General features: G+C 50.4%; 105 protein-coding genes, 1 tRNA gene and 1 pseudogene (1 of these 107 running past the window's edge). 51 read left to right on the top strand and 56 right to left on the bottom strand.

The features are described 5' to 3' along the window. On the top strand, positions 1–762 hold the 3' portion of the coding sequence (kefC, locus tag A7K98_RS02795) for a glutathione-regulated potassium-efflux system protein KefC (RefSeq protein ID WP_087487196.1). The gene continues 1089 nt to the left of window position 1, outside the view; the window shows 762 of its 1851 coding nt (coding positions 1090–1851); the start codon falls outside the window, past its left edge; it ends in the stop codon at positions 760–762. A 346-nt stretch (positions 763–1108) separates the two neighbouring features. Here the strand turns inward: kefC and A7K98_RS02790 are convergent, their stop codons facing one another. From A7K98_RS02790 to A7K98_RS02780, 3 genes are read right to left on the bottom strand one after another with little or no spacing between them, the layout of a single operon-like run. Then, the gene (locus tag A7K98_RS02790; protein ID WP_087487195.1) at positions 1109–2104 is read right to left on the bottom strand and encodes a DUF2891 domain-containing protein; all 996 of its coding nucleotides are present in this window, start codon (positions 2102–2104) and stop codon (positions 1109–1111) included. Between the two features lie 25 nt (positions 2105–2129). Beyond that, positions 2130–3116 (bottom strand): DUF979 domain-containing protein, encoded by a 987-nt coding sequence (locus tag A7K98_RS02785; RefSeq protein WP_087487194.1) that lies wholly within the window; start codon positions 3114–3116, stop codon positions 2130–2132. Beyond that, the gene (locus A7K98_RS02780; RefSeq protein WP_087487193.1) at positions 3113–3835 is read right to left on the bottom strand and encodes a DUF969 domain-containing protein; all 723 of its coding nucleotides are present in this window, start codon (positions 3833–3835) and stop codon (positions 3113–3115) included. Before A7K98_RS02780 ends, A7K98_RS02785 begins: the two co-directional genes overlap by 4 nt. A 638-nt stretch (positions 3836–4473) precedes the next feature. On the opposite strand from A7K98_RS02780, the gene A7K98_RS02775 reads away from it, so the two are divergent. Further along, positions 4474–4962, top strand: a complete 489-nt coding sequence (locus A7K98_RS02775) for a WbuC family cupin fold metalloprotein (RefSeq protein WP_087487192.1) — start codon at positions 4474–4476, stop codon at positions 4960–4962. A gap of 54 nt (positions 4963–5016) precedes the next feature. Here A7K98_RS02775 and A7K98_RS02770 read toward each other — a convergent pair whose 3' ends face one another. The 6 genes from A7K98_RS02770 to A7K98_RS02745 form a co-directional block, all read right to left on the bottom strand. Then, positions 5017–5838, bottom strand: coding sequence for a COG4705 family protein (locus tag A7K98_RS02770; RefSeq protein WP_157665827.1), 822 nt, complete (start codon positions 5836–5838; stop codon positions 5017–5019). Between the two features lie 29 nt (positions 5839–5867). Further along, positions 5868–6488: a VTT domain-containing protein gene (locus A7K98_RS02765; RefSeq protein ID WP_087487190.1), complete on the bottom strand. Its 621-nt coding sequence runs from the start codon at positions 6486–6488 to the stop codon at positions 5868–5870. 110 nt (positions 6489–6598) lie between these two features. After that, the gene (locus A7K98_RS02760) at positions 6599–7993 is read right to left on the bottom strand and encodes a heavy metal sensor histidine kinase (RefSeq protein WP_087487189.1); all 1395 of its coding nucleotides are present in this window, start codon (positions 7991–7993) and stop codon (positions 6599–6601) included. Next, positions 7974–8675 (bottom strand): heavy metal response regulator transcription factor, encoded by a 702-nt coding sequence (locus tag A7K98_RS02755; RefSeq protein ID WP_087487188.1) that lies wholly within the window; start codon positions 8673–8675, stop codon positions 7974–7976. The genes A7K98_RS02760 and A7K98_RS02755 overlap by 20 nt, the downstream gene beginning before the upstream one ends. Further along, positions 8672–11752, bottom strand: a complete 3081-nt coding sequence (locus A7K98_RS02750; RefSeq protein ID WP_087487187.1) for an efflux RND transporter permease subunit — start codon at positions 11750–11752, stop codon at positions 8672–8674. Before A7K98_RS02750 ends, A7K98_RS02755 begins: the two co-directional genes overlap by 4 nt. Beyond that, positions 11752–12891, bottom strand: a complete 1140-nt coding sequence (locus A7K98_RS02745) for an efflux RND transporter periplasmic adaptor subunit (RefSeq protein WP_087487186.1) — start codon at positions 12889–12891, stop codon at positions 11752–11754. The genes A7K98_RS02750 and A7K98_RS02745 overlap by 1 nt, the downstream gene beginning before the upstream one ends. 697 nt (positions 12892–13588) lie before the next feature. Between A7K98_RS02745 and A7K98_RS02740 the strand changes: the two genes are divergently transcribed. The 5 genes from A7K98_RS02740 to A7K98_RS02720 all read left to right on the top strand — a co-directional run bounded on the left by A7K98_RS02740 (position 13589) and on the right by A7K98_RS02720 (position 17525). After that, a complete protein-coding gene (locus A7K98_RS02740) occupies positions 13589–14398 on the top strand; it encodes a transporter substrate-binding domain-containing protein (RefSeq protein WP_087487185.1) in 810 nt (269 codons plus the stop codon). 66 nt (positions 14399–14464) lie between these two features. Then, the gene (locus tag A7K98_RS02735; RefSeq protein ID WP_087487184.1) at positions 14465–15139 is read left to right on the top strand and encodes an amino acid ABC transporter permease; all 675 of its coding nucleotides are present in this window, start codon (positions 14465–14467) and stop codon (positions 15137–15139) included. After that, positions 15139–15885 (top strand): amino acid ABC transporter permease, encoded by a 747-nt coding sequence (locus A7K98_RS02730; RefSeq protein WP_087487183.1) that lies wholly within the window; start codon positions 15139–15141, stop codon positions 15883–15885. The genes A7K98_RS02735 and A7K98_RS02730 overlap by 1 nt, the downstream gene beginning before the upstream one ends. 36 nt (positions 15886–15921) lie before the next feature. Next, positions 15922–16659, top strand: a complete 738-nt coding sequence (locus tag A7K98_RS02725) for an amino acid ABC transporter ATP-binding protein (RefSeq protein ID WP_087487182.1) — start codon at positions 15922–15924, stop codon at positions 16657–16659. A gap of 167 nt (positions 16660–16826) precedes the next feature. After that, complete coding sequence (locus A7K98_RS02720) at positions 16827–17525, top strand: GntR family transcriptional regulator (protein WP_087487181.1); 699 nt, start codon at positions 16827–16829, stop codon at positions 17523–17525. Between the two features lie 56 nt (positions 17526–17581). On the opposite strand, the gene A7K98_RS02715 is transcribed toward A7K98_RS02720, so the two are convergent. The 11 genes from A7K98_RS02715 to A7K98_RS02665 all read right to left on the bottom strand — a co-directional run bounded on the left by A7K98_RS02715 (position 17582) and on the right by A7K98_RS02665 (position 26637). Next, the gene (locus A7K98_RS02715; protein WP_322787362.1) at positions 17582–18010 is read right to left on the bottom strand and encodes a RidA family protein; all 429 of its coding nucleotides are present in this window, start codon (positions 18008–18010) and stop codon (positions 17582–17584) included. Between the two features lie 33 nt (positions 18011–18043). Continuing rightward, the gene (locus A7K98_RS02710) at positions 18044–18805 is read right to left on the bottom strand and encodes an SDR family NAD(P)-dependent oxidoreductase (RefSeq protein WP_087487179.1); all 762 of its coding nucleotides are present in this window, start codon (positions 18803–18805) and stop codon (positions 18044–18046) included. A 37-nt stretch (positions 18806–18842) separates the two neighbouring features. Next, a complete protein-coding gene (locus tag A7K98_RS02705) occupies positions 18843–19583 on the bottom strand; it encodes an amino acid ABC transporter ATP-binding protein (protein WP_087487178.1) in 741 nt (246 codons plus the stop codon). After that, positions 19580–20236, bottom strand: a complete 657-nt coding sequence (locus A7K98_RS02700; RefSeq protein WP_087487177.1) for an amino acid ABC transporter permease — start codon at positions 20234–20236, stop codon at positions 19580–19582. Before A7K98_RS02700 ends, A7K98_RS02705 begins: the two co-directional genes overlap by 4 nt. Before the next feature lie 2 nt (positions 20237–20238). Next, positions 20239–20901 (bottom strand): amino acid ABC transporter permease, encoded by a 663-nt coding sequence (locus A7K98_RS02695; RefSeq protein ID WP_087487176.1) that lies wholly within the window; start codon positions 20899–20901, stop codon positions 20239–20241. A gap of 39 nt (positions 20902–20940) precedes the next feature. Then, positions 20941–21768 carry a transporter substrate-binding domain-containing protein gene (locus tag A7K98_RS02690; protein ID WP_087487175.1) on the bottom strand — a complete coding sequence of 276 codons (828 nt, stop codon included), beginning with the start codon at positions 21766–21768 and terminating at the stop codon, positions 20941–20943. 81 nt (positions 21769–21849) lie between these two features. After that, a complete protein-coding gene (locus tag A7K98_RS02685) occupies positions 21850–22923 on the bottom strand; it encodes an LLM class flavin-dependent oxidoreductase (RefSeq protein WP_087487174.1) in 1074 nt (357 codons plus the stop codon). 23 nt (positions 22924–22946) lie between these two features. Next, positions 22947–23453: a flavin reductase family protein gene (locus tag A7K98_RS02680; protein WP_198361136.1), complete on the bottom strand. Its 507-nt coding sequence runs from the start codon at positions 23451–23453 to the stop codon at positions 22947–22949. Positions 23454–23944: 491 nt separating this feature from the next. Beyond that, positions 23945–24493, bottom strand: coding sequence for an NADPH-dependent FMN reductase (locus A7K98_RS02675; RefSeq protein WP_198361135.1), 549 nt, complete (start codon positions 24491–24493; stop codon positions 23945–23947). A 19-nt stretch (positions 24494–24512) separates the two neighbouring features. Next, complete coding sequence (locus tag A7K98_RS02670; RefSeq protein ID WP_087487171.1) at positions 24513–25424, bottom strand: NAD-dependent epimerase/dehydratase family protein; 912 nt, start codon at positions 25422–25424, stop codon at positions 24513–24515. A gap of 301 nt (positions 25425–25725) precedes the next feature. Then, positions 25726–26637: a LysR family transcriptional regulator gene (locus A7K98_RS02665; protein WP_169715404.1), complete on the bottom strand. Its 912-nt coding sequence runs from the start codon at positions 26635–26637 to the stop codon at positions 25726–25728. A 159-nt stretch (positions 26638–26796) separates the two neighbouring features. Between A7K98_RS02665 and A7K98_RS02660 the strand changes: the two genes are divergently transcribed. Next, positions 26797–27291, top strand: a complete 495-nt coding sequence (locus tag A7K98_RS02660) for a cupin domain-containing protein (RefSeq protein ID WP_087487169.1) — start codon at positions 26797–26799, stop codon at positions 27289–27291. Positions 27292–27448: 157 nt separating this feature from the next. Here the strand turns inward: A7K98_RS02660 and A7K98_RS02655 are convergent, their stop codons facing one another. Further along, positions 27449–27661 carry a hypothetical protein gene (locus A7K98_RS02655; RefSeq protein ID WP_087487168.1) on the bottom strand — a complete coding sequence of 71 codons (213 nt, stop codon included), beginning with the start codon at positions 27659–27661 and terminating at the stop codon, positions 27449–27451. A 181-nt stretch (positions 27662–27842) separates the two neighbouring features. On the opposite strand from A7K98_RS02655, the gene A7K98_RS02650 reads away from it, so the two are divergent. Then, positions 27843–29261, top strand: a complete 1419-nt coding sequence (locus tag A7K98_RS02650) for an MFS transporter (RefSeq protein WP_087487167.1) — start codon at positions 27843–27845, stop codon at positions 29259–29261. Then, a complete protein-coding gene (locus A7K98_RS02645; RefSeq protein WP_087487166.1) occupies positions 29258–30127 on the top strand; it encodes an SMP-30/gluconolactonase/LRE family protein in 870 nt (289 codons plus the stop codon). Before A7K98_RS02650 ends, A7K98_RS02645 begins: the two co-directional genes overlap by 4 nt. Positions 30128–30158: 31 nt before the next feature. On the opposite strand, the gene A7K98_RS02640 is transcribed toward A7K98_RS02645, so the two are convergent. Continuing rightward, complete coding sequence (locus A7K98_RS02640) at positions 30159–30947, bottom strand: IclR family transcriptional regulator (RefSeq protein WP_087487165.1); 789 nt, start codon at positions 30945–30947, stop codon at positions 30159–30161. A gap of 216 nt (positions 30948–31163) precedes the next feature. On the opposite strand from A7K98_RS02640, the gene yiaK reads away from it, so the two are divergent. The 11 genes and pseudogenes from yiaK to A7K98_RS02585 all read left to right on the top strand — a co-directional run bounded on the left by yiaK (position 31164) and on the right by A7K98_RS02585 (position 46322). Beyond that, complete coding sequence (yiaK, locus tag A7K98_RS02635; RefSeq protein WP_087487164.1) at positions 31164–32177, top strand: 3-dehydro-L-gulonate 2-dehydrogenase; 1014 nt, start codon at positions 31164–31166, stop codon at positions 32175–32177. Beyond that, positions 32174–32638 (top strand): YhcH/YjgK/YiaL family protein, encoded by a 465-nt coding sequence (locus tag A7K98_RS02630; RefSeq protein WP_087487163.1) that lies wholly within the window; start codon positions 32174–32176, stop codon positions 32636–32638. Before yiaK ends, A7K98_RS02630 begins: the two co-directional genes overlap by 4 nt. Before the next feature lie 108 nt (positions 32639–32746). Further along, positions 32747–34087, top strand: a complete 1341-nt coding sequence (locus A7K98_RS02625; RefSeq protein WP_087487162.1) for an MFS transporter — start codon at positions 32747–32749, stop codon at positions 34085–34087. Next, positions 34084–35589, top strand: a complete 1506-nt coding sequence (locus A7K98_RS02620; protein ID WP_087487161.1) for an FGGY-family carbohydrate kinase — start codon at positions 34084–34086, stop codon at positions 35587–35589. The genes A7K98_RS02625 and A7K98_RS02620 overlap by 4 nt, the downstream gene beginning before the upstream one ends. Then, a complete protein-coding gene (gene ulaD / locus A7K98_RS02615) occupies positions 35586–36242 on the top strand; it encodes a 3-keto-L-gulonate-6-phosphate decarboxylase UlaD (protein ID WP_087487160.1) in 657 nt (218 codons plus the stop codon). The genes A7K98_RS02620 and ulaD overlap by 4 nt, the downstream gene beginning before the upstream one ends. Continuing rightward, on the top strand, positions 36242–37102 hold the full coding sequence (locus tag A7K98_RS02610; protein ID WP_087487159.1) for an L-ribulose-5-phosphate 3-epimerase: 861 nt from the start codon (positions 36242–36244) through the stop codon (positions 37100–37102). Before ulaD ends, A7K98_RS02610 begins: the two co-directional genes overlap by 1 nt. After that, the gene (gene araD / locus A7K98_RS02605; protein ID WP_087487158.1) at positions 37096–37791 is read left to right on the top strand and encodes an L-ribulose-5-phosphate 4-epimerase; all 696 of its coding nucleotides are present in this window, start codon (positions 37096–37098) and stop codon (positions 37789–37791) included. The genes A7K98_RS02610 and araD overlap by 7 nt, the downstream gene beginning before the upstream one ends. Positions 37792–38180: 389 nt before the next feature. Beyond that, positions 38181–38933: a thiol:disulfide interchange protein DsbG gene (dsbG, locus tag A7K98_RS02600; protein WP_087487157.1), complete on the top strand. Its 753-nt coding sequence runs from the start codon at positions 38181–38183 to the stop codon at positions 38931–38933. 167 nt (positions 38934–39100) lie between these two features. Continuing rightward, positions 39101–39396 (top strand): annotated as a pseudogene (locus A7K98_RS02595) (transposase); the annotation flags it as partial. Positions 39397–39824: 428 nt separating this feature from the next. Further along, positions 39825–45515 carry a DUF4011 domain-containing anti-phage protein Hhe gene (hhe, locus tag A7K98_RS02590; protein WP_087487155.1) on the top strand — a complete coding sequence of 1897 codons (5691 nt, stop codon included), beginning with the start codon at positions 39825–39827 and terminating at the stop codon, positions 45513–45515. A gap of 318 nt (positions 45516–45833) precedes the next feature. Beyond that, entirely contained in the window at positions 45834–46322 is a 489-nt protein-coding gene (locus tag A7K98_RS02585; RefSeq protein ID WP_198361134.1) for a DUF6998 domain-containing protein, read from the top strand. A gap of 367 nt (positions 46323–46689) precedes the next feature. Here the strand turns inward: A7K98_RS02585 and A7K98_RS02580 are convergent. Further along, a tRNA-Ile gene (locus A7K98_RS02580) sits at positions 46690–46765 on the bottom strand. A gap of 258 nt (positions 46766–47023) precedes the next feature. Between A7K98_RS02580 and A7K98_RS02575 the strand changes: the two genes are divergently transcribed. The 10 genes from A7K98_RS02575 to gsiD all read left to right on the top strand — a co-directional run bounded on the left by A7K98_RS02575 (position 47024) and on the right by gsiD (position 58061). After that, positions 47024–47416 (top strand): phosphate-starvation-inducible protein PsiE, encoded by a 393-nt coding sequence (locus tag A7K98_RS02575; protein WP_087487154.1) that lies wholly within the window; start codon positions 47024–47026, stop codon positions 47414–47416. 172 nt (positions 47417–47588) lie between these two features. Further along, entirely contained in the window at positions 47589–48356 is a 768-nt protein-coding gene (gene deoR, locus A7K98_RS02570; protein ID WP_087487153.1) for a DNA-binding transcriptional repressor DeoR, read from the top strand. 32 nt (positions 48357–48388) lie between these two features. Further along, the gene (locus tag A7K98_RS02565; RefSeq protein WP_087487152.1) at positions 48389–49507 is read left to right on the top strand and encodes a M20 family metallopeptidase; all 1119 of its coding nucleotides are present in this window, start codon (positions 48389–48391) and stop codon (positions 49505–49507) included. A gap of 79 nt (positions 49508–49586) precedes the next feature. Beyond that, positions 49587–50381: a deaminated glutathione amidase gene (locus A7K98_RS02560; RefSeq protein WP_087487151.1), complete on the top strand. Its 795-nt coding sequence runs from the start codon at positions 49587–49589 to the stop codon at positions 50379–50381. Between the two features lie 323 nt (positions 50382–50704). After that, positions 50705–51490 (top strand): acetoin reductase, encoded by a 786-nt coding sequence (locus A7K98_RS02555; protein ID WP_087487150.1) that lies wholly within the window; start codon positions 50705–50707, stop codon positions 51488–51490. Between the two features lie 237 nt (positions 51491–51727). Further along, a complete protein-coding gene (locus A7K98_RS02550; protein ID WP_232461584.1) occupies positions 51728–52693 on the top strand; it encodes an isoaspartyl peptidase/L-asparaginase family protein in 966 nt (321 codons plus the stop codon). A 9-nt stretch (positions 52694–52702) separates the two neighbouring features. Further along, positions 52703–54562: a dipeptide ABC transporter ATP-binding protein gene (locus tag A7K98_RS02545; protein WP_198361133.1), complete on the top strand. Its 1860-nt coding sequence runs from the start codon at positions 52703–52705 to the stop codon at positions 54560–54562. Positions 54563–54637: 75 nt separating this feature from the next. Then, positions 54638–56176 (top strand): glutathione ABC transporter substrate-binding protein GsiB, encoded by a 1539-nt coding sequence (gene gsiB, locus A7K98_RS02540; RefSeq protein ID WP_087487148.1) that lies wholly within the window; start codon positions 54638–54640, stop codon positions 56174–56176. A 46-nt stretch (positions 56177–56222) separates the two neighbouring features. Beyond that, positions 56223–57143, top strand: coding sequence for a glutathione ABC transporter permease GsiC (gene gsiC / locus A7K98_RS02535; RefSeq protein WP_087487147.1), 921 nt, complete (start codon positions 56223–56225; stop codon positions 57141–57143). A gap of 9 nt (positions 57144–57152) precedes the next feature. Next, complete coding sequence (gene gsiD, locus A7K98_RS02530) at positions 57153–58061, top strand: glutathione ABC transporter permease GsiD (protein WP_087487146.1); 909 nt, start codon at positions 57153–57155, stop codon at positions 58059–58061. A 52-nt stretch (positions 58062–58113) separates the two neighbouring features. Here the strand turns inward: gsiD and A7K98_RS02525 are convergent, their stop codons facing one another. Both A7K98_RS02525 and A7K98_RS02520 read right to left on the bottom strand, forming a co-directional pair. After that, a complete protein-coding gene (locus A7K98_RS02525; RefSeq protein ID WP_087487145.1) occupies positions 58114–58668 on the bottom strand; it encodes a YceI family protein in 555 nt (184 codons plus the stop codon). Positions 58669–58726: 58 nt separating this feature from the next. Continuing rightward, on the bottom strand, positions 58727–59665 hold the full coding sequence (locus A7K98_RS02520) for a LysR family transcriptional regulator (RefSeq protein ID WP_087487144.1): 939 nt from the start codon (positions 59663–59665) through the stop codon (positions 58727–58729). A 115-nt stretch (positions 59666–59780) separates the two neighbouring features. Between A7K98_RS02520 and A7K98_RS02515 the strand changes: the two genes are divergently transcribed. Next, positions 59781–61091 carry a serine hydrolase domain-containing protein gene (locus A7K98_RS02515; protein WP_087487143.1) on the top strand — a complete coding sequence of 437 codons (1311 nt, stop codon included), beginning with the start codon at positions 59781–59783 and terminating at the stop codon, positions 61089–61091. A gap of 40 nt (positions 61092–61131) precedes the next feature. On the opposite strand, the gene A7K98_RS02510 is transcribed toward A7K98_RS02515, so the two are convergent. Genes A7K98_RS02510 through A7K98_RS02485 form a run of 6 tightly spaced genes read right to left on the bottom strand, consistent with a single transcriptional unit; the run spans position 61132 to position 68290 of the window. Next, complete coding sequence (locus A7K98_RS02510; RefSeq protein ID WP_087487142.1) at positions 61132–62256, bottom strand: alkylhydroperoxidase domain protein; 1125 nt, start codon at positions 62254–62256, stop codon at positions 61132–61134. Beyond that, positions 62253–63278, bottom strand: coding sequence for a putative FMN-dependent luciferase-like monooxygenase (locus A7K98_RS02505; protein WP_087487141.1), 1026 nt, complete (start codon positions 63276–63278; stop codon positions 62253–62255). The genes A7K98_RS02510 and A7K98_RS02505 overlap by 4 nt, the downstream gene beginning before the upstream one ends. Continuing rightward, the gene (locus A7K98_RS02500) at positions 63275–64888 is read right to left on the bottom strand and encodes a dipeptide ABC transporter ATP-binding protein (RefSeq protein WP_087490332.1); all 1614 of its coding nucleotides are present in this window, start codon (positions 64886–64888) and stop codon (positions 63275–63277) included. Before A7K98_RS02500 ends, A7K98_RS02505 begins: the two co-directional genes overlap by 4 nt. A gap of 11 nt (positions 64889–64899) precedes the next feature. Next, on the bottom strand, positions 64900–65754 hold the full coding sequence (locus tag A7K98_RS02495) for an ABC transporter permease (protein WP_087487140.1): 855 nt from the start codon (positions 65752–65754) through the stop codon (positions 64900–64902). After that, a complete protein-coding gene (locus tag A7K98_RS02490) occupies positions 65751–66695 on the bottom strand; it encodes an ABC transporter permease (protein ID WP_198361132.1) in 945 nt (314 codons plus the stop codon). The genes A7K98_RS02495 and A7K98_RS02490 overlap by 4 nt, the downstream gene beginning before the upstream one ends. Before the next feature lie 14 nt (positions 66696–66709). After that, the gene (locus tag A7K98_RS02485; protein WP_087490331.1) at positions 66710–68290 is read right to left on the bottom strand and encodes a TIGR04028 family ABC transporter substrate-binding protein; all 1581 of its coding nucleotides are present in this window, start codon (positions 68288–68290) and stop codon (positions 66710–66712) included. Between the two features lie 366 nt (positions 68291–68656). On the opposite strand from A7K98_RS02485, the gene cbl reads away from it, so the two are divergent. Next, on the top strand, positions 68657–69613 hold the full coding sequence (cbl, locus tag A7K98_RS02480; protein ID WP_087487138.1) for an HTH-type transcriptional regulator Cbl: 957 nt from the start codon (positions 68657–68659) through the stop codon (positions 69611–69613). Positions 69614–69650: 37 nt separating this feature from the next. Here the strand turns inward: cbl and A7K98_RS02475 are convergent, their stop codons facing one another. After that, positions 69651–70634, bottom strand: coding sequence for a Gfo/Idh/MocA family protein (locus A7K98_RS02475; protein WP_087487137.1), 984 nt, complete (start codon positions 70632–70634; stop codon positions 69651–69653). 172 nt (positions 70635–70806) lie between these two features. Between A7K98_RS02475 and A7K98_RS21250 the strand changes: the two genes are divergently transcribed. Further along, a complete protein-coding gene (locus tag A7K98_RS21250) occupies positions 70807–70965 on the top strand; it encodes a hypothetical protein (RefSeq protein WP_157665823.1) in 159 nt (52 codons plus the stop codon). Positions 70966–71005: 40 nt separating this feature from the next. Here the strand turns inward: A7K98_RS21250 and A7K98_RS02470 are convergent, their stop codons facing one another. Next, on the bottom strand, positions 71006–72022 hold the full coding sequence (locus tag A7K98_RS02470; RefSeq protein ID WP_087490330.1) for a CorA family divalent cation transporter: 1017 nt from the start codon (positions 72020–72022) through the stop codon (positions 71006–71008). 241 nt (positions 72023–72263) lie between these two features. On the opposite strand from A7K98_RS02470, the gene A7K98_RS02465 reads away from it, so the two are divergent. From A7K98_RS02465 to ppk2, 5 genes are all read left to right on the top strand, one after another. Next, entirely contained in the window at positions 72264–72497 is a 234-nt protein-coding gene (locus A7K98_RS02465; protein ID WP_087487136.1) for a hypothetical protein, read from the top strand. Next, the gene (locus A7K98_RS02460; RefSeq protein ID WP_087487135.1) at positions 72482–72742 is read left to right on the top strand and encodes a HipA N-terminal domain-containing protein; all 261 of its coding nucleotides are present in this window, start codon (positions 72482–72484) and stop codon (positions 72740–72742) included. Before A7K98_RS02465 ends, A7K98_RS02460 begins: the two co-directional genes overlap by 16 nt. Further along, the gene (locus A7K98_RS02455; protein ID WP_157666046.1) at positions 72624–73343 is read left to right on the top strand and encodes a HipA domain-containing protein; all 720 of its coding nucleotides are present in this window, start codon (positions 72624–72626) and stop codon (positions 73341–73343) included. The genes A7K98_RS02460 and A7K98_RS02455 overlap by 119 nt, the downstream gene beginning before the upstream one ends. 362 nt (positions 73344–73705) lie before the next feature. Beyond that, on the top strand, positions 73706–75313 hold the full coding sequence (locus A7K98_RS02450; protein WP_087487133.1) for an inorganic phosphate transporter: 1608 nt from the start codon (positions 73706–73708) through the stop codon (positions 75311–75313). A gap of 13 nt (positions 75314–75326) precedes the next feature. Beyond that, on the top strand, positions 75327–76244 hold the full coding sequence (gene ppk2 / locus A7K98_RS02445; protein ID WP_087487132.1) for a polyphosphate kinase 2: 918 nt from the start codon (positions 75327–75329) through the stop codon (positions 76242–76244). Positions 76245–76292: 48 nt separating this feature from the next. Here the strand turns inward: ppk2 and A7K98_RS02440 are convergent, their stop codons facing one another. From A7K98_RS02440 to A7K98_RS02415, 6 genes are all read right to left on the bottom strand, one after another. Next, on the bottom strand, positions 76293–77069 hold the full coding sequence (locus A7K98_RS02440; protein ID WP_087487131.1) for a heme ABC transporter ATP-binding protein: 777 nt from the start codon (positions 77067–77069) through the stop codon (positions 76293–76295). Next, positions 77069–78070: a FecCD family ABC transporter permease gene (locus tag A7K98_RS02435; protein ID WP_198361130.1), complete on the bottom strand. Its 1002-nt coding sequence runs from the start codon at positions 78068–78070 to the stop codon at positions 77069–77071. The genes A7K98_RS02440 and A7K98_RS02435 overlap by 1 nt, the downstream gene beginning before the upstream one ends. After that, on the bottom strand, positions 78060–78881 hold the full coding sequence (locus A7K98_RS02430; RefSeq protein WP_087487130.1) for a heme/hemin ABC transporter substrate-binding protein: 822 nt from the start codon (positions 78879–78881) through the stop codon (positions 78060–78062). The genes A7K98_RS02435 and A7K98_RS02430 overlap by 11 nt, the downstream gene beginning before the upstream one ends. After that, positions 78878–79906, bottom strand: coding sequence for a hemin-degrading factor (locus A7K98_RS02425; RefSeq protein ID WP_087487129.1), 1029 nt, complete (start codon positions 79904–79906; stop codon positions 78878–78880). The genes A7K98_RS02430 and A7K98_RS02425 overlap by 4 nt, the downstream gene beginning before the upstream one ends. Before the next feature lie 64 nt (positions 79907–79970). Then, positions 79971–82322, bottom strand: a complete 2352-nt coding sequence (locus A7K98_RS02420; RefSeq protein WP_087487128.1) for a TonB-dependent receptor domain-containing protein — start codon at positions 82320–82322, stop codon at positions 79971–79973. A gap of 792 nt (positions 82323–83114) precedes the next feature. Continuing rightward, positions 83115–83309: an ogr/Delta-like zinc finger family protein gene (locus A7K98_RS02415; protein ID WP_087487127.1), complete on the bottom strand. Its 195-nt coding sequence runs from the start codon at positions 83307–83309 to the stop codon at positions 83115–83117. Positions 83310–83598: 289 nt separating this feature from the next. Here A7K98_RS02415 and A7K98_RS02410 point away from each other — a divergent pair, with 289 nt between their 5' ends. The 5 genes from A7K98_RS02410 to A7K98_RS02395 all read left to right on the top strand — a co-directional run bounded on the left by A7K98_RS02410 (position 83599) and on the right by A7K98_RS02395 (position 88713). Next, positions 83599–84846, top strand: coding sequence for a glycoside hydrolase family 68 protein (locus A7K98_RS02410; protein ID WP_087487126.1), 1248 nt, complete (start codon positions 83599–83601; stop codon positions 84844–84846). A 50-nt stretch (positions 84847–84896) separates the two neighbouring features. Further along, entirely contained in the window at positions 84897–85199 is a 303-nt protein-coding gene (locus tag A7K98_RS02405) for a phage holin, lambda family (RefSeq protein ID WP_087487125.1), read from the top strand. 570 nt (positions 85200–85769) lie between these two features. Then, positions 85770–87029, top strand: coding sequence for a glycoside hydrolase family 68 protein (locus A7K98_RS02400; RefSeq protein WP_087487124.1), 1260 nt, complete (start codon positions 85770–85772; stop codon positions 87027–87029). 132 nt (positions 87030–87161) lie between these two features. Further along, the gene (locus tag A7K98_RS21705) at positions 87162–87263 is read left to right on the top strand and encodes an autotransporter outer membrane beta-barrel domain-containing protein (protein WP_157666044.1); all 102 of its coding nucleotides are present in this window, start codon (positions 87162–87164) and stop codon (positions 87261–87263) included. Between the two features lie 127 nt (positions 87264–87390). Then, positions 87391–88713 carry an IS4 family transposase gene (locus A7K98_RS02395; RefSeq protein WP_087493469.1) on the top strand — a complete coding sequence of 441 codons (1323 nt, stop codon included), beginning with the start codon at positions 87391–87393 and terminating at the stop codon, positions 88711–88713. Positions 88714–88761: 48 nt separating this feature from the next. Here A7K98_RS02395 and A7K98_RS02390 read toward each other — a convergent pair whose 3' ends face one another. From A7K98_RS02390 to dgoR, 6 genes are all read right to left on the bottom strand, one after another. Further along, positions 88762–89694, bottom strand: a complete 933-nt coding sequence (locus tag A7K98_RS02390; protein WP_087487122.1) for a 2-hydroxyacid dehydrogenase — start codon at positions 89692–89694, stop codon at positions 88762–88764. 12 nt (positions 89695–89706) lie between these two features. Then, on the bottom strand, positions 89707–91023 hold the full coding sequence (locus tag A7K98_RS02385) for an MFS transporter (RefSeq protein WP_087487121.1): 1317 nt from the start codon (positions 91021–91023) through the stop codon (positions 89707–89709). 94 nt (positions 91024–91117) lie between these two features. Continuing rightward, positions 91118–92266 (bottom strand): galactonate dehydratase, encoded by a 1149-nt coding sequence (dgoD, locus tag A7K98_RS02380; RefSeq protein ID WP_087487120.1) that lies wholly within the window; start codon positions 92264–92266, stop codon positions 91118–91120. Next, positions 92263–92880 carry a 2-dehydro-3-deoxy-6-phosphogalactonate aldolase gene (locus tag A7K98_RS02375; RefSeq protein WP_087487119.1) on the bottom strand — a complete coding sequence of 206 codons (618 nt, stop codon included), beginning with the start codon at positions 92878–92880 and terminating at the stop codon, positions 92263–92265. The genes dgoD and A7K98_RS02375 overlap by 4 nt, the downstream gene beginning before the upstream one ends. Then, on the bottom strand, positions 92864–93745 hold the full coding sequence (locus A7K98_RS02370) for a 2-dehydro-3-deoxygalactonokinase (RefSeq protein WP_087487118.1): 882 nt from the start codon (positions 93743–93745) through the stop codon (positions 92864–92866). The genes A7K98_RS02375 and A7K98_RS02370 overlap by 17 nt, the downstream gene beginning before the upstream one ends. After that, positions 93742–94431 (bottom strand): D-galactonate utilization transcriptional regulator DgoR, encoded by a 690-nt coding sequence (gene dgoR / locus A7K98_RS02365; protein ID WP_087487117.1) that lies wholly within the window; start codon positions 94429–94431, stop codon positions 93742–93744. Before dgoR ends, A7K98_RS02370 begins: the two co-directional genes overlap by 4 nt. A gap of 453 nt (positions 94432–94884) precedes the next feature. Here dgoR and A7K98_RS02360 point away from each other — a divergent pair, with 453 nt between their 5' ends. The 5 genes from A7K98_RS02360 to fsa all read left to right on the top strand — a co-directional run bounded on the left by A7K98_RS02360 (position 94885) and on the right by fsa (position 99420). Then, positions 94885–95889: a LacI family DNA-binding transcriptional regulator gene (locus A7K98_RS02360; RefSeq protein WP_087487116.1), complete on the top strand. Its 1005-nt coding sequence runs from the start codon at positions 94885–94887 to the stop codon at positions 95887–95889. Positions 95890–95909: 20 nt separating this feature from the next. Continuing rightward, on the top strand, positions 95910–96401 hold the full coding sequence (locus tag A7K98_RS02355; protein WP_087487115.1) for an ureidoglycolate lyase: 492 nt from the start codon (positions 95910–95912) through the stop codon (positions 96399–96401). Next, complete coding sequence (locus tag A7K98_RS02350) at positions 96398–97309, top strand: carbohydrate kinase family protein (RefSeq protein ID WP_232461583.1); 912 nt, start codon at positions 96398–96400, stop codon at positions 97307–97309. Before A7K98_RS02355 ends, A7K98_RS02350 begins: the two co-directional genes overlap by 4 nt. A gap of 101 nt (positions 97310–97410) precedes the next feature. Next, positions 97411–98742: a sugar MFS transporter gene (locus A7K98_RS02345; RefSeq protein ID WP_087487114.1), complete on the top strand. Its 1332-nt coding sequence runs from the start codon at positions 97411–97413 to the stop codon at positions 98740–98742. Positions 98743–98757: 15 nt separating this feature from the next. After that, entirely contained in the window at positions 98758–99420 is a 663-nt protein-coding gene (gene fsa, locus A7K98_RS02340; RefSeq protein ID WP_087487113.1) for a fructose-6-phosphate aldolase, read from the top strand. 38 nt (positions 99421–99458) lie between these two features. Here fsa and A7K98_RS02335 read toward each other — a convergent pair whose 3' ends face one another. From A7K98_RS02335 to A7K98_RS02310, 6 genes are all read right to left on the bottom strand, one after another. Further along, positions 99459–100697 carry an MFS transporter gene (locus A7K98_RS02335; protein ID WP_237268684.1) on the bottom strand — a complete coding sequence of 413 codons (1239 nt, stop codon included), beginning with the start codon at positions 100695–100697 and terminating at the stop codon, positions 99459–99461. Positions 100698–100788: 91 nt separating this feature from the next. Beyond that, entirely contained in the window at positions 100789–101271 is a 483-nt protein-coding gene (locus A7K98_RS02330; protein WP_087487111.1) for a YhcH/YjgK/YiaL family protein, read from the bottom strand. After that, complete coding sequence (locus tag A7K98_RS02325; RefSeq protein WP_087487110.1) at positions 101271–102206, bottom strand: dihydrodipicolinate synthase family protein; 936 nt, start codon at positions 102204–102206, stop codon at positions 101271–101273. Before A7K98_RS02325 ends, A7K98_RS02330 begins: the two co-directional genes overlap by 1 nt. 39 nt (positions 102207–102245) lie before the next feature. Next, positions 102246–103454 (bottom strand): ribokinase, encoded by a 1209-nt coding sequence (gene rbsK, locus A7K98_RS02320; protein WP_087487109.1) that lies wholly within the window; start codon positions 103452–103454, stop codon positions 102246–102248. A 390-nt stretch (positions 103455–103844) separates the two neighbouring features. Next, positions 103845–104012 (bottom strand): XapX domain-containing protein, encoded by a 168-nt coding sequence (locus tag A7K98_RS02315; RefSeq protein WP_087487108.1) that lies wholly within the window; start codon positions 104010–104012, stop codon positions 103845–103847. After that, positions 104009–104575, bottom strand: coding sequence for an NADPH-dependent FMN reductase (locus tag A7K98_RS02310; protein WP_087487107.1), 567 nt, complete (start codon positions 104573–104575; stop codon positions 104009–104011). Before A7K98_RS02310 ends, A7K98_RS02315 begins: the two co-directional genes overlap by 4 nt. A 108-nt stretch (positions 104576–104683) precedes the next feature. On the opposite strand from A7K98_RS02310, the gene A7K98_RS02305 reads away from it, so the two are divergent. Then, the gene (locus tag A7K98_RS02305) at positions 104684–105466 is read left to right on the top strand and encodes a helix-turn-helix domain-containing protein (protein WP_087487106.1); all 783 of its coding nucleotides are present in this window, start codon (positions 104684–104686) and stop codon (positions 105464–105466) included. A gap of 38 nt (positions 105467–105504) precedes the next feature. Here the strand turns inward: A7K98_RS02305 and lpxP are convergent, their stop codons facing one another. Continuing rightward, positions 105505–106425: a kdo(2)-lipid IV(A) palmitoleoyltransferase gene (lpxP, locus tag A7K98_RS02300; protein WP_087487105.1), complete on the bottom strand. Its 921-nt coding sequence runs from the start codon at positions 106423–106425 to the stop codon at positions 105505–105507. Positions 106426–106971: 546 nt separating this feature from the next. Between lpxP and A7K98_RS02295 the strand changes: the two genes are divergently transcribed. Next, the gene (locus A7K98_RS02295; protein ID WP_087487104.1) at positions 106972–108210 is read left to right on the top strand and encodes a chloride channel protein; all 1239 of its coding nucleotides are present in this window, start codon (positions 106972–106974) and stop codon (positions 108208–108210) included. A 118-nt stretch (positions 108211–108328) separates the two neighbouring features. On the opposite strand, the gene A7K98_RS02290 is transcribed toward A7K98_RS02295, so the two are convergent. The 4 genes from A7K98_RS02290 to A7K98_RS02275 form a co-directional block, all read right to left on the bottom strand. Continuing rightward, complete coding sequence (locus A7K98_RS02290; RefSeq protein ID WP_087487103.1) at positions 108329–108775, bottom strand: GNAT family N-acetyltransferase; 447 nt, start codon at positions 108773–108775, stop codon at positions 108329–108331. Positions 108776–109032: 257 nt separating this feature from the next. After that, entirely contained in the window at positions 109033–110448 is a 1416-nt protein-coding gene (locus A7K98_RS02285; RefSeq protein ID WP_087487102.1) for an efflux transporter outer membrane subunit, read from the bottom strand. Then, on the bottom strand, positions 110438–113575 hold the full coding sequence (locus A7K98_RS02280) for an efflux RND transporter permease subunit (RefSeq protein WP_087487101.1): 3138 nt from the start codon (positions 113573–113575) through the stop codon (positions 110438–110440). Before A7K98_RS02280 ends, A7K98_RS02285 begins: the two co-directional genes overlap by 11 nt. A gap of 9 nt (positions 113576–113584) precedes the next feature. Continuing rightward, the gene (locus A7K98_RS02275; protein WP_087487100.1) at positions 113585–114721 is read right to left on the bottom strand and encodes an efflux RND transporter periplasmic adaptor subunit; all 1137 of its coding nucleotides are present in this window, start codon (positions 114719–114721) and stop codon (positions 113585–113587) included. Positions 114722–115343 lie beyond the last annotated feature (622 nt).

The following is a 115343-nucleotide window of genomic DNA, read 5'->3' as shown; positions in this document are numbered from 1 at the left end:
GCTGCTTTGTCTATGGCTGTCACTCCTCTGCTGCTGGTGCTGGTATCCCGTACAGAGAAAAGTGGTCAGGGTAACGATTTGCCTGCTGATACGATTGAAAACGAGAATCCGGCGGTGATCATCGCCGGTTTCGGTCGTTTTGGTCAGATTGCTGGTCGTATGTTGCTGGCAGCTAAAATCGATGTGGTGGTACTTGATCATGACCCGGACCATATTGAAACTCTGCGAAAACTGGGGATGCGGGTCTACTATGGTGATGCCACCCGTGAGGATCTGCTGGAAGCGGCCGGTGCTGGCAGTGCAAAACTGTTAATCAATGCGATAGATGATCCGCAAAACAGTCTGGCACTCACCGAAATGGCCAGAGAGAGCTTCCCGAACCTGAAACAGCTGGCCCGTGCCCGCGATGTTGAACATTTTATTGCGCTGCATAAAGCCGGTATTGAGTTTCCTGAACGTGAAGTTTTCGAAAGCGCTCTGAATATCAGTCGCAGAGCATTGACGGAGTTGGGTATCGGCCCGTATGAAGCCAAAGAGATGACCGATATCTTCCGCCGTTATAACAGTGAGATGATGCTGCAACTGGCTGAAGGGGAAACAGATTTCGATACCCGCGCCAGCATGATAAAAAATGGTCACAACCTGGTCAGCTCTCTGATTATCGATGATCAGCAGCATCTGACGAAGGTACGTCTGCATGGCTGGAAAGGGACCGACGAAGGCTTGCATAACGAGACTGGTAAACAAACAGACAACAGCTAGCAGCAGCTACAGGTCGGTTTTCCAACCGACCGTGTTATCAGGCGAATGACGTAAAGCCGTCTAAGATACAGGAGCCCCCACTCTGGAATACCACAGTGGGGTAACCCTTGCCAGAATGAGTACCAGAGAGATAAGCCCTTTGCCCGGCACAGCCTGAGCATTGTTCAGGCTGTGCCGGAAAGCCGTCTTCTGATGTCCTGCTTTGACGTTCTGTGAGGAAAAACACTAAACATCAGTCCGGGATAAAACCAGCCATCCGACATCCTGCCTGCCAGAGCTACTCCCCTACCCTTTTCAGCAAATCTCATGGCCTGCCATAATAACAAACACCCTGCGGATCAGTACGTTACTCCAGTGCCAGCAAGGCAAAACTGGCTAACCAGTGACCGCCACTATAATGGCTTTCGACGACATGACCCACACTGGCTTTAAGATGTCGCGAAATGGCGTCCTTTAACTCAGTTTGTGCGGGATGATTGTCGGCTAAGGCATGAGAAATATGTTTCATGCACCATGCGCGGCTAAGGTTTAATCCGTCAAGATGAGCAATTTTAGGGTCAATACGATCACTAACCACCGCCGGGTTCATCAGTGTAGAGGCAGCTCCTAAATCCGGTAAGAAATTATCAAACCAGCCAGCAAAATCTGAGGCCACTTTACTCATTAACAACGCTTCAACCAGCCCTCCGGAAATAAATTCATCCCCTGCAGGTTCATAATTTGCCGGGTAGTCAACATCCGCAAGATAATAGCTCTTTGCAGCATTCAGAATCACTGTCTCGAGAGTCTGGTCCTGCAGTGACCGGGCATAATCCAGGCCCAATACCAGAGCGAAGGCGGTATTAAAATGAGTTCCCACCCGAATCGGGTAGGTTAATTTACTCAGGTAATCCATCAGCCGTTCTCTGATATCCCAGGTCAATGGCTCCAGACACCGGGACCACTCAGTAGCCTGAGGCAGAGACGAATTTTTAAGTTCCTGCGCCAGCGCCAGTAACCATCCGTATCCGTACGGTCGTTCAAACGACGCACGGGAGGGTGCATTAAAGTAAGCCAGTTCCTGTGCAATATTGTCCGGCGTGAAGTGCTCATCAAAAAGTGTGATGATCTCCGGCCGGCAGGTAAGCTCCGGATAAAGGCTGAGACAACGAAGCAAAAGCCAGTAACCATGAACCGCAGAGTGCCAGTCATAACAGCCATAGAAAACAGGATGCAATTCCCGCGGAGACAAAACATCAGCATCCCCGTTCAGTAAATGCATAATGTGGTTTGGATATTGCTGACGCAGATACTGCAATGGCATCCGTGCAAAGGCTTCCGCCTGTTGCTGAGTTAACTTCATACCCACTCCTTAATCTGTTGTCGCATTATCGAAACACGAGAAAATACATGAGGAAAACATTAACCACCAGCAGAGTGATTGCCGTAGGGATCTGGATTTTGATCACCTGATATTTATCTTTCAGTTCCAGCAGTGCAGCGGGAACAATGTTGTAATTCGCCGCCATCGGCGTCATCAGTGTTCCGCAATAGCCGGCATACATCCCGATGGTCAGCAGCGGCGCCGGATTTGCATGTTGGATATTGATTAAAAAAGGCAGGGCGATTCCCGCTCCCAACACAGGGAAAGCCGCAAAGGCATTACCCATAATCATGGTGAAGATGGCCATACCGACACAATAAATCACCACCAACATAAAGCGGTTATCCGGGTTTACAAACAGACTCACTATCTTTTGCACCGAATGTCCCGTATTGGCTGCCACAAAGACCCCACCCAGCATCGCCAGCATCTGTGGCAGGATCACCGCCCAGCCAATGGTATCAATCAGGCGTCGCGATTGCCGGACAGCTTCAAGCGGGGTGCCACGGGTAAGCCACCAGCCAGTTAAAATAGCCACCAGGCAGGCAACGCATAATGCAGCCAGTGTGAGTTGTTGCTGGTCAATCAGATACACCCCTCCGATGGAGATGCCCTTCAGAAACAGGGTACCGAGCACCGTAACCACAGGAATCAGCAGTGCTGGTAAGAAAAGCCAGTTTTTCAGTCGCTCTGAAGAGGCAATACGTTCAGCTTCATCAGACGTTTTATAATGCCCTTTACCCACCAGGCCAAATCCGGCAAGCAGCGCGATGACAATAACCGCGCCACCAATGATGCGATACGCCAGCGAGCGACCTAATTCCTGTATCATCAGATCGCCGAACAGAAAAATACCACCGAACAGGAACCAAAACAGTGCAGTAGTAAAGCGTTTAGGGTTACCCCGATCACGCAATGTCATCATTACCAGTAACATCACGATAAAACCAATCAGATAATACACACGGTTCATGGTAATCAAGGTTGTCATTCGATACCCTCCCCTTGAGCCCGGGAGGCTTTCCAGGCCATGACTTCCCGGTGAATACTGGCATCAAGTCGCAATAAACGGGACATATGGATAATCAATGCCGCGATAGCTGTCGGAATAGCCCACAGGCCGATATGCAGCGGTTCGACACCAGTTATTCCGTTTTCCCTCAGGAAGGCATCAATCAGTAAAACTGCGCCAAAAGCGATAAAGATATCTTCACCAAAAAAGACCGCGATATTGTCACAGGCTGCGGCATGGGCTTTGATTTTGTCACGGATAGACTGAGGAAGTTCACCGTACTTATTCAGCGCGGCGCCTTCGGCCATTGGGGCCAGCAAAGGCCTGACCGTTTGTGCATGGCCGCCGATTGACATTAAACCGAGCGCCGCCGTACCTTCTCTGGCGACAAAATAGATCATCAGGATTCGCGCCGATGTCGCACTGGCCATCTGAGCGACCCAGGACTGGACTCGCTCTCTCAGGCCGTAATGTTCCAGCAGCCCAATCACCGGAAGGATCAAAATAAATACCGCCAGCGAGCGGCTGCTGACGAATTTTTCGCCAAAAGTTTCCAGCAACATGCCGAAATCCATTCCGGTCAGTAAGCCGGTTGCCAGCCCGGCGACCACCACGACCAACAGCGGATTAAAGCGCATGGCAAAACCAATAACCACTATCGGTATACCGATCAGTGGCAACAACTCCGAACCATTCATAAAATTTCCCCTGTAAAAGTGACTGGTGCAGCCGGTGGTTTCTGAAAACACCCCGGCAATAATTTATCGACTGAGTGATTTATCTGATTGTTAAAAAAGATATTTTTTGGCAGTTACCATATTAATTCAGAAGAAATCCCCCGTAGCGATAGTATGAAAAAATATATGTTATTACTATCTCTTATCGCTGAATGCGCCTGTTACGGCCTCACGGGTTAATTAAATCCGTGCTCCGAACCCCGTCAGGCAACAACATCCTATGCAATCCTCTTGCCAGAATAAGGCCGTGAATGTTCCCGTGTGGTGATCGGTGCAGCTCACAACTTACAGGCCAGCAAAATGTCACCGGACCGAAGGTGAAACCTGATTCCCCGCTGCGTAACTCAGTTGAAAGATGGCCATAACCCGGTGAGGGCTCTGATTATCGATAACCAGTAATATCTGACTAATGTACGATTACCTGGCCGGACAGAGGCCGGTGAAGGTTGGCATACCGCAGAAAAATGTCGTTATAACTGCTGGTGACAGGCCACGGCAACGCTCATAATCATCGCAGCGCCAGCAGATTTACTCTGGCGCGGCGAATTTACCCACAGACAGACGGATACGAACTATCCGGCTAACGCCAGGCGACAATGATGAAACAAATTACTTTAAGTGATATGCAACAGCAGAGTGCTGCAGCAGCGGCTTCTCCGCGATTACGCGCCCACCGTAATCTGCATCCGGAGCTAACGGACCCGGTGCAGCGACTGGCGATTGCCATGGAACCGGGCACCTATGTCCGCCCCCACCGCCATCCACATACCTTCGAGTTGTTGCTGCCATTAAGTGGCCGCTTCCTGGTACTGCATTTTGACGATGAGGGTAAAGTTCTGCGGCGGGCAATTCTTGGGGAAGAGAGTCGGGTACTGGAGACCGAAGCCGGCGTCTGGCATGCGGTATTATCTCTCGATCCTGGTGGGATTATTTTTGAAGTCAAACAGGGAGCCTACCAGCCGGTCAGTGAACAGGACTCAGCCGCGTGGGCTCCGGCCGAGGGCGAAACCAGCTGCGCAGAACTGATGGCGTGGTACGCCACCGCTCAACCGGGTGACGACGGAAAATCAGCTTTTATTAAGAAATAAATTCCGGATGTGGGCGGCAGGAAATTATCGTGCTAACAGCCACCCGCAACCTGGTTATCTCACCGTCTTAGCAGAGCGATAACGCCACTGCTGCAACACCCTTTCACCGGCCATAATAAATAAACTTCCCACCGGCACCAGGCTTATCAGTGATTCCCCGGGACCGATGCCCCCCTCCTCTTTAGGCTGTAATAACAAATCACTACAAGCCTCACCAAACGGACGGGTCAGAACGCAGGCACACCAGAAACACAGCACCCTGTTGGCATTAAAGGTAAAGCAGGCCACGGTAACAATTGCCACCCATACGCCAAAAAACAGTGCGGTACTGTCGTAGCTCAGTGCCAGCCGGTTTGCCAGACCATCTCCGGCCAGAGTCCCAAGAGAACAGCTGCCAAACATCGCCAGCCAGTAGCAGGTCTCGCGGCAGGGGTTATCCGTCAGTTCAGGAGCCAGCGTTTTTTCCCTGATATACCAGGTTATAAAGATAATCAGTAACAATCCGGCAAATCCCGGAGCAGAGATACAGGGTGATAATTGCCAGACATCAGTCAGACTGTCGGTGGTTAGCGTGCTGAAAATACTGACCAGCGAAAGTGTCGCCCAGTAACTTATCGCCTGATACTGTGTAGCATTCATCTGATAAAACAGTGCGATGATCAACAGTAAACCACTCAGTAACAGCGTAGGGTTCAGCCCTAACTGCCAGTGAATATTCAGATAATCGGCGGCAGCCTGTCCGCATGTGGCTGACATCATCTTCACCAGCCAGAACGTCAGCGTAATTTCCGGCAACTTACCGGGCGGCGGCGCACCGCAGGGTTTACTCCTTACGGTGGGCGCGATGTTGTGGGTCTTGCCCGTAAACTCTGTCATATCACCTGTCCGGCCTGTGATACCACTGATTAGCGGATAGCCTGGCGAACCAGCTGCAAGCCAACAGGGATGAGAGACAGGATGATAATAACCAGTGCCATTAATTCCATATGCGCCTGCACCCATGTTACCGATCCCAGCCTGTAACCCATGCTGATAAAGAACAGGCACCAGCTAAACCCTCCGGCAAAATTCCACAGCAAAAACTTACCTGCCGGCATCTGACCGGTTCCCGCAAGGAACGGGGCCAGTGTTCTGACCACCGGTATAAACCGACCGATAAAAATTGTCGCAGTGCCGTATTTTTCGAAGTAGTGCCGTGTCCGGGCTACATGCTGTGGCTTAAGCAAACGCTGGTTAATAACCCGCTGCCCAAACACTGAACGACCAATAAAATAATTCAGACAGTCACCGGCAAATGCGGCGACCACCATCACTGAAACTGCCAGTACGGGGGAAATATGGCTGCCGGCCATAAACGCGCCCAGGGTAAAAATGAGCGAATCTCCCGGCAGGAACGGGGCTATCACAAGGCCCGTTTCGCAGAAAATGATCAGCGCAATTATCGCCAGGCCCCAAAGCCCGTATTGCGCCAGCAGCTCACTGATATGCTGAGCTGAGAAGAAGACTAACAGGTCATGTATTGCCATCGATGGCTCCGGAAAAGGCTGAAATAACTTTCCCGAATTATCAGCTTTCAGCCATGACCAGAGAGCAACCTGAGTATTACAATTTTGTAAGAATTGCCGCTGTTAACTGTCTACAGGGGCAACTGAAGAGTAAAACAGCTCCCCTGATGCAGGGTACTGGTCACCTCTATTTTCCCGCCATGCAGTTCGGCAATAGTTTTCACCAGTGCCAGCCCTAACCCGGTATTTTCGGCATGACTACGGGCATCATCAACCCGGTAAAAGCGGTCAAAAATATGAGACAGATGTTCAGCACTAATCCCTTCGCCATTATCAGATACCGATAACAGAACACAGTCATTGTGCTGTTGTGCGCTGAGCTCTACCCACCCGCCAGCGGGAGTATGTCGCAGGGCATTGGAAAGCAGATTAGAAAGTGCACGCTGTAAATGCAGCGTGTCTGCGTGAAACATCACCTCACCTTTACTGGTTAAGGTAATATTTTTTTCTTCCGCCAGGATATCGTAAAAATTGATCAACCGTGCGAATTCTGTCGCAGAATTTAGCAGTTCCGGATGCAGTGGCTCACGGCTGTTATCTGCTCTGGCCAGAAACAGCATCGAAGAAATCATCCGCGATAATCTTTCCCCTTGTTCGACAATCGCCGCCAGTGTGTCACGGTATTCTTCTGTACTGCGGGCCTTGCTTTGCGTCACACTGGCGGCAGAAATCAGATTATTAATCGGGCCACGCAGTTCGTGAGCAATATCGGAAGAGAACCGGCTAAGCTGTTTAAACGAAGATTCCAGTCGCGTCATCATTCCGTCAAACGAAGCTGCCAGGGTATTCAGTTCAGCGGGCCAGCGTTGTGTTGCCAGTCGGGTATGCAAATGTTCAGCATGAACATATTCAATCTGTTGGCTCATCTTACGCAGCGGCGACAGCCCGCGTCGCGCCAGCCAGTAACCGATGGCAGAAAAGGCAACAATCGCCAGTGCAGCGGCTACCTGCATCCGCTGCCAGTAATCCTCAATAATTTCATTATTTCTTGAGACATTTAAGGCGGCCTGCACCAGCCACGGCTGATTACCCTTCAGAATAAAATTGGTCGAGGCAATCAGATATTTTTCGCTGATATCCCCGGTTCGGTAACGCCAGCTGGTATACCTGAATTCCCGGGACGGAGGAGGAAAATCAGCCTCAGGGGTACGCATATTCTTAGACTGCGCCCAGACCTTTCCATCCGGACTGATAATCCGCAACGATAAGCGATCCTGACGGGCAATAAACTCAAATAACTCTTTCTGCCAGAGATCTTCGGGACCCTGACGTTCACTAATGGTGGTGGCTATTTCCTGTTGAAACTGCAAAGTACTCCGCAGTTCACTTTCATCCTTCTGAGTCAGCTGGTTACGCATTGTGGAATAAAGCAGCACCGAAACACTGTACAGCACCAGTGTCATGGCAACGGTAAACCACAATGTCAGCCGTATAGTGATCGGCAAATTACGCGGTATCAGTGTCATTTCTCTCTTCCAGAACGTAACCCGCGCCTCTGATGGTATGTAACAGTTTAACGTCATAACCGTCATCAATTTTACTGCGTAACCGGCGGATAGCGACATCGACCACGTTGGTTTCCGGGTCGAAATTCATATCCCAGACCTGCTCTGCCAGCACAGTCCGGGATAACACTTCTCCACTGCGACGCATTAGCAGGCTTAACAGCAAAAACTCCTTCTGCGTCAGTTCAATGCGCTTTCCGGCACGGGATACTCTGTGACGGATAAAATCGAGCTGTAAATTACTGATTTGCAACGCAGGTTCTTCGGCTGCGGCCGACAGAGTTGACTGGCGGCGCATAATCACCCGGACTCTTGCCAGTAGTTCACTGAATGAAAAGGGTTTTATCAGATAATCTTCTGCACCCAGTTCCAGTCCCCGCACCCTGTCTTCCACATCATCTCGTGCCGTAAGGAACATGACCGGAGTAGTTTTCCCCGCCTGACGTGCCAGTTCCAAAATTTTCCAGCCATTCATCCCCGGCAACATCACATCGAGGATTGCCAGATCGTAGTCGCTTGTCAGCAGATAATGCAGCCCGTCAACGCCATTGCTGGCCACATCTACCACAAAGTCATTTTCTTTCAGACCCTTAGAAATGTAGCCTGCGGCCATCGACTGGTCTTCAACCAGTAAAAGTCTCATGATTCCTCCTGTGGCGGACTGGCTGTAGTGTGCGGTTTCACCGAACGGTCAAATAACAAATACAGCACCGGTGTGATAAATAAAGTGATCAGTTGCGAAAACACTAAACCACCAACAATCGCCACCCCCATCGGCTGGCGGAGTTCAGCCCCTGCCCCCCAACCGCAGGCTATCGGCATGGCCCCCATCATGGCACAGAGGGTAGTCATCATTATCGGCCTGAAACGCTGCTCACAGGCCTGCACAATAGCTTCATAAGGCGATAAATGGTGTGTCCGTTGTGCCACCAGCGCAAAATCAATCATCATAATGGCATTCTTTTTCACAATACCAATTAATAACAGAATACCAATCATCGCAATAAAGGTAAGGTCCATATGCAACAGCCGTAATGCCAGTAATGCACCTACAGCAGCCGAAGGCAGGCCGGTTAAAATGGTCAGCGGATGAATCCAGCTTTCGTACAACACTCCCAGGATGACGTAAATCACGGCAAGCGCCATCACAATAAGCCAGATCTGACTGGACTGAGATTGCTGATACAACGCGGCCTGACCAGCATAACTTCCAAATACCGAAGGCGGCATCTGAATACTGGCTTGTGCCTGACTGATGGCCTGAGTTGCATCTGATAACGATTTCCCGGGTGCCAGATCAAACGACAGTGTGATGGCCGGCAGTTGTCCCTGATGATTCACAGCGGTAACACCCTGAGTTCGTGAGATATGTACAAAAGTCGTCACCGGCAACAGGGTATTTGCAGCTGAACGCACATAAATTTTGGACAGATCGCTCTCGTTCTGCCGGAACTGGTTAGCAACTTCCATAATGACTTCATAACTGTCTTCCGGGGCAAAAATCGTCGATACCTGCTGGGTACCAAACGCCGCGTAAAGGTTACTGCGAATCTGGCTGATATCAACGCCCATCAGCGAGGCTTTATTTCTGTCAATCTGCAGACTGGCCTGCAGTCCATTAAGCTGAGCATCGCTGTTTAGCCCGACAAAGACACCTGTTTTATTCATTTCATTCATCAGCTTATTAGCCCAGTCATTCAGCGATACCCCTCCGCTGCTGTTGACCGACTGCAGTGTGTACTGGTAGCTGCTTTTTGAGGTTCGGCCACCGACTGTCAGGTTCTGTTGCGGACTAAAATAGACTGTAATTCCTGGCAGGCCGCTGGTTTCGCTACGCATTTTGCTAATCACCTGCGCCATTGGCGGTCGCATCGTTTGATCTTTCAGCATCAACGTCAGTTGTGTCGTGTCATGGTCCACCTTGGTGACCATATCTTTAACTGCCGGATCCTGTAGCAAGCGTTGCCCCAGTTGTTGTGCAATCTTAAGCCGTCCGTCGTATGACATATCCTGTGGGGTATCGATATTGGCGGTGATTAACCCGATATCTTCCTGCGGGAAAAATCCTTTAGGCGCGCTCCAGTAAAGCACTGCTGTCAGTAACACCATCGCGACTGCCGTCAGGATCATCAGGGCCTTATGATTCAGTGCCCGCATCAGCAATTTCATATAACCCTGACGCAACGCCTCAAAACCGCGTTCAAAATATCCGGACCAACGCGGCTCCCGCTCAGTATGTGTGGTGGGTTTAATCAGCATTGTGACCAGCAACGGAATAATGGTCAGAGAGGCGGCGGCAGAGACCAGAATGGCCAGTGAAACAACCCAGGCGAATTCGTGAAACAGCAGTCCCATCGTACCTGGCATAAAAAAGATCGGAATAAACACTGCCACCAACGATATGGAGATCGATATGACAGTAAAGGCAACCTCCCGCACACCTTTCAGCGCGGCCTGGAACGGCGTTTCCCCCTCTTCCAGGTAACGCATAATATTTTCCAGCACCACAATGGCGTCATCCACCACCAGTCCCACGGCAATGGTCAGCCCCATCAGTGAAATGTTATCCAGACTCATTCCCAGCAGATACATCAGCCCGAAGGCACCCAGCAGCGACACAGGAACGCTGAGAGCGGGGATAAGTGTTGCCCGGACATGCCGTAAAAACAGCAGAATCACCATGACAACCAGAGCTATCGTCAGTAACAGCGTGATATTTACATCGTGGATGGCACTGCGGATCGACAATGAGCGATCGTTAAGTATTTTCATATGTACCGACGCGGGCATCTGTGCCTGCAATTTCGGTAACAGCTGATGAATCGCATCCAGTGTCGCAACGATATTAGCCCCAGGCTGGCGACTGATGCTCAGCACAATAGCCGTGTGTCCGTTTACTGCACTATAGCTGAGGGTATTTTCAATACTGTCCTGCACACTGGCAACATCAGAAAGATGCACCGGCTGGCCGTTACGGGTTGCAATCACCACGCCCGCAAAATCTGCCGCGTTTTTCAAATCCCCCTGAGTCTGCAACATCATCATCTGGCGCTTACCGTCCAGCTCACCAATCGGCGAGCTTGAGTTTGCCGCAGTCAGCGCAGCCTGTACTTCCGATAGCGTCAGCCCGGTCGCTGCCAGCCGGTCCGGATCAATTTCCACCCGAACGGCATAGCGTTTTTGACCAATCACATCCACTTCTGCCACACCTTTGATGGTCGAAAGCGCAGGAGAGATTAAGTCATCACTAAAACGGTTAAGATCCGAAAGCGTCATCGACGGTGAGTCGATACCAATCTGCGCTATCGGCGCATCGGCCGGATTCACCTTGCGAAATGATGGGGGGGTGGTCATTTCCGCAGGCAATTTTTTCATGGTCTGATACAACGCCGACTGAACATCCACCGCCGCTGAATCGATATTTACCGAAGGATCAAACTCCAGAACAATAGTGGTCGCGCCTTCCAGACTGTTGGATGTCATGGTCGACAGACCTGGGATGGTCGAGAGATTTTTTTCCAGCGGCAAAGCGACCGAAGTAGCCATAGTCTGCGGACTGGCCCCCGATAATGACGCATTCACCTTGATGGTAGGAGTATCAAAGGCCGGTAACGCCGCAACCGGCAAGTGATTCCAGCAAATAAATCCTGTCACTATGACCGCCAGCCACAACAACATCACTGCTACCGGTCGCCGGAGGCACATCTCAGAAAACTTCATCAGTTACTCTCCGGATTTACAACATTAGCACCGGAGCTAACCCTGACTGCCATGCCCGGACGCAGGCTATTGGCACCTTCCACCACCACCTGCGTTCCCTGTGAGATACCTTCAACAATAGCCATCTGTTGCTGAACTCTCAGCAGTTTGACCGGCTGGATTTGTGCCTGGTGTTTATCGTTAACCAGATAAATAAAATGACCGTCCGGACCATTCTGCACAGCCTGAGGTGGCAGTACCACCGAACCGGCAGTGACCCCTGCATCGACCGTCACCGCCTGATAAGCCCCCGGCCAAATCAGATGTTGCGCGTTACTGAACCGGGCTTTCAGGGCAATGGTCCCGGAATCGGTGCTGACGGTGTTGTTGATAAAATCGAGCGTTCCGGTCACCGCTTTACCGCCGGCATCATTGATTTGTACCAGCACCGGCCCCTGATGCCCGGCAAGAATAACCGCGTTCAAATCCTGTTCCGGTAAGGTAAAGGACACACCAATCGGATCAAACTGGCTGACCGTCACCAACGGAACGGTACTGCCCGGCTGAACCAGGCTACCGGGGTGCACATTCAGTGCCCCTGTTTTACCGCCGACAGGAGCATAAATTTGCGTGTAACTAAGCTGAGTTTGTGCGGTTTTTACGTCATCCTTTGCCGCAAGTAACTGGGCACTGTACTGTTGCTGCGCACTGGTCAGAGTGTCCCAGTCAGAAGCCGAGATGTAGTTTTTTGCTTTTAGCGCCCGTCCACGCGCCAGATCGCGCTGAGCCTTGTTCAGCTGAGCCACCGCAGCAGTCTGAGCCGCCAGAGCATGATGCAAATTTGCCTGCTGGCTGCTGTCATCCAGGGTGAACAGCAGTTGCCCCTTATGAACAAAGTCCCCTTCTTTAAAGGCGACGCTTTTTACGGTACCGGTCAGCTGTGACTGAATATCCACCTGATTGAGTGAAACCGCATGACCCTGGGTGGTTAGCGTCAGCGGCAGCGATTTCACCTGTGCCGCTACCAGACTGACCAGCGGCGTCGCCACTGTTTTGGCCGGTGCCGAAACGGCATTCGGGTGGAAAAACAGATAAGCTGTAAGCAGAAAACCTGCCAGCAACAGAGTGATCTTTAGTGACCTGAATCGTAGCAATTTCATCGCGGTAGCAGTCCGGTATTAAATTGCACCAGTTTACCCGCCACTCCCCGGGCAAAAGGGGGACGGGAAGATGACAATTTTGTCATTTTTACTGGGCGACAGACGCCGGTAATCATTCCGGCGTTGCTGCCATCACCAGCCCGGATAACGTCTTTGTCAGGGCTTAACCGTTATGGTGACTAAGCTCCACTGGCAGATAAATGCCAGGCCATCTGGCTACAGGATTTTAAAAAATGCGCTCTCAGGGCAGATTATTTTTAGGTTGGATTTAAAAATCTGCCACTACCCTGCCTGTTTTTACCATTTGATAAAAAATAGCCGCCCTCAATTTAATTTCATTTAATAGTTAATTTATGATTCAAATAACAGAAAACTCCTCTGAATGGTGCAGAAACATCTTTTATGGTGCGCCAAATAAGTGCAGTTAAATAATAATTACAAATAAACTCACCGTAATATTAAAACGATGCGTACATAAGTATTCCGTATAATTTGGATATATCAATGAATTAGCCAGACACTGTACGCCCGTCGCTCACCCCCACGCTATACAACAAGCAATAAATCAAGATATTTAACTTAAATAACATTGATTTATATCAAAAAAAACTACTGATTGACAAAAGACAGATTGTTGACAATCATCAATCCATTCTAAGTTCACAATTCCCGTCATTGACCAGAGAGAAATATTGCCATGTTTAAAAAATTCTTCTGTAGCATGATTCTGAGTATGTTAGCGGTTTCAGCTGTAATTCCGACGGCTAACGCCAGATCACTGGATGATATAATTAAAAGCGGCACCTTGCGGATTGGTGTATTACCAAATTCTCCGCCGCAATCCTCTATTGGTGCCACCAATCAACTGGAAGGTTTCGATATTGATGTCGGAAATAAATTAGCCAGTGAACTGGGCGTCAAAGCCGACTTTGTCATGACCGAAATTGCGCAACGGGTGCCTTTCCTGGTCACTGATCGTATCGATATCTCGTTAGGTGGTCTGACCCGGACTGTCGAGCGAGCTAAATCAATCAGCTACACCGTGCCGTTACATACTGAATCCATGGGCGTGCTGACCACCGATAAGCTCAATATCAAAAGCTGGAAAGATCTGAATAACTCTAAGTACACGCTGGTACTGATTCGTGGGGTCTGGACTGCTGACTTCCTGAAACAAAACCTGCCGCAGGCCAAAATCCTCTACGTTGATACCATGGCGGATACCATCAGAGCGCTGGCCCAGGGGCGTGCTGATGCTTTAGTTGAAAACATTGAATTCTATATGCCGTTCACTGCCAATTATCCGAACGTCAAATGGAAAGTGTTCCCGGAAGCCATTAACACCTCCTACGATGCCGTAGGACTGGCGCAAAACAATACCCCGTTACGCGATGTACTGAATATTGCACTCTACGATATGCATACCAGTGGTTTCGTTAACAACACCTGGCTGAAATGGTTTAAAGCACCGATGTTAGTGAAAATTAACCCTAACCCTTACTTCTAAGTAAAACAATAACTTATTAATCAACCGAACAATCAGATATTACGGTAATTTTCGGAGAATAGAATTATGCATTACACCTTTCAGTTTGGTGAGGTACTGCAACACTGGAATGAACTACTTACCGGAGCTGCCATTACGCTTGTTGTCGCATTTATTTCATTCTGGATTGGGTGCGTCATCGGACTGTTGGGTGCTCTGGCAGAGCAGCATGCAAGATCCGGGGTAAAAAAATTAGTCCGGGGTTATGTGATTTTCTTCACCAATACGCCATCGTTAATTCAGATTTTCGTGTTGTTTTATGGACTGCCCGATTTTGGCATTGTTCTTTCCCCCCTGACCGCCGTATTAACCGGCCTGTCTCTGAATGCCGGTGCCTACCTGACCGATATTATGCGCAGCGGGCTGATCTCTGTCAGCAAAACCGAGCTGGAAGCGGCACAGACACTGAATCTTTCCGCATGGCAGAGTTTCCGCTATGTCACCCTGCCGCATATTGCGAAAACCATCTATCCGGTACTGTCGAACTTTTTTATCTGGATATTACTGGGTAGCTCTATCGGTGGTCTGTTTGGCGTCAATGAATTAACCGGCGCCGTTATCGATATCAGCTCAACCACCTTCCGCAGTATTGAGGCGTTTTCGGTGGCCGCCGGGATGTACGTCATCCTGACCTTTATTGCCAGCGCGATGTTGTACGGTGTTGGTTACTGGTGTTTCCGTGTCAGAGCGAGGTTTATTTAATGCTCACCCTTTCTCAGCAAATCATTAACTTATGCAATGCCTTTACCCTGGAATTTATCCTGAAGGCGGCATGGAACACCCTGACTCTTTCAGCCATTGGGTGTTCCGCGGGATTAATCGCTGGCTTTATTATTGCCTGCCTGCGCCAGACCAGGCACGTGGTTTTTCTGCCGCTGCGGGTGGTTACCATCGTACTGGTTGAACTGCTGCGCCGGATTCCATTTTTGGTGACACTGTTTTTAATCTTTTTTATTTTCCAGGGGATCGGAATCGATCTCTCCTTCTACTTCATCGGTCTGATTGCCGTCTGTCTGATCGCCAGTGCCTATATGGCTGAAATTTTCCGTACCGGTTTCGAATCTGTGCCTAAAACTCAGATTGAAGCGGCTCAGACCCTTAACTTCAGTCACCGTCAACTGATTCAGTTGGTGATGCTACCGCAGGCATTGCGGGTTGTGATCCCTCCGGCATTCAGCTTTATGGTGTCATTTATTAAAGATACCGCCCTTGCCTCACAACTCGGTGTCGTGGAACTCACGTTTTCCGCCAAAATTCTTATCAGCCGCGGATATTCATCGTTTCTGATCTATGGGCTGATATTGCTGATCTATTTCGTTATGTCTTACCCGCTGAGCCGGTTAGGTAAACGTCTGGAACAACGACTGGCCGCCGGGAAAACTGCCCGGGATACCAGTAAATCAGGTGAAACACAGAGCAACCCACTGTCAACGCTCACTCCCCCCTGATATCGGTCATTGCAAACTATTTACAGGAGCCCGGTTATGTCACAGTTAGAGATTGTTGGTCTGAAGTGTTCTTACGGTGAGCACACCGTATTAGATGGTATTAACCTGACAATTAAGCCCGGAGAGATAGTCAGCCTGATCGGCGGTTCCGGGTCAGGAAAAAGTACCCTGCTCAGAGTGATTATGGGTCTGACCCGTCCTCTTGCCGGCGCGGTGCGGGTCGAAAATAATGAACTGGATTATGACTCAGCACAGAGCGTGCGTGAATTTCGCGAGAAGGTCGCCATTGTGTTCCAGCAGTACAATCTTTTCCAGAACATGAGCGTGCTGGAGAACGTGATGGTTACCCCGGTAAAAGTACAAAAACGTCACGCCAGTCAGGTTAAAGAAGAAGCGATGAGTTTACTGGCCAAAGTCGGGATGCAACATAAGGCCGATGCTTATCCGGCCAATCTGTCAGGAGGCCAACAACAGCGGGTTGCTATCAGCCGTGCGCTGGCATTAAAACCCAAAATATTGCTGCTCGATGAAGTAACCTCGGCGCTGGATCCGGAATTAGTTGGTGAGGTACTGAATACCGTCCGGCAGCTTTCCCGTGAAGGCATGACGATGATTCTGGTCTCTCACGAAATGAGCTTTGTCCGCGAAGTTTCGCATAAAGTAGCAATGATGGATCAGGGAAAGATTATTGAATTTGGTCCTCCGGAACAGATTTTCGGTGATCCCCAGGTACAAAGAACCCGGGATTTTGTGAAAACTGTTGCCTGGCACTAATCCCTGGCGGGCAGATCCGGTTGCCGGATTTACCTGCCCTGCTAAGACCTGAGCAGTTGCTCAGGTCTTTTAATCACCAATTGTTGACTATCATCTATTTCTACCTTAGATAATGCAGCCATGCTATGCTGTTTTTTTTTGCCTGAATACATGGATGGTGAAGCACAATGCCTGTCAAAAATGACCCTGTCAGCCGGGCTCGCCTGGTACCTGTAAATAATATTGCCAGTTCAGATCACGCTGCTGACCAGATTCGCGAAGCCATCGTTCGTGGCATTTTTCAGCCGGGTGACCGTTTGACCGAAAAAAGCCTGACGGATGAACTCAATTTATCAAGACACCCGGTGCGTGAGGCGTTACGTCGTCTGAGCCAGGAAGGGTTGGTTGAGGTCAGACCGAACCGGGGAGCCGTGGTTGCGAAACTCGACCCCTCCAGTATTCTTGAAGTCTATGCCATACGTTCAGCACTGGGTGAACTGGCACTAAAACAGATTCAGACTCACCCTAACCTGCCCGATGCGGCTACGCTCAGGACCCTGGAAAAAATGGCCTCCTCTGCGCTTAAACTGGCTACTCAGGAAAACCAGCAAGCCACCATCGCTAACGACCTGCAGTTCCAGGAAACTCTGGTAGCTGCCAGCGGTCTGGAACGCTGCGCTCGCTACTTCTCTGAAACTACCGTTGAAGTTCAACGATTTAATAATCTGACCAGGATTGTCTACACAGAGCGTGAATCTGACGCCATGCATTATGTTGTCGGACTGCTCGACGCAATTAAAAACAGGGATATTGATAAAGCGCTGGAGATTTGGAAGGATAAATTTGCTAAGGCAGTATCACGCTATATGCAGTTGCTTGAACAGTAGTCCGGAATTGCAGCAGCGGCCCGCTGTGTTGCCGGGGCCGCTGCCAGTTCAGGCAATTATAATGAGATATTCAGGTATTTCTGAGGCAGTTTAGACGCACCACGCCAGGCCGTTATCTCAATTTCAAACAGATATTCCGGGCCGCCTAACGGTGAACAGGTCACGCAACTCGCAGGATCAATTCCACGGAATTTTTCACCGATAAATGCCATCACTTCTTTCACATCACTCTGATTCGGAATAAACACCCGTGAACGAACCACGTCCGCCAGAGTTGCCCCGACCGATGTCAGTGCCCCTTCAACATTACGAAAAGCCTGCTCAGCCTGAGCAACTGCAGTATCCGGCATCGCCCGGGTCTTATAATCACGACCGGCAGTCAGTGACATAAAAATCCATTTGCCCAGTACCAATACCCGGGAATAGCTTTCTTTATCTTCAAGGATGCTGCCGGATTTCACTTTAATAATTTCTTCGATCATCATTTTTCCTGATTTAACGGATTAAAAGGCGGAGGTTCAGAGAGAGATGCCACCATCAATAATCACGGTTTGTCCCGTGATCATGCTGCCGGCAAAACCCAGATAGACGATAAGTTCTGCAACATCATTCGGGGTGCACCAGCGTTGCAAAGGAGTGGCGGCAATCGTGGATTGACGACGTTCTTCTGACCATTCGATAGCCCAGGAACTTTCTACTGAGCCCGGAGCCACCGCATTTACCCGCACTTCCGGGGCTAAAGCATGGGCCAGATTACTGGTCAGGTTAATCACTGCGGCTTTGGACGCGCTGTAAGCAACCGTACTGGCAATGGAACCGAAGCCGGCGATAGAAGCGGTATTAACAATCGCCCCGCCACTGGCTGCCAGGCTGGCAGCTGCGGCCCTGGAACAACGAAATACGCTCATCAGGTTAACGTTCAGCAGAGTGCTCCACAGTTCTTCACTGACGGAATCGAGATCTTTGACGGGGATAGGTTTGGTCACTCCCGGCGTACCGGCGTTGTTCACCAGTAGATCCAGATGGCCCAGTTCGCTGACCGCCTTTTCAACCATTTCTGCCGCCTGTTCCGGCTTTGACACATCGCCGGGAGCAGCAATCACCTTCAGACCTTCGCTACGCAAATCGCTAATTGCCTGTTCACCGCGCGGGTCGTCCGGTAAATAGTTAATGGCAACGGTTGCTCCGGCTCTGGCCATCATTCTTGCAGCCTCTAAACCGATACCGCTTGCCGCACCGGTAATCAGTGCAGTTTTACCCTCAAGTTTAAACATCATCATGGTTATTGTTTTCCGTAGTTGTGGTCATAAACAGGATTCAGGCAGCCTGGCCGGTACGCATTTCCCGCCGCATAAACTTACGTGTTTGTTCCTGCTGCGGGTGATCAATCACCTGCTCTGCACTGCCAATTTCACAGACCAGTCCCTGATGCAGGAAGGCAACACGGTCAGCAGATTCGCGAACAAAATTAATATCGTGGGTTACAACAATCATGGTCATGCCTTCGGATTTCAGCAGGCGCATGGTTTCCAGCACTTCACCCACCAGTTCCGGGTCCAGCGCTGAAGTCACCTCATCAAACAACATATATTGCGGTTCCATTGCCAAAGCCCTGGCAATCGCCAGACGCTGTAACTGACCACCGGAAAGATGGGAAGGCATCATCTTCGCCTTTTCGCCCAGGCCTACATGTTCAAGGTGTCTTTGCGCCAGATGTAACGCCTCTTTACGGCCTCTCTTTGCTACCACCCGCAGCGCCAGAGCAACGTTTTCGATAGCATTCAGATGGGGAAACGCATTGTATTGCTGAAAAACAATCCCCAGTTTTCGGCGCAGGTGATTGATATTGGTATCTGCCGCATGAACACTGATGCCATCAACAACGATGTCGCCTTGTTGAATAGCCTCCAGCCCGTTAATACACTGCAGCAGGGTCGATTTTCCTGATCCACTGGCGCCAATCAGACAAACCAGCTCTCCTTTATCGATGCTTAAATCAATACCTTTCAGCACGTTAACGTTGCCAAATGTTTTTTTAACCCCTTTAATTTCAATCATATCGCCACCTTTTTTTCCAGATAACGGCTATACCGTGAAACCGGATAACAGATAATGAAATAGAACAGCCCGGTTCCCATCAGAAGTACCCAGGTCTCATGAGTCCGGGTGATTAACGTCTGGGTGGCATGCATAAATTCCATGTAACCAACAACTCCGGCCAGAGCACTGTCTTTAATCAGGCTGAGTAACAAACCAATCCACGCACTCAGGCCATAACGGAACATCAGTGGCAGCGAGATGTGATAAAGCTCCTGCCAGTAGTTCATCCCGAGAGAACGAGCCCCGCGTCGGAAGGTCGGTGGCACAGCACTTAACCCTGCACGAGCCACCTCAGAAGTTACCGAAGCCATCCAGACACCGAGTGCCAGGCTACCCAACAGATAAGGCGACAATGGCATACCGATCAGTGAGAAAAAGCTGTTCAGAACAATCAGAGTGATAATCATCGGAACACTACGAAAAATATCGATCACCGGCGCACTGATAATCTGAAACGTTATCGATGAAGCCCGGGCCCATCCCAGAGGGATTCCCAGTAATGTTCCTGCAATTCCGGAAGTCGCTGCCATAGCCAGGGTATTTAATGCCCCATCCAGCAAATAACGGCTGTCTGACCATTGCAGTCCCTGATAACCGAGAACAAATTGCATTGTTACCTCCGATACATCAGACGGAATGTTGCCAGTGCGCCAAACTGAATAATTTTGGCAATCACGTAATAAATTCCGGCAGTGACAATAAAGAACTCAAAAGTCCGGTAAGAGACTGACTGCGCATATTGCGTCGCCCCCGACAGTTCCCGCAGACCAACCAGCATTCCTAAAGAGGTATTCAGCATGGCCCAGACGGCCTGGGTGACGAATGACGGAAATATCAGCTTAAATACCTGAGGAAAAATAACATGCCGGAACGCCTGAAATTTATTCATCCCCAGAGATCTGGCTGTCGCCATTTGTTGCTTAGGAACAGAATTTAATCCACCACGAAATATTTCCGCCAGATACCCTGCATTATTAAATGCGATCGCAAACAGTACGGCTAAATAACTCGATATATTAATTCCGATAGCACCCAGGCCGAAATAAACCAGGTAAAGCTGAAATAGTACCGGTGTATTTCTGGATAACTCTATCCAGCCACCAGCCAGCGTATAATAAAAACCTTTACCTGATTGCCGCGCGACAGAGATAGGCATGGCAATAGCCATGCCTGCTAATACAGATAAAACTGTAATCTGCAGCGTGACCCAGGCACCCGATAATAATTCTGGCCATGCGTTAAACACGATTGACCAGTAGAATTGATAATCCTGCATCAGCGATACCTAATAAGTCAGAGGATCACAACGCGCTGATTAAAAATCCACGCCCGGAACATTAAGAGGAGGAATCGGGCCGTCACCCATATATTTTCTGTAAAGTTCAGCGTAGCGACCGCTGACTACCTGATGCCAGACAAACACCTTCGCCCAGTTGAGGAAATCCGGATCACCACGTCTCACTGCCAGCCCATCCATATCACTTAACGGTGCCAGACCGGCGGCTACAAAGGTCGGAAACTGCCCGCTTTTTGCCAGGGTGTTGTAGACAGACGAGGCCTGTAGAATGGCATCAATTTTCCCCTGTTGCAGCGCCATAAAAGTTTCATTATCACTGGCAAAACCGGTGTATGTGGTTCCGGTATTTTTCCAACGCCCCTGTAACTCTTTAGTAAACAGTTGCTCGAAGGTAGAGCCGACAACAGCCCCAAGTTTCTTGCCTTTAAGCTGTTCGTAACTGGTAATTCCGGTACCTTTACGGGTCATTACGGTTATGGTGTAGTTCACATACGGCTGTGTAAAAGCAACGGTCATTGCCCTTTCAGGCGTGACCGTGGTGGACCCCACCACGATATCAACCCGTTTGGAAACTAATGCCGGAATACGGTCTGAGGCCGGAGTCTGAACAATAACCGGCTTCACACCCAAAGATTTCGCCATATCATCACAATAGGCGACGTCATAACCATCCGGTTTATTATCCGGCGTCATATACCCGGACGGTGGTGAATCTAATACCACCGCACAACGTAATTGTTTATTCTTAATCACAGTGTCCAGAGTGGATTCAGCCATCGCTGAATGCATAGTCACTACGCCCGAAAACAGAATTAAAGCTGCTGGTAAAATACTTTTTTTAAACATAATCACCCCGCGATGGTTTAAATACCTTTATCTTATTTAATAAACTCCGGACACTTTATTTTCTAATCAATGGGTATTAATTCACTTCAGCTGGCATCCAATATCAGCTATCGGACCAAGTTCCTTTTCAATAAGAGGAATCACTTCCTTGCTAAATTTATATAATGATTTCCTGGCTTTCTCTAATGGCATACAACCAAACTGGAAGTTACAGGTATAATTCGCCGGATTCAGACGTTTAATATCCGCAATCATCTTCTCTGCCACCAGGTGAGCATCCCCGACCACCATATTATTGGCAAACTGGTCAAGCGAATATTCGCCATCAAAACCTTCGTTACGAATATATCCATTTTCATCCAGCGGTAATTCGGCTTTGCGAAGGTGATGGGCCATCCGACCGACGTAACGCGCGCGCTCCGCCGCTTCGCGGGTATCTTTGTAGCTGTCAGTCACATGCACATATTGCATAATCGCCAGAGGTTTGGTGACAGGATTTTCCCCAATGCTCTCCCATCCCTGATTCAGGGTATCGGCCATTTTATACAATACAGGCGATCCCAGGGTACTGGCAGCAATAAAAGGCACAGCCTGAAACTTTTTAAACCGGCTCAGTAATTTAGGATGAGAAGAGGTCACAAACAGCTGTGGCAACGGTTTCTGATAAGACTGTATTGCAAAAGTCGTTTTCGGGATGGATAAAAATTCGCCCTGATATTCCACTTCTCCTTCCGTCAGCGCTTTCTCAATCACGTCCCAGTATTCCAGGAAGATTTCGACCTTTTTATCCAGAGCCACGTTATAACGGTCAAATTCATACTGCTGATAGCCAGTACCGATCCCGACCACCAGCCGACCATCGGTCATGGCATCAACCGCCGCAATTTCCTGAGCCAGACGAAGCGGATGATAGAGCGGCAGTACCAGTACCCCGGGAGCCAGTTTAATTTTAGAGGTCCAGCCAGCAGCATTTGCTGCCATCAGCAACGGTGAAGGGCTGCTGGAATAGTTCGCAAAGTGGTGCTCGGCGAACCAGGCAATATCAAATCCTACTTCTTCGGCGGTCTGAACCATCGTTTGAGTATCGCGCATTACCCCTTTCACCCCTTCCGGGTGGTCACGCAGGGTCATCAGGCTAAATAATCCGAGTTGCATTGTATTCTCCGGTAAAAATTAGATTAACTCACAAAATGTTCAGGCAGCGGGGCTGCAATGGCATACGCGCCATTCTGATAAAGCAGTGGTGAAACGGTGTCGCTGAACAGACACTGGCTGACCCTGCCAATCACCACCTGATGTGTTGCATAGGGCAATGTCTGGTCCATTGAACAAAACAGGTTGGCCTGGGCATCAGCAAGATAAGGAATGCCCTCTTCATCTTCCTGCCAGGCGCCAAGAGTGAAACGTTGGTGGGCATCTGCCGGTGAACTAAAGCGCTGTGATATCGGGGCGTGCTGCTGGCTCAGCAAATTAATGCAGTATTTTTTTGCCGACAGCAGTGGCTGCAACAGGCTTGAATTCGTGTTAATACACGCCAGAACAGAGACCGGATCAAAACACAGAGAAGTCACAGCTGTGGCAGTGATTCCGTAGCGAACTCCCTGATACTGGCAGGTAATCACACATACCGTGGATGCCAGCCGGCGCATACAATGCCTGAAATCATCTTTAACACTCACTTCCACAGCAAACCTCCAGATAAAAAAGCATTAATATCAGTTGATTACTAAATTAAAATCATCAACAAATGGTAGATTGTCAACAATTTCAAAGTAGAGACATCATTCATCAGCAACAAAAAATTGTCAACAATCGTTCATTTTACACACATACGAAATACTGATGATTCAATAAAAAACATTAAAATCATGGAGTTAAATTATTCAGTTCAGAGATTTGCTACGGAAGTATTGCTGGTATTGTTCAATATCAGGATTACGGGGCTCTTTTCAGGGGCAATGCAGTGCAGATAACGGGCAGGGACTGGCATTAGGCGCCGGGGCTGAATACGGGTTGGGAGGAAGTGACAGGAATCAGGGTTTAACCGGACGGAAGCCGAAATTATAAAGGTGTAGAGCTGATATTAACCACTTAAAGCAGAGATGGTAATAGTCAGACAATCGTTTGCTGGTAGCCAAGTGTGACAGGGAAATGATCTGCCACACTCAGTCTCTGATTACTTCTGGCTAAACTGCGTAAACGCCGCCAACTGACGCGTCAGGAAATCGCGGGTATCCTGATCGCTTAGTACACCATTAGTTACTTTATCTGTCACTTTGCCGATCATCGCTTCTGGTTTATTCAGTACCTGAGCATCAAAGAACACCAGAATCTGTCGCAGATGGTATTGCGCGCGTGCACCACCAATCGCTCCCGGCGAGGCAGTTTCGATTAACACTGGTTTGCCGGCCAGCGGTTGCGGGCTATAACGGGACAACCAGTCCAGTGCATTCTTCAACACTCCGGGCACGGAGTAGTTATATTCCGGCGTCACAATAATCAAACCGTCGGCCTGCTGTATCGCCTCGGCCATTGCCACCACTGCGGCAGGAAAACCTTCCTGCTGAACATCGGCATTATAATGCGGAAAATCGCCCGGTGAGCCCAGGGCAGAGATTGTCACATTTTCCGGCGCCAGTTCCGGCAGAGTACGGGCAATAACGGCATTAAATGAGGCGCCACGCAGGCTGCCGGTCAAGGTGACAAAATGTAATTTCTTTTCCATTATCATGTTCCTGAGTGATTTACGGTTGTTCCGCGATATAAGCCGTCATGTCGTGGTAGCGAGGCTCCCATCCCAGCATTTTCCGGGCTTTGTCCCCGGAAATTCTGCAATCTGAGCTTAGCGCAATTTTAGCCATCAGCGATCCCCAATGTGCAGTTGCTGCCTGAAGTGGCATTGAGGTGGCATGGCCGGCAAATCCCAGCCGCTGATGCAGGGCCTCACCGATCTGGCGAAACGAACAACAGCCGTTTTCTACATACCAGAGCGTACCGTTAGCTGCTTTTTCTGCCGCCAGCAGATATAAAGCAGCCAGATCATCGACATGCACATTGCTCCAGCTGTTTAAGCCATCACCAATATACACCCCGCAGCTCAGCTCTTCGGCAGCAAGCGTCAACGCCGGAAGTTGTTTGCTTTGACAGTTAATAAAACGTCCTTCGCCATAAACCATAGCGGGTACCATCACCATACTGCGTATCCCAAATGCACCTGCCCGTAACAGCGCTGTATTAATCCGTACACGATCAGGGAACACACCAGTGGCCCGTACCGGAATATCTTCCTGAAATACCTGTTGTACCGCCGCATGACGGCGGTGATTCGCCAGATACCCCGCACCCGACGTATAAATCAGAGTTTTACCACTGCCTTTCATCTCTCTGATTAACAAGGCAGCCAGTGAAATACTGTCGCATTCCGCCGCGTGAATAATAATATCGTTACGGCGCATAGCCTCCGTCAGGGATTGCAGGTTTTCTGCACTCAGATCACAAAATACCGGAGTCATACCTGCCGCACTGATACGCTGTTTATCTTCCTCTTTGCGATAAGTCCCGGAGACGATATAACCAGCCTCTCTGAACGCCAGCGCAACACTCCCGCCGATATAACCGGTAATACCGGTAATCAGTACATGGTTTGATCCCTGCATAGTAAAATCTCGTGATGATGTAGATCTGCAACAGTAGAATCATCAGAAAAATGAGTAATAGACAAAAGGTGCTACCCGCAGTGCAGAAAAATAAATAGCACATATTATTATTTCGTTTTTTCAGAGAATCCTGACCAACATGCCAGATTATCTTCCCGATAAATTCATCCCTGATAAAATAACCCTGCTCTGGTAAATGTTATTAAAATTACAGAACGGTGGCAGATATTTTAACTGTAACTCTTCCGGCCTGATTATATAAAATAGTGAGAGGTGTCAGGTGGTCGCGCGGCAAAGTACCTCAGGGTATTGTCACCTGAAGACCAGTGATCAGCTCCAGTAAACATTGGGTTGCCTCTCCCGGAATGATGTCTTTTTTACGCGCCAGCACCGCAGGCAATTCCGGTGATCCGGAACGGATCCCCCATTCAGCCAACCCCAGGCGGTATAAACGGCCATCACTGATTTCCTGTTCGGCCATGTGCAACGGCAGGCTCCCCCACCCCAACCCTGCCAGCAGCAAGGCTTTTTTGGTATGCAGATTGGTCACCCGCCAGAGATCTAAAGAAGTCACTCCACGGTGCCCCCAATCCTCAAATTCCCTTTCTCCATCACTCAGTACTATCTGACGATAATCGCGCACATCATCAGCACTGAGCAGACCGTTCATCTGTGCCAGTGGGTGCTGTGGAGCACAAACCGCGACTAATCTGACTGGCTCAACGGGTACCAACAAAACATCTTCAACCGCGGAAGTAAAATCCACCAGCAACCCCGCGGCAGCTTCTCCGGAGCGGATCATTTTCTCTGCCCTGGCGCTGGTTGAGACCATAATATTCAGATTCACTCCGAGATATTTTTCCGCAAAGCGTTGCAGCGTTCCTGAAATACGCTCTACCGGATACATGGAATCAATACAGAAGCCGATTTCAGTCTCCAGCCCTGCAGACAATGAACGCGCCTTTTGTTGCAGCAACGTCAGATCACGTAACAGTCGCTCGGCACGCGGCAGCAGCTCTCTGGCCTCCTGGCTCAGAACCGCACGATAACCACTGCGATCGATCAGGGTAACCCCCAGCAGATCTTCCAGCGACTGAATAGAAAACGTGACCGCCGAAGGGGCTTTGTGCAACGCACGCGCCGCCGCTGCCAGGCTTCCGTATTCGGCGATAGTTACGAATATCAGCAATTGATCAATGGTTGCCCTAATCATCTCGTTCTGCTTTCCCGAAGATGTTGTTATGAATTTCCCCCGTATCATCATAGAAGCATTATGCCGATAATGAAAACCTCCCGAAGACAATAAGTCTGCAGAGCCGATATATCCGGTTCCGGGTATTTCATCCACAGTTGTGAATAAACAGGTGTAATTATGAACATCTCAAAATTTATTTTAAATTCATCTGCCTTAATTGTACTGGCTTCGTCTTCAGTCACCGCGCTGGCTCAGGATAAAATGCCATTAATGACGGCAACCCCACAGCAAATTAATATTACCAGCGCTGCATCAAATACAACTGGTGTTGCACAGATAAAAGGCGAATATGCCAAAGTTCTGTATGGCGATCCGTCTAAGGCCGGTTTATATACCGTATTATTATATATTGCCCCGCATAAAAAAATTCAGGCACTGAGTCATCCGGATAACGGATTCGCCACCGTGCTATCAGGTAAATGGTATATTGGTTTCGGTGACAAATTTGATGAATCAAAATTAAAAATGTTACCGCAAGGAGGTATTTATACTGAACCGGCCCTGGCAAATCACTTTGGTGAAACAAAAGACGAGCCGGTAATTTTAGCCATTACCCGCTACGGACCCAGCGGTACGACTTATGTGAATGCTAAGGATACACCGTCTAAATAAACTAATGCCTGTCTGTTAATTCCACTTATCCGTGGAAACGGTGAACCACTGATTGATATTATGTCTGTCAGACAGGCTGGTGTTGCCTGCTGCCCGCCGGAAAATACATTCTCCGGTGGGCCATCCCCATAGCCACGTCGGTAAATTCCTTGCAACGCTATTCATTACTACTGGCAGCCCGGCCAGCATTACTGCGAAATATCCTGAGCCTGCAGTTTTCCAACAGCAATTTTTTATCCCCTTCGGCGTACTCACCTGATCCTCGCTGTAAAATGAGATCAGCTTCACGAAGTTGATTTATTTTTATAACTACCTGAATAATAAATATTTTTATAAATTCAAAAAATTGACTTCCCTGTGGCTTATTCATATATTTGAAATCATGTTTCACATAGTGAAATTAACAGCAAAGTTCTGCATAGCACAACGTTTCTCCCAGGCGGCTTTACGTTCATAGCAGCCATTTCCGATACAGGATATCACCGGTTGCAGGTGAGGAAACGTCGTAACGATTTTCTGCACCTTCGATAGCCTGAACCAAGGACAGTCAAATGAAAAATCAGCGTGTAAAAATTTGGGAAAAAATAGGTTATGGCATGGGAGATGCCGGCTGTAATATTGTCGGGGGCGCCGTATTCCTGTTCCTTAATTATTATTACACCGATGTTTATGGCCTGACCGCGGCCTCGGTAGCAGCAATCTGGCTGGGAGTCAGGGTGATTGAAGCAATCTCTGATCCACTCATTGGTATGATTGCAGACCGGACCCGCAGCCGCTGGGGAAAATTCAGACCTTATATTCTGTTTTTCTCATTCCCCTATGTGGTGTTCTGTATATTAATGTTTACTGTCCCGGATTTTGGTTATACCGGTAAAGTCATCTATGCCTTTGCTACCTATCTGCTGATGTCGGTTACCTACTCATTTATTAATATCCCTTATTGCTCTTTAGGCAGCGTCATCAGTTATAACGATCAGGACCGGGTCTCCTGCCAGTCATTCCGTTTTATGGGAGTCGGTGTGGCAACACTGGTGCTGACCTTGTCGCTGCTCCCGCTGGTCCAGTTGCTGGGGCACGGCAATCAGGCAGTGGGTTATCAGCGTGGAGTGGCAATACTGACCGGGATTGGACTGATACTGTTTATTCTGTGTTTCAGCCTGGTCAGGGAACGTGTGGTTCCGGTCATCCCGAAGAACAATGACTCCTTCTGGCAGGACATCAAAGATATTTTGAAGAATGATCAATGGCTGAGGCTGCTGCTGGTGACTTTTGTTAACGTGCTGCCAGGCTTTATCCGGATGGCCGCAACTCTCTATTTCCTGACCTACATTATGAAAGCCGACAGCAGTTTCAGTACCCTGTTTATGAGTGTCGGCGTGGTAGGAATGATCATCGGCAGCGCACTTGCCAAACCATTAAGTGATCGATTTTGTAAGCTAAAAATCTTCTTTTGGATCAGCCTGGTGTTATTTTTCTGGTCTGCCGCACTCTATTTCGTCAGCCCTGAATATAAGATTAGCTTAACCGTTTGTTATTTCATCCTGAATATCATCCACCAGATAGCCCAACCGGTTAACTGGTCGCTGATGTCAGATGTCGATGACTATGGTGAATGGAAAACCGGTAAGCGTCTGACCGGTATCAATTACTCCTGTAATTTCCTGGCACTTAAAATTGGTCTGGCAATATCCGGAGCACTGGTCAGTTCGGTACTGGCATGGAATGGCTATCATGGCTCACAGGCAGTACAAACCGCCGGTGCCCTGACCACCATTAAAATGATGTTCTTTATCGTCCCGGCCTTTGGTTATCTGTTAACCGCCGTCTGCGTAAAGCTGCTGAAAGTCGACAGAATCCTGATGCAACAGATTTCTGCCGAACTGGACAAACGCAGAGAAAATTATACAGAACTGACCGATTACATTGTGCAGGAACAACGGGTTAAACATCTCACAGAGAAATCAGCATGAATAAAATTCTGAACGCTGACAGTCAGTTGCAGCGACTTTGTTCTCCGGCACTGTGGGCAGAAGGTCCGGTATGGGACGCCCGTCGTGATGCCGTTATTTTCAGTGATGTGAAAGGTAACCGCATGTTTTACTGGCAGCGTAACGGCAATTGCGGGGTATGGCGGGCACACTCCAATTATGCCAACGGTAATGCGTGTGACCAGCAAGGGCGGATTATTACCTGTGAGCATGGGCGTCGCGGTATCAGCCGGACAGAAACCGACGGCACAGTCACACTGCTGGTCGATAAAATTGAAGGCAGACGTTTTAATTCGCCAAATGATGTCGTTGTTAAGTCAGACGGCACTATCTGGTTCACTGACCCGCCTTATGGAATAACCAGCGATGAAGAAGGTTATCATGCAGAAAGTCAGGTCATTGGTTGTTATGTCTATTGTTTTGACCCGCAAACTTCACAGGTCACTATTGCAGTCAGCGATGCTCAACGCCCTAACGGATTAGCCTTTTCACCAGACGAAAAGTATCTGTATGTGGCGGACATGTCCGTGATTGATTTCCCCCAACAAGGCCGCCGCGAACTGCGTCGTTATCAGGTTAATGGTCACCAGGTCAGTGCCGGAGAAACGTTTGCTGAAGTCAGCCCCGGAATTCCGGACGGTTTTTGTGTCGATAACAGCGGGAATATTTATTGCAGCTGTGAAGACGGCATTATCGTGTTTACGCCACAAGGCGAGACCGCAGGGAAAATAGAGGTTCCTGAGCGGGTCTCCAACTGCACATTTGGCGGGCCGGATAATAATGAGTTGTTCATCACGGCCACCACTTCACTTTACCATATCGGCCTGGCTACCCGCGGGTGTGCCTGATCTGTTGCTTCCCTGCTTCAACGGGGAAGCGTTAGCCCTCATAACCCAGTTCGTCAGAAATCGCCGCAGAACACTCTTTCAGTGCATTCCACAGCGGCTCTTCACCGATCTGTGCCAGGCGGGAGGTGGATAATGAAATCGATACTGCAAACGGTACCCGGCCCTGAATATCAAACACCGGCACCGCCAGGCAGGAAACTCCCAGTTCATTTTCTTCACGATCTTTAGCCGTTTTCAGTTCCCGAATCCCGGCCAGCTCCTGCTTCATGACTCCCAGGTCAGTTACCGTATTGCGGGTTAACTGCAGGATATTCTGCTGATTTGCCTGCCAGTACTCATCAATGTACCCATCCTGACCAAAGGCCAGATACAGCTTGCCCATGGCCGAACAATACAATTGCATGTGCTGGCCAATATAGGCACGGGTTCTCAGCATTCCGGTAGTCGGCTCAAGCTTATAAATCATGATGGCATGGTCATCTTCCCGGGTAGAGAAGTTAACCGTTTCCCCTGTCTCCAGGTTCAGTTTTTCAAGATGTGGTGCGGCGACATGAATGATGTTCAGTGAGGAAAGTGCTTTCTGTCCAATAGCAATCATCCTGGTGGTCAGCCGGTAACTTCCGGCAGCCGGTGCAGGTTTTACATAACCGCAGGATTGCAGCCCCTGCAACAGACGGTGCACGGTACTTTTATTCAGTTGAGACAGCTCAGAGAGATGTGCCAGAGGGCAACCATTCGGGTAATTGCTGAGGATCTCCAGTAACTGAATTCCTCTGAACAAACTCTGGCTACCGGCAGGCCGCTCTTTCTCGTCATTCATGTCAGATTTTTCCCTGTTAACTGTGAATTGAAATCAAACCAAAAGGATGGTAACCCAAAGTGTGCTGTGGTTCACGAATTAGTCACAAAAAAAATAACCACATGATTAATAACATTTTTTATATCCATTGTGATTTTGACTTAGCTAGTGTGGATCTATATATTTGGATCATAGTTTCAAATATTGAAATGGCGTTTCAAAAATAAAAGGTGGAACATGAACGTAACCTTCCTACAGTTGAAAACGGTTTTTGAAAAGATTCTGCTGACCCGGGGTGTCACCCCACAACGCGCCAGCGACTGCGCAACCATGTTTGCGCAAACCACTGAAGCCGGTGTTTTTTCTCATGGCATTAATCGTTTTCCCCGCTTTATTCAGCAAATAGATAACGGTGACGTACTGGTGAATGCTGAGGCTAAACCGGTCGCGCAGTTAGGGGCTATTGAACAGTGGGATGCCGGCAGGGCTATCGGTAACCTCACCGCAAAATTGATGATGGATCGCGCTATGGCACTGGCCAATGACTTTGGCATTGGCTTAATCGCAGTACGTAATGCCAATCACTGGATGTGTGGCGGAAGTTATGGACGACAGGCAGCAGAGGCCGGTTATATCGGTATCTGCTGGACCAATTCGATTGCCGTCATGCCACCCTGGGGATCGACAGAGTGCAGAATTGGCACCAACCCACTGATTATTGCTATCCCTGACGATCCCGTAACTATGATCGATATGTCAATGTCGATGTTTTCTTACGGAAAACTGGAAGTCACCCGCTTAGTCGGACAACAGCTACCGGTGGATGGTGGTTTTGATGATGACGGACAACTGACCCGTGATCCGGCAGTGATAGAAAAAAATCGTCGGATATTGCCAATGGGCTACTGGAAGGGTTCCGGGCTGTCGATTGTGCTGGATATGATGGCAACCCTGCTGGCTGATGGTGCCTCCGTCGCCGAAGTTACTCAGGATAACAGCGATGAATACGGTGTTTCTCAAATTTTCCTCGCCATACAGCCAGATAAACTGATTGACCTGCCTACCCGCGAAGCAAAACTGGAACGTATCAAACAGTTTATTGTAGATGCAGAACGCGCAGATGCCGGAGTTGCCATTCGCCTGCCTGGTCATGAATATCGGAGTATTATTGCAAAACATCGTGCTCAGGGTATCGAAGTGGATGACAAGGTGTGGCAAAAAATACAGCAACTGACGGAGACACAATTATGATCTTCGGACATATCTCCCGTCCCCTGACCTGCCGGTTTCCGGACGTTATTATGAAAGGGCTGGACTTTTTACGCGGTACTGATTTTACCTTTCTCCCGGCTGGTAGAATTGAAATTGATGGCGAGAATATGTTTGCTCAGGTACTGGATTTAACGACTGCACCTATCGAAGAAAATAAACCAGAGTCTCATTATCGTTATCTGGATATTCAGTTTCTTGCCAGTGGTTGCGAAAAAATTGGTGTAACTATTAATTCCGGTAAAAATAAAACACTACCGACTCCACCCGGATATAAAGATATTGTTTTTTATTCTCCGGTGGAAAATGAATCCTTCCTGACCATGGAACCTGGCAGTTTCGCCATATTCTTCCCGGAGGATATCCACCGCCCAGCCTGCGCTATCAGAGAGCCGCTTGCGATCAGAAAGGTGGTGGTAAAAATAGATATCTCACAGCTTTAATTTAATACCGATAATTTTATTCAGCGGAAATAAACCTGGAGTGCATTTGAAATAATACGCAATCAATAAACGCACATAAACTCTGTTAACCAAAAACAGCAGGTAACTATGAATACTCATCAGGCAGCCAAAGGTATTGCTATACCTAAACAACGGTGGCTGAGAATTATCTCGCCAATAATTATCACCTGCATTATTTCTTATATGGACCGGGTCAATATTGCTTTTGCCATGCCTGGAGGAATGGATAAAGATTTATCCGTCTCTGCCAGTATGGCCGGATTGGCCGGCGGAATATTTTTTATAGGTTATCTGTTCTTACAGGTTCCCGGTGGAAAAATAGCCGTACACGGTAGTGGTAAGAAATTTATTGGCTGGTCACTGGTGGCCTGGGCAGTAATTTCAGTTCTGACCGGCATGGTTACTAACCAGTATCAGTTGCTGTTTTTACGCTTTCTTCTGGGGGTATCAGAAGGGGGTATGTTGCCTGTTGTTCTCACTATCATCAGTAACTGGTTTCCAGATCGTGAACGCGGCAGAGCCAACTCAATCGTGATTATGTTTGTACCCATCGCCGGAATAATCTCCGCCCCGCTGGCAGGCTGGTTAATCTCTTCTCTGGACTGGCGCTGGCTGTTTTATATTGAAGGTTTACTTTCTCTGGCGGTACTGCTGCTGTGGGCACTGACTATTTCTGACCGCCCCGCCGAAGCACGCTGGATCTCCCGGGCCGAAAAAGATTATCTGCTCAAAACCTTGCGGGAAGAGCAGATAGCTCACCAACCCCCTTTGCGTAAAGTCACTCTGTCGTCAGTGCTGGAAAACAGAACTTTATGGCTGCTGATTGCACTTAATTTTTTCTATCAGGCCGGAATCTATGGCTACACATTGTGGCTGCCGACCATTTTAAAAGATATGGCGCATAGCAGCATGTCCCTGGTCGGTTTACTGGCAATTCTGCCTTATGTCGCCGCCATGGCCGGTATGTTCCTGTTTTCCCGGTTATCGGATAAGAGTGGCAAACGGCGCCGTTATGTCATTCTGCCCTTGTTCGGATTCGCGTTATGCATGGCATTGTCAGTAATCAGCCAGGGCCATTTATGGATTTCTTACAGCGCACTGATTGGCTGTGGTTTTTTCCTGCAGTCAGCTGCTGGGGTGTTTTGGGCAATTCCGGCCCGGTTGTTTAGTGCCGAGGTCGCAGGCAGTGCCCGTGGGGTAATTAATGCCTTAGGTAATCTTGGCGGTTTTTGTGGCCCCTATCTGGTCGGCATCTTTATTACTTTTTATAGCCAGGCGGCCGGTGTCTATTTCCTGGCAATTTCGCTGGCGATTGCCGGAGCTCTGGCATTTTGCCTGCCACGCCGCTGCGATATGTCAGCCAGCGAAATCGCCGCTGAAGATGCAAAGATTGAACCGCTGCCCGGACATGCCGGGAGGGTATTATGAGCAGCACTCCTCGTTACTGGTTAAGCATTGATTGTGGCGGCACCTATATTAAGTCAGGCCTTTATGATCAGAATGCTCGTGAAGTGGGGATAGAACGGCAGCCACTGGTAACACTGACTCCGTCTTCTGGTTACGCCGAGCGGGATATGCACGAATTATGGCAGCGTTGCGCCACCACCATATCCCGGTTACTGGACAGGTACCCTTCCGCTGCTCAGCACATTGCGGGCATTGGCCTGTCCGCCCAGGGTAAGGGACTGTTTTTGCTGGACAGAGAAAATCAGCCGCTGGGTAACGGTATTCTCTCTTCAGACCGGCGGGCTGCCGAAGTGGTGGCTGAATGGCAACAGCAGGGAATTGCACAGCAACTCTATCCGTTAACCCGCCAGGCATTGTGGACCGGGCATCCGGTATCACTGCTGCGCTGGATTAAACAACATCAGCCACAGCGTTATCAGAACATCGGCTGTGTGATGATGGCACATGACTTTCTCCGCTGGAAACTGACAGGGGAGAAAGGTGCAGAACTCAGCAATATCTCTGAATCTAATCTCTATAACATGCGCACGGGAACTTATGATCCGCAACTCACCCGTCTGACCGGTATCAGTGAAATGGATGGCTGCCTGCCACCCATTGTCGGTTCCGCAGATATCTGTGGTTATGTGAGCGAAACTGCCGCCAAAGTCACAGGATTAGCTGTCGGTACGCCTGTCTCAGGTGGTTTATTCGATGTGGCCTCAGTCGCAATTTGTGCAGGAATCCGGGACGAAAGTGCCCTGAATGCCGTGATGGGTACCTGGGCAGTCACAACCGGAATTGCCCATGAACTGCGCGACCACGAACAACATAACTATGTCTATGGCCACTATGTTGAACCTGGCCAGTACATTGTCCATGAAGCCAGCCCCACCTCTTCCGCAAATCTTGAATGGGTTAAAGATCAACTGAATATCAGTGATTTCGACCAGATGAATACTCTGGTGGCCTCACTACCTGCCGCAGACAGTGAACTGTTTTTTCTGCCGTTCTTATATGGCAGCAATGCCGGACCGGATATAGCCGCTGGCTTTTACGGTCTCCGGGCTCACCACACTAAAGCCCATCTGTTACAGGCGGTATTTGAAGGGGTGGTATTTAGTCATATGACCCATATCAGTCGCATGGCTGAACGCTTCCCACAAGCGAAAATCTTACGTGTCACTGGCGGACCGACCCGTTCTCCGATCTGGATGCAGATACTCGCTGATGTGTCAGGTATGCCACTCGAATTACCGAGAGTTGAAGAAACGGGCTGCTTCGGTGCCGCCATTATTGCCATGGTCAGTACCGGGCATTTTCTCGATGTGGCAACGGCCCAACAGCATATTCAGCCAGACCTGCGGCAGGTTAAACCTAATCGTGATCTGCAGGAGAAATATCACAAAAAATATCAACGTTATCAGCTACTCACTCAGGTCTTACAGGGTTATCACAACCGCATTAAGGAGCAGAATTTATGAGCCGCCCGCTGCTACAGCTCGCTTTAGATCATACCGGACTCAATGCCGCGCTGCAGGACGTCGCCCTGCTGCATTCCGAAGTGGATATTATCGAGGCCGGAACCATCCTCTGTCTCTGTGAAGGATTAACTGCAGTAAAAGCACTAAGACAACATTGCCCGGAGCAGCTGATCGTCGCCGACTGGAAAGTAGCTGATGCGGGAGAAACCCTGGTCAGGCAGGCTCTGAACGCCGGAGCTAACTGGATGACCATCATCTGTGCCGCGCCGCTGGCAACAATTGCCAAAGGCCATCAGACGGCCAGTGAATTGGGAGGAGAAATTCAGATTGAACTGTTTGGCCAGTGGACTCTGGATGATGCCCGACAGTGGCACCGCGCCGGGGTCCGGCAAGCTATTTATCATCGCGGCCGTGATGCCCAGGCGAGTGGCCAGCAATGGGGTGACGCCGACCTGGCCAAAATGAAACAGCTGTCAGATATCGGTCTTGCACTGTCGGTGACCGGCGGCCTGACCCCCGAAGATCTGCCGTTATTTCGTGATATCAACGTTAAAGCCTTTATTGCCGGCCGCGCCTTATCGGAAGCCGCCGAGCCTACGGCTGTCGCCAGGCAGTTTCAGCACCAAATCACCGCCCTGTGGGGAGAGAAATAATGCGCCGCCATCCGTTAGGTATTTATGAAAAAGCCCTGCCTAAAACACTGAGCTGGCCGGAACGACTGGTGCTGGCAAAAAGCTGCGGTTTTGATTTTATCGAGATGTCAGTAGATGAAACCGATGAACGTCTGGCCCGACTGGACTGGACCAAACAACAGAGAATCGATCTGGTCAGGGAAATGATTAAAACCGGAATTCGTATTCCTTCGATGTGCCTCTCTGCCCACCGCCGTTTTCCGTTTGGTAGCCATGACCCTGAAATTCGCCAGCAGGCCCGCGCCATTATGCAAAAGGCAATCGAGCTCGCCAGCGACCTTGGGATCAGAACTATCCAGATTGCCGGATACGATGTTTATTACGAACCCCGTAATCAGGCCACTACAGATTATTTCGCCGAAGGGCTGTCATGGGCGGTGGAAATTGCTGCCGCCAGTCAGGTGATGCTGGCAGTGGAAATTATGGATACCGAGTTTATGAACTCTATAACCAAGTGGAAAAGCTGGGAATCACTGATGGCCTCTCCCTGGTTCAGTGTTTACCCGGATGTAGGCAATCTCAGTGCCTGGGGCAATGATGTACCCGCAGAACTTTCCCTGGGGATGGATAAGATTGCCGCTATCCATCTGAAAGACACCTACCCGGTCACCGCCAGCAGCCCTGGTCAGTTCCGTGATGTGCCTTTTGGTGAAGGTTGCGTCGATTTCACTAAAGTATTCAGTACATTACAGCAGCTTAATTACCGTGGCGCATTTCTGATAGAAATGTGGACTGAGAAAGCTCAGGAGCCGGTATTAGAAATTATTCAGGCCCGTCAGTGGCTGGAACAGCGTATGACTGAAGGAGGTTTGCAATGTTAGAACAACTCAAAGAGCAGGTACTTGCCGCTAATCTCGATCTGCCTGCCCATAAACTGGTGACCTTCACCTGGGGTAATGTCAGCGGAGTCGACAGAGAGCGCGGGCTGTTAGTGATCAAGCCTTCCGGTGTGGAATATACAACCATGGCAGCACAGGATATGGTGGTGGTCAGCCTGGAAACCGGTAAAGTCGTTGAAGGCAGCAAAAAACCGTCGTCTGACACACCGACACACCTGGCACTGTACCGGCATTTTCATACCATCGGCGGTATTGTACATACACATTCCCGCCACGCCACCATCTGGTCTCAGGCCGGCCGTAGCCTGCCAGCCTGGGGGACTACTCATGCAGATTACTTTTATGGCAGCATTCCCTGCACCCGACTGATGACCCCGGAAGAAATTCGTAGCGAATATGAGTATCTGACCGGTCAGGTGATTATTGAAACCTTTGAACAGCAACAACTGGACCCAATGGAAGTCCCCGCCGTTCTGGTCCACTCACATGGCCCGTTTGCCTGGGGAGCGGACGCGGCAGATGCCGTCCATAATGCCGTAGTCCTTGAAGAGTGTGCCTATATGGGCCTGTTCTCTCAGCAATTGAATGCACAACTGGGTGATATGCAGCAGGAGTTGCTGGATAAACACTATCTGCGCAAACACGGCAAAAATTCATATTATGGTCAGTAATTTGTTTCCCCTGCCCTGAAAACAAATCACCTGCTTTGTGCGGGTGATTTGTTGTCTGTTGCCCCGCAGTGGCGTCGAGTTTGCCGGGTGGAGCTGCTCCGCTGAACCTCTATTCAGTTACTAACGCCAATTCCTTACCTGAAATAACTGCCATTACCGGGGCAGCAATATCAAACAGCAACCCGTTATCCGTCAGATCGTCACAGTAAAACTGCAGTTCAGGGAGCATCGCTGACGAGACTGTGGAATGTTATTCAGACAAAGATGGATTATCTGAAGATAATTGCGCAAGCTACGGGAATGTAACAAGCACAGCGATGCCGGATTGACGAATGACAGCGCATTCGCTGAACAACTGGCCGATACACAGCCTGTTTTAAGGAAAACGGATGAAAGTATTAGTGTTTATTCTTAGCCTGTTCTGCTGCTACGCCATGGCTGATGACAATATTCCAGCGGCGGTGAAAGCCTTCGAAAAACAGGGTATTAAAATCATCAGACAGGTCAAAATGCCAGGCGGGATGCCGGTGTGGCTGGGAGAATATCAGGGGACAGGGATCACCATTTTTATGGCACCCGACGGTAAGCATGCAATCTCCGGTTTCCTGTATGACGACAAGGGCAATAATTTAAGCCAGCAGCTGTTCACCAAAGAGTTGTATGCACCTCAGGGCAGAAAATTTTGGCAGGCAATGAAGAACGCCCATCCGATCACCGAAGGTAAGTCATCGGCAGCAAGACAGATCTTTGTGTTCGCCGATCCCTACTGCCCGTACTGTAAGGAATTTTGGGCAGCTGCTCAGCCGTGGATTAGCGCCGGTAAAATACAGCTGAATACCCTGCTGGTTGCGATTCTTAACCCCAAAAGTGGCCAGGTAGCTTCAGGCATTCTCAGTAGCAGTAATCCTGCCAGTGCCTGGCATGACTATGAACTGTCTGGCGGTAAGAAAACACCACCCCCGCTCACAGCCACTCCCCCGGGGATTGCAGGACAACTGCAATTTAACCAACAGCTGATGGATCAACTAGGCGCCAACGGCACTCCGGCCATCTACTACATGAATGATAATAATGAGTTACAGCAGGTTATTGGTATGCCGGATAAAGACCAACTGACCAGTATCTTTGGACCACTGAATTAATCATAACCTACCTTTTGCTGCGAGTGACCCGCCCGCAGCCTCTGCAGGCATACTGAGGAGTCAAAAGCTGTTAGTAGGCGATGCTACTGTAAGTATCCCTGCAAAAAGAACCATTCACTTTTAGAGATCTTCGGACATACTGAATAGGTTCCCTGAAGGAGATCACTATGCGTAAGGCCCGGTTTTCTGAACACCAGATTATCGCCGTTCTGAAGTCTGTTGAAGCCGGCCGAACGGTGAAGGATGTCTGCCGCGAGGCCGCAATTTCAGAAGCCAACTATGACAACCGGAAAGCAAAATATGGCGGAATGGAAGCTTCTGATATCCGCAAAATCAAAGATCTGGAAGACGAGAACCGGCGTCTTAAACAGATGTTCGCTGATCTGAGTCTGGAATGTCGTGCCCTTAAAGACGTTATCGAAAAAAAGCTTTAAAACCAGTGATAAAGCGTAGTTTCACCTCCTGGAAGATCTGAGTCATGACACCCCAGCCTGCATCTTTGATAGCCGGAAAGATAAATTTGGTAATGATGTCGGTTTCGGTCAGATTGCTTTTATTCAAGTCAGCCATAGCGTCCGGCGCTCACCAAAGGGAATGGAATTTAGCTGATTTTTACACAAAACAAGTGATGCGTTAACGATTGTTAATGGTTTTTTGTCTCTGTTCAGAAATTTATACTTGTGCCTGATGCCAATAACACACGTTTATAACGATAATCCCCCCTTCTGGCCGCATAAAAACCAAAACACCCTGGCAATATTGCCATATGTAAAACGAAGGGTATGATTCCAATTCATCATTTTTATGAATGTAGCTGCGGGTCTGCGTTAATAAGGGCCGATAAACCATAATTAATTACGCAGTGAAATCATTAATTATTAAGGACACATGATGTCTGAACCTCTTCATAGCACAACGGATGCTTCAGAAGCTTATGTTCTCAAATCACTTGAGGATATGCGTCGTAAGCTATTAGATCTCACCGCGCGCAACAGATTGCTTAATTTTCCGATCGATAAAAAACACTCTTCGCTGCGTATTATCAACGAATTACCAGACCAGCTTTATCAGACCCTGGCAGGCGATCAGGTGATGCAGTTTGCGCCAGTGCCTGATCCGACGAAAGCTCAGCTTCAGGAACAGGGTTATCTGGGCAAAGATGATCAACAGTCAGAAGTCAGCCTTAAGCCAGGACCAGATGCTAAATCCTGGGCCGGTAGGCTGGGTTTCAAAACTGATTTTGAACTGTTTACTGAGGCTCTGCCTAATGTCTCTGACGATGAGTATCTACTGATAACGAAAGCCAGAAATGCTATTGAGCAGTATCTCAAAGACAACAATGGTCAACTGTCGGGTATTCGCAAGACCAAACCAGATTTAGGTTTACCTGCAGAAAAACTTGATGTGTTGATTCAAAAGCTTGGGTATAAAGATCTCGGTGATTTTGAAAGAGAAACTAAGGCCGGAAAGCCGCTAAAATCGTCCAGTGTCCAGACTTATTTGACAGATAATGAGATCCAAACACTACACTTTCCTGCAGAGTTGGAAGCCTTATTGCGTTCAATTCATGGTAAAGCGCAAACCGCTATTGAGGAAACCGGAGCAGGTATCCTCTATCTGGCTCTGGGATTTCTGGAGTGGTATGAATCTGATGACTCCAACAAGGCAAGATATGCGCCGCTGTTTACCATTCCGGTAACTCTTGAAAGAGGGAAATTAGACCCGGAAGCGGGACTTTATCGCTACCATCTGAGCTATACCGGTGAAGATATTCTGCCTAATTTGTCACTCAGAGAAAAATTACAGAGTGATTTTGGTCTCGCTCTGCCAGCACTTGATGAAAGTATGCTTCCTGAAGCTTATTTCCAACAGGTTCAGGCCATGATTGGGAAAAATAAACCTCGCTGGTCAGTTCGTCGTTATGGTGCTTTAAGCTTACTTAATTTCAGCAAAATGCTGATGTATATCGACCTTGATCCTGCACGCTGGCCTTCTGGCGAAAAAAATATTGCTCATCATGAAGTGATAAAACGTCTTTTCACTTCACAGTCGGGAGAAGAAGGAACATCGGGCGTCTCAACTGAATACATGATTGATGAGATTGACCAAATCCATAAGCAGTTCCCGCTGATTGACGATGCCGATAGCTCTCAACACAGTGCGTTAGTTGATGCGGTTATGGGTAAAAATCTTGTGATTGAAGGTCCTCCGGGTACCGGTAAGTCACAAACCATAACTAATCTAATCTCAGCCGCCATTTTAAACGGAAAAAAAGTCCTGTTTGTCGCTGAAAAGCTTGCCGCACTGGAAGTGGTTAAAACACGCTTAGACAAAGCGGGTTTGGGAGACTTTTGCCTGGAGCTGCATAGTCATAAATCCCATAAACGCAAAGTGTTAGACGAAATTCAGAAGCGTATCAATAACAGTTCCCTGAATACTGCGCCTGCCAATATTGATGCGGAGATTGCGCGTTATGAAGAGCTAAAAAATGATTTAAATACTTATGCCCGCGAAATTAATCAGCCCTGGGAAAGCACAGGTATCACTATTCATAAAATTTTGACCGGGGCTGCGCGTTATCGTCGAATGCTCAATATCGAACCGCAGGACTTGCATATTGAAGGGCTCTCAGGGCAAAAGCTTGACCATATTGCTCAACTGAGACTAAAGGATCAGGTCGATTCATTTGTTAAGGTAGTTAGTGAATTTCGTGCTCAGGTTGGGGAACATGCGCAGCTTTCTGACCACCCATGGTATGGGGTCAATAATCTTGAAATTCAGTTATTTGACAGCAACAGGATCGTTGCTGGTTTGCAGCAGTGGCAAGCTGCTTTAACAACGTGGCAAAACTGCCTGAATGATTTTCTTGAAAAATATGCATTATCTAAGGAACAGCTAACGACTCTCACCTTGCAGCAGCAATTGGTGGATGACTCTGCTCTTCTTCCTGTGTTGTCAGAATCACTTAATTTCAGTGCATTCAAACGACTGGATGAAGAAAATAAGTACCAGTTAAAGACGTGGCTACAAGATTTTGAGGTTGTTCAGTCAGCCTATGAAGAAATGGTTAATTATCTGGTCGCGGATAAACTGAAAGCCCTGGAAGGTTCTGTAGTAATCCCTGAATTTGCAGATATTCATAAAGCGTTTGGCATCCCTGAAAATAATTCACTGGGTGACGTCGCCAGATTAATTCTCTCTATTGAGCAATTGAATTCGGCTTTCGAGCATCACTGGACGCAGCTTTCAGACTTAATGGTTTCACTGCCCGCAGTTATGTCCTCAAAAATGAATTCTGACCTCCAGGGGTTTAAACATATTGTTGAGCTGATCGAACTAGCCGGTGAAATTTCGCCAGAGCTGCTTAAGCATCGTCATGAGCGATTTGATGATGATGAAATTGACGGAGTTTTAGACAAACTGGCAGGGCATATCACCCCATTGCTCAGTACTCGCGAAGCATTAAAGGTTCACTTTAAACTCAATTCCTTACCTGATGAAGAAGAACTGAAAAATATTGAGTCAGAGCTTGCACGTTCGGGTATGTTTAGTTGGTTGAGTGGCTCATGGCGGCAGGCTAAACAATCATTATTGAATTTATCTCAGGGGGTAAATGTTCCCTGGAAAACGCTTTTCCAGCATTTACCCCAATTGCGTCAGTATATGGCCGGTAGTCTGGCGTTAGAACAAGCTAATTTCAGTCGTGAGTTAGGAGATTGCTATCAAGGCATCGATACACCGCTCGATAATCTGCAGAAGCTAAGAAAGTGGTACAAAAATGTCAGATCAACATGGGGAGTCGGTTTTGGTCCCAATGTGGCTTTAGGCAGCGCTTTGCTGACTCTGGATAGCCAATTGATAAAAGGTATCCATCAACTCAGGCTCCAGGGAGTAGCGGATAATATCAATGCCAGCATTAGCAAATTATCCGAACTTTATCTGCTGCTACCCAATATCGAAGCCTTAAAAGATGCCGACATGGCTATGGTGGGCGATAACACTGGATTAAAGGTTACCCGGGAGAAGCTTGTTGGCGCATTGTCACCACTGCAACAATGGTTCAGGCATGAGGCTATGTCATTACGGGATGCCAAAGATAAAGCAGTTTTGCTACATGAATTGCAGCAGGTGCAAACTCAACTTAAAGCTAAATCTTTGCCTGAGGAATTATTTGATCCACAGGAGCAGTTATATTTTGGTTTTCAAAAGAAAAACGATTATGCACTCTCGGTAATACTAGGCACTTTGGCGTTTGACGATGCGATACAGCAGGCGATTAAATCTGAAGATCTGATTGGCGTTATCAAAAGCCTTGAGGAAAAAAAACAGTTGAACGGTCTCTATGAAGACTTAAGCCGCTTTAACACACTGTGGAAAAATCACCTGTCTCAACGGGAACAGTTTGTCGCTGAGACTCAGCTAGATATTGAGCAGTGGCAGTTCCGCTGCAACGATAGTTTAGGCGACCTGATTGCTCGTAATGATGAGGCTATTGCCAAACCCCGTTGGCTTAATGGCTGGCTCAACTTTAACCGTGTTGCTAAGGGAATAAGCGAACAGGGTCTGCAAAGTATTCAAAATGCCGTGTTTAGCCGAATGTTACCGATTGAGCAGGTCGAAACTGGCTTGATGATGACGATTTACGATCAGTTAGCTCGTGAGGTGGTGGCTGCACATCCACATCTGGTACGTATTTCCGGTAACCAACGGTCTGTTTCTCAACAAACCTTCCGAATATACGACAAGAAACTGAAGTCATTACAGCGTCAGAGAATCGCTTCAACTATTGCCCGTAACCAGATACCGCAGGGAAGTTCAGGCGGGAAAAAGTCAGAATATACTGAGCTTGCGCTGATTAAAAATGAACTCGGCAAAAAAATGCGCCATATTCCTATCCGCCAGCTCATTAATCGCGCCGGGAGAGCATTAATCCAGCTCAAACCCTGCTTTATGATGGGGCCAATGTCGGCAGCTAATTATCTTCAGCCCGGAGAAATTGAGTTTGATCTGGTCGTCATGGATGAAGCCTCCCAGGTCAAACCTGAAGATGCTCTGGGTGTGATTGCGCGGGGTAAACAAATCGTGGTGGTGGGCGACCCCAAACAGTTACCACCAACCAGTTTCTTCGACCGGGCTGATTCTGATGATGACGAAGATGAAGATACGGCCGCGGTTAGCCTGACGGACAGTATTCTCGATGCCTCATTGCCCTTGTTCCCGATGCGCCGTCTGCGTTGGCACTACCGTTCTCAGCATGAAGATTTGATTGCTTATTCTAATCGTAATTTTTATGACAGCGACCTGGTAGTCTTCCCTTCTCCCAATGCCCAATCAGAGGAGTATGGGATCAAATTTTCCTATGTAAAGAATGGCCGTTTTGTTAATCAGCACAATATAGAAGAAGCCCGGGTTATCGCTTTAGCCGTGGCTCAGCATGCGGAAAAGTATCCGCAGCAGTCATTGGGTGTCGTGGCAATGAACTCCAAACAGCGTGACCAAATAGAGCGGGCGGTTGATGAACTTTGTCGTGAGAATCCACAAATGGAAGTGGCGATTGGCAAGCTCAGAACTCATGCCGACCCGCTGTTTATTAAAAACCTGGAGAATGTTCAGGGTGATGAGCGAGACGTTATATTCATCTCCTTTACCTATGGGCCTGGAGAGGCAGGTGGACGCGTATTTCAACGCTTTGGACCTATCAACTCTGATGTGGGCTGGCGCCGCTTAAATGTGCTTTTCACGCGTTCCCGTAAACGCATGCACGTATTCAGCTCAATGCATGCTGATGATATTCAGGTCGCAGAGAGTACCAAACGAGGTGTTAAAGCTTTACGCGGTTTCCTGCATTTTGCTGAAAAGGGCAACATGGATGGCGTGGGTATTTCTACAGGCAAGGCCCCGGATAGTGATTTCGAGATCTCAGTTATTGAAGCCTTGAAAATAGCTGGTTTTGACTGCGAGCCTCAGGTAGGGGTTGCAGGCTTCTTTATTGATATTGCCGTGCGGGATCCGGGTAAACCTGGTCGTTATCTGATGGGGATTGAGTGTGATGGCGCAACCTATCATTCAGCCAAATCAGCCCGTGACCGTGACCGTTTGCGACAAGAGGTTTTGGAACGCTTAGGTTGGAAAATTTCCCGTATATGGTCAACAGACTGGTTCAGTAATCCCGATGAAGTTCTTGGACCTATTATCCGGGAGTTGAATCAACTCAAAACACCAATTACGGCTGCATCAGTCATAGTTGAAGAGCAGTTCTCTGATGTATTGGTTGATGATAAAAGTGATAAAGCCAAGGGTATTACCGGTTATAACGATATTTCCGAGTCTTTGCATTCTCGTCTGGAACGGTTTGCTCAGGAAATAATTGCAGCTGAGTTTCCTGATGTTTCCTCAGAGCATCGTTTATTGAGACAATCAATGATTGAAGCTCTGGTCGAGCACCAGCCTCTTTCTAAATCCGAATTTGTTGAACGCATTCCTAAATACTTACGAGATGCCACGGAACCGCAAGAATCCAGAATGTTCCTTGATACGGTTCTCGAAATTATTGACGGGCATACTGTGATGGTGGATTTTTAATAACGTTATGGGGGGCCAGGGGGAACTCTGGCCTACAGCTAACCACTGCACTAATCCTGAGTTGGCATGTTATCAGCGTTCAACAGTGATCTTGCACAGCCTCTGACTAAAAGTTTACTCAGGTTTATCCGGTCTATATCAACATTTACCATCAACTCATAAGATATTTATCTTAATAATTTTTATCACCAATACTACGGCTCGCATTCGTGATAAACAGCTGGTTAACGTTCATATATAGCCCCCAGAAGTGATTTTAGAATACAGGGCATTTTCTATGCGTTGTTTTAAGCATTTTGACTTATCAAGGATGTTCTTATGGCCTTAACTCAGTTTCAAATTATCCAGTCTCTCGGCAAAAATCTCGAATGGCTTCAGCAGGAACTGTCATGGGGAGTCGCGGCTCAGGAGCTAACGCACTTAACTGGCCGTATAGGTGAACTTTATACCGCCATGTTTACCTACGGGCAGATGGCACCCGAAAACAACCAAAGAGGATATGACGTAATTAGCGCCGGAGGTGAAAGAATTTCAGTTAAAACAATCACCACCAGCAGCCATGTCAGTTTTAATAAATCAACTTTGCAATTTGTTTACCGCATTGTGATTTTAAGAATAAACATTAATGCCCTTGAAATTGACATTCTGGTGGATGATCTTCTTGAAGCAGTGATTCCACAGATGCGAGATAAGGGGAACCTGTATAGTTTTTACACCCGGGAAAGAGCACCAGGCCGTGGAATTCGACCTTTGGACGAGATGGAAGTAATCAATGAAGTTCGGTTTGGAAAATATACTGTAACTTAACAGTATGAAAACAGTACGATTGCTGTCCTTGATGACGGAGAACAAGTATCTATTGTTAAACCTATTCTTCGTCAAATAGCCGCTGAGCTGAATGTAAGCCTGCTAAATAGTGCTGGAGCCGAGAAAAATACCCGCCAACTGGGGGACCATATTATTAAGGTAATACAGGCAACTCATAATGAATAGATTTTGAATTTATGGGCAGCTCTTAGTGGTTAAGCGAGCCAGATAGTGTGTTGAATGGCCAATAGAAGCAATGATGGCGTCCCAAAGCCAGGGATTGGGCAATTACATCATCCACTCCATTAGCTGTAAGCCAGAAAACAAAAGGACCCAGCTTATTTCTAAGCTAAGTCCCTGATAATTCTGGTGGCCCCTCCCCGGTTTGAACGGGGGACCAAGCGATTATGAGTCGCCTGCTCTAACCACTGAGCTAAGGGGCCTTTGAGTGGCGGGGATTATAAGGTATCTGTGGCTGCTTATCCAGCATTCGGGGTTTAGTTGCTGTTTTTTACAGCAATCACCGCAACTTTAGCTGGCAAGTCCATGCAGGCGCTGTGATGGCCGACAGCCGGTTAGTCACAGGGGCAGTCTGCCCTGCAATAGCTGGTAGCAGTAATTTTTCCCCTGAGAGAATAAATTTTTATAAAATCAATCTGCTGTGGCGCTATAAATGCCAGTTTTAATTGCGGAGATTGAAGATGAAGTTCCCCGGAAGTATCCATTCGATGGTAGAAAAAGGCGGGTTAGTGATTATCCTGCTGTCGACTATCTTTGCCTCACTCAGTCATGTGGTGAGCATGGTGATCGACAGGCATATTACGGTCAGCGATATTTTACTGCTGTTTATGTATCTGGAATTTATTTCCATGACAGAAACCTACTGGAAAATGGGTCAGTTGCCGGTACGTATGCCGCTGTATATTGCGATGGTCGGCATTGCGCGCCATCTGATGACCGAACCCAGTGATATTCGCCCGCAGGATATTGTCTGGTACTCACTGGCTATTGTGCTACTTGGCGTGGCAGTACTGATTGTCCGCTACGGCCATATTAAGTTCCCGTACAAGAAAGCCGAAGACGAAGAGACCTGACAGACCTTGCTTATCCTGCCGAAGTTTGCCGGCAGGATCACCTTCCTGCCTGATAATCAAAAATTTTCTCCCGACCAGTACCATTTGTACTCCCCGCCGTAACCTGCGCATAATCCTGAAAGATAATGTTTGATTAACCTTACTACCGCTGATCATCAGGACTGACAGAGTTATGGAAACAAAACGCGAAGAACGCATACAAATCCTGTTGCAGGAAATCAGAGTTTCGGAACGCATCCATCTGAATAATGCTGCAGAATTGCTGGGGGTTTCGGGGATGACGATTCGCCGCGATCTCAGTCATTATCCGCAACAGCTGTTGCTGCTGGGCGGTTATATTGTCAGCGCGACCCGCCAGGAACCGGAACGCTACTTTATTTCGGACCAGCAAAACCAGCATACAGAGCAAAAACAGCAAATAGCGTTGCTGGCAGCCTCGTTGGTTGGCAAGGACGATACGGTATTTTTTGACTGCGGCACCACTACCGCGCGGATTGTCTCTGCGATTGATGCAGCACTGCCGTTCACTGCGCTTTGTGCATCAATGAATACCTTTCTGGCCTTACAGGAAAAACCAGCCTGTCGCGTTATCCTGAGTGGCGGAGAGTTTCATCCTGATAATGCGATTTTCACCCCGGTGGGGCTGCATCAGATGCTGGAAGATTTTTGCCCGACATTAGCATTTATCTCTGCGGCCGGGCTGGATGAGCAGCAAGGGGCAACCTGTTTTAATGTTAATGAATTGCCAATGAAACACCGTGCATTACAGCGTGCCCGCCGTAAAGTGCTGGTGATGGACAGCAGCAAATTTGGCAAAGTGCTGCCTGCCCGGGTCGCGGGTATAGAAGCGTTTGAAGCTCTGATTACAGACCGTCCTTTACCGGCAGAACTGGCACGACAACTGGCTGAGTTCGGTGTTAACGTAATCACTCCCCCCTGACCCGCTACGGCGGATATTTTTAGGAGATCCGGATGGACAGCCCTGCCCTGCAACTAACCCGCCAGCTGTTAGGATTTAACACTATAAACCCGCCGGGCGACGAACAAGCCTGTATGACTTTTCTGGCAGACTGGCTGGAGCAACAGGGGTTTCAGGTCACACTGTACCCGTTCGGTGAAAAGCGGTTTAACCTGATAGCCAGCCTGCCGGGGCATGGGCCCAGAGCACCACTCGCTTTTACCGGCCATCTGGATACCGTTCCGCTGGGCAACAGTGAGTGGCTGTATGACCCGTTTGGTGCGGATGTCTGCGACGGACGGGTTTACGGACGCGGCTCCAGTGATATGAAAGCTGCCGTTGCGGCCTTTATCCATGCCTGTCTTGGTCAGCGCGAGGCTATCTCAGCCGGCTCCGGGGTAGTGTTACTGCTGACCGGCGGTGAAGAAACCGGCTGTGATGGTGCCAGAGCACTGATGGAGCAGGTAACTTTACCGGAAGTTGGTGCGCTGATCGTCGGCGAACCAACAGCGAACTATCCGGTTCTGGGGCATAAAGGTGCATTATGGCTGCGTTGTGAAACCCGTGGTAAAACCGCCCACGGCGCAATGCCGGAGCTGGGCATCAATGCCATCTATCTGGCTGCGGATGCACTGCAAAAAATTCAGCACTTTCAGGTGGGCCCTGATCATCCGCTGATGCGTAAGCCAACGCTCAATGTCGGGCGAATCAGTGGCGGGCTAAATATTAATTCAGTGCCGGACAGCACCAGTTTTGACGTCGATATTCGTACTGCCCCCAATCTGCAACATGCCGATATCTGCCAGCGCCTGCACGATTATCTGGGAGATAGCGTACTAATGACTTCACTGGTCGATCTGCCTGCGGTACTGAGTGATGCAGAGTGGCCCTGGGTGCAGAAGGTCTGCGAACTGTCCCGGCCATATCATGACCAGCCACCGGAACCCCGGATTGTGCCCTATTTCACCGATGCCTCACTGCTATTACCGGCACTGAATCATCCTCCCTGTCTGATCCTGGGGCCCGGAGAACCGTCGATGGCTCACCAGACCGACGAATATTGTGAACTGGAAAAACTGGCGCAGGCCGAAACGCTGTACGCCGGGATCATCGCTGACTGGATGCAGGGTTAAATTCCCTGCCACCCGGCTATGGCTCCGTTATGCGGATTTCTCTATGATAAAATAAATTCGCGCGATACAGGACAGGGTTATGAAAGTTGCACTCGGGCAGTTTGCCGTCAGCCGTGACTGGCAGGAAAATGCCACAGTTTGTCAGACACTGATGCAGCAGGCCTCTGCCGCCGGGGCCGATTTGCTGGTGATGCCGGAAGCAATTCTTGCCAGAGATAATACTCAGCCGGGTTATGTTATTGATGCAGCTCAGCCGGAAGACGGCCCGTTTCTGCAAAGCCTGCTGGCTGCCAGCCGTGGTAGTCATCTCACGACCATTTTTACCCAGCATGTGCCTGCCGCCGACCACCGAGCGGTAAATACCCTGTTTGCCTTGCGTCACGGGGACATTGTCGCGCGCTACCAGAAACTGCATCTGTACGATGCCTTTGCGGTGCAGGAGTCAGCGAGGGTCGATGCCGGTCAGCAGGTGCCGCCACTGATTGAGGTCGCCGGTTTGCAGGTCGGCCTGATGATCTGTTATGACGTGCGTTTTCCGGAACTGGCACGCCGTCTGGCACTGGACGGAGCCGATGTGCTGGTCCTGCCATCCGCCTGGCTGCGCGGGCCGCTGAAGGAACGGCACTGGGAACTGCTGACCACCACCCGGGCACTGGAAAATACCTGTTATATGGTCGCGGTGGGTGAATGTGGCCCCAAAAATATCGGTAACAGCCTGGTGGCTGATCCGTTAGGAGTCATCATTGCCAGTGCCGGAGAAGCCCCGGGACTCCTGTTTGCCGATATCGATCCACAACGATTAAGTTATGCCAGACAGATCGTTCCGGTGCTGGAAAATCGTCGTTTTTCCACCCCGCAACTCAGCGCCGACTAGCCGTTCAGGCTGGCATTTTTTTCCTTTTTTCCCCCTGTGCTCTGGCCCCGGCCGGAGCATGAAACGATTAATCCCTGCTAATACAAAATTATCCCCTGCTACAAACCTCCGGTTAACTGAGATAAATGATTTCCGGCAAGCGGTTGCGATTTTTAGATTAACCAAATGAAATAAAAAGAAATGCAGTGATCAAAAAACAGACAAAAAATACTTTCCTTTAGCAAGGCCTTTCTGCACAGTCGAAAGGTTGATTCGCATCAAGCTTATATCAATCAGCAGATCTAATATGTTACTCACATCCTGATACGTAATGAGAGGACGATATGGCTCGTGGACTGAAAGGTAAGACAGCATTAGTGACTGGTGCAGCTCAGGGAATTGGTCGTGGTATTGCCCTGCGTCTGGCGGAGGAAGGGGTTAATCTGGCTCTGGTCGATCTGAACGCCGATAAACTGGCGGCAGTTCAGCAGGAAGTGGCAGCGAAAGGGGTAAAAACCACCGTATTTAGCGCCGATGTCAGCCAGCGTGACCAGGTGTACGCCGCGGTCGATCACGCCGAACAGGCACTCGGCGGTTTTGACGTCATTATCAATAATGCCGGGATTGCGCAGGTAAAAGCGATTGCCGATGTACAGCCGGAAGATCTCGACCGGATTTTGCGGATTAATATTGGCGGGGTTACCTGGGGTATTCAGGCTGCAGCCGCCAAATTTAAGCAGCGTAAACAGAAAGGCAAAATTATAAATGCCTCGTCGATTGCCGGACACGATGGTTTTGCACTGCTGGGAGTCTATTCCGCCACTAAATTTGCAGTACGCGCCCTGACTCAGGCCGCGGCTAAAGAGTACGCCAGCGCCGGAATTACAGTAAACGCTTACTGCCCGGGAATTGTCGGCACAGATATGTGGGTCGAAATTGATCAGCGTTTCTCTGAAATTACCGGCGCTCCGGTCGGTGAAACTTATAAAAAATATGTTGAGGGTATCGCACTCGGTCGGGCACAAACTCCGGACGACGTGGCAGCACTGGTCTCCTTCCTTGCCAGCGATGATTCCGACTATATTACCGGTCAGGCTATCCTTACCGATGGCGGGATAGTGTACCGCTAAGCCGTAAATTTTCCGGTCAGACACAGGCCCGCAGCACCGGGCCTGCTCTCCCCTCAGCCATTTCCCCCGCACCCATCAGGTTTTGTTAGCTTTTTTTTTTACTTTTCATAACAAAAGGGTATTAGCCCGAACACAGAGCAGGCTTTACAAGCCGGGCTGCAGTTTTTATAGTCAAAAAGTATAAAAAATCATAAATAACTATAACTTATTATATTCTCTATGACAGGACAGCAACGTTTGAAAACCGCGATAGCAATTCATGGCGGCGCAGGGACAATTACCCGCAGCGCACTCAGCCCGGAAAAAGAACAACTCTACCGCCAGGCCCTGCTGGATATCGTCAGTGCCGGGCAACAGATTCTGACGGCAGGCGGCAGCGCACTGGATGCCGTGACCGAAGCAGTACGGTTGCTGGAAGAGTGCCCGTTATTTAATGCCGGTAAAGGATCAGTCTTTACCCACAAAGCCACCCATGAGCTGGATGCCTGTGTGATGGATGGTCGTACCCGCCAGGCCGGCGCGGTCGCAGCTGTCAGCCAGGTGCGAAATCCGGTGTTGGCGGCACGTGCTGTGCTGGAACACAGTCCTCATGTGATTCTGGCTGGCCAGGGTGCCGATGCGTTCGCCGCCGAACAAGGGCTCGAACAGGTCAGCCCTGACTTTTTCTCTACCCCCGAACGTTTTGCCCAGCTGCAACAGGCATTACAAAATGACAGTATTCTGCGCGATCATGACGGAGCCTCCGCCGTAGCCTCAGGTGATCCTATTGATCCAAAAAGCAAATTCGGCACAGTGGGCGCTGTTGCGCTGGATGCTGACGGCAATCTGGCCTCGGCCACATCCACCGGTGGCCTGACCAATAAACGGGTGGGTCGTGTCGGCGATACCCCCCTGCCCGGCGCAGGCTGCTATGCTGATAAGCAGGTGGCAGTTTCCTGCACCGGAACCGGTGAGGTATTTATTCTGGCGCAGGCCGGATATGACGTTTCGGCACAAATCAATTATGCCGGCCGATCACTGGACGCTGCCTGTGAGCATCTGATGCAAACCATTGCTGAACTGAACGGCGAAGGCGGTCTGATTGCTATCGATGCCGCCGGCAATATCGCCCTGCCGTTTAACAGCGAAGGGATGTACCGCGCCTCGGCACAAGGTGATGAACCGCCGCAGGTCGCTATTTATCGTAATCCGCCCGCACTCTGAGGAGCTGCCATGACTGATATACATACGACAATGCTCCATGACCCTGACCGGGTGCTGCTGGCGGAAAACCTTGCGGTCTCTTTTCGCCGTGACAACCAGATATTTCAGGCCGTAGAGCAGTTGTCGCTGTCTGTCAGCCATGGAGAAACCCTGGCACTGGTGGGTGAGTCCGGCTCCGGAAAGTCGGTGACTTCACTGGCGTTGATGGGATTGATCCAGCAGGCAGGGGGCGAAGTCACCGGTGATCGCTGGTTGAGACGCAGGGACGGATCACTGTTTGATCTGGGCAATGCCGATCAACAACAGCTACGGACGATCCGTGGCGCTGATATCGCCATGATCTTTCAGGAACCAATGACTTCTCTGAACCCGGTGTTTCCAGTCGGCGAGCAGATTGCCGAATCGTTACGTCTGCATCAGGGAAAAAGCGCCAGCCAGGCATGGAAAGAGGCCCGCGAATTACTGGAACGGGTACGGATACCGGCAGCCGCCGATACCATGACCCGCTATCCCCACCAGCTGTCCGGTGGCATGCGCCAGCGGGTGATGATTGCTATGGCACTGAGTTGTCGCCCGGCGCTGCTGATTGCCGATGAACCCACCACCGCACTGGATGTCACTGTACAGGCGCAGATCCTGAATCTGATCCGCGAACTGCAAAAAGATATGCATATGGGGGTGATTTTTATCACCCACGATATGGGAGTGGTGGCGGAAATGGCCGACCGCGTTACCGTTATGCATCAGGGCAAGCAGGTGGAAACCGCCCCGTTGCGCCAGCTGTTCCAGGATCCACAACAGGAATATACCCGTGCGTTACTGGCAGCAGTCCCTACTCTGGGAGCGATGCACGGCCAGCCTCTGCCAGCCAAATTTTCTTTGCCGGGGGACGTGGTGGCAGCTGCCAGCAGTCAGCCGGATACCGTAAAACGCGATGCTCCTCCGGTATTGCAGGTCCGCGATCTGGTTACCCGCTTTGATATCCGTGGCGGCTGGCTGAACCGGGTAGAGCGTCAGGTTCACGCGGTGGAACATGTCAGTTTCGATTTATATGCCGGGGAAACCCTGGCTCTGGTCGGCGAATCCGGTTGTGGTAAATCCACCACCGGCCGTTCACTGCTGAGACTGGTGGAAAGTCAGGGGGGATCGATCACTTTTAACGGACAGCGTATCGATACATTGTCCGGATCAGCACTGGCGCATCTGCGCCGTGATATCCAGTTTATCTTCCAGGACCCTTACGCTTCTCTGGATCCCCGCCAGACAGTCGGTTTTTCGATCATGGAACCGCTGCTGGTACATAACGTTATGAACCGTGCCGATGCAGCCCGGCGCGCCGCTGAGTTGCTGGAGAAAGTTGGCCTGCTGGCAGAACATGCCAGCCGCTATCCGCATGAGTTCTCCGGCGGACAACGGCAGCGCATCTGTATTGCAAGGGCGCTGGCCCTTAATCCGAAAGTGGTGATCGCCGATGAATCTGTCTCGGCGCTGGATGTGTCAGTTCAGGCGAAGATCATTAATCTGATGATGGATCTGCAACAAGAATTTGGGATCGCCTTCCTGTTTATTTCACATGACATGGCGGTGGTAGAGCGTATCAGCCACCGGGTGGCAGTGATGTATCTGGGGCAGATTGTCGAAATCGGCCCGCGCCAGGAAGTATTTGAAAATCCTCGCCATCCTTATACCCGTAAGCTGATGGCCGCCGTGCCGGTGGCCGACCCGGATGCTCCGCGCCATCTGTACAGCACCGCAGCCGAAGAAGTGCCGAATGCCATTTACCGGCGGGGAGAATCACCTAAACGGGTGACGCTGATCCCGGTATCTGAACACCATTTTGTGGCCGACAGCGGCCATCATACTCACTGAGTTTTAACTTTTACACACTGCCCTCTGTGCGGTACAGGCCGCCTGGCATAAGAATAACGACAGGAGAACAGGACCATGAACCAGAAAACAGCTCAATGGCTGATTGCCGCCGGCCTTGTCGGCAGCAGTGCCGTCTCTTTACCTGCTTTTGCCGCCAAAGACATTGTGGTTGCCGTATTGTCTAACTTCACCACCATGGACCCGTACGATGCCAACGACACCCTGTCGCAGAGTGTCGCCAAGTCGTTTTACCAGGGATTATTTGGCTTCGATAAAGATATGAAGCTGGAAAATGTGCTGGCCGAGAGCTACACCGTCAGTAAAGACGGCCTGACCTATACCTTTAAACTACGCCCGAACGTGAAGTTCCAGGACGGTACAGACTTTAATGCCGAAGCGGTAAAAGTGAACCTTGACCGCGCCAGCAACCCGGACAGCCACCTGAAGCGCTATAACCTGTTTAAATATATCGCGCACACTGATGTGGTAGACCCGCTGACCGTTAAAGTTGTGCTGAAGCAGCCGTTCTCTGCCTTTATTAACAACCTGGCGCACCCGTCGGCGGTGATGATCTCTCCGGCAGCGCTGAAAAAATACGGTAAAGATATCGGTTTCCATCCGGTCGGCACCGGGCCGTATCAGTTTGTCAGCTGGAACCAGACTGACGATATGAAAGTGAAAAAATGGGACGGCTACTGGAAAAAAGGCTATCCGAAACTGGATGAAATCACATGGCGTCCGGTGGTAGACAATAATACCCGTGCCGCAATGCTGCAAACCGGTGAAGCCACTGTCGCTTTCCCGATTCCATATGAGCAGGCACCGTTGCTGAAAAAAGACAGCAAACTGGATGTGGTGACCTGGCCGTCTATCATGCAGCGCTATATCAGTCTCAACGTGACACAGAAACCGTTCGATAATCCGAAGGTTCGTGAAGCACTGAACTATGCCATTAACCGTGAAGCACTGGTGAAAGTGGCCTTCTCTGGTTATGCCACTCCGGCTACCGGCATCGTTCCTCCGGCAATTGCCTATGCCCAGACTTTCCCGGCACCGGTCTACGATCCGGCCAAAGCCCGTGAATTACTGAAAGAAGCCGGTTATCCGAACGGATTCCAGACTGTGCTCTGGTCATCACATAACTACACCACAGCCCAGAAGGTACTGCAGTTTGTTCAGCAGCAGCTGGCTCAGGTGGGAGTAAAAGCTCAGGTAACCGCGATGGATGCCGGACAGCGTGCGGCTCAGGTCGAAGATAAAGGCCAGAAAGAGAGCGGCGTCAGAATGTTCTATACCGGCTGGTCAGCCTCTACCGGTGAAGCAGACTGGGCACTGACACCGCTGTTCGCCACTTCCTCATGGCCACCAGCCATCTTTAATACCGCCTTCTACAGCAATCCGCAGGTTGACAAAGATCTTGCAGATGCGCTGAAAACCACCGACGACACGCAAAAAACTGCGCTCTATAAAGATGCCCAGGATCGTATCTGGAAAGATCAGCCGTGGATCCCACTGGTGGTAGAAAAACTGGTTTCGGCCAATAGCAAAGATCTGACCGGTTTCTACATTATGCCGGATACCTCGTTTAACTTTGACGATGCGGATCTGAAGTAAATGACCCGGCTGGCGGCAACGCCAGCCTTAGCCATCAGGACCGTGAATGCTTAATTACTTTATCAAACGCCTGCTGGGAATGATTCCCACACTGATAATTGTGGCAGTGCTGGTGTTTATGTTTGTCCACCTGCTGCCGGGCGATCCGGCTCGTTTGCAGGCCGGGGCCAATGCCGATGAAACCGTGGTCGCGATGGTGCGTCATCAGCTCGGGCTGGATTTACCGCTGCCTGAACAGTTCTGGCGCTATATCGTTCAGCTACTGCATGGTGATTTTGGCCAGTCAATGGTTTCTAAACGCCCGGTCAGTCAGGAAATTGCTCAGCGTTTTATGGCGACCCTGCTACTGACGATTACCAGCATGGTGTGGGCCAGTGTGTTTGGCTTAGTGATTGGTGTGGTGTCAGCTGTCTGGCGTAACCGTTGGCCGGATAAACTGGGCATGCTGCTGGCAGTTTCCGGCATCTCTTTCCCCGCATTTGCGCTTGGCATGCTGCTGATGCAAATTTTTTCCGTTCAGCTTGGCTGGTTACCGACAGTGGGTGCCGGCAGCTGGCAGCACTATGTTTTGCCCTCACTGACCCTCGGTGCTGCTGTGGCCGCCGTGATGGCCCGGTTTACCCGCTCTTCATTTATCGAGGTGATGCGGGAAGATTATATGCGTACCGCGCGTGCCAAAGGAGCATCTGAATTCAGCGTGATTTTCAAACACGGTCTGCGTAATGCCATGATTCCGGTAGTTACCATGATGGGCCTGCAGTTTGGTTTTCTGCTGGGCGGGTCGATTGTGGTGGAAGTGGTATTTAACTGGCCGGGCCTTGGCCGTTTGCTGATCGACTCGGTTTCGATGCGCGACTACCCGGTGATCCAGGCTGAAGTGCTGCTGTTTTCGTTTGAATTTATCCTGATAAATCTGCTGGTTGATCTGCTGTATGCGGCAATTAACCCGGCAATTCGCTACCGCTGAGGAAGAGCAATGAAGAACTGGCGACGTGAGGCAGCACTGAAAGCGATGCCGATGCTGAAAGAACATCAGCCCCGTACCCCGTGGCTGGAGTTCCGGCTACGTTTTCAGCAACAGCCAGTGGCAATGGGCGCGGCAATCTTTATTTTGCTGCTGTTGATCGTGGCGATTATTGCGCCATGGATCAGCCCGTATGATGCAGAAAATTTCTTTGATTATGACCGGCTGGATCAGGGGCCGACACTGGTGCACTGGTTCGGGGTAGATGCGCTGGGACGCGATATTTTCAGCCGTGTACTGGTAGGTACCCGCATTTCACTGTTGGCCGGGGTATTTTCGGTGGCAATCGGTTCGGTGATTGGCACCCTGCTGGGGTTGATTGCCGGTTACTACGAAGGCTGGACTGACCGGATCATTATGCGCATCTGTGATGTGTTGTTTGCTTTTCCCGGCATTCTGCTGGCGATTGCTATCGTGGCCATTATGGGCAGCGGCATGTCGAATGTGATCCTGGCGGTAGCGGTATTCAGTGTACCTGCATTTGCACGGCTGGTGCGCGGCAATACTCTGGTACTGAAACGCCAGACATTTATCGAGGCGGCCCGCAGTATTGGCGCCTCTGACAGCCATATCCTGCTGCGACATATTCTGCCAGGCACCCTGTCGTCAATAGTTGTCTATTTTACTATGCGTATCGGGATTTCAATTATCTCGGCTGCCAGCCTGTCATTTATTGGCCTTGGCGCTCAGCCACCCACACCGGAATGGGGCGCCATGCTGAATGAAGCCAGAGCCGATATGGTAATGGCACCCCATGTAGCACTGTTCCCCTGCCTGGCTATTTTCCTGACGGTACTGGCCTTTAACCTGTTAGGTGACGGGCTGCGCGATGCGCTGGACCCGAAACTGCGCGGACAATAATCCTGGCTGCAATGGCGGTCACCTGCCCAGTGTGGCGCAGGTGACCCGCTACCTACTGCGCACTGTCAGCGTACAACACGATATCGACCCGAATTGGATCACTGACCAGTGCCGGGTATTGTCCCATCCCGAAGGACTGTCGTGAAATAGTGGTCTGCGCCGACAGACGAATACGTTGTGCTGAGATATCACTCTGCTGTGCATACAGCACCAGCGGTTTGCGGATATTTTTGATTTGCAGGCTGCCGAATACCCGGTAACGGCCATTGCCCAGCGCCACCATCCGGCTGCTGCTGAAGATGGCATCCGGATAAACCGGCTGATTAAAAAATGAGGCACTTTTTAGCGCGCGGGTCAGCAACCAGTTATGGGCATCAAGGCTGGCAATGGGCAGGCTGGCCTGCAGATGAATCTGCGAATCCTGCTGCTTATCAAAGCTGACATCGCCGTGAATCTCAGATAACCGGGCGTGATATTCCCTGACGCCAATCATCTGCCAGTGCAATACCAGATGACTGAGCTGCGGATTAATATGATACAACCCGGCAAACGCCGGCAGTGGCAGGCAACAGAACATCCCTGCCAGCCGCTTTACTCCCTGAATCATCGTGTTCTCCCGTCAGGGATAAAAACCAGTGGCTGATAATAAGCGCTCATCTGTCGGTTTAACAGTCCGGCAAACCAGATGACTTGTGGTCAGCGGCTGTCACTTCAGTGGTCGATTCACGCCAAAGCTGTGGCAAGCGCTGCAGCAGTTGCTGTAACAACGGCTGCCTGGCGGCGCCTGGCAACCACAGAGCGACCATCGTCAGATTCAGTCCCTGGTGCCCCACTTCGCTATCCAGCCGGTCCACTTTGTGCCAGTGTTCCGCCCCGAAGTGGACCGGAAAAAAGCCCCAGCCCTGGCCATTTTCCAGCATATTGCGAAGCGTTGCCCGTTCATTAGCATATAAAGTCTGGCCGGATATCTGCAACCGGCGGGCTGTCTGTTCTTCCTGGCTACGGTGCATCACCAGTTGCGGCACCACCGACAAGTCCAGCAAAGTAAGAGGCTGTTGACGATCCTGCAGTAAACGGCGGGAGGCATAAAAATCCAGTTCCACCGACCCCAGGGCACACCACTCCATCTGTGTACCCAGCGCCCGGTCACCGGACTGGCAGAGTGCCAGATGAGCACTCCCCTCGCTTAATGCTGCCTCAGCCTGCAAACGTGAGCCACTCCAGGCACTGAAACGAATCCCCTGTTCAGACATCAATGTAGTGATCGCCGCTGTCAGTCCGGCAGGGATAAACGGATCATAAACCATCACAAGTTCCTGCTGCTGAGGGACACGCAACGAGTGTGCATAGCTTTCAAAAGCCCGCGCCTGACGCAGTAACAGATGTGCCTGGCGGTGCAATTGTTGCCCCTGCGGAGTAAGAATCAGTTTGCGGCCTTCACGGATAAATAACCGGTAGCCCAGTGCATCTTCCAGGTAATCGAGTAAATCACGCAGGGTCGTCCGGTCTTTACCCAGGAACAATGCCGCTTTCGACAAGCTTCCCTGTTCGGCAATACAGGCAAAGGCTTCAATCTGTGAAAATGAATAGTCTAATGCTGCCATCGAATCTCCGTTTCTCATTGACTCATTTAGGGGGATTCTCCCCCATTTCGTGATTTTTTCAAGCCGGTTTACCACCCTATACTCGCCCCACAGCCGCTTAACTTAAGGAAAAAAAATGCAGGCATTATTCAAACCGGCCATGCTGGCCTTAGCTCTGGGTATTACTGTGACTACATTACCGACGGCCAGCGCGAACAGCGCAGTCTCCTGCGGCGGTGTAGCGCTCAGCGTCTGCCCGCAGCCGTTCGATGCAAAACTGCCGGATGCCAAAAAAATGCTCAGTTGGGATCAGGCCAGCCGGGTCATTGGTTTTCGTAACGATTACCGGATTTATCCGGGGGATATTTTCCGCCACGGTAAGGCCACCCCGCTGCAACGTTCGGCACGTCAGCTGCATTCCGTCAGCTATCAGGTCGGTGGCAAAAGTTATTCACTGCCGGAATATCTGCAACGGGAAAATGTCAGCGCTATGCTGGTGCTGAAAGACGGCAAAATTGCCTATAAATATCTGGGTCAGGGCAATACCGATACCACCCTGTGGACCTCCCGCTCGGTCGGCAAATCGGTGGTCTCAACCCTGATCGGCATTGCATTACAGCAGGGCAAAATCCACTCGTTAAACGACCAGATTACCCGCTATGAACCGGAGTTAGCAGGCACTGCCTGGGACGGGGTGACACTTAAACAGCTGATCACCCATACCTCCGGCGTGGCATGGAACGAAGATTACACCCAGCCATCTTCTGATTTCTCTCATCTGACGCAGTGCGAGGCAAAACCAGGCACTTATCAGTGCGTACGTAATATCGTCACCGGATTAAAACGCGCCCATGCGCCGGGCAGCACATGGTCATACTCTTCCGGTGGCGCCTGGCTGTTGGGTGATATTCTGGAGCGTGCTACCGGTATGCCACTGGCCAGCTATCTGCAGCAAACCCTCTGGCAACCATACGGCATGGCTCAGGATGGTGTCTGGCACTCCTATCAGCCAGGCCAGCATGATGTCGGCGCACATGGTTTTAATGCCACGCTGGAAGACTGGGGCCGTTTCGGTGAATTTGTCATGAACGGCGGACGCCTGCCGGACGGGCAGCAGATTCTGCCACCCCACTGGCTGCAACAGGCAGCAGACTGGACTCATGCCAGCAATTCGGTGTCAGCCGGCCATCCTGACGGTATTTATGGTTATCAGTGGTGGAATAACGCCGTACCAGCCAATGCAACGGCTGTCCGTCCAACGGCTGCGGAGTCTCTGAAAGGTTCACTGTGGGCGCTGGGTATCTATGGCCAGATCATTATGGTTAATCCGGCGGAGAAACTGGTGATTGTTCAGTGGTCAACCTGGCCACAGGCGGAACCAGATTTTGCCGCCCAGCCACTCGAAGCCTCGCTGATGTTCAGTGCGATTGCTGCACAACTGCACTAATCTGCAACACGGGGAGGCGGAAGCCTCCCCGCTACGTTGGTCAGGCCGCCGCTTCCGCCGTTTCCTCAGGAATAAATGGCTCCCCCAGAGTCAGCATCAGCCGGTTTGCCCAGGCGAAGAAAGCCGCCGACTGAAGCAGATCGGTGATTTCCAGCGTAGAAAGAGACAGACTGCGCAGACGTTGCAGATGTGCAGCAGTCAACAGCGGTGGCGTCACCGAGAGTGCAGCCACGGCCTCAATCTCTGCTTCCCAGCGTTCATTCTGACCTGCCGATAACGGATCTCCCGGCTGCACCTGTAGCAACAATGCCACATCATCCCGCTGCTTCGACAACTGCGTCGCTTTTCGGGCATGCACCGAGGCGCAATAAATGCAGCCGTTCACCTTGCTGGTGACTGCCGCAGCCAGCTCACGTTCAGCACGAGCTAAACCGCCACTGGTGTAGAAAATACCTTTATCGGTCAGTGTACGTTGTTCCAGTACCGGCAGGTTACGGCCCAGTAAGCGGAAATATTCGGAATCCTGATGCCCGAAACGGGTTAGCGTCTCCTGCTGTTCAGGGCTGAATTCAGCGAAAGGTTTCGCCACCAGCCAGGACTCCCAGCCCAGACTTTTCTGGGTAAAGGCCACCGGTGCCGGACGATGTTGGCGGGTCTGTGGATGAGTATGCCAGCGGCCTGCGGTGACCGGCGCCTGTGCTACCCCTGTATCATCCTGCAGTGGTGCCGCCAGCAGTGAAAAACCGTGGATTAACCGGCTCTGGAAACTGACAAACGCAATCAGCTGCGCCAGAGTAATAATACTGTCAGTATCCCAGCCCGCCTGCTGTAGTTTCTGCAAATCATCCGGACTGGCGGCAACCGGTTCAAATGTCAGACGGTGCGCGAAGGCCAGTGCGGCCTCCAGCCGTGGTGAAGATTCCAGCGGATGACTTAGCGATGAGTAATACTGTTGCAAAGCATCCGCATGGTGCCAGCCAGCAACGCTGGCAGCCACCACGCTACGCAGAGATAACGGGAAGTCATCACTGCCGGCGTTAAACAACGCCTGATAACTGCCCTGAGTATGTTCGGTGGCTGCACTGCGGATCTGCCGGCTTTCGGCCAGTTCAGTGCCGGCGGTAATGGCTGATAACTGCTGAACCAGATCGTGAATTTCACTCATACGTTCCTCTCTGACAATGTCTTTGGCGCATGCTTGCGCAACACAGGGGCGATATAGCGGGACAGCAGCTCCAGCGACCGGAGTACATCGGCATGTTCGGGTTCCACAGAATGCACCTGGAAGGAGATATCCGTGACCCGGGGCAGGCAGCTGTCCTGTAACAGGGAAGAGAGCACATCCGGCGGATCGCCGATATGGGCATCAAACTGGCCCATAAAATCGTCCAGAGTCTCGCCCCGTAACCGGTGGCCGGACTGGCGATAAGCGGCGGCCTGGGCGGTCAGACCCGGCAACGCCACTTTACGGGCGTACTGGCGGTCGGTCGCGACAAAAGCGGTCCGGGATGCCAGTATCCGTGGTGCGACCCCGGACGGCAGTGCTGCCAGGTAAGCATCAATAATCGGATTTTGCAGCGCATCCAACGGCAATTCTGGCTGGCCTGCCGGTCTCGGCTGAGTGCGTGACAGCATCAGACCGTGACCGGCTTTAGCGGCTTTTTCTGCCCCGGCCACCGAAAACGTGGCGATCCAGATTTTATCTGTAAGGCCCGGCGCTGCCGGATAGAGCTGATTCGCGGTATCCGCCAGTGCCTGCCCCTGCCATGCCTGTTGCAGAGTGCCCAGATTGCCGGCAAAGACCTCCCCCCGCTGCTCAAAGCTCAGCCCGAAGGGTTCAAATGACGTCGGTGTACCTCCGGAACCTAACCCCAGTTCCAGACGTCCGCCGGTCAGCAGATCCAGCACGGCGGCATCCTCGGCCACCCGAATCGCATTCTCCATCGGCAAAGTGATAATCGCGGTACCTAAACGAATATTACGGGTCACCGCGCCGACGTGGGCCAGAAACAACAGCGGCGAAGGTAAGCCCCCTTCCTGTTCATGGAAATGGTGCTGGGCCACCCAGGCACTGTCAAAACCGAGCGCCTCTGCGTGGCGGATCTGCTCCGTCGCCAGACGGTAGCGCTCTGCCGCCGGAGCTTTATCCAGCAATCGGGTGAAAAATCCTATCCGTTTTTCGCTCATACTACGGTCTCCACTGACGGGTTGAATGCCGGGATCGCGTTGATAAGTTGACGGGTATAATCGTCTTGCGGAGCGGCAAACAGCTGCGCCGTCTCGCCTTGTTCGATCAGCCTGCCACCACGCAATACTGAGACATGATGGGCAATACGCCGCACTACCTGTAAATCGTGGGTAATAAACAGATAAGTCAGTGAGAGTTTTTTCTGTAATTCACTGAGTAACGCCAGTATTTGTGACTGCACTGTCACATCCAGTGCCGAAGTCGCTTCATCCAGCACCAGGATCTCCGGCCGCAGGATCAGCGCCCTGGCGATCGCTACCCGTTGCCGCTGTCCGCCGGATAATTGCTGCGCTCGCCGCAATAACAGGGCCGGATCCAGGGCCACCTGGCCCGCCACCTCTTCTACCCGCTGCTGACGCTGTGCACGGGTCAGCGAGGTGAAATTCAGTAATGGCTCTTCGATGATGGTGAATAAGGTCTGATGCGGATCCAGTGACGAAAAAGGATTCTGATAAACAAACTGAATTTTCTGCCGTAACTGCCGCCAGCCTTCACGTGACAGGCCGGGAGTACTCTGACCACTTATTTCGATATCACCGGCATCCGCCTGTTCAAAACCCAACAGAATCCGCGCCAGAGTAGTTTTACCGGACCCGGATTCGCCGACCAGCGCGTGGGTGGTCCCACGGGATACTGTCAGCGAAATATCCTGTAATGCCTGCATCTGCTGTTTACGGCTCAGAGAAAACTGTTTTGCGACCGAAGAGATGCGGATCACCGGTGAACTGTCGGCCACGGTAACCGGCAATGTCCCGGCCGGGGCATAATTTTCCCGCACACTGGCCAGCAACTGTTGTGTATAAGCATGCTGCGGATGGCGAATCACCTGCTCCGTCGGCCCCTGTTCCAGCAGGCGACCTTCGCGAAAAACCACCAGCCGGTCAGCATGCTCACTGGCCAGCGCCAGTGAATGAGTGACAAACAGTACCGCAGTACCGTATTCATGCCGCAGCTCATCAATCAGGTTCATAATCAGCTTCTGCACAGTAACATCCAGGGCACTGGTCGGCTCATCAGCAATGATCAGTGCCGGTTTCATGGCAATTGCGATGGCAATCAAAACCCGCTGTTTCATCCCGCCGGACAGCTGGTGTGGATACTGGAAAATGCGTTGTTCCGGATGGCTCAGTCCGACCCGACGAAACAGCTCAGTTACCTGTGTGCGGCGTTGTGCACGGGAGAGCCGGGGACCTTTCAGTAGCAGCACTTCTCCGACCTGTTCACCGAGGGTTTTCAGCGGATTCAGTGAATTACCCGGGTCCTGGGGGACCAGAGAAATCTGAGCACCCCGCAGGCTGTCCAGCCGGCGGGATGACCACTGGCTGATATCTTCCCCGTTAAACAGGATCCGGCCACTGCTGCGCCGACCATTCTCTGGCAACAGCCCCATCACGGCCTGGGCAGTGGTGGTTTTCCCGGAACCGGATTCCCCTACCACCGCCAGCATTTCGCCGGCATTCAGACTGAAACTCACCTGATGCACCGTTTCACGCCACTGGTCATCGGAATGATAAGCCAGCGTCAGCGCGTCCAGCTGTAAAACCGGCACGGTCTGCGTTGTCATAGACTATCTCCTGATAAATAGTGGCTGATGCGGTTAGCCGCCAGAACTACGGCGATCACCACCCCTCCGGGGAATACCGACAGCCACCAGGCAGTCGCCAGATAGTTACGCCCTTCGGCGATCATCAGCCCCCATTCAGGTACCGGAGGCGGGCTGCCAAACCCCAGAAAACTCAGGGTAGATAATGCCAGGATCGCCTGGCCAAATTGCAGGGCAGAGAATGCCAGTAATGTCGGCAGAGCATTCGGCAACACATGGCGCAGGAACACTGTCGGAAAACGCCCGCCACTGCCAAACGCAGCTTCGATATAATCCTGACGACGGATACGTAATACTTCCGCCCGTGACAACCGGGCAAAATTGGCGACCGAGGCACAACCGACTGCCAGTGCCGCATGAAAGGTCCCCATACCCAGCAGAATAATAATGCTCAGTGATAACAGCAGCGCCGGAATGGACAACAGCACATCGACCAGCCGCATGACCAGATTTTCCACCGACAGACGGCTGAAGGCAGCCAGCATTCCGGCAGCGGCACCCACCACCAGCCCGACAGCTACCGCGGCAACCGCAGCCGATAATGACCAGCGGGTGCCATAGATAATCCGGCTGAGCAGATCACGTCCCAGTTGATCGGTGCCCAGCCAGTGCCTGCTGTCCGGAGGGGTCAGCTGCGTACCGGCAACCCCGCTGTAAGGGTCGTAATGGGCAAACAGTTGTGGAAACAGGGCAGCCACTACCGCCAGGACGATGACTGCCCATGCCAGCCACAGACCGGGTGTGATGCGTAAACGCCGGACCTTGTGTGGTTGATTTTTGCGTTGAACACGCAGGCTGTCGATAGCTGTCATACTTTCCCCTGCGAGGTAATGTTAAGACGCGGGTCCAGTAACGGGGTCAGCAGATCCGCCAGCAGATTAATTACTACGTAGGACAGTGCTGAAATCACCACCACTGCCTGCAACACATTGTCATCCTGATTGTTCACTGCCTGCCAGGTCACCTGTCCCAATCCGTTCAGGCCAAATACCGTTTCGGTTACCAGTGCGCCGGCGATCAGTTCCCCCAGCAACAGACCGGCAACCGTCAGCAATGGCAGGCTGGCATTACGCAATACATGGCGGAACAGTACCCGTAACTGGCTGACACCGCGCGAACGCGCCGCTGCGACAAATGGCTGAGTCCGGACCTGATCAATGCTGCGCATAAATATTTGTGCCAGAGGAGCCGCAATCGGTACCGCCAGAGTGATCACCGGCAGGATCATCCCGCCGACCGGTGAGGGGTTGATCACCGAAACCCAGTGCAGCCGGAATGAAAAGATCTGAATCAGGACAATCCCGAGCCAGAATACCGGCAACGAAACCAGCAGCGAAGGCAGTGAATACAGACTGTTACGCAGCCAGTGCAGCCCGGGCAGCCATGCGAGAATGGCGATCCCGGGACCGATAATCAGCGCCAGAATAAAGCCGGGGATCACCAGTTTCAGCGTCTGTGGAAAGTTGGTTGCCAGCACATCGGTCACCGGTACCCCGAGCTGCACCGAATAGCCCAGGTTGCCGTGCAGTACTGCGGTCAGAGCAGAAAAATATTGCTGCCAGGCCGGGACCCCGTCACCGTATAGCTTACGCATCTGCTCAATCTGGTCGGCGCTCAGTCCCAGCGAAGGGTCAAGAAACTTAATCATAATGGCGTCGCCGGGCAACAGCTGCAACAGCACAAAAGACAGTGTCCAGGCTGCCCACAACACCAGAATCCCCTGCAGTACCCGTTGCAGCACATAACGCCCCATAATTACGCCTCCGCTTATTTCTTATCTAACCAGGCATCGTAGAACGATGGCCGGCCAACGGCTTCAAAACTCACCCCTTTCAGCCACTGCGCGCCGGCGAAGACCTGCGGTTCTTCGAAAATCGGGATCACATACGCCTGTTCCAGCAGGTAGCGCTGCACATCGCCGGTCAGTTTCAGGCGTTGTGCGTTATCGGTTTCCTGAGAGATTTTCAGCAGCAGGTCATTCAGCTTGTCATCGCGGAAGCTTTTGACTTTATTGCTGAGTCCACCTTTTTGCAGCAGCAGATCACGGTTGGTTGGATAAAAATCACTTTTGATCACATCCGGATCGGCCCTGCCAACCTCTGCCACCGCCAGTGGAGCTTTCAGAGGATCAAGATTATTCAGCGCGGAAGTCCCGGCATCGGCCGGACGGACATTGAGGATCACACCGATCTCACGCCACTGACGGGCAATCAGTTGCAGTACCTGCTGGTTTTGCGGCTGTGGCAGGGATACATAGACACTCAGTGACAGCGGTACACCATTTTTCTGGCGAATTCCGTTGCTGCCGGTGATCCAGCCCGCTTGATCCAGCAATTTCTTCGCCTGTTGCGGATCGTAAGTCAGCAGATTTTGTAGCGGCACATAGCCTAAGGCGGTGGAGGCAATTACCGAGGTGGCTACCGGATAATTAGGCGAGAACAGGGTATCGACAATTTGCTGGCGGTTAGTTGCTATCAGTAATGCTTTGCGCACACGAACGTCAGAAACCAGCGGATTATCCGGACGGAAACTCAGGCTGTCATTCACCCCCCGGGTGGGTTCGGCATAAATCGTCAGATGCTGCGCCGCCACGCGTTTTTCGTCATAGGCCTGAATCTGGCGAATAAAATCTGCCTGACCGGCCAGCAATGCGCCGATACGGACACCATCTTCAGGAGTCACAAGGAACTGAATGCCATCCAGATAAGCACGCCCCTGGTGCGGGTCATTCACCGGTCCCCAGTGGTAATCTTTACGCGCGACCAAATCCAGTTCATGACCGAGAGTTTCCGATTTCACTACAAACGGACCGGAACCAATAATATTTCGCGCATCGCCTAACTGGTCAAAACTTTTATTCAGAGTCGAGAGCGACACCAGTCCGGAACCAATCGTCGAGGTCCCCTGTAAAAATCCTGGTGATGGCTGTTTAAAATAGAATTTAACCGTCAGCGGATCGATCACTTCGCTGTGGTCATAATTATTAATCACTTCAGAGACCGGGAAATGCTTCTGTTTATTTCCCAGGCCATAAGTATCGAAGTTTTTAGCTACAGCTTCAGCGTCCAGTGGTGTGCCGTCAGAGAAGGTCACTCCCGGGCGCAGTTTAAACGTCCACTCAGTCTTTTGTGGATTGCTGCTCCAGCTTTGAGCAATCCAGGGTTCAATCGCCAGTGTTTTGGGGTTTTGCCAGGTGAGCTTATCGGTTATCTGATTCAGGACTCCCCCGTTCGGGTAGAACCCACCGGCCGGCGGATAGAGGTTGGTATGTGCCTGCTGTTCCAGATAAATTAATGTGCCCCCCTGATGAGGCTGATCTGCAGCCCATGCCGGTAGTGCAGCCACCATCAGTGTGACCAGCAAATGTTTTTTAAAGCTCGTTAAACGCCACCCTTTCATTCACTGCCTCTTTAATTATAAAAACCAGCCCGGATTTCATAATAAGAGCCGTGGAATTGAGAGTTGAAATAACAAAAATGGCAAAGCTTGGATGAAAATAAACTAACCTCCTCCCTGAGCATAAAAACCAGGAAATTATTGCTGTTTTATGCCACTGCGTGGAGGAATTTACTCAACAACCGGCCCGGGCTGCTCTTATGAGCGTGAATTCCCGCGCATATACCGTTCCGGTATATCTGAAAAGTTTTAATTATTTACCCCGTCAGGGGATTTTTTTTATTTTATTGGGGTAACTCTTTCAGAAAAGTGAATAACATGAACTTCCAGCAGCTAAGAATTATCAGGGAGGCATCCCGGTGCCAGTTTAACCTCACCGAGGTAGCCAAAACCTTATATACCTCGCAGTCAGGGATCAGCCGGCACATCCGTGAACTGGAAGAAGAACTGGGGGTGGAACTGTTTATCCGTCATGGTAAGCGAATGCTGGGTCTGACCGGGCCTGGCAAAGAGATGCTGACCATTGCCCGCCGCATTCTCGATGATGCCGGCAAAGCACGGCGTTTAGGCGAACTTTTCACTGGTCAGCAGGATGGCGTGCTGACTATTGCCACCACCCACACTCAGGCCTGCTATTCACTGCCGGATAAGATCAAACTGTTTCGTGAGCTGTATCCTAATATCCGTCTGGTGTTGAATCAGGGCACCCCGGAAGAGATTCGCGCCATGGTTAGTGCCGGGACGGCTGACCTTGGAATAGCTTCGGAAGTGCTGTCAAACAGCGAATCATTACGCGCATTTCCCTGGTTTAAGTGGAATCATAAAGTACTGGTTCCCCGTCAGCATCCGTTGGCTGATCTGACCGATGTCACTCTTGAACATCTGGCGGCATGGCCGTTAATTACTTATCGCAGCGGGATGACCGGGCGTTCAGCTATCGACCAGGCTTTTGAAAGTGCCTCGCTAAAAACTGATATTGTACTTAGCGCTCAGGACTCGGATGTGGTTAAGACCTACGTCAAACTGGGAATGGGCATCGGGATTCTGGCAGAAACGGCAGTGACTGAAGAGGATGAAGGAGTCAGTTCACTGGATGTTCGCCATCTTTTCTCAGCCAGTACCGTCTGGCTGGCCGTCAAACGGGGTCAGTTACAGCGCGATTATCTGTGGCAGTTTATGATGCTGTGTAACCCGAATCTGTCTGTTGATGAGCTAAAAGCCAATGCGCAAAACAGCACAGCAGCCAGTGAGGTAGCCTACAATTTCGAAATCTGAGGGCTGCCGCGATGGCGGCCCCCCTTTTCTTTCTGGCTTAATCTGTCTTGTCAGCAGGGAAACGAACACCGGTCTGGCGGCGGATTTCAGTCAGTAACCTTGAGGTGATAAGGCTAACCTGCAAGGCCGGATGGTCCACTATCCGGTCAGCCACCAGCCGGGCAAACAATTCAGCTTCATAGCGCATGGTATTGTCGTACTGCGGCACACTTAAAGCCTTTGGCTTCGCTCCACGCAGATGCAGAGTCACTCCGTCGCAGGTCGACAATTTATCGATAACCAGAGCCCCCTGCTCTCCCTGGATTTCGCTGCCCAATACCGAATCGCTGACTTTTGAATGCAGAATTGTGACATCAAAATCGCCGTAATTCAGTACCACTGTACCGTGTGCATCCACCCCGCTATCCAACAGGCTGGCTTCTGCAATCACCCTCTGTGGCTCTCCCCACAATGCCACGGCACTGGCCAGCGGGTAAAAGCCGATATCCATCACCGAACCGTTGGAAAATGCCGGGTTGAAAGTATTCGGATTCTCTCCGGCCAGATAACGCCCGTAACGTGATGAGTACTGACAATAATGCAGCAGGGCCTTGCGCAGGGTACCCAGCTCCGGCAGCGACTCACGCACCACCCGGAAATTAGGCAATGTCGCGGTTTTAAACGCTTCAAACAGTACGACCTGATGCTGTCTGGCACAGTCGATCATCTGCTCTGCTTCGTGAACATGAGAAGCAAAAGGTTTTTCGCAGATAACATGCTTTCCATGCTGCATAAACAGACAGCTCTGTTGGCAATGCAGTGAATTCGGGCTGGCAATATAAACCGTATCGACCTGCGAGCTTTCGGCCAGCTGCTGCAGATCGGTAAACAATGCTGGTTTGCCATATTTTTCAGCAAACGAGGCTGCCTGTTCCGGTTGACGAGAGTAAACGGCAGTCAACTGATACAACCCGCTATCCAGCGCGGCGGTGACAAAGCTATCCGTGATCCAGTTCGTTCCTACTACGGCTAAACGTAACATCGCTTTTTCTCCTGCAATAACCTGTGAATGTCTCTCAGCATAGCGGCAATCCTTCGTTAAGTCGCCGGTTCTCAGGCCACCCGGATACTGCCCGCGAGAGTGATCACAGAATTGTCATCTGCGGCTGTCATGCTGACCCTGATAATTCGATATTCAGCCACCACGAGGTTTCATGATGACATCAACTTACGCGGTACAAATTGAAGATATCCTGGCTTCCGGCCAACGCTACCTGTCCGACGAAATTCAGAGCCCGGAACGCAGGGCGGCCCGTGATCGCGAAGAGTATGATGATCAGGGCAGTGCTCCCGAACTCTGCTTTGATGAATAACTGACAGCCAGTGGCGGTGCAGCAACTGCAGGTGCCGCCCTCAACGACTTCGTTTATATACCCATAAGCAGGCCAGCAGGGTAAACAGGATCACCAGTCCCACCAGATGGAAAAAACCGTGATGATCACTGGCCAGCGGGATACCCCCGACATTCATTCCAAATAGCCCGGCAACAATATTAATCGGCAGCGCCAGCACCGTAATTATTGTCAGTAAATAAAGTGTACGGTTGTTCTGTTCCATCAGTTGCGCCCCGGCTTCCTCCTGCAACAGACGAATCCTCTCCATCAGGTTACCCAGGTCATTCAGCCCTACGCTAAATTCTTCACTGAATTCACGCAGCTCACGGGTTTGTTGTTCAGCCAGCCATTCCGGCGGGCGATTCAGCAACCGAAACAGAGCCGCCGGTTCCGGAGCCAGCAGGCTTTGTACCCGCAACAGACTACGGCGGATTTTACTCAGTATGGTCCGGTTATGCCGCATCGCGCTGTTAAACAGTCGTTCCTCAATCTGGTAAACGTCATAACTGGCCTTGCGAATGATCGACTCCAGGCAGTTTTCCTGAATCTCCAGCAACCAGAACAGCATCTCTTCGGCACGGGTAAAGGCCAGCTCCGGCAGAGTTGCCACCATTTTTTCGATCATGCTTACCGGCTTGTAACGGGCGGTGATCAGAATTCCACGGCGGCACCAGGTCCAGAGGGTGGCATTATCGATCTGGCTGCCCTGGTGCTCCAGCCGCACATCGTTTAATACCGTAAACATTGCATCACCCTGCAGAGCAATTCGGGTACGTGAGGAAGTGGCATTTATCTCATCAAGAAAATCATCATCAGGTAAGAAATGTTGACGCAGCCAGCGCCCTGCGGCAGCGTGATTAAGGTTAATATGCAACCAGATAAACCCCTGTTCGGTGGAAGGTTGCTGTGCCAGTGTGACCAATGCCTCTGCCGATTTGCGTTGCGGTGCTGCACCGGCAGAAAAATAATAGCCATACATCAGCCCGGAAACTTCCTCCGAAAAATCAGTCGGGCGGGGAAAGGCACTCTGCACCATAGTCATTTCTCTGTTGTTCAGGGTAATAAGTAACGATCGTATGAGTGAAATATTTCAGTCATATTAACACCACAAAAAGAGCTATTTTCTCCCCGGGCAGTGGAGATAAAGCCCGGTGAATCTCTGTGAACTGACTTCAGAATATACGAACAAAGTGTCATATCTGATACTTTTCAGATGCACCATATCTTTTACTGTGCTAAAAGTAACCAAAAGTATCAAATATGACACCGGTGGAGATATGTCAGGCCAAACCAGAAATCCGTTGATCAAATTGCCGACCGAGCAGGAACTGAGTGATTTGCTAAAAAAGAAGATGAAAGAATCTTCGGTGACCTATGAAGATATGGCTCTGCAAATTGATGTATCGCTGGCGACATTTAAACGTCTGATTAAGCGCCCTTACGACGCTAAATTATCCACTATTCAGGCGCTGATCAGGGAAGTCGGTGGCGAATTATGTATAGAAATCTGAGTGTGCTTTTATACGGAGAGCCAGTTGGGGAACTGCTTCAGACCGATGAAGGTTATACCTTTTCTTACCTTCCTGATTACCAGGGGCATCCGTTATCACTCAGCCTGCCGGTGACCAGCCAACCTGATTTCTCAGTACAATTGCACCCGTTCTTTAAAGGGCTGGCCCCTGTTTGGGCTCATCCCTTTTGCAACGGAAGGCCCCAGCCAGCCCGCGGAACTGACCTTTATCATAAAGCGCTATGACCGCGGAGATGACCGGAAAATACATCAGGAACAACTGGATGGTGCGATGGCAGTGCCTGATAAATATGGTCTTAATGAACAGTCTGAGCACACGGTAAGTTATGAGCGTGCCGCTAAATTTGTCGCCGGGTATGTAGATTCATCGCTGGCCGGTAAGCGGGATATCTTTTTGCGTATCCTGTGTGCGTATCTGTTTGGTAATAATGATTTTCATCTGAGAAATATCGGACTTCTGTATAGCCCGCAAGGCAGAGTAAGCATTGCACCGGTTTATGATTTCGTCAGCGTGGTGCCTTACCCGTCATCTTTCACCGAAGTACTGGCACTGCCATTGCTTGAACCCGAGGAACGTAATCAGGGAATTGCCCGGGGCCTGGATTCATACCTGGGAGAGTATACCGGGTATGACTTTATTGAACTGGCGGAGGGAATGGGGATTAAACCGCGGCTGGCCGAAAAATATATTACCAGCGTGACTGTCCAGCGAGACAGAATACTTTCAATCATTGAATCCAGCTACATGCGCAATCAGCATAAAAGCGATATATCAGCGTATATCCGCCGCAGGGTAACGTTACTGAATACTTTTACCCTCGATTAATACATCTTCCGCAATCTCATGCAACGCTGTATCCACAGAGCGCTTCAGGCTCGTTCACAACAGCAATCATTTCAACTCTGATTCGTCACCGGCAGAAAAATAATAGCCATACATCAGCCCGGAAACTTCCTCCGAAAAATCAGTCGGGCGGGGAAAGGCACTCTGCACCATAGTCAGTTCTCTGCTGTTCAGGGTAATAAGTAACGATCATATGAGTGAAATATTTCAGTCATATTAACACCACAAAAAGAGCTATTTTCTCCCCGGGAAGCCAGATTTACAGGCGCATTCATCTGACTGTCATAAAGTGCCGCTATTTATACAGCGGTCATCAACTACGATGAATACACTGTGAGATTACTATGAGCCAAAACAGCCTCCCGCTGGGCAACCGGGATGTTAGCTCCCCGGTCCAGCAGCATCGCCAGGGTAAGCGCCCGGCAATTATTGTCGGAGTACTGGCACTTGCGGGCCTGGTCTTTGCCGGCCTTAACGTTTTTCAGGATGTCTCTCTGTCCGGAGACCATTTCACCAGCTACCTCTCATTTACCTTACTCGGACTGGCTCTGGTTATTGCGCTGGGATTTGAATTTGTTAACGGATTCCACGATACCGCGAATGCGGTAGCCACCGTTATTTATACCCGCTCTATGACCCCGAATATTGCGGTGGTCTGGTCAGGCTTCTGTAACTTTTGCGGCGTTCTGCTGTCCAGCGGCATGGTAGCTTTCGGGATTATCTCGCTGCTGCCGGTGGATTTGATCCTGCAGGCCAGTTCAGGGCACGGTTTTGCCATGATCTTTGCCCTGCTGTTCTCAGCCATTATCTGGAACCTTGGCACATGGTATTTTGGTCTGCCTTCCTCGTCATCTCACACAATGATCGGTTCGATCATCGGTGTGGGCGTTGCTTACGCCATCCAGGCCGGGCAGAACGGGTTGAGCGGTGTGAACTGGGGACAGGTAACCAGCGTATTCTCAGCATTACTGCTGTCGCCAATACTTGGATTTGTTCTGTCGGCAATTCTGTTGCGGGTAATGAAAAGTACCATCCGTGACCGTCAGCTGTATCAGGCTCCGAAAGCCGACTCACGTCCGCCATTATGGATCCGCAGCCTGCTGATCCTCACCTGTTCCGGTGTCTCTTTTGCCCACGGTTCCAACGACGGGCAGAAAGGAATGGGTCTGATCATGTTGATCCTGGTAGGTACCATGCCGATCGCCTACTCGCTGAACCGCTCTATGCCAGACAGCGAAGTTCCGCGGGTTGCAGCACTGGCTGAGGTCACTGGTCACCAGTTACTGCAACTGCAGCCGGTTCAGCCGGAGACAACAGCACTGGCCCGTAACCGGTTGCAGCAGTTTATCCGTCAGCCCTCCGCTGATGCCGGAACATTACCGGCACTGGGTGTGGTGCTGACCGATATCAGCCACCAGCTGCAGCAATACGGTGCGATGGATAAGATCCCCGCACATCTGGTCCCGAACATCCGTAATGATATGTATCTGGCATCGGAAGCCATTGGCAGCATGAAATCCACCAGCCTGGTAGTGCCTGCTGATACCCAACCCAACCTGAAGGCAATGAAAGCCGAACTGGACCGTTCAACCCGCTTCATCCCGATGTGGGTGAAGATTGTGGTCGCTCTGGCACTGGGCTTAGGCTCCATGGTGGGTTGGAAACGTATCGTGGTTACTGTCGGTGAGCGAATTGGTAAAACGCATCTTAACTATGCACAGGGTGCCAGCGCCGAACTGGTCGCCATGGCAACCATTGGTGCTGCAGATGTGTTCGGTTTACCGGTATCCACCACTCATGTTTTATCTTCCGGGGTTGCAGGAACAATGGCAGCCAGTGGTGGCGGCCTGCAGAAATCGACCCTGCGCAATATGATCATGGCCTGGATTCTGACCCTGCCGGTCTCCATCCTGCTGTCTGCCTTACTGTTTACACTGTTCTCACATTTCTGATCAGGACACTATTATGTCGTTACATGATAACCACAGCTCAATGCCGGAGTTTAATGCCCGGTTACTGCAGGAGTTTTATGACAGCTACGATGAAGAGCTGGAAATGGAGCTCGATGATCTGCGGCTGGATAAACAAACCCCTGAAACAGTAGATGAAAAAAACTGGCGCCGTCGCTACTTCCGCGAACTGCTGCATCTGCAGGGCGAACTGGTTAAGTTACAGAACTGGGTAACCCGTACGGGTTACCGCGTGGTAATAATTTTTGAAGGCCGGGATGCTGCGGGTAAAGGCGGGGTGATTAAGCGTATCGCCCAGCGCCTGAACCCACGCACCTGCCGCGTTGCTGCACTGCCGGCACCAAGCGATCGCGAAAAGACGCAGTGGTATTTTCAGCGCTATATCTCGCACCTGCCGGCGGCCGGAGAAATGGTCCTGTTTGACCGCAGCTGGTATAACCGCGCCGGGGTAGAAAGGGTAATGGGATTCTGTAGCCCTGAAGAACTGGAAGAGTTTTACCGTAGTGTTCCGGAATTTGAAAAAATGCTGGTTCGCAGCGGTATCAAAATCATTAAATACTGGTTTTCGATTACCGACGAAGAGCAGGAACTGCGCTTCCTGAGCCGAATCCACGATCCGCTGAAACAGTGGAAGCTCAGCCCGATGGACCTGGAAAGCCGTCGCTTATGGGAAAACTACACCGAAGCCAAGGAAGATATGCTGGGACGGACCCATTTTGCGGAAGCACCGTGGTGGATTGTGCAGGGTGTCGATAAGAAACGTGCAAGGCTCAACTGTATCAGTCACCTGCTGTCGCAGATACCTTACGAGGAACAGGACCATCCGGTAGTCGTGTTGCCACCTCGTGAGCATAAGAAAGATTACATCCGCAGCCCGGTTCCACAGCATATGATTGTGCCGGATAAATACTGACAGGCTGACGATAAAACTCACAGGCGCCCTTCCCGGCGCCTGTTTTTTTTAGGGCAGTAACATCACCTGCGGCCGTTGATGAGGAGTATCAGTGTTCACACTGAGTTCCGCTTTATACCAGCGTTGCAGTAGTTCACTTTCCAGTACCTGCTGCGGTGTACCTTCTGCAACCAGCTTGCCCTGATGCAACAGGAGCAGCCGGTCGGCCCATAATGATGCCTGGTTAAGATCATGCAGCACACTGCACACCATTAGTTTTCCCTGACGGGTCAGACGATGTAACAGCCTGAGGATATGTTGCTGATGGTAGAGATCCAGTGCGGAAGTGGGTTCATCAAGAAACAGACAGCCTTGCGGTTCGCCATCCTGCCAGAGTTGTGCCAGTACCCGTGCCAGTTGAACCCGCTGCTGCTCCCCACCGGAGAGTTGCAGGTAACTGCGGTCCAGCAGCTCATCACAACCCGTCAGACCCGCGACCTCACTAACGATTTCATCCTGACGATGGCGGCTCCAGGCCGCCCTGCCCAGACTGATTACCTGCCGGGCGGTCAGCGAAAAAGTCAGGGAGCTTTGCTGACGCATTACCGCCCGTTGTTGAGCCAGGAGCCGCCCGTCCCACTCGCTGAGTGCTTTACCCTGCAACCGGCACTCACCACTATCCGGAGCTATATAACCACTGAGTACTCGCATCAGGGTTGATTTTCCGGCACCATTTGGTCCTATCAGAGCAACCATTTCTCCCGGTGACAGTTGCAGAGAAATCCCGCTCAACAGCAGGCGCTGACCCCGTTGCAGGCTGATTTCAACCGCTTTAAGTTCAGACATTATTCCTCCCCCTGCTGACGACGGATAATCAGCCAGAAAAACCAGGGTGCACCAATCAGGCTGGTCAGTAAACCCACCGGCATTTCGGCTGGGGAAACCAGGGTGCGTGCCAGGGTATCTGCCAGTAACAGCAAAATGGCGCCGCTCAGCGCAGAAGCCGGTAATACCCGGCGATGATCACTGCCAAAGCACATCCGCATCAGATGCGGAATCACCAGCCCGATAAAACCGATCACCCCACTGACCGAGACCGCAGTCCCTACCAGCAGAGCATTCAACACCAGCAACTGACGCTGAGTACGCTGAACGTTGACGCCCATATAATGAGCATCTTCTTCGCCCAGTTGCAGCAGGTTGAGCCGGTTGGCAAACCACAGTGTAAGGATTGAGGAAGGCAGAATCAGCAGCGCACATACCGCCAGTGACGGCCATTGTGCCTGAGCCAGACTGCCCATTCCCCACAGCGACAATTGCCGCAACTGCTGATCATTACTGACCCACGAAAGTACGCCAACGATAGCTCCGCAGACGGCATTAATCGCTACACCAAACAATAATAACCGGGAGAGATGGCCACGGGTGAACTGGCTGAGTTTGAAGATTAGAGCGGTCACAAGCAGGCTGCCGGTGAAGGCAGCAATCATCGGTAACCATAACAGGATACCGGCAGGTAACGCCATTGGCAGTACAATCGACACTGCGACCGCCAGCCCTGCCCCACTACTGATGCCCAGTAAGCCCGGGTCTGCCAGTGGATTACGAAATAATCCCTGCATTACCGTACCGGAGACCGCCAGTGCCAGGCCGACCAGCGCTGCCAGCAACACGCGCGGCAGGCGGATATCCAGCCAGATCCTGCGCCCCAGACTGTCAGGGCTTTGTTGCCAGAGAGAGAGCAGCGACAGTTTTATCGCCCCGGTCTGGCTGGCAACCAGCAATGCTGCCAGCAAAACCAGCCCCATCACGATTAACCAGCCTCGTGTCTGACGGCTATTCAGCATGGATTTTTTCTGCAGCCTGACGCAGCTGCAAAATTGCCTTAGGTGTATCTAAACCGAAGCCCAGTAGCGCCATCTGATCGATATACAGCAGGCGGTGATGTTTGCCGGCAGGGGTCATGGCTAAGCCAGGCAGTTTCCAGAATTTGTCTGGTCCCCCCAGTGCCTGAACACCGCTGCGATCGACCAGCACTAAATCAGGAGCCGCTGCGATAACTCCTTCAGCTGACAATGTCTGGTAATGGGGTACATTGCCCATCACATTGGTCAGTCCGGCACTGCGGATAGCGACATCTGCCGCGGTCTGATTTCCGGCCACCATCGTCGTCATACCGCTGTTTGCCATGATATACAGCACTTTTACCGGCAGTCGGGTCGATGGAATAGCAGCAATTTGCTGGCTGACCTGGCGTAATAATGGCTGAGCCGCCGCCGTTTCGTTCAGTGCTGTAGCGATAGTGGTTATCTTCTGTGAAATGGCAGATAACGAGTTTTCACCAGTGACATCCACCACCTTCACGCCAACACCGGAAAGCTGGGTCAGAACCTGAGATGGTTTTGCCTGTTCATTGGTCAGTACCAGATCAGGTTTCAGCGCCAGAATCCCTTCGGTATTCAACTGGCGCATATAACCTACATCCGGCAGTTTTGCGGCCTGAGCCGGACGGAAACTGGTGCTGTCACGCCCGACCAGCTGATCACCGGCCCCGAGAGCATACACAATTTCCGTGACATCACCACCAATCGACACTACCCGTTGGGCAGCAAATACCGGTAACGCCAGCAAACAAAGCATCAGGCCAAATATTCTCATGCAGGCACGCCTCCGGCCAGAGATTCAATCTGCTCACGCCAGACCGCTTGTTCCGGATTACCTTCGCTACGCTGCCCGTATAACTGAGCAATCTGAGTACCATCAGCAGCAAATAACTCCAGACTGGTGACATGACCGTCAGCCGTAGGTTTGCGGGTAATCCAGCTTTCAGCAATCTGCTGGTCCTGCAGATGCAGGGTAAAATTCGGATTAAAAATATTCAGCCAGCCTTTCATCGGAGTTACTTTCTCAACTGCGCCGGTGAAAATTTGGGTACAACCGCGGTTGCCAACGAAAATCATAATTTCGTTGCCCGCTTCATGTGCCAGAGTCAGCAAACGTTCCAGTGTCTGCGGAGCAACTTTCTGCGCTAAATCATCACTCACCGCTGCAAAGGCCTGTGGGCGACTGATATTGTGGCGACTGAGTAGCTGGAAAAACTGATGAACATCAGTCATCGCACGCCATTCCTGCTCAATCTTTTGCGTATCAATCTGTCGGGAAAATTCAGGGGCAGCGACAGGGTTTAGTGTTAACGCTGCAGGCTCTTCCACCACAAACTCAGCAATCAGCTGTTGCCATGCCTGCTGGTCGGTATTATCGGTGGTATAAATTTTCAGTACTGCGTTACCCTGGTCATCAAAGATTTGGATGCTTTTACGTTCACCCCGGGCACTCTGTTCCTGCAGATAAAATGCACTGTGCCATTTTGACAGGAAGAAACGCAGATCCAGATGGCGCGGGTTAAGCACCAACCCGGCATGCGGACCGATGTGCAGGTTGTCGTAGGTTCCGACCTGTTCATGGACTGCATATTCGTTACGGGTAATATTTTTGGTCTCACCTACCGCTTTCAGCGCTTCCAGCAATGCCGGGAAGTCAGCACGCAGCTGCTGTGCGTCGTCTGCCGTTCTGGCCAGCAGCAATTCTGCTTCAGTGATGCCCATCAGTGCAGCCAGATCGCGGGCATAAGTGCCGGGATGCTGCTCTTTTAATTCCAGGTACTGCTGATAATGTGTGCTCATAAATTCTCCAGCGTCCTCATTTCCCTGAGAGCCCTGCCGTTATGGCAGGGCAGTTGATCAATTATCAGAAATCGACATTCAGTCCGACCTGGTAAGTACGACCCGGCATATAAGCTAACGAAACATCGTTGCGATCCTGGGCGGTCGAGGTTTCCAGATCACGGCTGCTGAGGTAATCGATGTATTTACGGTTAGTAATGTTATACACCCCACCGCTCAGTTTGACATTCTTCGTCACTCGCCAGTAAGCAGTAGCATCCACTAAACCATAGCCCGGAATACGCATATACGGGCTTTCTTCTGAGGTCACTGTACCACTGGTCGTCGTATCACGGGTGGTTTCCTGCGCCTGCTTGCCTTTAACAAAGGTCGCAGTCACTGCGGTTCCCCACAGGCCGGTAGGGTCATCCCATGCCACACCAACCACAGCTTTCATTGGCGCCACGCTATCCAGTGCGGTATAGCTGTCGCCGGTAAGTGAAGACTTAGACTCCCCTTTGGCATAGCCCCATGCCAGAGTCGCACTCAGACCTTCTGCCTGCTCAATCCAGTGACCAATACTAAATTTAGTACTGATTTCACCACCATAGATAAAGGCTTTATCACGGTTTTCCGCCTGGTAGATGGTGTAGATATTCGACGGCACGTTAGTGAACATCGAAGGTGAACCACTGCGGGTATAACGGGTATAAGCAATAAAGTTTTTATACTCGTTATAGAACACAGAACTGCTCAGGGTGATACCCGGAGTCACTTCACCGTTCAATCCCCATTCAAAGTTATTACTGGTTTCGGTTTTCAGAGCAGGGTTACCAATCAGCGCATATTGCTGGCTACCCGCATAGCTGGAACCCAGGTTCCATGAACCGTATAGCTGACTGGCTTCAGGGAATTCCGCCCCACGACTGTACTGAACATAGGTCAACAGTCCGGGGGTCAGATTGTACTGGAAGCGCAGAGATGGCAGCACTTCGGTATCACTGGTTCCTGTGCCGTACAGAGTTTCTAATTCATCAGTAGTCAGAACAGAGCTACCGGCCGCCAGAGTTTCGAGATCTTTTGGCTTGGTTTTCTCATAGGCAACACGAACTCCCGGGACAATCGCAAAATTGTGTCCCTGCAGATCGAAGTTGATTTTATCCTGAACAAATCCACCCAGTTTGGTGGTGGTACTGTTAGCCTGTGGCTGCATTACCGAGTAGTAGACCAGAGGTGCCGGGTCCTGGTCGAACGGGCGTTTGGTGTTACCCAGATCCGCATTCAGACCACCGCTCAGTTCATGGCGGCCTATCGTCTTACGCAGTTCGGTGGAGAAACCAATATTATTGGTATCGTAATCGGAATAAGTACGACCAATGACTCCGGTATCGTAAGGTGCCAGGGTATTATCGCGAGCCTGAGTTTTCTGCCAGTAGAGATTGGTGGTCAGAGAGTCAATCCAGTCATTTTCCGGCGTATAAATATCCTGCAGATTACCGGATAAACGACGGGTCTCACTGGACTGATGACTGGTGCCAATAACCGCACTACCACCTGAGTTCCAGGTATCGTAATGGGTATGGTTGGTTTTATCGTAGTAACTGAACGTTCCGGTCAGCTTATGTTCATCGTTCGGCTGCCAGATAACACTGCCCAAAAAGGCGTTAGAGTGCCAGTTCGCCGGGTAAGCAGAGACTGTACCGCTGTTATTACGGGTCTGCTGGCCATCACGGTGGCTATAGACAAAAATCCCGCGTAGTTCTTCATCCCCTGCCGCGGCAGTAATACCATTATGCCAGCCACGATTTGAAGAATCGTAATCTGACTGATAGCCAAAGTAGCTGGTTTTGCCCGGATGCAGATAATCATCCGGTGATTTAGTCTTGAATGAAACCGCACCACCGATCGAGGTATTGGGTTGTGATACTGCGGTAGCACCGGCATCGATATTCATCAGACCAAACAGATACGGGTCGATATAGTCACGCCCGATACCGAAAGTGTTAACTCCGGTGCGGCCGACATAACCACGGCTGGTCGCAGACGGTATTTCCACGCCATCAATATCAATACCGACACGGTTACTTTCCAGACCACGAATGTTGTATCCGGTGTAACCACCGCGGTCAAAGCCGCTTTTACCGTTTCCTGAACCACCGCTGGCGCCGGTAGCACTGATCAGTGTCTGGTAGCGCATCAGAGAACCAAAATCGGTGACGCCCAGTTTCTGCATTTCTGCCGCTGTAACCGTTTTACGGTTGCTGGCATTAACGTGAGGCGCGGTGGCTCTGACAGTGATTTGCTGTTCAGAATCATTGTCAGCCGCTGTAGTGCTGGTAGTTGCTGCGAAAGTGCAGGCAGCATGAACAGAAATCGCTACCGCTGTGGCCTTAAATAAGGCGGGTTTAATCTTACCCTGAGTCAGAAATTTATACATGGTTGTAAGTATCCAGGCATGCCAAAAATGCCGTTTGCCACAGGTAAACGCAAACGAAGGTTTTTATAATTACTGGTGTTGTGATGTGATCGTCGATCACCAGCAGTAATGATAATCTATATCATTATGATAATAGTTATCAATACCAAATGGCATGACCTACAGAACTTTTACAGTTACTGACTGTCGCGGTAGGTAAAACAAACCTCAGGGAAGATTTCAGAAAATCCGCCACCCTTTAAGTTCACTATCCACGACGGCAGATTAGCATAACCAGTCCACAAGGCTCCTGATACAAAATCCCATCCCTGATCGGTACAGAAAAATATCAGTGAAGATTATGAAATGACAAAGCTGAATATGCCATTTTCAACCCTATTCCGGAATGGTAAGACATGCCTTCCTCATGACATAAATTAACACTGTAGAAACAATAAAAAAACATTTGGCGAATATCTGGCTATTATCCCGGAGATAAAGATATCCGGTGATTCCCTGTGTCACCAGGAGACTTTCAGTAACAGATAACCAAAAAATATATAGAAAGAGTTACAATGAAACAACCCACAGCGTTAACAAAAAAACAACAACCAGGAATTTAATATTATTACCAACAACAACAGTGATCATTTTCTATACTAAAGACTCCATTCTCACATTATTATCTTCCGATAAATATTTATACCATCATATAAACCGGAAAAAGAATTCACACCCTCCTTTTTCCGGACAATCACCTACTATTACAGGATGGATTAAAAGTTCAAAATTAAAATTATTATAAGAATAGTCCTACATAGCAACCATTGTCCGTTGCTCCTTTTTTGTCACTGGAGCACAAATAATTCTTTCCAGGCTTTCTATGGTTTTAAAGGTGCAGGAGCAGGTGATATCCTGGCATTGATAGTATGCTTCTTTGGTTGTATCGGTTAAGTAACGGCTTGTACGAGTGTGAGCTGGCTTGTTACAAATCGGGCAACGCATCATAAGTACCACCTATATTCACTGAATAATTTTAAAACAAACAGAGGTATAATTGATCAATTACGGCTTTAATGGGTGAAAATAAATAAAAGATTCTATCTTCTTTTTATCTGGCTGTAGATACTTATTGATGCTATCCGACAAATCCAACAATCTCTGGTCTGTCACTTACGACACAACAATCATTTTTTAAAAGTGATATTGTTGTGTGGCTTATTACAAAATAAATTCCGTTTTTATTATTTTTTTTAGCATGCTTTTATTAAACCTCATTCAATGACGGAGGTTTAAAATGAAAAACTTAATCGATAAAGTGAAAACAACTGCCTGGAGCCGTGCTGATGCGCTGAAAGTCAGAGCAGATGATCCCACAACAACCCAGCCACTGGTCAGTACTGATTTCCCGGTGATGAGTGATGATCTTTTTATCTGGGATACTATGCCGTTGAAGAAATATGACGGTAATATTATTGCAATAAATGGCTGGTCAGTTATTTTTACCCTGACAGCTGAACGTCAGCCGGAAGTCTATACCGATGCACAAGGTCATTATGATATCGACAGTGACTGGACCAACCGTCACAGCCGGGCACGGATCTGCTACTGGTATGCAAAAGACAGTAAGAGCTGGATTTATGGCGGACGGGTCATGGCGGAAGGGGTTTCACCCACATCCCGTGAATGGGCAGGCACACCTATCCTGCTGAATGAACAGGGAGATATTGAACTTTATTATACCTGTGTCACCCCGGGAGCCACCATTGTCAAAGTGAAAGGCTCAATTTCTGCTGACAGCGAGGGGGTAAGCTTATCCGGATTTGATAAGGTTACAGAACTGTTTTCCGCAGACGGAGTTTACTACCAGACCGAACAACAAAATGCTTACTGGGGTTTCCGTGACCCAAGCCCGTTTATCGATCCAAATGACGGTAATCTGTATATGGTATTTGAGGGTAACGTTGCCGGAGAGCGTGGTTCTCATGTTATTACCAGCGACGATATGGGTGATGTTCCTCCGGGTTATGATGATGTCGGTGGCTCCCGCTATCAGACCGGATGTATTGGTTTTGCTGTGGCGAAAGATAAACAAGGCAATGACTGGCAATTATTGCCACCGCTGATTACTGCAGTCGGTGTAAATGACCAAACTGAACGGCCTCATTTTGTTTTTAAAGACGGAAAATATTATCTGTTTACTATCAGCCATCAATATACCTATGGGGATGGCGTATCCGGCCCCGATGGGGTATACGGTTTTGTGAGTGATTCATTATTTGGACCTTATCAGCCATTAAATGGCTCAGGACTGGTTCTGGGTAATCCTTCTTCTCAGCCCTATCAAACCTATTCGCATTGCGTGATGCCGAATGGTCTGGTGACCTCATTTATCGATAGTATTCCACAAACGGACGGAAGTTATCGTATTGGCGGAACAGAAGCTCCTACGGTAAAAATAAAAATAAAAGGCCAGCAAACCTTTATGGTTAAAACACTGGACTATGGATTTATTCCGCCGACAGAAAATATTACTGTCAGGTAATGATTAGAATACTGCGCGGATAATACCGCGCTTTACTCAGGACACTCACTATGGATATCCAGAACATTATAAATACAGTCAAAATTGCCACACGGGGAGATTCTGTTTTTTTTGGAGTATTCATCTCTTTCTTTATGGCATTATTAAGAATGATTTATTCAGGCAGAAACATTATTGAAACCATACTTGAAGGTGGAATTTGCGGCTGTCTTACTTTTATATCAGTCTCACTGATGAGTTATTTCGGCGTATCCAGTCAACTGACGGTTTCGGTAGGTGGTTTTATTGGATTTATGGGGGTAAAAAAAATTAGTTTTTGGATTAACCGTATCATTATGAAACGGATCTCATAACTACCGACTCTTTATACCTGGGCATCTGTAGTGAACTCCGGTGAGGAGGCCATATATGTTGATCTTTGGTTACAAATTCTTGTGGGGGATATTGAGTTACCACCATTTAACCCTATATATTATAGGGCATTTCTGAGTGTTTTTTGTACTTCTAACGCTGCCGGACTGTCGGGAATCACATTACCGTCGGTCCGGTGGTTTCCTCTTTTCTGCCATGCAATACTCTTCATTCTCCCCAGGCTGTTTGTTGTTAGCTTAATAGCTATCGGCAGTCACTCCAGCAATCATTAAAAACATAACAGACAGAACACCCCCCAACTATTTATAATAAGAATACTCATTACTCAATATTAAAAATAAATTACCGGTTATTTTGAATTAAATAACCGGTCAGTTATCCATATAATAAAATATCTGACAATCACTTTCACTTCTCACTACGACCACACAACAAAAAATCATTAATTTTCATACGCTTTGTTGTGTGAACACTGACAAATCAGTGAGAGATTTTATTTATTTTCACCCCATGTTTTTATACAACCTCACTTAACAACAGAGGTTTTAAAAATGAAAAATTTACAAGATAAAGTTCAAACAACTGCCTGGAGCAGAGCTGATGCACTGAAAGTCAGAGCAGATGATCCTACAACGACTCAACCCGTTGTCAGTATTGATTTTCCGGTAATGAGCGATGAAGTATTTATCTGGGATACTCTGCCACTACGTAAATATGATGGTAATATTGTCTCGGTCAATGGCTGGTCTGTTATTTTTACTCTGACAGCAGATCGTTTGCCAACAGAATATCTGGATGCCGAAGGTAACTATGATATTTATACCGACTGGAATAATCGCCATGGGCGGGCACGGATCTGCTACTGGTATTCAAAAGACAGCACTAACTGGACATTTGGCGGACGGGTGATGGCAGAAGGTGTTTCACCTACGACCCGTGAGTGGGCTGGTACACCTATCCTGCTAAATGAAAAGGGCGATATTGAACTGTATTACACCTGTGTCACTCCCGGCGCGACTATTGTCAAAGTAAAAGGAAAAATCTCCGCCAACAGTGAGGGGGTAACCTTATCCGGATTTGATGAGGTTATCGAATTATTCTCTGCCGATGGTGTTTATTACCAGACAGAGCAACAAAATGCTTACTGGGGTTTCCGTGACCCAAGCCCATTTATCGACCCGAATGACGGTAATCTGTATATGGTATTTGAGGGTAACGTGGCCGGAGATCGTGGTTCGCATGTTATTACCAGCGACGATATGGGTGATATTCCTCCGGGCTATGATGATGTCGGTGGGGCACGCTACCAGACAGGCTGTATTGGTCTGGCTGCTGCGAAAGACAAAGAGGGTAATGACTGGCAGCTGCTGCCGCCGCTCATCACTGCGGTGGGTGTCAACGATCAGACCGAACGCCCACACTTTGTATTTAAAGATGGTAAATACTACCTGTTTACCATCAGCCATAAATCAACTTATGCCGATAATCTCACTGGCCCCGATGGTGTTTACGGTTTTGTCAGTGATTCATTATTCGGGCCGTATGAACCGCTAAATGGCTCGGGTCTGGTGCTGGGCAATCCATCGTCTCAGCCTTTGCAGACCTACTCACATTGTGTGATGCCAAATGGTCTGGTGACCTCTTTTATCGACACCGTTCCAGCCAGTAACGGTGACTATGAGGGTGAATATCGCATCGGCGGCACTGAAGCGCCAACAGTGCAGATCAAGATAGAAGGTAATCGCACCTTCATGGTGAAAGAATTCGATTACGGATTTATTCCACCGATGGAGAATGTAGTAGTAAGCTGATCAACAAAACGGCGTAGTTGACTCTGCGCCGTCACTTCCCCTCAGAAATACCGGCCAGTTGAAACTTCCCCCTGATCACCTCACTCATAAATATCATCGGTAAACTAAAAATCAGCCGGGGTTGAAGCGAAAATCAGCAACCGGCTGAATCTGTGGACTACTGTCTCCCGGCAGGTGGGCGGCCACGGCTACAGCAATACCCGGGGCGCAGTGGGCCTGAAGTATATGTTCTGATTCCGGCAACGTTGCTGAAAACACAAAAATGGGCCGATTCAGCCTAATGCCGATCGTTTAAGGATCATTTGACCGATCCGGTGGTTGGTGTAAAAAGGGTTCATGTGCAGACATGGACCCTTTTTAAATGGAACTTTCGCAAGCTCTCGGCATTATTAATCTCACTGCTCCCGAAGAAGTACAGAGCCTCTCTGACCTGCTCTCTCCTGACCTCATCCGACAGGCGTTTTCCCTCACTGATACCGTCACGCTGCGTAAGCGTAAACTTCCCCTTGAGTCGATGGTCTGGCTGGTTATCGGTATGGCCGTATTCAACAATAAGCCCATGAGCCATATCGTGAATTTGATGGATATTGTTGACCGGACCGGACGGTCATTTACCGCACCCAGCTCTGTGATTGCCCGCCGAAAAACACTGGGCGAAGATGCCATCCGGGTCCTGTTTGATCTCACTCAACAACACTGGCACGAAGAAGCCAGACATCCTCTCTGGCACGGGTTGACGCTTAATGCTGTTGATGGCGTTGTCTGGCATACCCAGGACACTCCTGAAAATGCAGAGGCCTTCGGCAAAGCATCTAATCAGCATGGTGAACGCGGTTATCCTCAGGTTCGTATGGTGTGTCTGATGGAACTCAGCAGCCATCTGCTGCGTGCAAGTGTGTCAGGTCGCTACGATATCAACGAAATGCGGCTGGCCGCTCAGCTGGCAGAAAATGCACCGGATAACAGTATTACGCTGTTTGATAAGGGCTTTTACTCTTTAGGGTTGTTACATGACTGGCATAATGCAGGTGAAAATCGCCACTGGCTAACGCCGCTGAAAAAGAACACTCAGTATGAAGTGGTACGAAAGCTCGGCAGGCAGGACGAACTGATACGACTGAAAACCACGCCTCAGGCCAGAAAGCAATGGAAAGGCCTGCCGGAAGAACTCATAGTGAGGCTAATCAGGCGGAAAGTGAACGGGACGGAACGGCAGGTAGTCACTTCCATGACAGATGCGATGCGTTATCCGGCGACTGACGTGGCAGAACTTTATAAGCATCGCTGGGAAATCGAGCTGGGATATCGTGAGGCAAAGCAGTTTTTACTGGGAAACCGCTGGACGCTGAGAAGCCGGTTGCCCGATCTGGTGAAGCAGGAGCTATGGGGAATACTGCTGACGTATAACCTGGTGCGTTACCAGATGATTAAAATGGCGTTCAGCCTGAAAGGAAATTACCTGCCTTACCAGTTGAGCTTCAGCGGTGCAGTATCAGAGATATTACGGCTACTGATCGGTCTGCCGTGGGCTTCACCGGGAGCCATCCCGGGTCACCTTAAACACTTTTACAGTAATGCCGGGATGCTGAAACTGCCACCACGACGAGAACGGGAATATGTGAGAGAAGTGAGGGAGAAAAGGTCGAAATATCCCTTTAAAAACAATGCCGGTCACCTTAAGTGACCGGCATTAGCCGATTCAGCCCATTTTTTTGCCAACTTCAAACTGTGTTTATCGGACCGGGGTAACTAACGGCAATCCCTGCTGCCATGCCCGAATATTTTCCATAACCAGCCGTGACATCTCAGCGCGTGTTTGCCAGGTAGCACTGGCCATATGCGGCGTTACCACCACATCGTCCCGCTGCAGCAAAGACTCTGGCACTTCAGGCTCATCACTAAACACATCTAATCCCGCCCCGGCAATATACTCCTGCTGTATGGCTTCAGTCAGTGCGTTTTCATCCACCACGCTGCCCCGGCCGACATTAATTAATACCCCTTCAGGCCCCAGAGCCCGAAGAACCTGAGCATCAATAAGCCCGCGAGTATCTTCCCCTCCCGGGATACATACCACCAGAATGTCGCTTTGACGGGCAAGTTCATAAATATCCGACTGAAAATCCCAGCCAGCAAGTTCGCGCGATCGACGGTCGTAGTAACTGATAGCCATAGAAAATCCTGTGGCCCGACGGGCAATCGCCTGGCCAATTCTGCCCATACCAACAATGCCTAAACGGGCACCAGAGACTTTTTTCGTCCACTGAAATCCTCCCTGCTGCCATCCCCCACGCTCAATAAATTTCTGAGCCGCAACTATCTTTCGGCAAGTTGCTATCATCAGCCCTATCGCCAAATCGGCCACGTCATCTGTCAGCACTTCCGGAGTATGAGTCACTGCAATTCCCCTGGACGCCGCGGCACTGACATCAACACCATCATAGCCAACCCCAAAAACTACAATCAGTTTCAGCGCAGGAAATTGAGAGATTAACTCTGCCGTGACCACCGCTTCACCATTGGTGACCATTACGTCAATTATCGGAGCCACTGCCGCCAGTTCAGACTCGCTCATTGTCCCGTAATCGCACATGTCATACGCATCGTGCAGCTCGGCAGTCAGTCTGTCAGGAAGCCCGGCTTGTTTTAACAGCTTCATTTTCAAAAGTATCCTCTGTTATGAACTACGGGAAGCGTTGTCTTTAATGTCCTGAGGAATATCCCTGACTGGTCGGGAAACCAGAATCCCCACCACACCGCCAATAACTAATGCGATGTCAACAATCAACAGCCCGTAGTGATAACTGTTAGTAGCATCTTTTATTTTTCCCAGCACCGGCGGCAATCCAAGCCCGACAAAATTAGCAATGGTATTTATGAATGCAATAGAGGCGGCTGCAGCGACTCCGGCAAGTTTCTCGGTTGTTACCGCCCAGAAAACCGGGGTCAGGGCAAAATTAAAGCCGACACATAACACCAATAGCATCCATGCCAGCCACAGGTTACTGCTGTAGATAGCAATACCCAGCGCCAGTCCTGACAAAATTAGCGGTAATCCGAGATGAAGAGATCGTTCTTTAGTAACATCCGAATGCCTGCCGTTCAGGTACATAAATAAACAAGCACACAGAAACGGAACAGCAGAGAACAAGCTGATGACTAAATTGCTCTGATCACTGAGCATGCTTTTGATAATCAACGGCATAAACAGAGTAATGCCAATTGATCCAAATGCCTGAAGAAACCAGACCAGGCTGAGTAGCAAAACAGTTTTATTTTTCAGGGCACTTAACCAGCTATGATGGCGGGAAATTTCGACAGTGGCGTTATCCCTTGCCAGTTGATTATTAAGCCAGTTCTTCTGTTGAGGATTCAGCCATACCGCATGTGATGGCGAGTCCGGTAACCGAAATAACACCATAACACCTAATACAACCGCAGGAATGCCTTCCAGCAAAAACAGCCAGCGCCATCCTGACACACCACTGATCCCATGCATATTCAGTATTGCACCAGAAACCGGCAGTCCTATAACCGAAGCCATAACAGAACCCATGTAGAAGAACGACATTGCCCGGGCCCGGTTACTCTTTGGAAACCAGCAGGATATATAATAGATAATTCCCGGCGCAAATCCGGCTTCAGCCATGCCCAGTAAAAAACGCATGACATATAGCTGTGTCGGTGTATTCACCAACGCCATGCAGGCACTGACGATTCCCCAGCTGATCATAATTCTGGCGATCCATCGACGTGCCCCGACACGGGTCATGATAACGTTGCTCGGAATTTCAAAAATAATATAGGATATATAAAACATTCCTACACCGAGCCCATACATGCTTGCTGTCAGCCCGAGATCTGCATTCATTTGCAATGCAGCAATCGAGATATTCGTCTTATCAAGATTGGCAACAAAATAGCAGATAATAATAAAAGGAATTATTTTTATATTTAATTGTTTCAATGTAGAAGAGTACAGATCGGCATTCATAAATAACCTCTCTATGTGGTTTAACAGCGACAGGCATCCCCGGCAGCTAAACCGTTTTATTATTAAAATACGGAATTAAATAATTATCGGTGGTTTACCACTCAGCAACAGTACCATCTGCTAAGCGCCAGACGGGGTTATGCCAGTCAGGTACCTGCCGGCTACGGGCAATCACTTGTTCTTCATCAATTTCCACCCCAAGCCCCGGACGGGTTAGTGGCCGGAAAAAACCTCCATGCATCTCAAAATCTTGTTTATTAATAACAAAGTCAAGCAACTCAGCCCCTTTATTATAATGTATGCCCATACTCTGCTCCTGGAATACAGCATTCCGGGAAACAAAATCGATATGCAGACAAGCTGCCAGAGCAATCGGCCCGAGTGGGCAATGTGGAGCCAGCGCGACATCATAACTTTCAGCCATTGCGGCAATTTTATAACACTCGGTAATTCCCCCGGCATGCGATAAATCTGGCTGAAGTATTCCCAAACCACCTGCATCCAATACGCGCTTAAATTCAAATCTCGAATACATCCGTTCCCCGGCAGCGATGGGAATAGAAGTTAACTCAGCCAGACGCGGATAGTATTCAGCCTGTTCTGCCAGAACTGGTTCTTCAATAAATAATGGTCGATAGGGTTCCAGCTCCTTAATTAATACTCTGGCCATCGGTGCACTGACCCTGCCATGAAAATCTAATCCGAATTCAATATCCTTCCCAAACGCTTCCCGGATTTGCGCCACGGTATTTACTGCCGCATCCACTTTACGGGCACTATCTATGATTCCGAGCTCTTCACAACCATTTAATTTAAAAGTATCAAAACCAATCTCTTTCAAAGTCCGTATGCCCTGAATAACTTCCGCAGGCCGGTCGCCGCCCACCCAACTATAGGCCTTAATAGTATCCCGAACCTGGCCACCCAGCAGCTGCCAGACCGGGGCATTCAGTACTTTGCCTTTAATATCCCACAGAGCCTGATCAATGCCGGCAATGGCACTCATTAGAATTGCGCCGCCACGATAAAAGCCACCGCGGTACATGACCTGCCATAAATCGTTAATTTTTGCCGGATCCTGGCCTATTAATAATTCACCGAACTCGTGCACTGCAGCTTCAACAGTCTTAGCTCTGCCTTCAATAACCGGCTCTCCCCAGCCACAGATCCCTTCATCCGTTTCTATTTTTAAAAACATCCAGCGCGGGGGTAAGCGGTAAGTAGTTAATTTCGTAATTTTCATGTCATTGCCTCTTTGTATGCTGCTGCAAATGCCCTAGCTTGCCGTTCAGTATGGCTAACAGATTGTCCGGCACGGTACAAATCGCTACCTAACCCTGCGCCAAAACAGCCTGCTGACAGCCATGACCCCAGATTTTCCGGTGTGACGCCGCCGACAGCAAACAGTGGTACCGTTGGCGGTAAAACAGCTTTCAGAGCCCGGATATAATCCGGACCGAATGCTGAAGATGGAAAGATTTTCAACGCTTTTGCGCCGGCGTTCAGTGCAGAGAAAGCCTCAGTTGCAGTCGCACATCCGGGACAGACAGTCATTCCCAGTCTTACAGACTGCCGGATGATCGCAGGGTCAGTATTCGGCGTCACAATCAACCGGCAACCTATTTCCGCCAGTAATTCCAGCTGTTCCGGATTGAGCACGGTTCCGGCGCCAATCATTGCCTGATCGCCAAATTTTTTGACCAGAACAGGCAATGTTTCCTGCCACTGCGGTGAATTTAGTGGGACTTCAATAGCATCAAATCCGGCATCCAGTAATGCCGCGACATGCTGAGGGGCCTCTGGTGGGGTAATCCCACGCAGAATAGCAATAAGGGGAAGTTTAGTCGGCCACTGCATCTGCGATACTCCTTATACCTGCCTGAAATGCGCTGTCGCCTTCCAGTATCTGCGCCTTAAATCCGAGAATGTTGAGCACTTTCTGATAGCGGCTGGCCAGAGAATGACTGGCGACAATCGTAACTGGCTGCCGGTGATCTGGCTGCCATTGCCGGATCATACTGGCCACTTCGTGACCAATCAGCAGACCCGAAAGATATTCACTGACATCCTCTCGTGGTAGATCACCGAGTACATGTGCAGCGCGAACTTCAAACAATCTGACCAGTGGTGCCTCAGTCGCCAGGCCAATCTCTGTACCCTGCTCAAAAACCGTCGGAGATTGTCTCTGTTCGGGCAGCCCAGCCCCAATCAGCGAGGAATTGATTAACAAATGATGTAATTCACCTGTCATCACTGTCCGAAAGTCATAGATTTGCTCATTATCAGCCTGCACCCATTTACAGTGGGTACCAGGTAAAATAAACAAAGGCGCGGCGGCCAGTTGTCTTGCTCCTAACAGTTGGGTTTCCTCCCCCCTCATAACGTTGTCATTATCTGATCGACGAATACTGAGACCGGGGATAATTGAGATGCCAGGTAATACATCGGTTAACTGACTTCCTATCTCACTAAAACGCACCGGACAGGGTAAATAAGGCGCAACTTTCCATCCGGCAGTACTGCCTACCATCCCGGCCATCAACACGCGGATGTTCTCAGGCCAGCCAGCAGTGATCCCGGCTAACACCGCTGCCGGGGATTTTCCACCTAGCCGGGTAATACCCTCCGAAGAAGTTCTACGGTCACGGCACTCACCCGCCTGATACCACCAGGCCCTCAGGTTTGTTGATCCCCAGTCAATTGCGATGTAGCCGGATGTCATGTGATTTCCTTAAGTCTTCGGGTGGAGCTGGCAATCATGGATAGCGCCGCCTGTTCTGCAGCATCACCGTCCTGATGGCGGATAGCGTCATACAACTGTTTATGTTCCTGCAGGGTTTGTGGCATGTTGCCTTCATCACCCCGCCAGGTTCTTTCAAAAACGGCTCGTTGCAGAGAACTTATAGCAACGCTTAACTGCTGCAGAACCGGGTTATGGACTGCATGCAGTACGGCTTCATGAAAACGAATATCAGCCTCATTAAACGCATCACGCTGCTGATTATTGGCAACCATCTCATTCAGTGCTGTCTCAATACCGGCAAGATCACCGGAGGTTGCCCGCTCAGCTGCCCAACGCGCAATGGCTGGTTCCACCAGGTTTCTGACTTCACTCATAGCAGCAATTAACCGGGGATCGTAGTCATGGGCCAGAACCCACTGCAGCACATCTGTATCCAGGTAGTTCCACTGATTTCGCGGTGCGACAAATGCACCCCGATACCGCTTCATTTCTATTAATCGTTTCGCCGTCAGAGAACGAAAAACCTCTCTGATAATATTGCGTGACGTTTCAAACTCCTCACACAAACTGGCTTCAGCCGGGAGTGCTGCACCGGGAACATATTTACCACTGATGATTTGTTGTCCCAGAGCCACGATGATCCGGTCAGTTTTGGCAAGCGTCATACAAAGTCCTTTATTAATGAATCATCCCTGCATTCTACCTATGCCTGCCGGTGATTTTCACCGCAATTTTGCACTACTATCCTGCACCTTACTGCCTGTCCATTCTCAAAATTGTAGTACAATTGAATATTATTGTACCCCTACACAGATCACATATTGAGCAAATCCATAATGCGCTGATAACACCCCTGACGCAGAGTTAAATTCAACGAATTGTTTATTATGAGTTTTAATTTGAATATTCAGAGAGAGAGAACTACCAGTCAGCCAGCTTGATCTCAGGCTGTTTAGAAATTCAGCAGAAGTGTGATCCGCCCGATAGAATCCAGCGACCTTAACTCCCTATACTAATTGCAAGGCAATGCAAACGTTGTCATTTAATTTCACAGTGAAACTATCTACGGTTTCATTTTTTATTATCCTGAATGCAAACGTTGTCATCGGCGGGTTACTATGGCGAATATTATCGATATTGCGAAGAAAACCGGACTCTCTCCTTCAACGGTTTCACGGGCACTTTCCAAACCGGAGAAAGTAGCCGCGGGCACCCGTCAGCGGGTTCTGGCAGCCATCGATGAAGCCGGTTATGAAACCAATATTTTTGCCCGTAATTTGCGCCAGGGGGGTTCCAGAACCATCGGGCTGGTCGTCTCCGATATTCTTAACCCATTCCACGCGATGATCGTTAAATCGATTCAGGATGAAGTCTACCGCGAAGGTTTTACCCTGATGGTCGGCAGCTCAGATGAAGATCCCCGCCGTGAAGAAACGCTGATTGCTCAGCTACGCAGCCACCAGCTGCAAGGGCTGATTATTATCCCCACTCTGCAGGCCAGAGAAAATCTGAAAAATATCGACCATATCCCGGTGATAGAGATCGACCGTTGTTCCGGTCATCCACAGACCGAAAATATTCGTCTGAATAATGCTGAAGGTATGCGACTGGCAACAGAGCATCTGACGGATCTCGGTCACCGACACATTGCCTATATCGGCGGCAGTATCACTGCAGAAACCTTTAAAGAACGCCTGGAAGGGTTCCGCCACTCCTGCCCCGCCAAAGTAACACAGGAAGTTTTTGAATTACCCGCGATCAGTGGTTTACAGGCCGGAGCCGATGAAATATGTCGGACACTACTGCGCCGCTCCCGTGACCAGCGGCCTACCGCCATTATCGCCGCCAATAATGATATTGCCTCGGGCGTGGTACAGGCCATTTATCAGAGCGGCCTGAGCCTGCCAGATGATCTGTCATTTATCGCTTTTGATGATCCGGAATGGGCAGCGTTTTTCCCTTGCCCGATTACTACTGTCAGACAACCGGTTTATCTGATGGGACAGTTTGCAGCACAGCGGCTGTTCAGCAGGATTCGTGGCGAGCAGACTCACAGCGACCCGCTGTCACGGTTTGCGCCGCAGCTAATCGTTCGTCGTTCGACAACCCCGCCTGTTGTTTAATATGCACAAGGAGAACCATTATGAGCACTGTCCCGCTGATAGAGGCCACTGCGGAGAATCTGGCCCCCTATGGAAAGTTACTCGGCTTACCGGATCGCCAGCCTACTCTGGCCAGGGGTGATATCGATTACTATCACCATATTGCCGATTCCGGTGATTTTACCGCCCATCCGGTCACCAGTTATTTAATCTCTTATCCTCGCCCTCCCCGGCTGGAACTGATTGAGCGCCACCGCCAGACCGAAGAGACATTTATACCGTTAACCGGACACAGTGTTATGGTGCTGGGCCGCCCCGGACCTCTGAATACCGACCAGTTAGTGGCGATTCATCTGGATGGCAGTTTTGGTATTCAGCTACGTCGTGATACCTGGCACTTTGCGCCTTTTGCCCTGGACTGTGAAGCCACCTATCTGCTGCTGTCCGGCAAAGATTCCGCTCCGGATATTGAAGTGCTTCCGGTCAGCGCCCGTGATATTGCCTTGCCAGACACCGCGGAGGTTTCGCTATGATGCGGATTGCTTGTTACGGTGAAGGGCTGATTGATTTTACCCAGCAGGGTAATGCGTTTGTCCCGCATCCTGGCGGTTCACCTTACAATGTGGCCGTAGCGCTGGCGCGTCTGGGCTGTCGGACCGAATTTTGCTCGCAGCTCAGTACTGATATGTTCGGTCAGCAACTGGTGGACTATTTACAGCAAAATAATGTGGGCACCTCACATATTCTGCGCAGCCAGGCCCCTTCTACCCTGGCCTTTGTCGCGACTCCGGAAAATGCAGAACCGGAATATGCCTTTTTTTCACAGGGGGCGGCAGATGTTATCCCTGAACCCGGTCAGCCATTTCCGCAGCCTGAGGCGGATTACCACCATTTCGGTTCGATTTCGCTGATGCAGGAACCCTGCGGTAGCTTCTGGGAAAAGTATCTGACAAAACGTCAGGGATTTATTTCGTTTGATCCGAATATCCGTAGCAGCCTGATCCCGGATCGTTCAGCGTGGCTGCAACGACTCGATCGGATCCTTGAATACACCAGTCTGCTGCGACTGAGTATTGTTGATCTGCAATGGATCGATCCCGACAGCAGCGTGGAGAAATTTGCCCGGCGAATCCTGGAACGGGGGGTGAAAATGGTCGCGGTCACGGCCGGTGAGCAGGGAGCGCATCTGTTTACCCGGCAACATACTTTACATCAGCCAGCCGCCAGTATTCAGGTCATTGATACCATCGGGGCGGGCGATACCTTTACCGCCGGTTTCCTGTCGGTACTGAGTCGTTCTGTTACACAGGATGCCGCCAGCCAACAGTTACTGCTGGCCGAGGCACTAAAAGCGGGCTGTCTGGCCGCCGCATTAAACTGCCGGCAAAAAGGGGCCAACCCACCGGACAGAAGAGCGCTGGAACAGGCCATGCGGCAGTAAAGTACCACCGCAGATTTGCCAGTGAATGCTGAAGATACAGCGACAGGCAATGGCTGTGAAAAAGAAATGCTGTTACCTCACCTACATATTAAGGATACATCATGGGCACGAATAATTTATTCACTACGCCTGATGGGAAGAACCATCTCGTATCGTTTTTATTACTGACCTGTCTGTTTTTAGTACTTGGTTTTAGCACCGGATTAATTGATGTACTGAACAAACATTTCCAGAACACCCTGAATATCAGTAAAGCCGAATCCGCTCTGGTACAGTTTGCCAATTATCTCGGTTATTTCTTTATGGCGATTCCGGCCGGTATTGTCGCCCGTAAAATGGGCTATAAATTCGGAATTCTCAGCGGGCTGGTGCTGATTGCGGCCGGGGCATTTTGCTTTATTCTTGCCAGCCGCAGTGGCGACTATCTGGCTTTTTTACTGGGTCTGTTTATTCTGGCAACCGGGTTGACCTGTATCGAAACCATTGCCAACCCTTACGCAGCGATTATGGGTACGCCCGGGAAAGGGGCATCACGGCTCAATCTGTCACAGTCTGTCACCGGTATCGGTCTGATCCTCGGTCCGCTGATTGGCGGACACTTTATCCTCTCCTCCACCGGCGATGTATCCACCAGTAACGACACACTGATTGTCCCGTACCTGCTGATCGGTGTGGCAGTATTACTGCTCAGCGTGGTGTTTTTGTGTCGTCGGATGCCGGATATCACTCCGCCGGAAGACAGTGCCACCGACAGTGGCAGTGCCGGCGGTAGCCTGTGGTCTAAACCCCACTTTGTGCTGGCCGTGGTGGTGCAGTTCTTCTACGTGGCAGGCCAGACCGGGATCTTCAGCTTTTTCATTAACTACGTCGTCGACCATTCGCCGCTGTTCAGCAGTGTGACTGCTCAATGGCTGCCGGCCAGCTGGAGCTGGCATTCAGCAGAGGGCTGGCGTTTTACCGAACGTGGAGCATCACAGCTGCTGGCCTTTGGCGGGTTTGGTCTGTTTATGCTTGGCCGGTTTACCGGAGGGTTGCTGCTGAGCCGTTATCAGTCGCATAAGACCCTGGCCGTATTCTCGCTGATTAACTGTCTGCTGATGGTCGTCACTCTGCTGGCCAATGGCTGGGTGGGTATCGTTGCCCTGACCCTGAGTTTCTATTTTATGTCGATCATGTTTCCGACCATTTTTGCACTGGGGATCGCCGGGCTGGGAGCCAGAACCAAGCAAGCCTCTTCCTATCTGGTGATGGCTATTGTTGGTGGCGCAGTCATGCCAATGGTGATGGGTGCCATCACGGATAAATGGTCTATGTCAGCCGGATTTATTATGCCGCTGACCTGTTTTGTGATCATCGGATTGTATGCCCTGTACTGGCGCCGGTTAAAAAATCCCCCGGTCAATGATCGCCTGTTATCAACCACTCATTCCTGACACATTGGAGAAATTATGGAACTTTATCTGGATACTGCCAGCATCGATGATATTCAACGACTGGCCCGTATTTATCCGATTAGCGGTGTTACCACTAACCCAAGTATCATCGCGGCCAGCGGTCGCCCGGTTTGGGAAGTGTTGCCACAGATCCGTGAATTGATCGGTAGTCACGGCAAACTGTTTGCCCAGGTGATCAGTCACAATGCACAAGGTATGGTCAGTGAAGCCCAACAGCTGCGTGAGAGTGTGGATGATCTGATTATCAAAGTGCCGGTGACCAGCGAAGGTCTGGTAGCCATCCGCCAGCTGAAACAGCTGGGCATTCCGACCCTGGGAACCGTAGTCTACAGTGCCGTGCAGGGGCTGATGGCCGCACTGGCCGGAGCGGAATATATTGCGCCTTATGTTAACCGGGTGGATGCTCAGGGCGGGGACGGTATAAGGATGGTGGAAGAGTTACAGAACTTACTGAATCTGCATGCCCCTGACAGTAAAATCCTGGCAGCCAGTTTCCGCACCCCGTTACAGGCTACCCGCTGTATGCTGGCAGGTTGTGCGGCCATTACGCTGCCAACGGATGTAATCGATCTGTTCCTCGCCGCCCCCGCAGTCACTGCGGCGGTGGATAAATTTGACAGTGACTGGCAACGGGTATTTAACCGTCCTGGCTTATAAAAACCAGCAGGCCACTGCACGGGCAGTGGCCTGAGCTGTCATTCTTCGCTCAACGGCTGACAGACAAACAAGCCATAACTGATGGCACCCACAATCAGCAATCCCCCGCCCAACAGAAACACATTGGTAAACTGGCCGGTCATTTGCAGAATCACTCCGGTAACAATCGGCGCCATTGCAGCCCCCAGAAAGCCGCCAAAGTTCTGAATCGCGCCCAGTGAAGCAACCTGCTCTTTAGGTGCTATATCTGAAGCCAGCGCCCATAATGCGCCCTGTGGCATCTGCGAGAAGAAGTAGCCAATGGTCAGCAGAGTAATCGCCATCGGGGTGCTGTCGACAAACGGAATAGGTGCAACAAAACACCCTGCCAGTGCGGCTCCTGCCACAACCGGCACTTTGCGCGACGTAATAGCCCGCACCCCCCGACGCACCAGCCGGTCAGAGATAAACCCACCCACCAGCACCCCCAAAATACCCGCCAGAAATGGCAGAGAGGCCAGCCAGCCGGTGGTTTTCAGGCTAAATCCTAAAGAGCGCTCAAGATATCCCGGTAACCAGGTCAGGTAGACCCAGATAGTAAACATGATTGAAAAATTGCCAATAATCATGAACCAGGTTGTTCTGTGGCGGAATAAGCTGCCCCAACTGGCGCCACTACACTGCTGTGGGCTGGCCGTGACCGTACGTTGCCCCGCATGCAGCAAAGCATCTTCCCTGGCATTCGGATCGCGGTAGAACTTAATCCATGCCAGCAGCAGCGGAATGCCACACAAACTAATGGTGATAAACATTCCGCGCCAGCCCAGGCTCAGCATCAGCACAGTCAAAATCGGTGGAGCCAGTGCATTGGCTATCTGTGAACCGGTATTAATGATTGCCGTTGGCAAACCACGCTCTTTCTCACTGAACCAGCGATGAGTCAGAGTGATACCGGAAGTAAAAAACGGCGATTCAGCAATTCCCAGCAACATCCGCAGCCCGTAGAAAAATGAATAGCCGTTAACGAATGCCATCAGAAACGTCATTCCTGACCACAGGCCAAGAGCCCAGGAGAACATCGATTTTGGACCAAACTTATCCACCAGCCAGCCTGCCGGCAGATTTGCCAGCGCATACGGCCAGAGAAATGCTGACAGCAGCAGGCCCATCTGAGTGGGTGAAAAACCAAATTCTGCGGCAATAGTGGTATTAGCAATACTTAAGTTTGCCCGGTCGAGGTAGTTTACTATCGCGGCCAACAGCAGGATAACTATCAGTACCCAGCGCAACCGGGGCATGGTAGCCAACGGAGCCTGCGCATCCCGGCTAACTGAATGGGTGGTATCGTTAAGTGTATTTTGTCGGGCTGAGGTAAGATTTTTCATTATTTTAGCTCCCGTTAAATAAACTCAGATTTATTTTTATGACGGCTTTGGTGATCGGCTGCGGCTGGTCCAGCTGGCAACAGGGCCGGTGGACATCCTCCGGAAAAAACACCGCAAACATCCCCGGACGCAGCGAAATTACTGTTTCTTCACCGACCGACTGATAAAAGACGATATCTTTTTCATGGCTGGCTTCCCCGTCCTGCGGAAAGCTGGCCTGATAGCGACAAACGCCAATATTCTCTTCACCACTTAACAGATACTGGATATCCACATAGCGAAAATGAGATTCCGGACGCTGTCTTTCCGCCGGTGCGGTTACCGCCTGCTGCACCAGACAGAACATCTGGTTGTCTGGCAAAATATCGTATTTTCCCGGCACCATTTGCGAGAAATCCTGCGCTTCAATCCATGTCAGTGCCTGGCGAATTACCGGGTGAAAGGCCTGAAATCCTGCATCCTGAGACCGGGCCTGTGACAGCAACATCAGTGACTACCCTGCTGAGTAATGCGCTGCTGCCACTGCGCCGTGCCACGCCAGATTTGGTCGAGGATCACTTCGAGGCCCCAGTATTTTTCCAGCACGTTATCTTTGGTTACACGGCAGTGCGGGCTGCTGAAAGTCTCCAACCGCTGGTGCCAGATTTTTGCATTCTTCGGATAGCCCAGAGTTTCGGTTACTGCTGCCAGCGACAGGAAAATTGCCAGTTCATCGGCCAGTGCCTGGTGTTTTGCGCCATGATGATACAGCCAGACATAGAGTGCCGGATGGAAGTTAGTAAATACGCCACTGAAGCCACGCGACCCTGCCTGAATGGCCGGCCAGGCGATTGCTGCATTGGCATTGATGATATTCAGTGGTGTCCCTTCAGCTAACGCGACGCGACGTTTCACTGTCGGCAGATCACAGCTGACATCTTTCAGCACCACGAAACGACCGCTGTTAGCACAGAAGCTAAACTCCTCATCACTGAGTAAACGGCGATACGGTGCCGGGCATTCGTACAATCCCAGAGGCACAGAGGCTGGTAGTGTATCCAGCAACTGCTGCAGGTTAGACATAAACACTTCAGTGCCCTGCTGTTGCGGATCCAGATGGTTAGTCACCAGCACCAGTGCATCAATACCGGTTTCGGCCATCGCACTCAGTTCTGCTTTCTGTGCTGCAAGATCATCACTGATATGTCCGGAAGCAATGACCGGTATCCGTCCATCCACCTGACGCACCACAAACTCAGCCAGTTCTACCCGCTCTTCTAAACTCAGGAACTGCATTTCGCTGGACTGGCAAACGGCAAACAAAGCATCCACACCCTGAGCGAGATACCAGTCAATCAGTCGTGCCAGCCCCGGATAATCCACCTGATTATCTGCAGTGAATGGGGTTAACATCACCGGAACAATGCCTTCAATCGCTTTCATCAGAAACTCCTTAACAAGAATATGGGATGTCTGAACCGCTCAGCGGCGGGACAAACGGCTGACGGCTTGCTCGCGGGAAGGCATATTTGATGCCCCCTCGCGTTCCACCGCCAACGATGCAAATGCAGAAGCAAAGGTTGCTGCCTGAACTTCACTTTCGCCGGCAGCCAATGCTGCGACAAAAGCACCATTAAAAGCGTCACCTGCTCCGGTGGTATCCACACTGAGTGCAGGAAACGACGGGATATGCTGGAATTGCTGGCCGTCATATAACAGCGCACCACGGGACCCCATGGTGATAATGATCTGTCGCGCCCCCAGGTCGGCAATTTTGCGGGCGGCCTGTTTTGCGGATTCAACATCCTTAACTTCAATGCCGGAGAGCACAGAGGCTTCGGTTTCGTTAGGTGTCAGAATATCGACCATGGGTAACCAGCTAATGATTTCTTCGGATACCGGGGCCGGATTCAGTACCACCCGCACCGATAATTCCTTTGCCAGGCGAATAGCATTCAGGGTGGCATCAAAATTATTTTCCAGCTGTACCAGCAATATTTCTGAATCCGCCAGGTCTTCGGCCATATCAGCAATTTCGCTGCTGGTCAGGGTTTTGTTCGCCCCCGGATAGATGGCAATCATATTTTCGCCATTAGCTTCCGAGACATAGATGATGGCATTACCGGTCGGCTCATTTTCTGACTGCCAGAGCCGTAGTGAATGAATATCGGACGATGTCAGATGATCAAAAGCAAACTGGCTGAACTGGTCGCTGCCCACTTTCGAGACAAAATGGACCTTTGCTCCGGCACAGCTGGCGGCCAGAGCCTGGTTAGCACCTTTCCCTCCGGGCCCCAGTGAACTTCCTTTTGCCAGCAGCGATTCACCGCCTTTCGGAAAACGCTCCACTCTGGCCACGATATCGACATTAAATGACCCAAGAATGCAGACCTTGCCGTTCATAGCTTCCCCTTGCAGTATTTTCCGCGATTGTTGTTGATGATTTATTCTGGCCAGCAGCACTTCGAAGGTCTCACCGGACTCAGCAATCAGCCGGCTATTCAGCGAACGGCGGATCACTGTGGCACCGCCGTGGCAGCGTTCAATCCGCCCTTCAGCCGCCAGTGCGTTCAGATCGCTGCGGATAGTTTCTTTCGTCACGCCAAACTGCTCTGCAAGACCGGTGACTGTGGCTCGTTCATATTCTTCCAGCCATGCATAAATTTTCTGACGTCTTTCAGACTGAAACATAATGACCTCTGTGATTTTCGAAACAGACTAGGGGGTTAGAGGATGCAGTAAAGTGACTGCCTTCATAACTTACGGGGCAAAACGGAAACAAACAAAAATTGGTAAACAAAAGCACTAAAAATGTTCCGGGAACAGAAGGGTTGGCTGCGGGAATTAAATAACGGGAGATCAGACAGATGCGGAGATTTTTTTAGTGGAGTTGCTCAAACAGATTTTTGCGACTTTAATCTGCGAAGGCAGATGTCGGACGACTATCGCCGATAACTCCTCCTGTAGGAGTAACATGGCTTAGCAGGTGCATTAATACGAAAATGTATTTTGCTGTGCAGACAATTCGCGAAAGCCAGCCTGCGCTGGCGTTATCGCGACCAGTCGGGTGATGCCAACAGATTAATGGAAGTAATTGCTCAGGGTGCGGAAAATAACGCTGCCGGCAAACACGCCAAAAGCACCGATAATCCCGGTCATGGTCGGCGGTGCCGGTAAAGGGAGTTTCAGCCATGAGAAGAATACCCCGACCGATAAGCCAGCCAGCAGTGCATAAAATAGCTGCATCATAGCGCTCCTCTTGCGGCATTTACCTGGCGCAGAAACTGCTGCAGGATTTTATCCAGATGCTGGCAAGTCGCCTCATCTGTCAGCCGTCCTTCAGTGACTTTTTGCCCGGCATAGGTAATTGCGACTTCCGGCAGCGGATAGAGCTGGCACAGCATCGATGCCAGGGTTTCACGCATCTGATACTGCGCCCGCACGCCGCCCAGCATTCCCTGAGACAGAGTGACGAAGAACACGGGCTTTCCGGCCATTACGCTGTGAAACGCTGGTCGTGATAACCAGTCGAGGGCATTCTTCAGCACGCCCGGAATACCATGATTGAACTCCGGTACTACCATCAGCAATGCATCTGCTTCTGCCACCTGATGGCGGGCCCGGATGACCTGCGCCGGGCCATCTGCCGTTTCCAGGTCCTGATTATAAAAAGGAAAATCACCGACACTGAGGGTTTCGGTGTGAGTACCTGCCGGTAGCATGCTCATCAGAGCATCCAGCACAATCTTACTGTAAGAGTCCTGGCGCAGGCTGCCGGCATATCCGGCGATTCGTAAAGGGGTATTTGTCATTTGGCTTAATCTCCCGGTTGTTTTTTCACCGTTAACTGTGACTGGCATTATGACGTAACAAATGATAAAAACATTCGCGAATCGGACAAACTTCGCCGGGATACAGTCATGTTGCCAGCTTTACCGGAAATCAGAGAGGTGTTTCACCCTGCAGGTACTTTTATCAGCCTTCATCAGCATCCCGAAGGTCAGCTAACCTTTGTCACCCGGGGAACCTCCACCATCATGACCAGTGAAGGCTGGTGGCTGGCTTCGCCGGGGCAGGCCATCTGGATCATTCCGCAATGCCCTCACAGTGCCTCATACAGTGAATCTTCACAGGTAATTCAGCTTATGCTGCCACAGTCACTGGCCGGTGGCCTGCCAGGGGATTGCAAAACCCTGAATGTTTCCAGTCTGCTGCGTGAACTGCTGCTGGAAGCACTGGCGTTCCGCCGTCCCGGACGCGATAACAGTGATATCAGTCTTGTCTGGCAGTTGATATTGCATCAGGTAACCCATGCCCCTGAAACACTGACCCTGTTTATCCCCCAGGGACAGGACCGCCGGTTGCAGCAGGTCACCTGGCATCTGAAGCAGGATCCGGGCAATGAGCAGACGCTGCCGGAACTGGCAGAACAACATGGTTGCAGTAGCCGGACACTGGCGCGATTATTTCGTGCAGAAACCGGCATGACGTTTACCCGCTGGCGCGATCATCTGCGGGTAATTACAGCGGTGGACAGGTTGAGCCAGGGACAACCCCTGCATCGGGTAGCAACGGAACTGGGATATCAGTCAGCCAACAGCTTTTCGACCATGTTTAGCCGTTTGCTGGGGGCACCGCCGGGGAGATATATGAGGCAGATGGCGGCCGCGGAATCTCTCCCTGACTACCCTTCAGAGATATAAAACGAAGTCTCCGGCAGAGCGTGCTCTGCCGGAGAAGGTCAGACATACAGAGAGGCTTCACCCAACGGCCGGGTTTTAAACCGCCGATGCACCCACATGTACTGCTCAGGAGCACGCATGATCTCTTTCTCGATCACCCGGTTCATATAAGCCGCTGCCATTGTTTCGGTCGCCGGGAAGTCCTGCAACGGGGCTTCAATATGCAGTTTATAACCCTTACCGTCCGGTTTACGCACCAGAGTAATCGTCAGCAGTGCTGCACGTGATAACCGTGAAAGTACATAGGTCCCGTTAGTCGTTGCGACGTTATTCACACCAAAGAACGGTACGAATGAACTGCCTTTACTACCGTAGTCCTGATCAGGTGCGAACCAGACAGCCTCGCCCTGTTTTAACTTTCCGACCATACCGCGCAAATCACGACGGTCAATCATCTCTTTATTGGAGCGTAACCGGCCACGGGTCTGTATCCACTCCATCAATGGATTATTGTGCGGGCGGTAGGTCGCCATCATTGGCTGACAAATCCCCATCACCCTGCCGCCCAGCTCCAGCGACATAAAGTGAACACCCACACACATCACACCCCGTCGTCCTTCCTGAGCACAACGCAGGTTGTCCAGTCCTTCGACATCAAACCATTTACGGATTCGTTTGTCAGACCAAAACCATGCCATCCCGGTCTCGATTAGCCCGAGACCGAGAGACTCAAAATTTCGTTGCAGAAAGATATCCTGATCCTGCTGACTCATCCCGGGAAAACATAACCGGATATTCTGGCTGGCGATAGATTTCCGCCGTTTAAGGAAAGGCTGTGACCAGGAACCCAGTTGTTTACCAAGTGCCAGTAGTAACGGATAAGGCAGCTTCACCAGACACCACAGCAAGCCAATACCCAGCCACAACATAAAATACTTTGGATTCAAAAAGCTGAACCTGAACCCTTTACTCTTTTTCATACCAGTACCACCAATTCATAAGCAGACATCGAGCTATGTCCAAACACTCAGACAAACTGGCGGGTAAATAATTCAGGAACCATAATGTAACAATTTAGGTCAGCAACTATATTGGCCAGCACACCATGTTAGGTTGTTTGACTCACAGATGAAACAGTTAAAGTGAGTACTTACGCAGAATTATTGATTTTTTACCTTTCCCATACTATCTGTGCTGAAAATGACAGAATCACGCACTAAAACGGAGCAAAATGAGTGTCATTTTGTTGCCAGCAAGGGCTTCGCAGACAACACCCGACGCTGCAATATCTAACCACCCAACGACCATAAAAACAGATTTTTCTGTATCGGTAACAAACTACCCGCCAATGATTTCAGGCAGTCTACCCTGAGGAATTATTTATCAGTCTGAATCCGGAATTTATTAGAACAATATCTGTTTTTTCAGACTTTACCGGGATTCCTCCCGCCGTTGTTTCAGGATTGACGATAAAGCTGTAATAATCCCGGCCAGTTAATTATTTTCCCCGGGCAAAAGGTTGCAGGATGACGAAGTCTTATAAATTTGCCGGAGCTGTCGTACTGACAGGGATCATTTCCGGTGTGGGTGGAATGTTGCTGGCCATGTTATTACATGCCATTCAGCATCTGGCCTTTGGTTACAGTCCGTACGCGATTATCAGCGCCGAAAGCTTTTTGCAGGGTGTCAGTGATGCCAGCCCTGAACGCAGAGTCATCGCTCTGATCTGCGGCGGGCTGATTGCCGGTATTGGCTGGTGGTTACTGGCACGTTATGGCAGACCACGGGTTTCGGTGGATGCGGCAGTAAAAGATGTCAGCCGGCCAATGCCATTGATTACCACTTTTATTCATGCCCTGTTACAGATAATCACTGTCGCGCTTGGATCACCGTTAGGCCGTGAAGTCGCACCACGTGAAATTGGCGCGCTGGGAGCCACATCACTGACCCGGGGTCTGAAGCTGGATGTCGAACAGAGTAAAGTGATTATCGCCTGTGGTGCCGGGGCTGGTCTGGCCGCGGTGTATAACGTTCCTCTGGCCGGGGCGATTTTCACCCTGGAAGTTCTGCTGATCTCATTTCGCTGGAACTGTGTTCTGCCTGCCATTGTGACTTCGTCGATTGCCGCGCTGGTAGCCAGTTTCGGTCTGGGAAATGGCTCGCAATATCACTTTACTGCCCCCACAGCCGATACCACTCTGATTATCTGGGCCATCATCACCTCACCAATTTTTGGTTATGCGGCACACCTGTTCCGTCGTTATACCGCTCATGCCCGGAAAGGGATTAAAACCAACTGGCAAATGCCGGTGCTGTGTCTGGTTAGCTTCGGTCTGACCGGTCTGCTCTCCATATGGTTTCCGCAATTACCGGGTAATGGTAAAGGCCCGACTCAGCTGGCCCTGCACGGTGATTTGTACGGCATGCTGCCATTATTGCTGTTGCTGTTTAAGCTGGTGCTCATCTGGGGAGTATTACGTGCCGGTGCAGAGGGCGGAGTACTGACACCTGGCTTTACGGTCGGTGCCTTGCTGGCCAGTGTACTGTTTAGTTTGTGTTCAGGTTTCCTGCCTGCGGCAGACCAGGGCTCAATTGCGCTGATTGGTGCTGCTGCGTTTCTGGCATCTTCGATGCAGATGCCGCTCACTACGGTGTTACTGGCGGCTGAATTTACCCGAATGGACAGCTCACTGGTTATCCCGGTGGTACTGGCCGTCGGAGGGTCATTTGCCGTCTGTTGTGCGATTGAAAAGCGGGCAAAATAAACCGTACAGTATGAACCGGATAACCCGCTGTTTTCCGGTTCACCGGCCCAAAGCCGCCATTAGCTGGCGGCTTTGGTTCTGCCAGTCATATTAATAAGCCGCTGATTTAACTGGCTTATCAGCCCTGACGATTCATGGTGTAACGGACAAAATCATCCACGGTCGCCAGCTTGTCATACAACGCCCGGGCAGAATTATTTTCGCGAGTCACCCAGTAAACTTTCGACCAGCCTTGTTCACGGGCTTCTTCCCCTATTGCCTCAATCAGTGCTTTTCCTGCGCCTTTGCCGCGTGCTGCCGGGGAAACAAACAAGTCCTCAAGGTAACAAACCGGCTGGCTGACCCAGGTGCCTTCATGCAGTACGCACATGGCAAACCCCACTACTTGCTGGTCTGTTTCTGCCAGCCGGCACTGAATCCCCGATGCTGGTGACAAAGCTTTATGCCAGGTGGCCCGGGTAATTTCTTCTGCCAGAGTACTACCATAAAATTCCAGATAGCCATTCCACAACGCCCGCCATGCAGCGTAATCTTCCGGGGCTGCAGCCCGTATTTTGATCGACATCGCCTTCTCCTGAAAAGTAAATCCAGAAAATCTGTCTGGCGAGCATCTTAGCAAACAAAACAGAATGATAGAGGAGCTTTGACTGCTATGACCAGGGTTGATAGCAAGGACCGGCAACCGGCTGGCTCACCAACCGGGTCGCTGTGGTGAAAAATCAGAAGGGAATAAATAATAAGGCCCGACGGCCGGGGATTTCCCCTTTGGTCAGGCCTTAAGAGTGCAGCAGGAAGTGCGGAGCGAGAAGCCCCGCTCTCCGGTTACTGGCGGGTTTTGGTCCAGCCACCACCCAGTACTTTATACAGAGTGATTTTCTGCGTCAGCATTCCCAGATGTGCAGCAATCTGCGATTGCTGTGCTGTGTACCAGGAACGCTGGGCTACCAGCACCGCCAGGAAGTCATCGATACCTTCACGGTAACGCAGCTGTGAATAACGATAATCACGCTCTCCGGCATCAGCTTCCTGAGTCACGGCCTGCAACTGGTTTGCCCAGGTGTCTTCACCTGCCAGCTGGTCGTTAACTTCCTGGAATGCAGTCTGGATAGTTTTCTCGTAATTCGCGATATCCACCCGTTTTTCCAGTTTAGCGATATTCAGGTTTGCCTGGTTCACACCGCCGTCAAAGATTGGCAGGCTGATGCTCGGCAGGAATTCCCAGGCACCGGTACCGCCTCCCAGCAGATGGCTGAGTGAACCACTGGAAGAACCGCCAGTGGCGGTCAGGCTGATACTTGGGAAGAACGCTGCCCTGGCCGCACCAATGTTGGCATTAGCGGCTTTCAGCGTATGTTCTGCCGCAATAATATCCGGGCGACGGGTCAGCAAATCAGACGGCAACCCGGCCGGAGTCGGCGGGAAGTTCCAGTTGCTGTTCAGCGTCGCGCCTGCCAACAGAGTCGGAGGTAAGTCAGTACCTACTAACAGCCGTAGGGCATCAACATCCTGACGTACCTGGCGGGTGTAATTGGCCACATCCGCCTGGGCACTGCGCAGTGTCATTTCTGCTTCTGCCAGATCCTGATCACTGCTGACCCCTCCGTCATAACTCATTTTGGTCAGACGGTAGGAATCCTGCTGGCTCAGCACCGTTTGCTGTGCCAGATGCAGTAAGTCATTGTCAGAACAGAGCGTCAGCCATGAAGTCGCCACTTCCGCAATCAGCGAGATACGGGTGGCCTGCTCGGTGGCTGCGGTCGACAGATAAGTTTCCTGTGCTTCATCTTTCAGGCTGCGTAACCTGCCGAAGAAGTCCAGCTCCCAGGCAGAGACCCCGAGCCCCGCATCCAGTTCGTGATCTGTTACTGCACCGGTACTCTTGGTGCTGTAAAGACCCGCAGGCAGATGTTCCGTGGTTGACGAAGCACTGGCAGTGACCGTAGGCATTAATGCGGCACGGTTGATGGTGACCTCATTACGCGCTTCCTGAACATTCAACGCGGCTACCCGCAAATCACGGTTGTTATCCAGAGCCAGCTGAATCAGGTTCTGCAACTTCGGATCGGTAAAAAATTGCTGCCAGGACAAATCGGCCACATTACCAGTCGGAGTTGCCATATTGTAAGTGGCATCTACCGGCATGGCCGGTCGTTTATAATGGGGCTGCAAAGAGCAGCCCGCCAGCCCCAGGGCTGCTACCATCGGCAGCAGCTTCCATGAGAGAGGTTTAATCATCATGTTTACTCACCTCAACAGGGTGCTTGTTCTTCCTGCCAGAGAAAAATTGCGACACCACTACATAGAACATAGGTACAAAGAAGATTGCCAGGAAAGTCGCCGTCAGCATCCCTCCGACAACTGCTGTACCGATCGAGTGCTGGCTACCGGCCCCGGCGCCATCGGAAATCGTCAGCGGGAATACCCCGAGAATAAAGGCCATTGACGTCATAATAATCGGCCGGATACGCATTTGCGCAGCATCTTTTGCAGCCTCAATATATGACTTACCTTCCCGTTCGTGTGCTTCTTTCGCAAATTCAACAATCAGGATGGCGTTTTTCGCCGCCAGCCCGATGGTCGTCAGCAAACCTACCTGGAAGAATACGTCATTACTCAGTCCGCGAATTAACACCGCCGCAATGGTTCCCAACACCCCTAACGGCACGACCAGGATGACAGAGAACGGAATTGACCAGCTTTCATACAGCGCTGCCAGACACAGGAATACCACCAGAATAGACAACCCATAAAGAGCATAAGTCTGGTTACCGGAAGCCTGTTCCTCGTAAGAGATGCCGTACCACTGAACACGGAAACCAGACGGCAGTTGTTTCGCTATCTGCTCCATGGCTTTCATAGCTTCACCCGTACTGTGTCCCGGTGCCGGAGAACCCTGAATTTCTTCAGACTGCAGACCGTTGAACCGTTCATAGTGCGGAGAACCACTGACCCATTTACCACTACCAAAGGCAGACCAGGGAACCATATCACCGGCACTGTTACGGAAGTACCACTTATTCAGGTCTTCAGGAGTTACACGGGAACTCGCTTTACCCATCAGGTAGACTTCTTTTACACGACCGTTGTACATGAACTGATCGATATAGCTGGAACCCCAGGCGACAGAGATGGTGTTGTTAATATCCGTCAGGCTCAGTCCCAGTGCACTGGCACGTTCATCATCGATGATTAACTGGTACTGCGGCTCATCCTCCATACCGTTAAGACGTACACCGGCAAGGCGTGGATCTTTGTTCGCCAGTTCAATCAGCTTATTCGCCGCAGCCATCATTTGCAGGTGACTATGCGCACCGGTATCCTGAAGGTACATATCGAAACCGGTAGCATTACCCAGTTCCAGTACGGCCGGAGGTACCATCGCGATAATCTTCGCATTTTTGTAATTAGCGAAATGAGCGGTCGTTCTGGCAGCGACATCAAACACACTGTCTCCGGCCTTGGTTCGCTTGCTCCAGTCTTTCAACAGCACAAAGGCCATACCACTGTTCTGACCACGCCCGGCAAAGTTAAAGCCGTTAACCCCGAACACGCTGCCAACCAGACTGCCTTCATCTTTAAGCAAATAAGCGTTCAGATCGTTGATTACCTGCTGAGTACGTTGTGCGGATGCGTTCACGGGGAGTGTCATCTGCACCATCATCAGCCCCTGGTCCTCATTAGGCAGGAAGGTGGTTGGTACCCGCGTGAACAGGAAGCCGGTAACTCCGACAATGATCAGGTAGACCAGCATAAACAGGCCACGGCGTGACAAAATACCGTTAACACCCCGCCGGTACTGCATAGTTCCGCGTTCAAAGTTACGGTTGAACCAGCCGGCCAGGCCACGGGTTTTAGTTTCTGCCGCGGTCGGTTTCAGGATAGTTGCACACAGTGCCGGGGTAAAAATCAGCGCCATCAACACCGACAGCCCCATCGCCGAAACGATAGTTACGGAGAACTGGCGATAAATAACCCCTGTCGATCCGGAGAAGAAGGCCATCGGTAATAATACTGCCGACAGAACCAGCGCAATCCCGAACAATGCTCCCTGAATCTGCTGCATCGATTTTATCGTCGCTGCCTTCGGATCAAGGTGCTCTTCGTGCATCACCCTCTCGACGTTTTCCACCACGACGATGGCATCATCCACCAACAAGCCTATCGCCAGTACCATCCCGAACATCGTCAGGGTGTTGATACTGTAGCCGAAGATTTCCAGGATACCGAAAGTCCCCAACAGTACTACCGGAACCACCAGGGTAGTAATCATGGTGGCACGCAGGTTCTGCAGGAAAATCAGCATCACGAAGAATACCAGCACAATCGCTTCAATCAGCGTATGTACCACATCTTTGATAGAGGCACTGACCACCGGAGCAGTGGTATACGGGTAAACAACTTCGACGCCACTTGGCAGCGAGCTTTTCAGACCTTCAACCGTCTTTTGTACCGCTTCAGACGTATCCAGCTCATTAGCACCGGTTGCCAGTTCAATCGCAATACCGGCTGAAGGCATACCGTTCAGCGTGGCGTTAATGGTATAGGCCTGCGGGCCTAATGACACATTTGCCACATCTTTCAGGCGGATTTGCGAACCATCCGTATTCACTTTCAGCAGTACATTCTGGAACTGTTTCACCGTAGTAAAACGGGACTTACCAAGAATGGTCGCCTCTGTTTTTGCTCCCGGAATGGTCGGTAAACCACCTAACTGTCCGGCAGAAACCTGAACGTTCTGGTTTTCGATAGCGGTGCTGACATCGCTTGGGATCAGGTTGTATTTATACAGTTTGGCAGGGTCCAGCCAGATACGCATCGCGTATTCAGCACCCATTACCATAAAGTCACCTACCCCCGGGGTACGGGAAATCGGGTCTTCCAGTTTAGAAACCAGCAGGTCAGCCAGGTCACCATTACTCAGCTTGCCGTCTTTGGAAATCAGACCAACAACCATCATGTAGTTTTTCTGGTATTTACGGATACGGATACCCTGATCCGTTACGCTGCTCGGTAACTGCGATTCGGCCAGCGACACACGGTCCTGTACCTGAACCTGAGCGATATCAGAGTTGGTTCCCTGATTAAAGGTGGCGATAATCTGGGCGCTACCATCACTGCTGGTCGTCGATTCCAGATAACGTAAACCATCCAGACCGTTTAGCTGCTGTTCAATAACCTGAACCACAGTGTTCTGGGTTGTTTCGGCGCTGGCGCCCGGGTAAGTGACCGATACTGAAATCGCCGGTGCGGCAATGTTCGGGTACTGGTTAACCGGCAGGTTAAGCGTAGCAAGCGCTCCCACCAGCATTACGATAATCGCAATTACCCAGGCGAAGATAGGCCGTTCAATAAAGAACTTAGACATCAGGCCTCCTTATTGTGCCGCAGCATCAGTCATCGACAGATTGACTTTACCGACTACCGGAGTGTCATTGGTATCTGCAGCAACCGTTTTGACTTTGCCGCCGACGTGAGCACTCTGCAGTCCATTGACAATCACTTGCTGACCGGCAGATAACCCCTGAGTAATCAGCCATTTTTCGCCAACCATCTCGCCGGTGGTCACACTCTGCTGAGCCACAGTGTCATCCTTCTGCACCACGTAAACATAAGGCTGACCTTTGCTGTCATGCATAATGGCTTCCTGAGGCACCAGAATACCCTGCTGCTGAATAGCCTGCGGCAGGCTGGCATGGACATACATGCCTGGTAATAATTCATCGTGTGGGTTCGGGAAGACAGCCCTCAGCACGACAGTGCCGGTCGCTTCATTGACGTTAACTTCAGAAAAAGCCAGTTTACCTTCCAGAGGGTATTCACTGCCGTCTTCCAGTTGCAGACGGACTGCCGCTTCGTTATCACCCACTTTCTCAAGCTTGCCTTCTGCCTGCGCACGGCGCAGACGCAACAGATCAGCAGAGGATTCGCTGACATCCACGTAAATCGGATCAAGTTGCTGGATGGTTGCCAGATAATCGGTCTGGCCGCTGGTGACCAGCGCACCTTCGGTATATAACGAACGGCTGATATGACCGGAGAACGGTGCTCTGACCTGAGTGTAATTGAGGTTAACCCGTGCCGTTTCCAGATCAGCTTTCGCTTCTCGTTCGGCGGCGACAGCATCCTGATAAGTTTGCTGGCTGACCGCATGGGCTGCTGCCAGCGGCTGATAACGTTTGCTCAGCATGTCATCATTTTGCCAGGTGGCAAGGGCTTTATCGTAAGCCGCCTGGTAAGTCGCCGGATCTATCTGATAAAGCGGCTGACCCTGCTTAACTTCACCCCCCTCGGTAAACAGGATTTTTTGGATAACACCACTGACCTGAGGTCTGACTTCGGCAGTTTTCACCGCATCAGTCCGGCCCGGTAACTGGGTAAATAAGGTGACTGGCTCACTTTTCAGGGTGATCGTTCCAACTTCAGGTGGTGCTGAAGAAGCTGGTTGTGAAGCCCCCTGATCACAGGCTGTCAGTAAAAACACCGCACTGACAGAAAGAAATTTCAATCTCATAATTTATCTCAACATGGACAGGGAAAAGGAAAATGACCTGATTTTTTTCATGATATGCCATCAGAAAAAGGGAAATTTGACGCTTGTTGTAAAGATTTCGTGAAGCATGATTGCAAAAAGCAACCCGGGAATTTTCACAGCAAGGCGTCGGTTTATCCCGATATTGCATAACTTTCTGATAAATGGCGTTTTGCATCACGGGAGTTCCCGGACGAAGATCAACATCAACAACGAGAGTGATCGCTTGCCGTCGCGGAACGCCCCGAAATCACCCGGAAAGTTCCCAAATACTCATCGGTGTGGAAATGGCTAAGCTACACGATAAGAATGGAAGAAGTCTTTGATGAAAGCGCAGCAAATTGATAAGAGGTATGACTGAATATATCAGTTGTAAACAGCTAATCAGCACCGCAATTGTTCGTAAAAACTGATGCTTTGCATAGTGTGCGGTTTTATTGAAGTGAATATTATATAACCATTTGAATAGTATAATATTCTGTAAATTGTCGATGGTTATATTGAACGTTTACTGACTATCAAAAGCAGATCTTATGGTTACAGCCTGAGAATTTGTTCATAATTTTTAAATCACCCCGTCTGACTATGGCAGTGACCGGCGAAT

This window comes from Tatumella citrea (assembly GCF_002163585.1).
Classification (GTDB): domain Bacteria; phylum Pseudomonadota; class Gammaproteobacteria; order Enterobacterales; family Enterobacteriaceae; genus Tatumella; species Tatumella citrea.
This window is presented reverse-complemented; position numbering and strand designations above follow the sequence as displayed.

Bases quoted from the DNA above. Each gene is read 5' to 3' on its own strand.
- A7K98_RS02630 (WP_087487163.1), top strand. From the start codon at position 32,174: ATGATCTTCGGACATATCTCCCGTCCCCTGACCTGCCGGTTTCCGGAC.
- A7K98_RS02435 (WP_198361130.1), bottom strand. From the start codon at position 78,070: ATGCTGAATAGCCGTCAGACACGAGGCTGGTTAATCGTGATGGGGCTG.
- A7K98_RS02315 (WP_087487108.1), bottom strand. From the start codon at position 104,012: ATGATGCAGCTATTTTATGCACTGCTGGCTGGCTTATCGGTCGGGGTA.
- fsa (WP_087487113.1), top strand. From the start codon at position 98,758: ATGGAACTTTATCTGGATACTGCCAGCATCGATGATATTCAACGACTG.
- gsiD (WP_087487146.1), top strand. From the start codon at position 57,153: ATGAAGAACTGGCGACGTGAGGCAGCACTGAAAGCGATGCCGATGCTG.
- A7K98_RS02560 (WP_087487151.1), top strand. From the start codon at position 49,587: ATGAAAGTTGCACTCGGGCAGTTTGCCGTCAGCCGTGACTGGCAGGAA.
- A7K98_RS02490 (WP_198361132.1), bottom strand. From the start codon at position 66,695: ATGGGGCGTTATGTGCTGCAACGGGTACTGCAGGGGATTCTGGTGTTG.
- A7K98_RS02405 (WP_087487125.1), top strand. From the start codon at position 84,897: ATGGATATCCAGAACATTATAAATACAGTCAAAATTGCCACACGGGGA.
- A7K98_RS02545 (WP_198361133.1), top strand. From the start codon at position 52,703: ATGACTGATATACATACGACAATGCTCCATGACCCTGACCGGGTGCTG.
- A7K98_RS02655 (WP_087487168.1), bottom strand. From the start codon at position 27,661: ATGAATAAGCCACAGGGAAGTCAATTTTTTGAATTTATAAAAATATTT.
- A7K98_RS02740 (WP_087487185.1), top strand. From the start codon at position 13,589: ATGTTTAAAAAATTCTTCTGTAGCATGATTCTGAGTATGTTAGCGGTT.
- yiaK (WP_087487164.1), top strand. From the start codon at position 31,164: ATGAACGTAACCTTCCTACAGTTGAAAACGGTTTTTGAAAAGATTCTG.
- A7K98_RS02665 (WP_169715404.1), bottom strand. From the start codon at position 26,637: ATGATTAGGGCAACCATTGATCAATTGCTGATATTCGTAACTATCGCC.
- A7K98_RS02700 (WP_087487177.1), bottom strand. From the start codon at position 20,236: ATGCAATTTGTTCTCGGTTATCAGGGACTGCAATGGTCAGACAGCCGT.
- A7K98_RS02720 (WP_087487181.1), top strand. From the start codon at position 16,827: ATGCCTGTCAAAAATGACCCTGTCAGCCGGGCTCGCCTGGTACCTGTA.
- dsbG (WP_087487157.1), top strand. From the start codon at position 38,181: ATGAAAGTATTAGTGTTTATTCTTAGCCTGTTCTGCTGCTACGCCATG.
- A7K98_RS02325 (WP_087487110.1), bottom strand. From the start codon at position 102,206: ATGAAAGCGATTGAAGGCATTGTTCCGGTGATGTTAACCCCATTCACT.
- A7K98_RS02745 (WP_087487186.1), bottom strand. From the start codon at position 12,891: ATGAAATTGCTACGATTCAGGTCACTAAAGATCACTCTGTTGCTGGCA.
- A7K98_RS02275 (WP_087487100.1), bottom strand. From the start codon at position 114,721: ATGAGATTGAAATTTCTTTCTGTCAGTGCGGTGTTTTTACTGACAGCC.
- A7K98_RS02565 (WP_087487152.1), top strand. From the start codon at position 48,389: ATGGACAGCCCTGCCCTGCAACTAACCCGCCAGCTGTTAGGATTTAAC.
- A7K98_RS02790 (WP_087487195.1), bottom strand. From the start codon at position 2,104: ATGAAGTTAACTCAGCAACAGGCGGAAGCCTTTGCACGGATGCCATTG.
- A7K98_RS02625 (WP_087487162.1), top strand. From the start codon at position 32,747: ATGAATACTCATCAGGCAGCCAAAGGTATTGCTATACCTAAACAACGG.
- A7K98_RS02650 (WP_087487167.1), top strand. From the start codon at position 27,843: ATGAAAAATCAGCGTGTAAAAATTTGGGAAAAAATAGGTTATGGCATG.
- A7K98_RS21250 (WP_157665823.1), top strand. From the start codon at position 70,807: ATGATGACATCAACTTACGCGGTACAAATTGAAGATATCCTGGCTTCC.
- A7K98_RS02345 (WP_087487114.1), top strand. From the start codon at position 97,411: ATGGGCACGAATAATTTATTCACTACGCCTGATGGGAAGAACCATCTC.
- A7K98_RS02505 (WP_087487141.1), bottom strand. From the start codon at position 63,278: ATGAGCGAAAAACGGATAGGATTTTTCACCCGATTGCTGGATAAAGCT.
- A7K98_RS02295 (WP_087487104.1), top strand. From the start codon at position 106,972: ATGACGAAGTCTTATAAATTTGCCGGAGCTGTCGTACTGACAGGGATC.
- ulaD (WP_087487160.1), top strand. From the start codon at position 35,586: ATGAGCCGCCCGCTGCTACAGCTCGCTTTAGATCATACCGGACTCAAT.
- A7K98_RS02640 (WP_087487165.1), bottom strand. From the start codon at position 30,947: ATGAATGACGAGAAAGAGCGGCCTGCCGGTAGCCAGAGTTTGTTCAGA.
- A7K98_RS02765 (WP_087487190.1), bottom strand. From the start codon at position 6,488: ATGGCAATACATGACCTGTTAGTCTTCTTCTCAGCTCAGCATATCAGT.
- A7K98_RS02705 (WP_087487178.1), bottom strand. From the start codon at position 19,583: ATGATTGAAATTAAAGGGGTTAAAAAAACATTTGGCAACGTTAACGTG.
- araD (WP_087487158.1), top strand. From the start codon at position 37,096: ATGTTAGAACAACTCAAAGAGCAGGTACTTGCCGCTAATCTCGATCTG.
- cbl (WP_087487138.1), top strand. From the start codon at position 68,657: ATGAACTTCCAGCAGCTAAGAATTATCAGGGAGGCATCCCGGTGCCAG.
- A7K98_RS02735 (WP_087487184.1), top strand. From the start codon at position 14,465: ATGCATTACACCTTTCAGTTTGGTGAGGTACTGCAACACTGGAATGAA.
- A7K98_RS02440 (WP_087487131.1), bottom strand. From the start codon at position 77,069: ATGTCTGAACTTAAAGCGGTTGAAATCAGCCTGCAACGGGGTCAGCGC.
- deoR (WP_087487153.1), top strand. From the start codon at position 47,589: ATGGAAACAAAACGCGAAGAACGCATACAAATCCTGTTGCAGGAAATC.
- rbsK (WP_087487109.1), bottom strand. From the start codon at position 103,454: ATGTTTCAGTCTGAAAGACGTCAGAAAATTTATGCATGGCTGGAAGAA.
- A7K98_RS02400 (WP_087487124.1), top strand. From the start codon at position 85,770: ATGAAAAATTTACAAGATAAAGTTCAAACAACTGCCTGGAGCAGAGCT.
- A7K98_RS02410 (WP_087487126.1), top strand. From the start codon at position 83,599: ATGAAAAACTTAATCGATAAAGTGAAAACAACTGCCTGGAGCCGTGCT.
- A7K98_RS02660 (WP_087487169.1), top strand. From the start codon at position 26,797: ATGAACATCTCAAAATTTATTTTAAATTCATCTGCCTTAATTGTACTG.
- A7K98_RS02360 (WP_087487116.1), top strand. From the start codon at position 94,885: ATGGCGAATATTATCGATATTGCGAAGAAAACCGGACTCTCTCCTTCA.
- A7K98_RS02610 (WP_087487159.1), top strand. From the start codon at position 36,242: ATGCGCCGCCATCCGTTAGGTATTTATGAAAAAGCCCTGCCTAAAACA.
- ppk2 (WP_087487132.1), top strand. From the start codon at position 75,327: ATGTCGTTACATGATAACCACAGCTCAATGCCGGAGTTTAATGCCCGG.
- A7K98_RS02645 (WP_087487166.1), top strand. From the start codon at position 29,258: ATGAATAAAATTCTGAACGCTGACAGTCAGTTGCAGCGACTTTGTTCT.
- lpxP (WP_087487105.1), bottom strand. From the start codon at position 106,425: ATGAAAAAGAGTAAAGGGTTCAGGTTCAGCTTTTTGAATCCAAAGTAT.
- A7K98_RS02585 (WP_198361134.1), top strand. From the start codon at position 45,834: ATGGCCTTAACTCAGTTTCAAATTATCCAGTCTCTCGGCAAAAATCTC.
- A7K98_RS02575 (WP_087487154.1), top strand. From the start codon at position 47,024: ATGAAGTTCCCCGGAAGTATCCATTCGATGGTAGAAAAAGGCGGGTTA.
- A7K98_RS02285 (WP_087487102.1), bottom strand. From the start codon at position 110,448: ATGATGATTAAACCTCTCTCATGGAAGCTGCTGCCGATGGTAGCAGCC.
- A7K98_RS02510 (WP_087487142.1), bottom strand. From the start codon at position 62,256: ATGAGTGAAATTCACGATCTGGTTCAGCAGTTATCAGCCATTACCGCC.
- A7K98_RS02355 (WP_087487115.1), top strand. From the start codon at position 95,910: ATGAGCACTGTCCCGCTGATAGAGGCCACTGCGGAGAATCTGGCCCCC.
- A7K98_RS02520 (WP_087487144.1), bottom strand. From the start codon at position 59,665: ATGGCAGCATTAGACTATTCATTTTCACAGATTGAAGCCTTTGCCTGT.
- A7K98_RS02290 (WP_087487103.1), bottom strand. From the start codon at position 108,775: ATGTCGATCAAAATACGGGCTGCAGCCCCGGAAGATTACGCTGCATGG.
- A7K98_RS02415 (WP_087487127.1), bottom strand. From the start codon at position 83,309: ATGATGCGTTGCCCGATTTGTAACAAGCCAGCTCACACTCGTACAAGC.
- A7K98_RS02485 (WP_087490331.1), bottom strand. From the start codon at position 68,290: ATGGTGGCTGCACTACCGGCATGGGCTGCAGATCAGCCTCATCAGGGG.
- A7K98_RS02730 (WP_087487183.1), top strand. From the start codon at position 15,139: ATGCTCACCCTTTCTCAGCAAATCATTAACTTATGCAATGCCTTTACC.
- A7K98_RS02470 (WP_087490330.1), bottom strand. From the start codon at position 72,022: ATGGTGCAGAGTGCCTTTCCCCGCCCGACTGATTTTTCGGAGGAAGTT.
- A7K98_RS02675 (WP_198361135.1), bottom strand. From the start codon at position 24,493: ATGGAAAAGAAATTACATTTTGTCACCTTGACCGGCAGCCTGCGTGGC.
- A7K98_RS02715 (WP_322787362.1), bottom strand. From the start codon at position 18,010: ATGATGATCGAAGAAATTATTAAAGTGAAATCCGGCAGCATCCTTGAA.
- A7K98_RS02460 (WP_087487135.1), top strand. From the start codon at position 72,482: ATGTATAGAAATCTGAGTGTGCTTTTATACGGAGAGCCAGTTGGGGAA.
- A7K98_RS02690 (WP_087487175.1), bottom strand. From the start codon at position 21,768: ATGTTTAAAAAAAGTATTTTACCAGCAGCTTTAATTCTGTTTTCGGGC.
- A7K98_RS02750 (WP_087487187.1), bottom strand. From the start codon at position 11,752: ATGAAGTTTTCTGAGATGTGCCTCCGGCGACCGGTAGCAGTGATGTTG.
- A7K98_RS02465 (WP_087487136.1), top strand. From the start codon at position 72,264: ATGTCAGGCCAAACCAGAAATCCGTTGATCAAATTGCCGACCGAGCAG.
- A7K98_RS02515 (WP_087487143.1), top strand. From the start codon at position 59,781: ATGCAGGCATTATTCAAACCGGCCATGCTGGCCTTAGCTCTGGGTATT.
- A7K98_RS02330 (WP_087487111.1), bottom strand. From the start codon at position 101,271: ATGTTGCTGTCACAGGCCCGGTCTCAGGATGCAGGATTTCAGGCCTTT.
- A7K98_RS02755 (WP_087487188.1), bottom strand. From the start codon at position 8,675: ATGAGACTTTTACTGGTTGAAGACCAGTCGATGGCCGCAGGCTACATT.
- A7K98_RS02495 (WP_087487140.1), bottom strand. From the start codon at position 65,754: ATGACAGCTATCGACAGCCTGCGTGTTCAACGCAAAAATCAACCACAC.
- A7K98_RS02710 (WP_087487179.1), bottom strand. From the start codon at position 18,805: ATGATGATGTTTAAACTTGAGGGTAAAACTGCACTGATTACCGGTGCG.
- A7K98_RS02670 (WP_087487171.1), bottom strand. From the start codon at position 25,424: ATGCAGGGATCAAACCATGTACTGATTACCGGTATTACCGGTTATATC.
- gsiC (WP_087487147.1), top strand. From the start codon at position 56,223: ATGCTTAATTACTTTATCAAACGCCTGCTGGGAATGATTCCCACACTG.
- A7K98_RS02475 (WP_087487137.1), bottom strand. From the start codon at position 70,634: ATGTTACGTTTAGCCGTAGTAGGAACGAACTGGATCACGGATAGCTTT.
- A7K98_RS02425 (WP_087487129.1), bottom strand. From the start codon at position 79,906: ATGAGCACACATTATCAGCAGTACCTGGAATTAAAAGAGCAGCATCCC.
- A7K98_RS02695 (WP_087487176.1), bottom strand. From the start codon at position 20,901: ATGCAGGATTATCAATTCTACTGGTCAATCGTGTTTAACGCATGGCCA.
- dgoR (WP_087487117.1), bottom strand. From the start codon at position 94,431: ATGACGCTTGCCAAAACTGACCGGATCATCGTGGCTCTGGGACAACAA.
- A7K98_RS02370 (WP_087487118.1), bottom strand. From the start codon at position 93,745: ATGACATCCGGCTACATCGCAATTGACTGGGGATCAACAAACCTGAGG.
- A7K98_RS02760 (WP_087487189.1), bottom strand. From the start codon at position 7,993: ATGACACTGATACCGCGTAATTTGCCGATCACTATACGGCTGACATTG.
- A7K98_RS02305 (WP_087487106.1), top strand. From the start codon at position 104,684: ATGTTGCCAGCTTTACCGGAAATCAGAGAGGTGTTTCACCCTGCAGGT.
- A7K98_RS02525 (WP_087487145.1), bottom strand. From the start codon at position 58,668: ATGATTCAGGGAGTAAAGCGGCTGGCAGGGATGTTCTGTTGCCTGCCA.
- A7K98_RS02430 (WP_087487130.1), bottom strand. From the start codon at position 78,881: ATGAGAATATTTGGCCTGATGCTTTGTTTGCTGGCGTTACCGGTATTT.
- A7K98_RS02770 (WP_157665827.1), bottom strand. From the start codon at position 5,838: ATGACAGAGTTTACGGGCAAGACCCACAACATCGCGCCCACCGTAAGG.
- A7K98_RS02375 (WP_087487119.1), bottom strand. From the start codon at position 92,880: ATGCAGTGGCCGACTAAACTTCCCCTTATTGCTATTCTGCGTGGGATT.
- A7K98_RS02310 (WP_087487107.1), bottom strand. From the start codon at position 104,575: ATGACAAATACCCCTTTACGAATCGCCGGATATGCCGGCAGCCTGCGC.
- A7K98_RS02725 (WP_087487182.1), top strand. From the start codon at position 15,922: ATGTCACAGTTAGAGATTGTTGGTCTGAAGTGTTCTTACGGTGAGCAC.
- A7K98_RS02555 (WP_087487150.1), top strand. From the start codon at position 50,705: ATGGCTCGTGGACTGAAAGGTAAGACAGCATTAGTGACTGGTGCAGCT.
- A7K98_RS02335 (WP_237268684.1), bottom strand. From the start codon at position 100,697: ATGCCCCGGTTGCGCTGGGTACTGATAGTTATCCTGCTGTTGGCCGCG.
- hhe (WP_087487155.1), top strand. From the start codon at position 39,825: ATGTCTGAACCTCTTCATAGCACAACGGATGCTTCAGAAGCTTATGTT.
- A7K98_RS02780 (WP_087487193.1), bottom strand. From the start codon at position 3,835: ATGAATGGTTCGGAGTTGTTGCCACTGATCGGTATACCGATAGTGGTT.
- A7K98_RS02620 (WP_087487161.1), top strand. From the start codon at position 34,084: ATGAGCAGCACTCCTCGTTACTGGTTAAGCATTGATTGTGGCGGCACC.
- A7K98_RS02420 (WP_087487128.1), bottom strand. From the start codon at position 82,322: ATGTATAAATTTCTGACTCAGGGTAAGATTAAACCCGCCTTATTTAAG.
- A7K98_RS02385 (WP_087487121.1), bottom strand. From the start codon at position 91,023: ATGAATGCCGATCTGTACTCTTCTACATTGAAACAATTAAATATAAAA.
- dgoD (WP_087487120.1), bottom strand. From the start codon at position 92,266: ATGAAAATTACGAAATTAACTACTTACCGCTTACCCCCGCGCTGGATG.
- A7K98_RS02450 (WP_087487133.1), top strand. From the start codon at position 73,706: ATGAGCCAAAACAGCCTCCCGCTGGGCAACCGGGATGTTAGCTCCCCG.
- A7K98_RS02785 (WP_087487194.1), bottom strand. From the start codon at position 3,116: ATGACAACCTTGATTACCATGAACCGTGTGTATTATCTGATTGGTTTT.
- A7K98_RS02350 (WP_232461583.1), top strand. From the start codon at position 96,398: ATGATGCGGATTGCTTGTTACGGTGAAGGGCTGATTGATTTTACCCAG.
- A7K98_RS02280 (WP_087487101.1), bottom strand. From the start codon at position 113,575: ATGTCTAAGTTCTTTATTGAACGGCCTATCTTCGCCTGGGTAATTGCG.
- A7K98_RS02775 (WP_087487192.1), top strand. From the start codon at position 4,474: ATGAAACAAATTACTTTAAGTGATATGCAACAGCAGAGTGCTGCAGCA.
- A7K98_RS02395 (WP_087493469.1), top strand. From the start codon at position 87,391: ATGGAACTTTCGCAAGCTCTCGGCATTATTAATCTCACTGCTCCCGAA.
- gsiB (WP_087487148.1), top strand. From the start codon at position 54,638: ATGAACCAGAAAACAGCTCAATGGCTGATTGCCGCCGGCCTTGTCGGC.
- A7K98_RS02685 (WP_087487174.1), bottom strand. From the start codon at position 22,923: ATGCAACTCGGATTATTTAGCCTGATGACCCTGCGTGACCACCCGGAA.